Below are 115,343 nucleotides of genomic sequence, written 5' to 3'. Positions count from 1 at the left end.
CCTCCTGGGGCGAGCGGGCGCTGCGCCTGCTGGAGCAACACGGCCCGTTCCAACTCGCCTGGCTGGAAACGCTGGTGCGCCTGGCCGACTGGCGCGCTTCGGCAGCCGAACAAGAGGGGGATGCGGAGTGAACGAATTTCTGCTCGAAGGCTGCACAGCCACCCCGCTGGCCAGCTACCTCAAGGCGCTGGGCGTGCTGCGCCTGTTGTCGGCCCGTTACCCCGAAACACGCGGCAGCTGGCGCGGCGACCATTTTGTACTGATGACGTCGCTGGATCGCGAAGGCATCGAGCGGTTCTTTCTGGATGAGTACGAGCCGACGCCGATCATGGCGCCATGGAATGGCGGCAGCGGGTTTTACGACAAGGACAACAAGGACGCCCTGTGGCGCATCATGCAAAGCAACGATGCGCGATTTGGGGGCTACAAGGCCTGCGTTGCCGTAGCGGAGTCCGCACTCGACGGACACGACCGTACGGCCAGCCCCAAAGATGACGCCAAGGCCAGCCTGCTCGTTGCCATCCGCAGCCAACTCCCCGATTCGGCGCTTGGCTGGTTTGATGCCTCGGTGCTACTGGCTGGCGACTCGCCGCAATACCCGCCGCTGCTTGGAACAGGCGGCAACGACGGTCGGCTCGACTTCACCAACAACTTCATGCAGCGCGTCCTCGACGTGCTCCCATCGGATGACGAAGGCGCGGTGCAGGCGTCCCTCGGTTGGCTGCAAACCTCGCTGTTTGCCGAACCGGCGCCCGGGCTGACCCAAAGCGCCATCGGCCAGTTTGCTCCCGGCCAAGCGGGCGGCCCGAATGCAAGCACGGGCTTCGATGCCGATGCGTCCATCAACCCCTGGGATTTCGTGTTGATGATCGAAGGCGCGTTGCTGTTCGCCGCGGCAACGGTGCGGCGCAACGCCGACGATCCTTTCGGCGTGCTGAGCTACCCCTTTACCGTGCGTGCCATCGGAGCGGGCTCAGGCAGTCTGGGCGAAGGCGATGCGGGCAAAGCACGCGGCGAGCTCTGGATGCCTCTGTGGCCGCAGTTCGCAACGCATGCGGAAGTGCGCGCATTGATGAGCGAGGGCCGCGTGGCGCTGGGCCGGAAACCGGCGCGGGATGCGCTCGATTTCGTCCGCGCCGTGCAACATCTCGGAGGCTACCGCGGCGTACGAAGTTTTCAGCGTTACGGACTGCTGATGCGTTCAGGCAAGGCCTATCTGGCGACTCCGCTCGAACGAGTCGATGTCAGTGAATCGCCGGCTCCATCATGGCTCGACGAACTGGACACCCACGGCTGGCTGGAAAAATTCCGCCGTTTCGCCAACGAGGGCAACACAGCCACCCGCTTCAAGACCCTGCGCAAGCGTCTCGAAGACGCGCTGTTCGCACTCTCCGGCAAAACACCAGGCAAGCCGGAGGCGCAAGCGCTGCTGATCCTGCTTGGCCAGATCCAATCCGCTCTTGCATCGAGCAGCAAGGCACGCGAGGCCGTGCGACCGGTTCCGCGCCTATTCGAACGCTGGATCATCGCCGCCGATGACGGAAGCCCCGCCTTGCGCATCGCCAAAGCCCTGGCCGGCCTGCGCGGTGTGGACGAAGTACCGCTACCCATCCGCGCCCAGCTCTTTCCGGTCGAGCGCCGCTGGGCCAAATGGATCACGCCGGAATCCGACGAAAACTATCGCCTCTGCGATGGTTTCGAAGGCCGTCTGGTCGATACGCTGCCCACACTGCTTGCCCGGCGATTGTGGCTGGCCGAGCGCTTCGGCATGGACGACAAGCCACTGGAAAGCCCGACGGGCGCAACGCTGGCCGACCTCGCCGCCTTCCTGCGCGACGACGGTATGGATGCGCGCATTGCCGATCTGCTGCCGGGCCTCGCGTTGTGCGACATCCCGCAGGAGATCGACCGCAGCGGCGGCGGCGGCGGCGGCGAGGGTGGCGTGCCGGCGGCCTTTGCGCTGATGAAACTGGCGCTGACCCCAGAACGCACCTTGTGCTCGCTCGGTGCGCTGGCCGATGGACAAAGCCTGCCGGTACCCACCGGCATGCTGGCGCAGCTCGCCGCCGGCAATCACGGCAACCGCGCCGTGGCCATCGCCTGGCGCCGCTTGCGCGCCTCCGGCCTGGCGCCGCGATTCACGCCCGACGCGCTGCCGGCACTGGCCGGTATCGACCCCAAACGTGCCGCCGCCGCGCTGCTGATTCCGCTGCGCTACGGAGCCACCGCAGCACTGGCACGCGGCATCACGAAACAGCCCGAACCCGACTTCGCCTGACCACGGATACCAAGGAGTACAACCATGAGTCTCGATCTGTCCGCCCTCGCCCATGCCCCGCGCCTGCTGCTGCGCGCCAAGCTCGAGCCCTTGCAGGGCACGCGCTTCCAGCCCACCGGCTTCCCCGAAATCGGCGCCGCCCAATACGAAGGCCCGGACGGCACGCCCACCCTGCTGGTGGAGTCCGCGCAGAGCATGGCCAACCGCCTGGAAGCCGTGTGCTGGGACAAGGTGGCCGACGACTGGGTGACTCCGCTACAGGGGCTCTCCGTCATCAAGGTCAAGGACAAGGATGGCAAACCACTGACCAACTCGGTGCTGGAGGCGCATCGGATCAACTCGCCGTACATCCTCGAAAGCACCGACAAGATGGTTTTCGACAAGCTCAAGGCCGAACTGGCCGACATGGAAGAAGGCTTCGTCGATCTGCGCAAGCTCGCGCATACCTTGCTCGCCCTCGACATCAACGCCCTGCTGCACGGCGTGTTTCTTGCCAAGAAGGAGCTGGCGGGCGGCCGTCTGCGGCTACCGCGCGCACTGTCGGGCTTCATCGAAGCCACCGATGCCAAAGTTGCAGCGAGCGGCGGCGTCAAGAACGATTCGGTCAATCCTTCCGGCGACACGGCAAAGGGGTTTGGCAACGTACCCTTCTCCCGCGACGAATTCGTCTCGCCCGATATTGCCGCCTACTTCAATCTCGACCTCGCCCAACTGCGCGGCTACGGCTTCACGCCAGCCGTGTCCGACCTGCTGGTCGCGCTGGCGCTCTACAAGATTCGCGCCTTCCTCGAAACCGGTCTGCGTCTGCGCACCGCTTGCGATCTGGAGTGCACGGCGCTGGATGTGCAACGGCCGATCGGCTTCCCGATGCCCACGCTGGAAGCACTCACGCAGGCGCTTCCCGACCTCATCAAGGCCGCTGCCGCCGATGCCCAGTTCCAGCCCACCACGGTGACTTATACCGGCGGCGGCAAGGTGACCAAGGGCAAGAAGGGCAAGGGTGAAACGGAGTCCGACGACGACGGCGAAGGCTGAGCCATGCTCGCGCTTGCTTTCACCTTTCCCGCCGGGCGCTATCACGCCACGCCATGGGATCGCCACGTCAATGAGGGCGCGGTTGCGTGGCCGCCCGAGCCGTGGCGCATCCTGCGCGCATTGATCGCCACCTGGCACCACAAGCTCAAGCATGACGGCAGGCACAGCGACGCCACACTCCAGGCGCTGATCGAATCCCTGTCCACCGAGCTGCCCGAGTACAGCCTGCCAGCGGCCAGCCATAGCCATACCCGGCACTACCTGCCGCAGTTTGCGGCGGGCAAGACCTCACTGGTCTTCGATGCCTTCACCGCGGTGGATCGCAACGAACCCCTGGGCGTCGTCTGGCCCCAATTGACACTCCCCACCGATCAGCGCGCCCTGCTCGACGACTTGCTCTCCGTCATGGGCTACCTCGGCCGCGCCGAATCCTGGGTGGAAGCCAGAACGCTCGAAACGGCCCCGCCGACCAACTGCCTGCCCGGCGACTGCGCGCTCGACACGCGAACCGGCGAGGTCAAGGGCGAACTGGTCACGCTGTATGCGCCGCGGCCCCGCGCCGATTACCAAGCGCTGCGCGGACGCTTTCTGGTCGACAAAAAAGCACAGAAGAAACTAGGCGCCACGCTGCCGGAGTCCCTGCTCGACGCGCTCAGCGTCGATACCGGCGACCTGCGCAAGCTTGGCTGGAGCCAACCGCCCGCCGCACGCAAGGTGAGTTACCTGCGTCCCGTCGATGCGCTGCGCCCACGGCCCACCATCCATCGTGCCGTGGCACCCGCCGTGATGGCCGTCAACTTCATCCTCGACGGCAAACCGTTGCCGCGCGTGGAGGACAGCCTGCGCATCGGCGAACTGATGCGCGTCGCCGCCATGGGCCAGTGCAAGCAGGCCTTCGGCGAGGGACATATTCCACCGGTCTTTTCCGGCCACGATCTACCCGCGGGCAACCGCCATGGCCACGCCTTTTACCTGCCGTGGGACAGCAACGACGACGGCCGGCTCGATCGCATGCTTGTCTACGCGCCTATCGGCATGAGCGATGCCGAACAGCGCGCGTTGCTCAAGGTGAAAAGGCTCTGGGATCATGCCGGCGCCGAATGGCAATTGTCGCTGGAAGGCAGCGGCTCGCCCGACATCGCCTCGCCGCTGACCCGCACCAGCGCCACCTGGGAATCCGCGACGCCCTACCTGCACCCTTGGCATGTCAAGAAGCACTTCGGCATCGAAGAACAGATCTGCCGCGAGTGCCGCGAACGCGGCATCCCCGAGCCCATCGCCATCGAAAGCCGCGCCGAGGTGGATGTCGGCAAGGGCCGCATGCGCCGGCCGATCCACTTCCACCGCTTCCGCAATCGGCGCGGACTGAGCCAACCAGACCGCCTGGGCAGCTTCTGGAAGCTGACCTTTGCCGAGCCGTTGACCGGCCCGTTGGCACTCGGCTTCGCCTGCCATTATGGCTTGGGCATGTTCAAACCGACGGCTCGAAAATAGTAAATAAATTTTGCTTTATTTTGATCTAAAGTATATTTTATTTTCCATGCCAAAGCGCACCCCGCCCATCTTTCCCGCCGCAACCGCGCGCCTCACGGCGCTCGGTGCGCGGTTGCGCGCGGCGCGGCTGCGGCGGCGCATGACGCAGGCGGCGCTGGCGGCGCGGGCCGACGTGTCGTTGCCCACCTTGCGCAAGCTGGAACAGGGCGAGGGTTCGAGCAGCTTGGCCACCTTGCTGCGTGCGCTGGAGGTGCTGGGGCTGGATCATGACCTCGACCTGCTCGCCAAGGAGGACGAACTAGGCCGCCGCCTGCAGGACATCCGCCAGGTGGGCGCGCCGCGCGGCAGGCGCAAGCCGTGAGCGCGCAAACCACCACCGTGCTCGACGTGGTGCTGGACGATGCCACGCTCGGCCCGGCACAGGCGATCGGCAGCCTGCGTTGCGAACGGCACGGCAGCAACGAAGCCATCGCCTTCGAGTACCGCCGCGACTACCTCGAACAGCGCCAGAGTGTAGCCATCGCGCCCGACCTGCCCTTGGTGGGGGGGCCGTCGTGGCCGGGGCACGGGCAGGCCTTGTTCGGCATCTTCCGCGACATCTCGCCGGATCGCTGGGGCTGCATGCTGATGGAGCGACGCGAGGCACTGGAGGCCCGCGAGACGAAACGCCGCGTGCGCCGCCTCTCCGAATGGGATTTCCTGGCCGGCGTGGACGACTGCACGCGCATGGGCGCCCTGCGTTTGCGCCAACCCGGGCCGCCGCATGCCTGGGTCGACGAACGCGCGCACAGCGCCCCGCCGGCGACACGCCTGCGCGAACTGGAAGCCATTGCCCGCGAGCTCGGCCGCGAGGGTGCCGAAAAACGCCCCGAGTACGCGCAGTGGCTGGCGCAACTGGTGGCCCCCGGCACCAGCCTGGGCGGCGCCCGCCCGAAAGCCACGTTCGCCGACGAGCATGGGGCGCTGTGGCTGGCCAAGTTCCCCGCCCACGACGACCGACGCGACGTCGGCGCCTGGGAATACCTCGCCTGGCATCTGGCCGGGGCGGCTGGCGTGACCGTTCCCGACGCCCGGCTGTTGCGCTTCGGCCGGGGCTACCGCAGCTTCGCCGTGCGACGCTTCGACCGCGACGGCGGCTCGCGCCGCCTGTATGCCTCGGCCATGACGCTCACCGGCCGCGGCGATGGCGAGGGCGGCAGCTACCTGGACATTGCCCAGGCGATCCAGCGCCACGGCGACCCAGCCGGCATCGGCGCCGATCTCGCCCAGCTCTATCGGCGCATCGCATTCTCCATCCTGGTCGGCAACCGCGACGACCACCTGCGCAACCACGGCTTCCTGCGCGCACCTGGCGGATGGCGACTGGCACCCGCGTTCGACATCAATCCGAACCCGGACAAGCGCGAGCATGCACTGGCGATCGACGCGCACGACCCCAGCCCGAGCCTGGCCAACCTGCGTGCCACCTGCGCCTACTACCGCCTCGCCGAAACCCAGGCAAAAACCATCGAGGCCGAGGTGCGCGACGCCGTGGCGACCTGGCCAGCCACCGCCGCCACGCTCAAGTTGCCTCGCCTGGCGCGCGATCAGCTGGCCGCCCTTATCGGCGATTGAAGACGCCGCACCCACGGCGCAAGAAGTTGCCGCTCCCGCCTCGCGGGAGTACAACCCAAGGCACGGATCGGCAGACGCCATGGGGAGCGGCTTTCGATGGAACCGAAGCAGGGGGATCTGGAACTTCCATTTCCGGAACTGGGCGGCGACCAGCCGCTGATCCCAGTGCGCATGCTCAACGAGCACGTGTATTGCCCGCGACTTGCGTATCTTGAATGGGTGCAGGGCGAGTGGGCGGACTCGGCCGACACGGTGGACGGCCGGCACAAGCATCAGCGTGTGGACAAGCCTTCCGGCGACCTGCCCGACGCCGCCATTGCCGAGGAAGAGCGCGTGGAGATCCACGCCCGCTCGGTCACGCTGTCGTCCAACACGCTGGGCCTGATCGCCAAGCTCGACCTGATCGAAGGCGAAGGCAGCACGGTCACACCGGTGGATTACAAGCGAGGCAAGCGACCGCACACCACGCGCGGCGTCTACGACCCCGAGCGCGTGCAGCTGTGCGCGCAGGGTTTGCTGCTGCGCGAACATGGCTACGCTTGCGACGAAGGCGCCATTTACTACGTAGCCAGCAAGGAGCGCGTAGCCGTCGCCTTCGACGACGAGCTGCTCACGCTCACCCGCAACGCCATCGCCGAACTGCGCGCCATGGCCTCCGGCGGGCGCATCCCCGCTCCGCTGGTGGACAGCCCAAAATGCCCGCGCTGCTCCCTGGTAACCATCTGCCTGCCGGACGAGGTGCAATTCCTGCACCAGACCGAACTGGCGCCGCGTCCGCTGGCGGTACCGCACCACGAAGCCCTGCCGCTGTACATCCAGCACTACAGCGCCAAGCTGGCGAAGAAAGGCGAGGTACTGGAGGTGACCGACAAGGACGGCAACCACTTGGCTAGCGCACGCTTGCGCGAAGTCTCCCAAGTGGTCATCCAGGGCAACGTCTACATCACCACGCCCTGCTTGCAAGAACTCATGCAGCGCGACATTCCCGTCAGCTGGCACAGCTATGGCGGCTTCTTCTTCGGCCACACCGTCGGCAACGGCCACAAGAACGTGGAACTGCGCACCGCGCAATATCGCGCCAGCTTCAACGATGCCACCTGCCTGCGCATCGCCCGCGGCCTGGTGGCCGCCAAGATCACCAATTGTCGCACCCAGATCCGCCGCAACTGGAAACCGGAAGAGAAGCCGGAACGCTTGCTGGACGATCTCAAGCGCATTCGCCAACAGGCCGAACGTGCCGAAAGTCTGGAAACCCTGCTGGGCATCGAAGGCCACGCCGCGGCGCTCTACTTCGGCCAGTTTCGGCAGACGTTGAAACCCGCCTCGCCGGAGGACGAAGCCTTGCTTTCCTTCGACTTCACGCTGCGCAATCGACGCCCGCCCAGCGACCCGGTGAATGCCATGCTTTCATTCGCCTACACCATGCTTTCGCGCACCTGGACAACCACGCTGACCTCCGTGGGCTTCGACGCCTTTCGTGGCTTCTATCACCAACCGCGTTACGGCCGCCCCGCCTTGGCATTGGACATGATGGAACCCTTCCGCCCCCTGCTGGCGGACTCGGTAGTCATGCAGGTCGTCAACAACGGCGAAGTCCGCCCCAGCGACTTCGTCAACGCGGCCGGCAGCGTGAATCTCGATGCCAGCGGGCGCAAACGCTTCATCGCCGCCTTCGAGCGGCGGCTCAGCCACGAGATCACCCATCCGCTGTTCGGTTACCGGCTGAGCTACCGGCGCTTGCTTGAGCTGCAAGCTCGCCTGCTTGGCCGTTTCCTGCTCGGCGAGCTCGACGAGTACCCCAACTTCACGACACGCTGAAAGCGTCGCAAACCGCGAGATGGCGATGGACGAACATCTGTACCTGGTGACCTACGATATCCGTGACGACAAACGCTGGCGTCGTGTCTTCAAGCTGATGAAGGGTTTCGGCGAATGGCTCCAGCTTTCCGTCTTCCAGTGCCGGCTGAGCCGCCGTCGCCACGCAGAGTTGGTGCAACTGCTGGACGGAGCCATCAATCGCCGCGTGGATGCCTTGCTGATCATCGACCTCGGCCCCGCCGACAAGGTGCAACCAAGGGTCGTCAGCCTGGGCGACAAGTTCGAACCCGTCGCACGCGAACCGATCATCGTATAGTCGCCCCATTCCACTTCGCCCCATTGCTGCGAGCGCTGCAGCAATGCCTGAAAAGCCGGCCAGCGCTCGCGCCACGAAGTTCTTTGAAAATCAGCCACATCCATGCACCTCCCACGCCCCAACCTGCAGACGACTGGGCAGGTTGCATGCTATCTTTTTCAGCGCTCGCATCCCAAGTAAAAACAGTCCGCCAAACCGCCGCTTAGGCATGGGCTGTGATCCGCAGCGATTCGCTGCGGCCTCATTGAAGCTCCTGGGCGGTGTATTGCTTCTGTGCGTTCTGCATGATGTGATCCGCAGCGATTCGCTGCGGCCTCATTGAAGCTTCGCGCCGGCCGTGATGTTGGTACTGTCCTGCATGTGTGATCCGCAGCGATTCGCTGCGGCCTCATTGAAGCTCGTATGCGCGCCGCCACCATCGCAAGGGCGAGACGTGATCCGCAGCGATTCGCTGCGGCCTCATTGAAGCGGTGAGCAAAAGCGAGCTGTCGAACACGTCTGCCAGGTGATCCGCAGCGATTCGCTGCGGCCTCATTGAAGCTGATGCGGATCTGCACGGCCTCGGGGTCGCGCGAGGTGATCCGCAGCGATTCGCTGCGGCCTCATTGAAGCCGATGCTCGGTGGTCAGCTCGGCCATGGCGATTCCAGTGATCCGCAGCGATTCGCTGCGGCCTCATTGAAGCATGAACAGGCGCATCGGATTCTCGGGCTGGCAGCGGCGGTGATCCGCAGCGATTCGCTGCGGCCTCATTGAAGCCGGGCAGTGCGCCGTTGCTGGGCAAGTTTATCGCTGGGTGATCCGCAGCGATTCGCTGCGGCCTCATTGAAGCGCGCGTGGGTTGTATGCGATGTCCACGTTGAACCAGCGTGATCCGCAGCGATTCGCTGCGGCCTCATTGAAGCGCCCGCGAGCGCGGCGCGCGCCAGGCCCATACGGCGTGATCCGCAGCGATTCGCTGCGGCCTCATTGAAGCCACTTTCGCGGAATTGATGATCACCTGGCCGACTTCGTGATCCGCAGCGATTCGCTGCGGCCTCATTGAAGCGAGGCCATCGAGAGCATTGTTATTAAACATACCGAAGGTGATCCGCAGCGATTCGCTGCGGCCTCATTGAAGCAATGGCGCAGGAAAATACGTCACCCCTCTATTGCTAGGTGATCCGCAGCGATTCGCTGCGGCCTCATTGAAGCGAAGAACAGATGCACAATGCCAACGTCGCCGAGCGTGTGATCCGCAGCGATTCGCTGCGGCCTCATTGAAGCGGCACCGTGGCGGAAGGCGTGGCGAGGAACTGCAGCGTGATCCGCAGCGATTCGCTGCGGCCTCATTGAAGCCTGGACTGCGTGGCAGGCGATCCGCGAGCAGTGCCTGTGATCCGCAGCGATTCGCTGCGGCCTCATTGAAGCGAAGCTACCCTGACCACCAAGGCCATCGGTTTCATGGTGATCCGCAGCGATTCGCTGCGGCCTCATTGAAGCACCGTCGACTTGGACGGTGCTTCGGTTACCTCGAGTGATCCGCAGCGATTCGCTGCGGCCTCATTGAAGCACTGGCTCACTGGAGAAAGCCTCTGAGGAGCTCCTGGAGGTGATCCGCAGCGATTCGCTGCGGCCTCATTGAAGCAAGATCTCGGTGGCCATACCGATGTGTCTTAGAAAACGTGATCCGCAGCGATTCGCTGCGGCCTCATTGAAGCAGCGCAGGCCTGTGCCCTTCGCCGTCGCGATTGAGCGTGATCCGCAGCGATTCGCTGCGGCCTCATTGAAGCACCGCAGCAAAGTTGCGAATCGGCTTGATCCGGATGCGTGATCCGCAGCGATTCGCTGCGGCCTCATTGAAGCAGCGTGCTGCTGTCCTGCAGGTAGCGCGCGGCCATGTGATCCGCAGCGATTCGCTGCGGCCTCATTGAAGCCTCCATGCCGCGCACCTTTCCCATCGGGCGCGTTTGTGATCCGCAGCGATTCGCTGCGGCCTCATTGAAGCGATCGAAGCCCCCGACACCACCCTCTACGCTCCCGGTGTGATCCGCAGCGATTCGCTGCGGCCTCATTGAAGCGGGTCATGTCCGTCTCGTCGGGCGAGTAATCCGACTGTGATCCGCAGCGATTCGCTGCGGCCTCATTGAAGCGCGATGGCGGCGCGCGTGCAGCCCGTGCAGGGGAGGTGATCCGCAGCGATTCGCTGCGGCCTCATTGAAGCTCGGTGAGCTTCGATGGCGCCATGTCGAGCTTGCCGGTGATCCGCAGCGATTCGCTGCGGCCTCATTGAAGCCACGTTGCACGCTCGCGATCCAGATCGCGGCCAGTTGTGATCCGCAGCGATTCGCTGCGGCCTCATTGAAGCAAGGACACTCCATGTCTATTCTCTCCGATAGCGAGGTGATCCGCAGCGATTCGCTGCGGCCTCATTGAAGCGCCTGATGGGGGCTAAGCACGTTCACTTCATCGTGCGTGATCCGCAGCGATTCGCTGCGGCCTCATTGAAGCAGACGGAGCGAGATTATGATCACATGCCAGGTCGTCCGTGATCCGCAGCGATTCGCTGCGGCCTCATTGAAGCATGGAAACCATCTCATTCACTGCCATCGCAGGAACCGGTGATCCGCAGCGATTCGCTGCGGCCTCATTGAAGCACTCCGCAGGTAAGTGCGCCACCTGATTGCGACGAGAGTGATCCGCAGCGATTCGCTGCGGCCTCATTGAAGCTCCGTTGGCCTCGCTGATGAAGTGGCACGGCCGTCCACGTGATCCGCAGCGATTCGCTGCGGCCTCATTGAAGCCAGGACGATTGCCATGGGGTGGGAGTTGTTGTCGAGTGTGATCCGCAGCGATTCGCTGCGGCCTCATTGAAGCTCGCCCATCATCAATCGTGAGTCATGAATGCGTGTGGTGATCCGCAGCGATTCGCTGCGGCCTCATTGAAGCTCAAGGTAGTGCAGCGCTTTCTCCAGGTCTTGCAGGTGATCCGCAGCGATTCGCTGCGGCCTCATTGAAGCTACTTCGCCCAGTATCAGGCGCAGCTCAAGGACACGTGATCCGCAGCGATTCGCTGCGGCCTCATTGAAGCACTGCACACTCGGCACTGCGGCAGGCCGTACCCGCCGTGATCCGCAGCGATTCGCTGCGGCCTCATTGAAGCCTGGCTGCGCCTCGTCTCACATCATCGTGGGAAGTCCGTGATCCGCAGCGATTCGCTGCGGCCTCATTGAAGCGACCTTCGCCCATGCGCGCATGCCCTGCGTGGTGGTGGTGATCCGCAGCGATTCGCTGCGGCCTCATTGAAGCAGATGCTCACCGCGACAGGCGAATCGATCTGGTCTGGGTGATCCGCAGCGATTCGCTGCGGCCTCATTGAAGCCTCATGTTGTTCTCCGTGAGTGGGGTGTCTGAGTCGTGTGATCCGCAGCGATTCGCTGCGGCCTCATTGAAGCGGCATGCCTGGCGCGCGCAAGTACCCGATGCCGGACGTGATCCGCAGCGATTCGCTGCGGCCTCATTGAAGCAGACCGCATAAATCCAGAGAGCCGCGAGGCCCTCTGGTGATCCGCAGCGATTCGCTGCGGCCTCATTGAAGCCACTGACACTTGATCCGTGAGGCCAGCCAAGTGAGTCGGTGATCCGCAGCGATTCGCTGCGGCCTCATTGAAGCCAACTCTGTGAACAGCGATGAAAAGTCTTCCATTGGTGATCCGCAGCGATTCGCTGCGGCCTCATTGAAGCCAGGAAATCCTGCCGAGGAAACAGACCCTGACGTCGGTGATCCGCAGCGATTCGCTGCGGCCTCATTGAAGCCATAGGAAATAGGCTGCCTTTCGGGGAATGCCATGTGTGATCCGCAGCGATTCGCTGCGGCCTCATTGAAGCAACCGTTCGGCATGCCTACTAAGCATTCCCTACCATGTGATCCGCAGCGATTCGCTGCGGCCTCATTGAAGCAGGACTTCTCATGCAGCAGCTTTCCCTCACCTTTGGTGATCCGCAGCGATTCGCTGCGGCCTCATTGAAGCCTCCAGTGACGGCGGCAACAACTGGAGCGACTGGCGGTGATCCGCAGCGATTCGCTGCGGCCTCATTGAAGCGGCCATGTCCGCCTGATCGACGTGGACGTGCCCATGGTGATCCGCAGCGATTCGCTGCGGCCTCATTGAAGCCTCCCTCCCCGGCAATAGATGCACGGCGCTCCCCGGTGATCCGCAGCGATTCGCTGCGGCCTCATTGAAGCGACAGCATGCTGGTGTCGGTGGTGACGCTGACCATGTGATCCGCAGCGATTCGCTGCGGCCTCATTGAAGCCAAAGTCGATGTGTCGTATTGAGGATAGACGCGAGGTGATCCGCAGCGATTCGCTGCGGCCTCATTGAAGCCGCAGTCAAGAAATTGATAATGACAAAGCGGTGCTGTGATCCGCAGCGATTCGCTGCGGCCTCATTGAAGCCTGGCCGCCCAGGCTCACGCCGTACTCGTTGGCGCGTGATCCGCAGCGATTCGCTGCGGCCTCATTGAAGCTCGGCGGCCTGTTGCGTGGCGGCCACGCCGTCGTCGTGTGATCCGCAGCGATTCGCTGCGGCCTCATTGAAGCGAGAGTTTGGTTATCCCGATATTCGTTGATCGACAGTGTGATCCGCAGCGATTCGCTGCGGCCTCATTGAAGCTCGCAGATGCGGGTCTTTTGACGGCAGCGGAATATCGTGATCCGCAGCGATTCGCTGCGGCCTCATTGAAGCTTCAAGCTCGGTAAAGGCCCAGTCCCGCCCATTCAGGTGATCCGCAGCGATTCGCTGCGGCCTCATTGAAGCCTGCAAGATACCGAGGCGATTGCCCAGCGTGATGGGTGATCCGCAGCGATTCGCTGCGGCCTCATTGAAGCGACGGTGACACTTGCTCGTACACGGCTGTCTACTCGTGATCCGCAGCGATTCGCTGCGGCCTCATTGAAGCCGGAAGAGGCTTAGGCTCGCGCGAAAGCTGTTCCTTTGTGATCCGCAGCGATTCGCTGCGGCCTCATTGAAGCGGTGCTGCCAGTCATCCATACGTAGTAGCCCGCCCGTGATCCGCAGCGATTCGCTGCGGCCTCATTGAAGCTTGGTCATGAGATCGGTGTTGAAGATCACCTGACCGGTGATCCGCAGCGATTCGCTGCGGCCTCATTGAAGCGAGGATCTCATCCGTCTCTCGATCGCCCAGCGCAAGCGTGATCCGCAGCGATTCGCTGCGGCCTCATTGAAGCTGGGTCATCCAGCCGGCCGCCTGCGTGCCGCCCAGGTGATCCGCAGCGATTCGCTGCGGCCTCATTGAAGCCCTCGCTGTACAACGACCGCGCCATCGCCTACCGCGTGATCCGCAGCGATTCGCTGCGGCCTCATTGAAGCTTGGGCACGCAAACGGATTACAGGCAGGCATATCAGAGTGATCCGCAGCGATTCGCTGCGGCCTCATTGAAGCCGGAGAAGCACCCGCGTGAGACCTGTAGGCCAGCTTGTGATCCGCAGCGATTCGCTGCGGCCTCATTGAAGCACTTTCATGCTCGGAGTGTGATAGCGAATGAGTAACGGTGATCCGCAGCGATTCGCTGCGGCCTCATTGAAGCCCGATTCCGTAATCCTCAATGGATGGGACGCAAAGAAGTGATCCGCAGCGATTCGCTGCGGCCTCATTGAAGCACGCTTGCCCTCGGCTGCTGCGGCGGCCTCAGACGGCGTGATCCGCAGCGATTCGCTGCGGCCTCATTGAAGCTGGAACGCGAAACAAAAGCCCAACAACAAACAACGGTGATCCGCAGCGATTCGCTGCGGCCTCATTGAAGCGTCACCAGGCGAGCCCCTTTTGTGTCGCGTAGCTGCGTGATCCGCAGCGATTCGCTGCGGCCTCATTGAAGCCACTCGCGCTCTTTCCACGGTGCATCCTTGTCACGCTGTGATCCGCAGCGATTCGCTGCGGCCTCATTGAAGCGGAATGACGCAATCGCATGCCAATGGCATCGCAAAAGTGATCCGCAGCGATTCGCTGCGGCCTCATTGAAGCAATGCCGTCACGCCAGATGCCTATCTGGCTATCAAGGTGATCCGCAGCGGTTCGCTGCGGCCTCATCGGAACCTTGATCCACTCAACTCCGGAAACATTGCCATGACTCCCTCGTGGCACGCACAGCTCAGCGCGACGAGATGTACTTCTCGCGGCGGATCTGCGGCACCGGCAGGCCGTATTCCTTCAAGGCGTTGAAGGCGGCATCGACCATGTTGGGGTTGCCGCAGAGGTAAGCGATGTCGCGGCCTTCGTGCGGGGTCAGCTCGGCCAGCACGTCCTGCACGTGGCCGCTGCGATCCGAGGTGCGCGGCACGGCGCGCGGCTGGCGGCTGAGGCAGCCGTGGAAGCTGAAGCCGGGATGGCTTTGCGCGAAGGCCTCGAACTCCTCGCCGTAGAGCAGCTCGGTTTCGTTGCGCGCGCCGTACAACAGCACCACTTCGCGGCCGCCCTGCGCCAGCAGCTTCTCGAACTGCGGCAGCATCGCGCGGTACGGGGTGACGCCGGTGCCGGTGGCGAGCAGCAGGTAGCGCGGGTGCACGTCGCCGGCCTGCAGGCAGAAGCGGCCGTAGGGGCCGCTGGCGTCGATGATGCCGCCGATAGGTAGCTCGCCCAGCAGTTTGGTGGCCGCGCCGCCTTCGACGTAGCTCACCGCGATCTCGATGCGCCCGACTTCGACAGGTACGCCCGGAGAGGAGCCGTCGCCCACGGTGCCCACCGAATAGCTGCGCTTGGTGGGCGTGCCGTCGTCGTAGTGGAAGTGAATCTGCAGGAACTGCCCCGGCACGAAGGCCAGCGGCTGGCCGTCCACGCGCTCGAACGCGAGGTGGCGCACGGTGGGCGCCAGCATGCGGCTGTCGGCGAGGCGTAGCTGGAAATGGTCGGCCATGGATGGTTCCGGGAAACGGTGCGTGCGCCCGGCGGCGCGGGGCGGCGAAGGTTGGCCCGCTATAATAAGAGGCTCGCCCACTCCCGTGCAGCCCATGAGCCCCGTTCCCGCACTCGTCGTCGACAACCTGCGCAAGACCTACGGCAACGGCGTGGAGGCCCTCAAGGGCGTCTCGCTGACCGTGCAGCCCGGCGACTTCTTCGCCCTGCTCGGCCCCAACGGCGCCGGCAAGTCCACCCTGATCGGCATCCTTTCCTCGCTGGTGAATTCCAGCAGTGGCGATGCGCAGGTGTTCGGCGTCTCGGTCAACCGGCAGCGCAACGAGGCGATGCGCCTGATCGGCCTGGTGCCGCAGGAGATCAACTTCAACCAGTTCGAGAAGCCGTTCGACATCTGCGTGAACGAGGCGGGCTTCTACGGCATCCCGCGCAGGATCGCGATGGAACGCGCGGAGAAATACCTGAAAGAGCTGCGCCTGTGGGACAAGGCGCAGCACCAGGCGCGCACGCTCTCCGGCGGCATGAAGCGGCGCCTGATGATCGCCCGCGCGATGATGAACGAGCCGAAGCTGCTGATCCTCGACGAGCCCACCGCGGGCGTGGACATCGAGATCCGCCGCTCGATGTGGCAGTTCGTCAGCGGCATCAACGCGGCCGGCACCACGGTGATCCTCACCACGCACTACCTGGAGGAAGCCGAGCAGCTGTGCCGCAACATCGCGATCATCGACCACGGCACCATCGTGGAGAACACCACGATGAAGCGGCTGCTGTCCAAGCTCGACGTGGAGACCTTCGTGTTCGACGTGGCGGACGTGCCGGGCGAACTGCCCGCGCTGCCGGGCGTGGCGCTGCGCCGCGTGGACGAGCACACGCTGGAGGCGGAGATGGCGCGCACCCACGACCTCAATTCGCTGTTCTCGGCACTGACCGCGCACGGCATCACGGTGACTTCGATGCGCAACAAGACCAACCGGCTGGAGGAGCTGTTCGTGCGACTGGTGGAGCATGGCCGGCAAGAGCCGGGCCGCAACGGGCAGGAGCAGGCCGCATGAGCAACGCATCGGCCAACCTGGTCGCCCTCAACACCATCGTGCGCCGCGAGATCGTGCGCATCCTGCGCATCTGGACGCAGACGCTGATCCCGCCGGCGATCACCATGACGCTGTACTTCGTGATCTTCGGCAAGCTGATCGGCAGCCGCATCGGCACCATCCAGGGCGGTCTCACCTACATGCAGTACATCGTGCCGGGCCTGGTGATGATGAGCATCATCACCAACAGCTACGGCAACATCTCCAGCTCGTTCTTCGGCGCCAAGTTCAGCCGCGCGGTGGAGGAGATGCTGGTGTCGCCGATGCCGAACTGGGTGATCCTCGCCGGCTACGTAACCGGCGCGGTGGTGCGCGGCCTCGCGGTGGGCGTGCTGGTGCTGGGCATCGCGCTGTTCTTCACCTCGCTGCACATCGCGCACCCGCTGATCACCTTCGCCTCGGTGCTGCTGGGTTCGGTGATCTTCTCGCTGGCCGGCTTCGTCAACGCGGTGTACGCGAAGAAGTTCGACGACATCGCCCTGGTGCCCACCTTCATCCTCACCCCGCTCACCTACCTCGGCGGCGTGTTCTATTCGATCCAGATGCTGGGCGAGCCGTGGCAGGCGATCTCGCGGATCAATCCCATCCTGTACATGGTCAACGCGTTCCGCTACGGCGTGCTCGGCATCAGCGACGTGCACGTGGGCGTGGCGTTCGTGGTGATGCTGGGCTTCGTGGCGGGGCTCAGTGCGTTCGCGCTGCAGTTGCTCAAGCGCGGCGTGGGCCTGCGGTCGTAATGCTCTTGGTCGTCATCCCGGCGAAGGCTGGGATCCAGCGCCTTTCCATGCACCAGGGCACTGGATTCCGGCCTGCGCCGGAATGACGGCATTGAAGGTTTCGGAAACATTCCATCCATGCGCGTCAACAAGTACATCAGCGAAGCCGGCCTGTGCTCTCGCCGCGAGGCGGACGAGTGGCTCGCGGCCGGCCGCGTCACCATCAACGGCGAGGTCGTCGGCACCGGCGCCAAGGCGCTGGAGGGCGACGAGGTGCGCGTGGACGGCGAGCTCGTCAAGGCACGCGTGCTCGCCGCCACGCCGGCCGCCAAGAGGGCCGTCTACATCGCGCTGAACAAGCCGGTGGGCATCACCTGCACCACCGACTCCACGGTGAAGGACAACATCGTCGACTTCGTCGACCACCCGCAACGCATCTTCCCGATCGGCCGGCTGGACAAGGATTCGGAAGGGCTGATCCTGCTCACCAGCAACGGCGACATCGTCAACGAGATCCTGCGCGCGGAGAACCACCACGAGAAGGAATACCTGGTGGCGGTGAACAAGGCCGTCACCGACGAATTCCTCGCCGGCATGGCGAAAGGCGTGCGCATCCACGGCCAGATGACCAGGCCCTGCCGCACGCGCAAGATCGCCAAGTTCGGCTTCAGCATCGTGCTCACCCAGGGCCTGAACCGGCAGATCCGCCTGATGGCGGCCGCGTTCGGCTACCGCGTCACCCAGCTGCGCCGCGTGCGCATCGTCAATGTGAAACTCGGCCACCTGAAGCCCGGCCAATGGCGCAACCTCACCGATGCGGAGCTGAAGGGCCTGCTGCCCGATCGCACGCAATGGTGAACGCGCTCCGCCGCCGGGGCGGGCACCCTGCTCATCCCGCCGCCGTTCGATCCGCGCCCGGCGGATCGAACGACACGGAACGCAGCCCCTCGATCTGCCGCATGCCATCCGCCAGCGCCGCCAGTTGGCCGGCCTGCACCGAACGCTGGAACAGGATGTCGACGACATCCTCGCCGGTTTCCTGGCGGCGGAGGATGATCTTGAACGTGGGCAGGTGATGCCGCGCCAGCACCGCCTCCACCGCCGACAGCGCCGGCACGCCACCGAGCCGCACGGTCACCCGCGGGCGCCGGTTCCTCGACTGGACGAAGCGCCGCTCGATCGGCTTGAGCAGGGCAAGAATCACCCAGATCACCGCGGTGGCCGCGACCGCCGCGAAGTACAGCCCGCTGCCGGCGGCCAGCCCGATCGCCGAAACCGCCCACAGGCCCGCGGCCGTGGTGAGTCCGCGGATCACCTGCTCGCGCTGCAGGAACAGGATGGTGCCCGCGCCGAGGAAGCCCACACCGCTGATGACCTGCGCGGCGATGCGCGAGGGGTCGAGCACCACGTCCGGCCGGGTCAGCACGTCGGCGAAACCGAACGCCGAGACGATGATCGCCAGCGCCGCCCCCACGCTCACCAACATGTGCGTGCGCAACCCCGCCGCCCATTCCAGCCTGCCCCGGTTGACACCGATCACCCCGCCCAGGACGGCGGCCAGCAACAATCGGAGAAGGATTTCGTAGGACTGGATCATGCGTGGATGTACCTCGTGGCCGACCGATCCGGCGTAGCGCAATGGATCACATGCATCGGGCGTCCGGCCGGAACATCGTCGACTAGGCCGGCGGCAGCTCTTCCAGGTTCCAGCGCGGACGCACCTCGACCGCCTCGCTCTGATGCTGGCCGCTGGCCAGGCGGATCGCGCCGGCCAGCGCGATCATCGCGCCGTTGTCGGTGCAGAACGCGAGGCGCGGGAAATAGGTGCGGAAGCCGTCCTTCTCGCCCGCCGCGGCCAGTTCCGCGCGCAGGCGCCGGTTGGCGCCCACGCCGCCGGCGATCACCAGCCGCCCGGCGCCGGCCGCTTGCAGCGCGCGGCGGCACTTGATGACCAGGGTATCGACGATGGCTTCCTCGAACGCGCGGGCGATGTCGGCGCGTGTCTGTTCGCCCCGGTCGGATTGCTGCCAGGCCAGCAGCACCTGCGTCTTCAGCCCGGAGAAGCTGAAATCCAGCCCCGGCCGGTCGGTCATCGGCCGCGAGAAGCGGAACGCGCCGGGCCGGCCCTGCTCGGCCAGCTTGGCCAGCGCCGGGCCGCCGGGGTACGGCAGGCCCATCAGCTTGGCGGTCTTGTCGAAGGCCTCGCCGGCGGCGTCGTCCAGCGTGTCGCCGAGGATGGTGTATTCGCCGATGGCCTTCACCTCGACCAGCAGCGAATGGCCGCCGGACACCAGCAGGGCCACGAACGGCGGCTTGGGCGGGTCGTCCTCCAGCAGGGGCGCCAGCAGGTGGCCTTCCATGTGGTGGACACCCACGGCCGGCACGCCCAGCGCCCAGGCCAGCGCGCGGCCCGCCGCCGCGCCCACCAACAAGGCGCCGACCAGGCCGGGGCCGGCGGTGTAGGCCACGCCGCCGAGGTCGGCCGGCGTCATCCCGGCTTCGGCCAGCGCCTCGCGCACCAGCGGCAGCAGCTTGCGCACGTGGTCGCGGCTGGCCAGCTCCGGCACCACGCCGCCGTAGTCGGCGTGCAGCTTGACCTGGCTGTACAGGGCATGGGCCAGCAGGCCCTTGCCCGGCGCCTCCGGCTCCCAGCGCAGGATCGCCACGCCGGTCTCGTCACAGGAGGATTCGATGCCCAGCACCGGCTTGCCCGTCACGGGCAGGCGGGTTTCGGCCGTCGGCTGGGGCTTTGAAAAATTCTCGTCAGGCACGGTATACTTCGCGGCTCGCCGTATTCACAGTCCCGGATTCGGGACAGATTAACACCCGGAGTATCCATGCCCAACGTCAAAGTCCGCGAGAACGAGCCGTTCGAAGTCGCGCTGCGTCGTTTCAAGCGTACCTGCGAAAAGGCCGGCGTCCTGGCCGAAACCCGCAAGCGCGAGTTCTACGAAAAGCCGACCCAGGAGCGCAAGCGCAAGCGCGCCGCCGCGGTGAAGCGTCACCTGCGCCGCCTGTCGCGCGACGTCTCGCGCAAGACCCGGCTGTACTGAGCTTGCCGCGGCGCCATCGCGCCGCGCAGGCTGGAACACGCGGCTGGCGCGACTTCCCGCTGCCGCCGCCCGCATCCGGATTCGACTCACCGGCGTTGCCGCAAGGCAGCGCCGGTTTTGTCGTTTCCGTAAAATACCGAATCCATCCACCGGAACGCTCGCCATGACGCTCAAGCAGCAACTCACCGACGACATGAAAACCGCCATGCGCGGCGGCGACAAGCACCGCCTCGGCGTGATCCGGCTGGTTCTCGCCGCGGTCAAGCAGCGCGAGGTGGACGAGCGCATCGAGCTGGACGATGCCCAGACCCTGGCCGTGCTGGAGAAGATGCTCAAGCAGCGCAAGGACTCGGTAAGCCAGTACGTCGCCGGCCATCGCGAAGATCTCGCCGAGGTCGAGCGCGCCGAGATGGCGGTGATCGAGGCCTACCTGCCCGCCCAGCTCGACGACGCCGAACTGGACGCGCTGATCGCCGAGGCCATCGCCGCCACCGGCGCCAGCTCGCCGCGCGATATGGGCAAGGTGGTGGCCGCGGTGAAGGAGAAGGCCGCCGGCCGCGCCGACATGGGCAAGGTCTCGGCGCTGATCAAGGCGAAGCTGGCCGGCTGACCTGGCGACGGCACGTCCTCCGGACGCCTCGCGTTCACAAGCGCATTGCTACAAGCGGAGGGGCCGGGGCATCCGTCGTCCGGCGCCCTTTCGCACGCGGCCCATCGACGGCCGCAGGAGGAACGCATGCTCAAGTGGGCCATCATCTTCGCCATCATCTCGCTGGTCACCGGCCTGCTCGGTTTCCGCGGCATTTCCGGCGTAGCCGCCACCATCGCCAAGTTCCTGTTCGCGGTCTTCCTGATCCTGTTCCTGATCGCCGTGCTGGCCGTGATCGGGGTGTTCCACATCCTGTGACGCCTGGAGGCACCCCCGCCTGGCCCGTTCGCCCCTTCTCCCCTTTGGGGAGAAGGCCGGGATGAGGGGCGGGTGCTCGCGGCACCCCTGATCGAAGCACGCACTGATGAAGGGCCGCCGCGAGATTGGCCCCTCACCCCAACCCTCTCCCCACAGGGGAGAGGGAGAATGGCCTAGCCCACCACGCGCTCCATCCGCCGGTGATCCGGCACCGCGCCCTGCGCATTGGCCAGCACGGAGCGGCGCTCTTCCGTCACCGCGAAGCCTGATCGTTCGTACAGCGCCTGCGCGCGCGGGTTGCTGGCGGCCACGTCCAGCACCATGCGGCTACGGCCCGCCTGCACGCCACGGCGGATCAGCTCGTCGATCAAGGCCCGCCCGATGCCCTGCCCGCGCAGGATGGGCGACACGCCAAGGTGCGCGAGGTAGTGCATGCCGCGCGCGGGCGGCGGGATCACCCGTTCCACCCTGAGCCCGCGCGCGATCACGCCGGGCCCGTGGCGCAGGCCATAGTGCGCGAGGATCTGCCGCGCCGCCGCCAGCGTGAACGCCAGCGCCGCCTCGCCGCCGAAGCCCGCACCGGTCGCCACCACCACGCCTTCCAGCTCGCCCACGATATGGTTGCGCCAGCCGAATTCGCCCACGCCATCGGCGAACGCGCGATGCAGGAATTCCTGCGCCGTGCTGCGCCTCGGCAACGCGAACACGTAGTCGAACGCGGCAGGGCCGGAACTGTGGATCAGCGGCACCGCGACCGCCGCGTCCTGCGCCGTGGCCGCGCGAAAGCGCACCGCCGGAATATCCGCCATCATCGTCTCCCCGCCGAAGCCTCGCCCCATCCTAACCAGCGCCGCAGGTGCCGCCGCGCTCCACCGCGCGGATTGGCCGCCTCGCCACCCCTGCGTGGCCGCTGTGCCCCCATGGCCTAAACTAGGCGATCTATGCGCGGACTGATCCCCGACAGCTTCATCGACGAACTGCTCGCCCGCGTCGACATCGTCGACGTGATCGAGCGGCGCGTGCCGCTGAAGAAAGCCGGGCGCGAGTGGACGGCGTGCTGTCCGTTCCACGACGAGCGCACGCCGTCGTTCTACGTCAGCCCCGCCAAGCAGTTCTTCCACTGCTTCGGCTGCGGCGCGCACGGCAGCGCGATCAAGTTCCTGATGGACTACGAGCGGCTGGAATTCCCCGACGCGGTGGAGGAACTGGCGCAGTCGGTGGGCCTCACCGTGCCGCGCGAAGGCGGTCGCGACGACCGCCCGCGCGAGGACAAGACCGACCTCTACGCCCTGCTCGACGCCAGCTGCTGCTGGTACCAGCAGCAGCTGCCGCGCAGCGCCGAGGCGCAGGCGTACTGCAAGAAGCGCGGGCTGGACGCGGACACCATCGCGCGCTTCCGCCTCGGCTGGGCGCCGGCCGGCTACGACGGCGTGACCAAGGCGCTGGGCAACACGCCGCGGCGGATGGAGCTGCTCGGCGAGGCCGGCATGGTTTCCACCGGCGAGCGCGGCAGCAAGTACGACCGCTTCCGCGAGCGGCTGATGTTCCCCATCCTCGACCGCCGCGGGCGCGTGATCGCGTTCGGTGGCCGGGTGCTGAGTGGTTCTTCGAGCGCGAGTCCTTCGCGCGAAGATCAAGAAGCGGGCATCCCTGCCCGCACTCCTGAAAAAAGCTCCCCGAAGTACCTCAACTCGCCGGAAACTCCGCTGTTCCACAAGGGCCGCGAGCTGTTCGCGCTGTGGCAGGTGAAGCAGGCCAACGCGAACCTGCAGCGCATCGTGGTGGTGGAGGGCTACATGGACGTGATCGCGCTGCACCAGGCCGGTCTGCCCATTGCGGTCGCCACGCTGGGCACCGCCACCACGCCCGAGCACACCGAGCTGCTGTTCCGCGCCGCGCCCGACGTGGTGTTCTGCTTCGACGGCGACCGCGCCGGCCGCGCCGCCGCGTGGAAGGCGCTGGACGCGGCGCTGCCGCGGCTGCGCGACGGGCGGCAGGCGTACTTCCTGTTCCTGCCCGAGGGCGAGGATCCCGACACGCTGGTGCGCAAGGAAGGCAAGGACGGCTTCGAGCAGCGCCTGAAGAACGCCACGCCGCTCTCCGACTATTTCTTCGACGAGCTGTCGCACGACGTGGACATGGCCAGCCTCGACGGCCGCGCCCGGCTCGCCGAACGCGCACGCCCGCTGATCGCCCGACTGCCCGACGGCGCCTTCCGCGACCTGATGGCGCAGGAGCTGGAGCGGCGCAGCGGCGCCAGCGCGCGCCTCGCGGCGCAACCCGCGGCACAGGCGCAACGGCCGGTGGCCGCGCAGCGCTCACTGGTGCGCAGCGCCATCGCCCTGCTGCTGGCCCAGCCCGGCATGGCCGACCAGGTGGAGAAGCCCTACCGCTTCCTGCGGTTGGACAAGCCCGGCGTGGGCCTGCTCGCCGAACTGCTCGACGTCGCGCGCAGCCGCCCCGGCATCAACCCCGCGCTGCTGGTGGAACACTTCGCCGAGCGCGCGGAATACCCCGCGCTGCAAAAGCTGGTGGCCGCCGCCGTGGTGGGCGAACCGGAAGCGCAGCGCATCGAGTTCATGGAAGCGCTGGCGCGCATGGACGAGCAGGCCGTGGCGCTGCGCCGCGAGGCGCTGCACGCGAAGATGCGCAGCGGTCCGCTGGACGACGCCGAAAAGACCGAGCTGCGCGAGCTGCTGGCCGCGCGCGTGCGGCCTGCTGCCACACCGGACTGAGCACGCATGCCGCCCGAACGCCGCATTGCGGAAAGCTTGTCGCAGGCGTGTATGGGATCATGCCGTGACGCATGCTGCACGCCCCGCAGGGACGCCGATGGATCTGCTTGAACGACTGGTCACGATCTTCGCCGAGAACGGCTACATCGCGGTGTGGATCGCGCTGACCATCTGCGGCCTCGGCCTGCCGCTGCCGGAGGACGTCACCCTGGTCGCCGGCGGCGTGATCGCGGGGCTGGGCTACGCCAACGTGCACGCGATGTTCGCGCTGTGCATGGCCGGCGTGCTGCTGGGCGACGCCACCGTGTTCATGCTTGGCCACCATTACGGCGCGCGCATGCTGAAATGGCGCTGGGTGGCGCGCGTGCTCACGCCGGAACGCTACGAGGTGGTGCGGCACAAGTTCGCGCGCTACGGCAACCGCGTGCTGTTCGCCGCCCGTTTCCTGCCCGGCATGCGCACCACCATCTACGCCACCGCCGGCGCCACGCGGCAGGTATCGCTGCTGCGCTTCCTGCTGATCGACGGCATCGCCGCCCTGATCAGCGTGCCGGTGTGGGTGTACCTGGGCTATTTCGGCGCCGACAACCACGTGTGGCTGATGAAGTGGATGCAGCGCGGCCAGAACAGCATGTGGTTCCTGCTGTGCCTCGCGCTGCTGTGCATGGCCTGGCTGTGGTGGCGCCATCGCCGCCAGCGCATCGGCAGCGACGACTGAACCTCAACGGTCGCCCGGCGACCAGTTCAACCCCAGGGTCAGCCAACGACCGTCGCGGTCGCGTCCGCCCGGCACGTCCATCATCGTCCACCAGCAGGCTGGCGCCGGCATGCGAGGTGCACGATGCCAGCCCCAGCGTCGCCGACGCGGCAACGAGAGGCATCTGCTTGCGCATGAAGCCCTCCTGGCTAGAGCCAGCGCCCGTAACGGCGCATGTAGATCAGCTTCACCAGCTGGGTCAGCGCACAGTAGGTCAGCACGGTGGCCGCCACCCAGCCGAAGTACGCCCCCGGCAGCGGCAGCATGCCGATCTTCGCGCCCAGCCCGGTGTACGGGATCAGCATGCCGATGGCGATGATCGCGGTGGTGAGCCCCAGCACCGGCGCCGCCGCCGCACTCTGCAGGAACGGGATGCGCCGCGTGCGGATCATGTGCACGATCAGGGTCTGCGTGAGCAGGCTCTCGATGAACCAGCCGCTCTGGAACAGCGCCTGGTGCGCCGGCCCGTTCGCGCCGAACACGTGCCACATCAGCCAGAACGTGGTCATGTCGAAGATCGAGCTGACCGGGCCGATCCACACCATGAAGCGGCCGATGTCGCTGGCGTCCCACTTGCGCGGCTTGCGCAGGTATTCGTCGTCCATGCGGTCGAACGGGATCGACAGCTGCGAGATGTCGTACAGCAGGTTCAGCACCAGGATCTGCAGCGGCAGCATCGGCAGGAACGGCAGGAACGCGCTCGCCACCAGCACGCTGAACATGTTGCCGAAGTTCGAGCTGGCGGTCATCTTGATGTACTTGATGATGTTGCCGAAGGTGACGCGCCCTTCCAGCACGCCTTCCTCCAGCACCATCAGGTTCTTCTCAAGAAGAATGATGTCGGCCGATTCCTTGGCGATGTCGGTGGCGGTGTCCACCGAGATGCCGACGTCGGCGTCGTGCAGCGCCGGCGCATCGTTGATGCCGTCGCCGAGGAAGCCCACGGTGTGGCCCTGGCGCTGCAGCGACTTCACCACGCGCGCCTTCTGCAGCGGCGACATCTTGGCGAACACCGTGGTGCGCTTCACCAGTTCGTCCAGCGCGCCCTCGTCCAGCGGCTCGATGTCGCGGCCCTGCACCGAATGCGTGACGTCCAGCCCCACCTCGCGGCAGATCTTGCGCGTCACCGCCTCGTTGTCGCCGGTGATCACCTTCACCTCGACGCCATGCGCGTGCAGCGCGGCGATCGCGGTGGCGGCGGAGTCCTTCGGCGGGTCGAGGAAGGCGAGGCAGCCCACCGCGGTGAGCCCGCTCTCGTCGGCCACGCTCCACGCGCGCTCGGCGGCCGGCTCGCGGCGCACTGCCACCACCAGCACGCGCAGGCCGTCCTCGTTGAGCTTGCGCGTCATCGCCTTGATCTCGCGGCGGCGTTCGTCGGTCATGGCCTCCACCACGCCGCCGACCTGCGCGTGGGCGCAGATCGCCAGCATCTCCTCCACCGCGCCCTTGCAGATCAGCAGGTGCTCGCCGCCGCCGTTCGCCACCACCACCGACATGCGCCGGCGCTGGAAGTCGAACGGGATCTCGTCCACCACGCGGTAGCGCGCGGCCATCGGCTCCAGGTCGCGGTGCTCCAGCACCGCCTTGTCCATCAGGTTCTTCAGGCCGGTCTGGAAGCGGCTGTTGAGGTAGCCGTATTCCAGCGCCTCGTCGCTCTCCTCGCCGTCGAGGTCGAGGTGGCGCTCCAGCACGATCTTGTCCAGCGTCAGCGTGCCGGTCTTGTCGGTGCACAGCACGTCCATCGCGCCGAAGTTCTGGATCGCGTTGAGCCGCTTCACCACCACCTTGCGCTTGGACATCGCCAGCGCGCCCTTGGCGAGGTTGGCGGTGACGATCAGCGGCAGCATCTCCGGCGTGAGGCCCACCGCCACCGACAGCGCGAACAGGAACGCCTCGGTCCAGTTGTGCTTGTCCAGGCCGTTGATGACGAACACCACCGGCACCATCACCGCCATGAAGCGGATCAGCAGCCAGCTCACCGAGTTCACGCCGCGGTCGAAGCTCGTCTGCACGCGCTGGCCGGTCATGCTGTGCGCCAGCGAACCCAGGTAGGTGCGCGCACCCGTCGCCACCACCACCGCGCTGGCGGTGCCGGAGATCACGTTGGTGCCCATGTAGCAGACGGTGGGCAGGTCGAGCGGATTGCCCGCCGTGCCGGCGGCCTGCGCATGCGTGGGCGCGGCCTTCTCCACCGGCAGCGATTCGCCGGTGAGGATGGCCTGGCTGATGAACAGATCCTTGGCCGTGAGCAGGCGCAGGTCGGCGGGCACCATGTCGCCCGCGCCCAGGTGCACGATGTCGCCCACCACCAGCTCGCCCACCGGCACCTCGATCTGCTCGCTGTGGCCGTCGGAAGCCTGCCGCGTCACCGTGGCGGTGTTGCGCACCATCGCCTTCAGCTTCTCGGCGGCACGCGAGGAACGGTATTCCTGGGTGAAGCTCAGCAGCACGCTGATGCCCACCATCACCGCGATGATGATCGGCCCGGTGAGGTCGCTGTCGTCGGTGGCGAGCTGCACGCCGGCCAGCACCAGCAGCACCACGATGAACGGGTTCTTGAACGCGCGCAGCAGCTGCAGCGACCAGTGCGGCGGCTTCTCGTGCGACACCTCGTTGGCGCCGTCGCGGTGCAGGCGTTCGGTGATGCTCTCTTCGTCCAGGCCGTGGACGGAAGTCTCCAGCGCGGCCAGCAGGGCCTCGTTGCCGCGGAACGCTTCCTGCGCCGCCGGCACGTGCGCCGTTGCCGGCGCCGACGCCTTGGCGGTGGGGCGGGAGAAGGGCTTGCTCATGGGTCGCTACCGTTTTTCGTGATGATCCGCGCCGCGGCAGCGTGTCGGCACAGGGCCGGGCTAGCTGGGCGGAACGCCGGGGAGATTGCTCGCGGCAGCCAGGCCGGCCGCCGGACACGAACCGCGTCTCCGCCGCACTGGCGGAGGCCAGCACCTGCGGGACGCGCACGCGCGCATCAGTGACTGGATGCCAGCTGCAGATGACACGATGACGACAACGGCGCGGCAATGCGCGCCTCGACCATGCGCTGCGGCTCGGCGGCCGGCGCGGCCAACGGCGCCGGCACGGTCACCACGTAGACACGACGGCGCGCATCGCGGCGTGCGACGGACAGGCTGCGGCGGGGAGTCCGCAGGCGGAAGAAATCGCGAAGGAGCTTCATGGGCCCATCTCCTCGGTGACGGCGCGCGGCGCCGTCGGGGATGGGCCGGCGTTTCCTAGTCGAGGAAAGTACCGGCCGACCGCTGGCGGTTGCCGCAGGCGTTCAGCTTGTTATGCATTGCCGGCACCCGATGCGAGCGGATGTCGACGTTGCGACTAGGGTAAACGTCCATATGCCTTGGTTAGTCAGGACAGGGTGCCGTCCGGCTTGCTGTTGCGCGCCGTACCGGCCCGCGCATTCTGGTGCTGCAACGCGCAAGTGTCAATTGCTTTTGCTTTGCGATCATCCATGATCGCGAAGATCACACGGGCGGCCATCCATGGCCGCACTCCTCACAAGGGGCCTCGCCCCATGCAGATTTTCGGCGGCATTCGCGCAAGACTTGCGCATTCCCCTCCCCGGTTGCCACGCCATGCCTTCGCATCACGCCATCCGCTCCCTGCTCGCTGCCGCCTTGCTCGCCGCCTGCGCCCTGCCGCTGCAGGCCGCCACCCTGCCCGACGGCGCGCACGCCACCGTGGCGATCCTGGAAACCACCGACGTCCATTCCAACGTCCTCGGCTACGACTACTACAAGCAGAAGGCCGATCCCACGCTGGGCTTCGATCGCACCGCCACGCTGATCGCCGAGGCGCGCAGGCAGTTCCCCAACAACTTCCTGTTCGACAGCGGCGACACCATCCAGGGCACCGTGCTGGCCGACTGGCAGGCGCAGGTGCAGAAGATGCCCTGCGGCCAGGAACTGGCGGTCTACCGCGCGATGGACGCGGTGGGCTACGACGGCGGCACCATCGGCAACCACGAGTTCAACTACGGGCTGGGCTGGCTCTCGCAGGTCACCGGCACGCCGATGGACGTGGCCGGCGGCACGCGCGCGCGCTGCGACGGCCCGCACTTCCCGCTGGTGCTGGCGAACGTGGACAGCGCGCGCGACGGCAAGCCGATCTTCCGCCCGTGGACGATGGTGACCAAGGACATCGCCGTGACGCTGCCCGGCGGCAAGACGCAGAGCGAGCCGCTGCGCGTGGCGATCATCGGCTTCACGCCGCCGCCGATCATGGCGTGGGACAAGCGCAACCTCGAAGGCAAGGTCACCGTGGACGGCGTGGTGGAAGCGGCGCGGAAATACCTGCCGCAGATCCGGGCGCAGCATCCCGACCTGGTGGTGGCGCTGGTGCACGGCGGCCTCGACACCGCGCCGTACACGCCCGCGATGGAGAACGCCGGCTGGTACCTCGCCGGCGTGCCCGGCATCGACGTGCTGCTGCTCGGCCACATGCACACCGAATTCCCCGGCCCGCGCTTCGCGCACATGCGGGATGTGGACGACGTACGCGGCTTCGTGCGCGGCGTGCCCGCGGTGATGGGCAATTTCTTCGGCAAGGATCTGGGCGTGGTCGAGCTGGCGCTGGATTACCAGGGCGGCCGCTGGAACATCGACAAGCAGCAGACACACAGCGAAGTGCGGCCGATCTGCGCCAAGGCCGGCGACAACGCCAGCTGCGTGGCGCCCGATCCCGCCATCGCGCCGCTGGTGGCGAAGGCGCAGCAGGCCGCGGTGGCCTACGTGAACACGCCGATCGGCCGCAGCGACGTGCGGCTGTCCAGCTACTTCGCCGACGAGGGCGACATGAGCGCGCTCGCCGTGGTCAACGCGGCACAGCGCGACTACGTGCGCGCCGAACTGCCGCGCCTGCATCCCGAACTCGCCAAGGTGCCGGTGCTCTCCGCCGCCGCCGCGTTCCGCACCGGCTTCGGCGGCCCCGACGACTACACCGACGTGGCGCCCGGCCCGCTCACCCTGCGCAGCGCGGCGGATCTCTACTTCTATCCGAACACGCTCACCGCGGTGAAGACCGACGGCGCCGGCGTGAAGGCCTGGCTGGAACAATCCGCCGCGCGCTTCAACCGCATCGACCCGGCGAAGACCGGCGCGCAGCCTCTGCTCGACAGCCACTACCCCGGCTTCAACTTCGACCAGATCCAGGGCGGCATCCAGTACGTGATCGACGTGTCCAAGCCCAAGGGCCAGCGCATCGTCTCGCTCAGCTTCGACGGCCAGCCGGTCAAGCCCGACCAGCCCTTCGTCGTGGTGACCAACAACTACCGCGCCAGCGGCGGCGGCCATTTCCCCGGACTGGACGGCAGCAACATCGTGCTGGCCGCGCCCGACGGCACGCGCGAGATCGTGGCGCAATGGATCAGACAGCACCGCGAGATCGCCGCCCGCGACCTGCCCGCCCGTTCGTGGCGCTTCGCGCCGCTGAAGACCGCCGGCCCGGTCACCTTCACCTCCGCCGCCGGCAAGCAGGGCGTGGCGCAGGCGGACGGCCTGGCCGGCGTGCGCCAGCTCAAGGACAACGGTGACGGCACGGCTGTATACGCCATCGACCTCTCACACTGACCCCCTCTCCCCTCCGGGGAGAGGGTTGGGGTGAGGGGCCGGGGCTCATAAAAGCATTCGGCAAGAGAGAATGAAGAAACACCACGGACGTCTGGACGTCCAGACGTCCGTCCGCACCGAATCGACGCATATTCCAAAAAACCTGTTGACATCCCCGCAAAGCGCCCTCTAGTCTCGAAACCATGTCGCCCACCTTCGCGCCAGCACGCACGTTCCCGACCCCGGCCATCGCCGGGCGGACGCCGCTGGCCGCGGGCGGCATCGCCGCAACCATCATCGCCACGATCATTACCACCGGTACCGGTACCATCGGCCACCGGTGGGCGTCCGTGCGCGAGTAACCCTTTACGCAACGGCCCGCCCTCACTGAGGCGGGCCGGCGCAGCCGAACCGCCAGGCGAGACGGGCCTCCACCGGAGGTCAACGTGAACACCTGTGCCTTGCCGCTCGCCAAACACCCGAACCCGCCGCCGCGCGCCTTCGCCCTGCCGGCGCGAACCACGCGCACGCGCTCGCTGGCGGTGGGCCTGATCGGCCCCGGCCGGGTCGGCGGCGCGCTGCTGGATCAGCTGCGCGCGGCGCAACCGCGGCTGCTGCACGAACGCGCGCTGGAACTGAAGCTCCGCGGCGTGGTGGCGCGCCAGCGCATGTGGCTGGACTGCGACGACGCCGAGCTCAACGGCCGCCACGCCGGCGCGCAGACCTGGCGGCCCAGCGACCTCGACGCCTTCGCCGCGCACGTGCGCGGCACGGGCGACCAGCACACGCTGCTGGTCGATTGCAGCGCCAGCGCGGCGGTGGCCGCACACTACCCGCGCTGGCTGGCCGCCGGCCTGCACGTGGTGACACCGAACAAGCTGGCCGGCAGCGGCCCGCTGGAACACTGGCACGCGATCCGCGCTGCCTGCGCGCAGGGCGCGCGCTTCCGCTACGAGGCCACCGTCTGCGCCGGGCTGCCAGTAGTGCAGACGCTGCGCGACCTACTCGACACCGGCGACGAGCTGCTCGCCGTGGACGGCATGTTCTCCGGCACGCTGGCCTGGCTGTGCAACCGCCACGACGGCCAGCAGCCGTTCTCCGCGCTGGTGCGCGAGGCGCATGCGCTGGGCTACACCGAGCCCGACCCGCGCGAGGATCTGTCCGGCCTCGACGTGGCGCGCAAGCTGGTGATCCTCGCGCGCGAGGCCGGCTGGCCGCTGTCGCTGGATCAGGTGGAGGTGGAAAGCCTGGTGCCGCCCGCGCTGGCCGCCCTGCCCCTGGACGAATGCATGCAGCGCCTGCACGAGCTCGACGCACCGATGGCCACCCGGCTCGCCGAGGTGCACACCCGCGGCGGCGTGCTGCGCCACGTGGCCAGCCTCGACCGCCACGGCCGCGCCAGCGTGCGGCTCGCCATGCTGCCCGCCACCCACCCGTTCGCGCACACGCGGCTCACCGACAACGTGGTGCAGTTCCGCACGCGCCGTTACTGCGACAATCCCCTGCTCGTGCAAGGCCCCGGCGCCGGGCCGGAAGTGACCGCGGCCGGCGTGTTCGCCGACCTGCTGCGCATCGCCGAGTCGCTGGAGCCGCGCGCATGAACGCCCCCACCCTGTTGCAGGAACCCATGAACACCTCGTCGTCCCGTCCCGCCCACCGCCGCGTCCGCGCCACCGCGTTCGCGCCCGCCTGCGTCGGCAACGTCGGCGTGGGCTTCGACATCCTCGGCCACAGCATGGCCGGCGCCGGCGACCGCGCCGAAGTGCGCCGCATCGACGAACCCGTCGTGCGCATCGCGGCGATCCACGGCACCACGCACGAACTGCCGCTGGACGCGCAGCACAACACCGCGGGCGCCGCCCTGCTCGCGCTGCGCCAAGCGCTAGGGCTGCGCCACGGCTTCGAACTCGTGCTGCACAAGGGCATCGCGCTGGGCTCGGGCATGGCCGGCTCGGCGGCCTCCTGCGTGGCCGCGCTGGTGGCGGCGAACGCGCTGCTGGAACAGCCGCTGCCGCGCGAGGCGCTGTACGGCTTCGCAATGGACGGCGAGGCGGTGGCCAGCGGCGGCCGCCACGGCGACAACGTGGGCCCGCAGCTGCTGGGCGGCCTGGCGCTGTCCACGCACGACCGGCTGCTGCGCATCCCGGTGCCGGCCGGCTGGCATTGCGCGCTGGTGCATCCGCACTTCGTGCTGGAGACGCGCAAGGCGCGCGCCGCGCTGGCCGGCGACTACGCGCTGGGCGAGTTCGTGGCGCAGAGCGCGAACCTCTCGCTGCTGCTGGCCGGCTGCTTCCGCGGCGACGTCGCGCTGGTGCGCGACGGCCTCAAGGACGTGCTGGTGGAACCACGCCGCGCGCCGCTGGTGCCCAACTTCGCCCGCGTGAAGCAGGCCGCGCTGGATCACCGCGCGCTGGGCTCCAGCATCTCCGGCGGCGGGCCCAGCGTGTTCGGCTGGTTCGAACATCGCGCCGAAGCGGAGGCGGCTGCCGTGGCGATGCGCGCGGCGTTCGCCGAAGCCGGGTTGGACAGCGATGCGTTCGTCGCGCCGATCGATGGGCCGGCGGCGGCATTGGTGGACGACGAGGTGGCGGCATGAGCGGTTCGCTGCGCTATCTCAGCACGCGCGGCCGCGCGCCCGCCGCCACGCTGGGCGAGGCCATCGCCGCGGGGCTGGCGCCTGATGGCGGCCTGTACGTGCCGGAGCGGTTGCCGACGCTCACACCCGCGGACTTCGATCCGCATGGCGCGTTGGCCGACACCGCCGCCACCCTGCTCGCGCCGTTCTTCGCGGGCGATGCGCTGGCCGCCGAATTGCCCGCGATCTGCGCCGAGGCGCTGGATTTCCCGGTACCGCTGCGTGCGCTGCCCTACCGCGACGCGCAGGTGCTGGAGTTGTTCCACGGCCCCACCGCCGCGTTCAAGGACGTGGGCGCGCGCTTCCTCGCCGCCTGCCTGCGCCGGCTGCCGCGCACGGATGCGCGGCCGCTCACCATCCTGGTCGCCACCTCGGGCGATACCGGCGCGGCGGTGGGCGCGGCCTTCCATCATCAGCCGGGCGTGCCGGATTCGAATGTGCGTGTCGCGATCCTGTATCCCGACGGCCTGGTCTCGCCGCGCCAGGCGCACCAGCTCGGCTGCTTCGGCGGCAACGTGCAGGCGCTGCGCGTGGCGGGACGCTTCGACGACTGCCAGCGCATGGTGAAAGCCGCGCTCAACGATGCCGAGCTACAGCGCGCCGTCCCGCTCAGTTCCGCCAACAGCATCAGCCTCGGCCGCCTGCTGCCGCAAATGAGCTACTACGCGCACGCCGCGTTGGCGTTCTGGCGCGAACGCGGCGAGCCGCTGAACTTCATCGTGCCCACCGGCAATCTCGGCAACGCGCTGGCCTGCCTGTGGGTGCGCGCGATGGGCCTGCCGCTGGGCGAGGTGCGGCTGGCCTGCAACGCCAACGCCACCTTGCCCGAGTTCTTCGCCGGCCACGACTACGCGCCGCGCGAAGCCGTTGCCACGCTCGCCAACGCGATGGACGTGGGCGCGCCCAGCAACTTCGAGCGCCTGCGCTGGACGTTCGGCGACGACGCCGCACTGCGCCGCACCCTGCAGGCCGAAAGCGTGGACGACGCCGCCATCCGCCGTACCGTCGCGGCGCACGCCCGCGAGCACGGCGAGACGTTCTGCCCGCACACCGCCACCGCCCTGCACCGCCTCGACCGCCTGCGCGAACAGGGCGACGACCGGCCGTGGGCGGTGGTTGCCACCGCGCACCCCGCGAAGTTCGAGCAGGTGGTGGAGCCGCTGGTCGGCCACGCCGTCGGCGTGCCGTCCGCGCTGGCCGCGATGCTGCAACGCTCGGCCAGCGCGGCGCCGCTGGCGGCGGACGACGAGGCGCTGAAGCACTGGTTGCGTGAGCTGGATTGAATCCCCGCCAGACCGCTCCAGCTCCGACCTCGCCCTGGCCATTGCTTCTGCGCGCAGGAGCACGCCGCTTTACCCGGGGCCCCTCGGCGGCGGTGAGGCGTGGACGATCAGGCCGCGCAGCGGGCATCGCCAAGGATGGCGATGCCTTTTCGACCGGGCAGGAGCCCGGCCGAAAAGCCCGGCCACGCCTCACGGACTCGCAGGGCAGGATGCCCGGAGAGCGCCTCCGCGGGGTGGCCTTCTCTTTTGGTTACTTTTCTCTTGGCCACGCAAGAGAAAAGTAACTCGGGCTGCGACAGCAGCACGAAACCGCTTCGTCGCTTGCGACAACAGCCCAGAGCCAAAGCCCCTCTCCCCCAACCCCTCTCCCGCAAGCGGGCGAGGGGATAAAAGCAAAAGCGGCAGCAAACTCCTGCTCAACGCACCTCGACCACCACCAGCCCCTGCGGCGGAATGTCGATACCGAACTTGCCGCCGTGCAGCGCCACCTGCTCCGGCGCGGCCATCTGCCCGGCCACGCGCAGCTGCTTGATCTGCTCGCGCGAGGGGAAGGCCGGGCGGCCCATCTTGTCGAACGTGGCGATCACGTTGCCGTGCGTCTCGTCCAGGCGCCACACCGTCGCCGCGGCGTGCGCCGGCAGCGCGGACAGGTCGATCTCGAAGTGCTTCGCGGCGCCCTTCGGCTGGCCGACGGTGTAGGCGGCGGTGTCGCCCACCGGCGGCGCGTAGTTCCACAGCGCCAGCACCAGGGTGCCGTCGGCGCGGCGGGTGACCAGCGCGGAGTCGGAGGTCGACGGCAGCCGCACGTCGCCCAGTTTGTGCAGCATCGCGAAGGCGTTGAAGGATGGCTTGGGGATGCCGTCCTCGGCGATCAGGCCGAAGCCGCCGTAGAACGGCGAGCGCACCACGCCGCCTTCCTCGAACACGTCGGAGAACGACCAGTAGCTCATCGCGTCCACCTTGCCCGCGCAGGCGCGGATGGTGTTGGCCAGCCACGGGCCCATGTACACCGAGTCGGTGACGTTGGGCAGGTTGGCGTAGGAGGCGTTGAACTCGCTCATGATGAAGGGCAGCTTCGGATACGGCGAGGCCAGCACCTCCTTGTGCACCTTGTCCACCGCGCGGCACACCATGTCCTTGCGCGGGATCTTCTCGTCGGTGTGGAACACGTTGTCCGCGGTGTCGTCGCCGTAGACGTGGGTGCTGACAAAGTCCACCGGCACGTTGCCGTCGTGCACGTGCTTGAGGAAGCCGGTGACCTCCGCGGCCTGCGCCGTGGCCGGGCCGCCCACGCGCAGGCGCGGGCTCACCGACTTCAGCGCGCGCGCGGTGTGGTCGTACAGCGTGTAGTAGGTCGGCATCTTGGGCTTGCCGCCCCAGAAGCCGATGTTCGGCTCGTTCCACACCTCGAAGTACCACTGCGACACTTCATCGATGCCGTAGCGCGCGATCAGGTGCTGCGCGAGGGCGCGGATCATGCCGTCCCACAGCGCCCAGCTCTTGGGCGGCGCGATGTTCGGGCGGTACCAGAAATCCTGGATCAGCTTGGGATCGGACGACATGTCGTCCGGCATGAAGCCCAGTTCCACGAAGGGGCGCACGCCGCGTTCCAGCAGGCCGTCGTAGATCTGGTCGACGTAGGAGAAGTTGTAGACGGGCTCGCCACCCTTGTCCGACTTGTCGGCGGCGTTGTAGAACGGCTGGCCGTTCTTGCCGAGCTGGAACAGGCCCACCTCGCGGTCGAGGATGCCGTGGAAGCGCACGTAGCCGAAGCCGGTGGCCTGCTTCACCGCAACCAGATCCTTGCGGTAGTCGTCGCGCAGCGCCAGCACGGCGCGGCCGGAGCCGAACATCTGCTCCCAGTAGTGCGGGAACGGCGTGCCCGCCGCCTTCGCGTCGACCGCGATCCGCACGTCGTCGCCGGCGGCTGGCGCGGCCTGCGCCGCGCCCAGCGCGAACAGGCTTGCCGCCAGCAGGCCCAGCGCGGTTCGGCGCAGCATCGTCTTGGTGTTCTTCATGTCGTCTCCCCTGCGCCCTTGCGCACGATGGTTCTCACGATTCGCCCAGTGCTTCGCCGTGGCTTGCGATCACGCGCGCGTACAGCTTCCCGCTGGCCTTGGGCGTGCGCTTCTGCGTGGCGAAATCGACGTGGTACAGGCCGAAGCGCTTGGCGTAGCCCAGCGACCATTCCAGGTTGTCCAGCAGCGACCACGCGTAATAGCCGCGCAGATCCACGCCGGCCTCGATGGCGCGGTGCGCGGCCTGCAGGTGCTTGCGCAGGTAGTCCGTGCGCAGCGGATCCTCCAGCAGCGCGCCCTCCACCGTCGGCGGGTCGTAGAAGGCCGAACCGTTCTCGGTGATGTAGAGCGGGATGTCGCCGTAGCGCTCGCGGAATCCGGTGAGCATGTCGACCAGGCCCTGCTCGTAGACCTCCCAGCCGGTTTCGGTACGCGTGTGCTGCGGCTGCGGCACCGGCGCGGCGCGCAGCGGGAACGCATCGGCATCGTGCCGCACCACCGCGCGCGTGTAGTAGTTGAGGCCGACGAAATCGACCGGCTGCTTGGTCAGCTCGAAATCGTCCGCGGGGAAGTCCGGCCATGCCCGGCCGTACACCTCCGCCAGTTCCGGCGGATAGCTGCCCAGCAGCGCCGGGTCGGCGAACTGCAGGTTCATGTAGGCATTGGCACGGCGCGTGGCGGCGAGGTCTTCCGCACTGTCGGAAGCCGGATACTTGGGTTCGATGTTGAACACCACGCCGATCTCGTGCCTGCCGTGCGCGCGGTAGGCCTGGATGCCCGCGCCGCTGGCGCGCATCAGGTTGTGCGCGGCCAGCGGCGCCTCGAACGGGCTGCGGTGGCCGGGCGCCAGCGTGCCGTTCAAGTAGCCGCCGTCGACCACCACCCACGGTTCGTTGAGCGTGCTCCAGTGCGGCACGCGATCGTCCAGCGCCTTGTACATCGTCGCCGCGTACTCGGCGAACCAGTGCGCGATGTCGCGGTTGAGCCAGCCGCCGCGGTCGTCCAGCGCCGCCGGCAAGTCCCAGTGGAACAGCGTGACGTTCGGCGCGATGCCGTTCTCCAGCAGCTCGTCCACCAGCCGCGAGTAGAAGTCCAAACCCTTGGCGTTGACGCGCCCGGTGCCCTCGGGCAGCACGCGCGCCCAGTTCACGCTGAAGCGGTAACTCTGCAGGCCCAGCGCGCGCATCAGTTGCACGTCGTCCTTGTAGCGGCGGTAATGGTCGCAGGCCACGTCGCCGTGGTCGCCGTTCGCCATCATCCCCGGCGTGTGCGCGAAGCGCTGCCAGATGCTGGGGCCGGCGCCGTCCACCAGCGGCGAGCCCTCGATCTGGTAGGCGGAGGTGGCCGCGCCCCAGAGGAAGCCGTCCGGAAAGCGGTAACGTCGGGTCATGGATTGCAAAACTCTCGAATGCCGCACTGCGGCTTGATGTAACCGTTTACATCCCGAGAATAGCCGAACGCCGTCCCGGGATGCACGCCCTTTCCTGCCACGGCGATCACCGCAGCGCGGTGACCACCTGGGAGCACGCCACGCCGATGGCCACCGTCAGTCTCGACAACCTGCGCAAGGTCTATCCCAACGGCCACGTCGGCGTGGCCGGCGCCAGCTTCGACATCGCCGACGGCGAACTGCTGGTGCTGGTCGGCCCCTCCGGCTGCGGCAAGACCACGCTGCTGCGCATGCTCGCGGGACTGGAAACCATCAGCAGCGGCACGCTGCGCATCGGCGGCCGCGTGGTGAACGCCGTGGCGCCGAAGGATCGCGACATCGCGATGGTGTTCCAGAACTACGCGCTCTACCCGCACATGACGGTGGCCGAGAACCTCGGCTTCGGCCTGCGCCTGCGCGGCACGCCGCGCGCGGAGATCGCGCGGCGCGTGGACGAGATCGCGCGCCTGCTGGAACTGGAGCAGCGGCTGGACGCGCGCCCCGCCGCGCTGTCCGGCGGCCAGCGCCAGCGCGTGGCGCTGGGCCGCGCGATGGTGCGCCAGCCCGCGGTGTTCCTGCTCGACGAGCCGCTGTCCAACCTCGACGCGCGGCTGCGCCTGTCGATGCGTGTGGAGATCGCGCGGCTGCACCTCCGCTTCGGCACTACCACGGTCTACGTCACCCACGACCAGGTCGAGGCGATGACGCTGGGCCAGCGCATCGTGGTGTTCGACCAGGGCGCGATCCAGCAGATCGACACGCCGATGAAGCTCTACGAGCGCCCCGCCAACCTGTTCGTGGCCGGCTTCCTCGGCAGTCCGGCGATGAACCTGCTGCGCGGCGCGCTGCATGCGGACGACGGCCTGTTGCTGGCCACGGCAGGCGGCACGATACGGCTCGGCACGCCGCCGCAGATGGATGCGCTCGCCGATTGGCGCGATCGTGAAGTGGTGCTCGGCGTGCGCCCGGAAGACCTGCGCCCGCTCGCTACCGACGATCCCATGGCCGCGCTGGAAGCACGGCTGGAAGTGCTGGAGCCGGTGGGCAACGAGGTCTTCCTCAACCTGCGCCACGGCGAATTGCCGCTGATCGTGCGCACGCCGCCGGGCATCGCCTGCGCGCCGGGCGACACCGTGCGCCTGGGCATCGCCACGCAGCGCCTGCACTTCTTCGACCCGGCCGACGGCACGCGCATCGGCTGAGGCGGCAAGGCCATGCGTGGCAGGGCAGCGGCTCACGGCTTGCAGACTCCGAGCCGCCGCGCCACCTCGGACGCCAGTCGCCACGGATCGCCCTGCGGCGTGGTCGGTTCCGTCGCGCGCGACATCGCCCATGCGTGTTCCATCGCGTACCAGTCGATCGCCGCTGGCGGCTTGCCCGTCGCCAGCGACTGCTCCAGCGACGCGAAGAAGCGCCGCCAGCGCGGTTCGTACAAGCCGCTCACCAGGCCGGACAGCTCGCGGTTGGCGTAATCGTGCAGGCCGCCGCGATCGGCGCCGCCGCGGTCGCCCCAGATGGTGATCAAGGTGCGCTGGTCGTACTCGAACTGCGCCGCTTCGGCGTCGTTGCCCGCCGCCGCGCGCGCCGGCGCCAGCCAGTTGCCGAGCAGGAAACCGGGATCGCTGGCGAGCAGGCGGTCGAGCAGCGCCATGTTGTCCAGCCACTCGCCGGACAGCGCGCGCAAGCGCGCGGCGTCCTTCGCCGCGTAGGCCGCCTTGATCCGCGGCAGCAGCAGGCGCGCATGGTTGTCCATGGTCTGCCGCGCCACGTCCACCACGTCGTGGCGATACGCGCTGGTGTCGCGCAACACCGGCGCCACCTGCAACAGTTCGCAGATGGCCTGGTCGAAACGCCCGGCGTCGTAGCGCATCGCCTTCGGCGACCAGGTCGCCGCCGTGGCCACATCCTGCGCGGGGCGCGCGCCGAACAGGCCGTCCTGCGGCTCCGAGTCGCCGTCCGACGGCATGGCGTAGGCGGTTTCGCCGAGGATGCGCCACGCGGCCTCGGCATGCGCGTCGGCGCCGCCGTAGCGGCTGTCGGCATAGGCCTCGAACCATGCGGCTTCATCATGCGGCAGCGGTTCCCATGCCAGCGCGGTGAACAGCGCGAACGCGGCCGGGTCGATGCTGCTGGCCTCGGGCATCCACGCGATGCCGCGCAGCTGGCTGCCGGGCTTGTCGCGCCACGCGGCGAAGCGCCGCAGCCACACGCCGGCGTTCGCGCCCAGCGTGCTGTGGCCGCCGAAGTTGGGGATGCTGCCGAAGGCATACGGCGTGCCGTGCCAGTCCCGTTCGCGATCCAGTCCCTCGTAGCGATCCGACAAGCCGTCGACGATCAGCAGATGCTGCCTGTCGACCGCATCGAGCACCGCCGGCAACGGGTTGTGCTGCCAGCCCAGCAGCACCCAGCGCGCGCCGGGATGCGCGGCCTGCAAGGCCTTCATCACGCCGCGCGCGGCCTCCGCCACCGGCACCTTGCCGGCGCTGCCGCCCTCGTGCAGCAGATCCATCTTGTACATCCCGGCATCGCCGAACAACGCGCGCTGCCGGCGATAGAAATCCGCGGCGATCTTCGCGTAGAGCGGATCGCGCGGATCGAGCCAGTCCGGCCGCGCGAAGCCCGCCCACATGCCCTGCGGCACCACGTTCGCGCCGGGATGCTTCGCCGCGAAACCCGGCGGCACCGTGCCGAACCAGCCGGGGAACACCGGCGCCATGCCCAGCTCGCGCAGGCGCGCCACGATCTTCCGCGCCAGCGCCACGCGCCGTGCGTACTGCGGCGGCGACAGCGGCGCGTCGAACCCGGACATGTTCTGCAGCAGCCACCACGGCTGGTGCCCCGGCGCGGGAATCCACGCGCGCATCTCGGCATCGCCGTAGCCGAAATCCCGGAAGGTGCGGCGGTACACCTCCTCCGTGCCGACCGGCATGAACACCTCGTCGATGCCGTGCAGCGCGAGCAGGTCGATCTTGCGCTGCCACGCCGGCCAATCCAGGTAGGCGTTCGAGTAGCCGTCGTCGGTATCGTTCAATGCGTAACGATCCGGCACGGCGGCGCGGCGCCCGATGGGCGACGACGGCGCCGGCAGCGTGGCCGGCAGGCGCGCAAGGCTGTCGCCCGGCCAGCCGATGGCGACGTGCGCCGCCTGCTCCAGATAGGTTTCCACGCCGGTGAGGATGACCGCGGGCGAAGTACCCGCCACCACGATGTGTCCAGCCGTGCCGCGCACCTCGAAGCGATCCGCACCCTGCCCGCGATCCAGCGCGACGAGGATGAACTGCGCCTGCTGCGCGGGCAGCAGGCGTTGCAGCGCCGCGCGTGCCGGCGCGGTGTCGAAGGCCGGCTTCGCCGGCGCGGCGGCGGATGCGCCGCAGAAGCCCATGCCCGACAACCCGCAGACCAGCACGGCCAGCATGCGCCCGCGCGATTTTGCACGGCCCGCCATGGAAAGCTTCCGCAAGCGCATGCCCATCCTCATCCCTTGACGCCGCCCAGCAGCAAACCATCGAGGTAATGCCGCTGCATGACAAGGAACAAGGCCAGCACCGGCAGCACGGTGAGCACCGAGCCGGCCATCATCTGCTCGGTGCCCTCGGTGTGCTCGCGCGCCATCGAGGCCAGCCCCAGCGGCAGCGTGTAATGGCCCTGCCCGGTCAGCTCGATCAGCGGCCACATGAAGTCGTTCCACGCGGTGAGGAAGGTGAGGATCGCCAGCGTCGCCACCACCGGCCGCAGCAGCGGCAACACGATGCGCAGGAAGATGTGCAGCTCGCCGGCGCCGTCGATGCGCGCCGCCTCCAGCAACTCGTCGGGCAGGCCGCGTGCGTACTGGCGCACCAGGAAGATGCCGAGCACCGAGGCCATGCCCGGCAGCATCACGCCCACGTAGGTATCCACCAGGCCCGCGTACTTGAACATCAGGAACAGCGGCAGCAGCGCCACCTGCGCCGGCACCACCAGCAGGCCGAGCAACACGCGGAACAGTCGCTCGCGTCCCGCGAAGCGCAGCTTGGCGAAGGCGTAGCCGGCCAGCAGGTTGAACGCCAGCGACAGCAGCGCGATGCCGCCGGAGATCAGCAGGCTGTTGAACAGGTAGCGCCCGATGCCCTCGTGCGCGAACAACTCCCGGTAGTTGTCCAGTACGGGATGCGCCGGCCACAGCGGCGGCGGCAAGGTGTTGGACGTGCCGGCCGGCATGAACGACACCGCGAGCATCCACAGCAGCGGAAACAGCGCCACCGCCGCGCCGCCCAGCAGCAGGCCGTTGATCAGCGCCTTCGCCAGCCGCGGGTTCATCCTGCCTCCTGCCGCCGCGCCAGCCGCAGCATCGCCGCGGTCACCGCGAACATCACCAGGAACAGCACGAAGGCCTCCGCCGTGGCGGTGCCGAGGTTCCACCACTGGAAGCCGTCCTCGTACATCAGGTACAGCACGCTGGTGGTGCTCTCCAGCGGGCCGCCCTCGGTCATCACGTAGGGCTCGGCGAACAGCTGGAAATAACCCGACACGGTGAGGATCGCCACCATCAGCAGGGTCGGCCCCAGCATCGGCAGGGTGATGTGGCGGAACTGCCGCCACGCCGAGGCGCCGTCGATGCGCGCCGCCTCGTACAGCTCGGCGGGCACCGCCTGCAGGCCGGCGAGCAGGATGATCATGTTGTAGCCGAAGTTCTTCCACACCGCGAACAGGATGATGGTGGGCATCGCCCAGTGCGGATCGCCCAGCCAGTCCACCGGATGGATGCCGAGCATGCCGAGCAGGTGGTTGGCCCAGCCATACTTGGTGTTGAACAGGTAGCGCCACACCACCGCCGTCGCCACCGCGGTGGTCACCACCGGTGCGAACAGCGCGGTGCGGAAGAACGCCTTGCAGCGCGCCAGCGGCGAGTGCAGCAGCAGCGCCGCGCCCAGCGAGGCCGCCAGCGACAGCGGCACGCCCACCGCCACGAAGTAGAACGTGTGCCCCAGCGCGGCCCAGAACTGCGGCCGGTGCAGCAGCATCCAGTAGTTGCCCAGCGCCACGAAGCGCAGATTGTGCAGATTGGCCAGCGCGTAGAGGTCGTAGTCGGTGAAGCTCAGCGCCAGCGCGCCCAGCACCGGCAGCAGGAAGAACACCGCCAGCACCAGCAGCGCCGGTGCGAGGAACAGCCACGCCGCGCGCGAGGGCTTCATCGCCGCGCCTCCAGCAGCGAGCGTCGCTTGGCGAGAATGCCGTCGGCCTGGCGATCCATCTCCGCCGCGGCCTGATCCACCGTCAGCTCGCCGGCCACGGCGCGCGCGGCGACCTGCTGCATCATCACCGCGATGCGTTCCCACTCCGGCACCGCCGGCGTGGGCTTCACGCGTTCGAGCTGGTCGCGAAAGGCGCGCATGGCCACATCATCCTGCAACAACGGGCTGTCCCAGCTGCTGCGTCGCGGCGGCATGTCGCCGGTGAGCCGGTAGAAGCGCTGCTGCACCTGCGGCTGCGACAGGTACTCGACCAGCGCCCACGCCGCGCGCTGGTGCTTCGACGCGCGGAACACCACCAGGCTGGCGCCGCCGGCCAGTCCCGCGCCGGGGCCGTCCGGGCCGGGCAGCGGCGCGGTGGCCCAGTCGCCCTGCTCGCTCGCCGGCAGGCGCTTGCGGAATTCGGCGACGTTCCACGGCCCCGAGAAGTAGAACGCGTACACGCCGCGACCGAACTCCTCCCATGGGTTGCCCACTTCCACGTTGGTGACCACCGGCGCCTGCCGCAGGCGGAAGGTGTCCACGTAGAAGGTCAGCGCGCGCTTGAAGCCGGCGCTCTCGAAATTGCCGCGGCTGTCGTCGTCGCGCAGCAGCGGATCGGGTTGCTGCAAGGCCAGCGACAGCAGCTGCTCGTACTCGTTGGTCGGCAGCAGGATGCCGTAGACCTTGCGCGCGGGATGGCTGAGCGCGGCCAGCATGCGCCGCCATTCGGCCCAGTCGCGCGGCGGCGCGTCGAAGCCGGCCTGCTTCAGCAGGTCACTGCGGTAGAACAGCAGGCGCGTGTCCACGTACCACGGGATGCCGTAGAGCTGGCCGCCGCTGACGTTGGTGGCCCAGATGCTGGCGAAGTAATCCGGCGGCGCCACCGCCGCCGAGGCGGCGACGCGCTGCTGCAACGGCGCCAGCGCATGCAGCGCCACCATCTCCGGCAGCCAGGTGTTGCCGAGCTGGGCCATGTCCGGCGCGGTGCCGCCGGCGATCGCGGTGAGCAGCTTCTGGTGCGCCGCGCTCAGCGGCAGCTGCTGCACCTCGACACGGATCTCCGGATGCGCGCGCTCGAAATCCGGCAGCAGCTTCGCGACCGCATCGCCCTCGGGGCCGAACGTCCAGAACACCAGCGTGTCGCCGCGCCCGTGCGTGCAGCCGGCGAGGCACAGCGCGGCGAGAACCGCCGCCGCGCGCACGCCTCGCCGGAATCCGCCGCGCACCCGCTCCGCGCCGCGCGCCGCCGGAGCGATGCGCCCGTGAGGGCGGACGCATCGCTCGTCGGCATGTCCGCGGCGGCTCATGCTCAGTGCCCCGCCACCGTCACCAGCACCAGGGCGTTGGGTTCCAGCGTCAAGGTCAGCGCGCCGTGGTCGAGATGTGCCTGCGCCGGCGGCGGCAAGGCCGTGGCGGCGTTCATCTGCGCCACCTGCGCCATCGTCGGGTAGCGCGGGCTGCCCATGCGGGCGTAGATCGGCAGCACGTTGCCGTGTTCGTCGTCCACGCGCTGGATCGTCACGCGGGCATCCGCAGGCAGGTGGTCGAATTTCAAGCGCAGAGTGCGCGTGGTGCCGGGTTGTCCTGGATCGACCAGGTTCCACGCCGCGATGGCCAGGCTGCCGTCCGGCTTGCGCGTGACGATCGCGTCGCGGGCGTCGTTCGCCAGCCGCTGGTCGCCCAGCTGGTGCAGCAGCGCGAAGTCGTAATAGCTGGGCTTGTCGATGCCGCCGCTGGCGCGCAGGCCGAACTGGCCGTCGAACGGCTCGGGGCTTGGGCCGCCTTCCTCGAACACGTCGGAGAACGTCCAGAACGACATCATGTCCACCCGCCCGTCGCACTCGCGCACCGTGTTCGCCAGCGCGGGGCCGACGTAGGTGGTGTCGCGCAGATTGTCGCGCCCGGGCACGTTCCATTCGGTCCAGAACAGGGGCAGGCGCGGCAGCGGCGAGGCGGCGATCTCGCCGCGCACCTTGTCGATGGCGCGGCATACGCGATCGTCTTCCGGCACCGGGGTATCGTTGTGGAACAGGTTCTCCACCGTGTCGTCCGCATAGCCGTGCGAGGAAACGAAATCCACCGGCACATGCTCCTTCGCCGCATGCGCCAGGAAGTCGCCGACCCACGCGGCCGCCGCGGTGGCCGGGCCGCCCACGCGCAGGCGCGGGCTGACCGACTTCAGCGCACGCGCGGTGTGGTCGTACAGCTCGAAGTACGACGCCTGGCGCGGCACGCCGCCCCAGAAGTCGATGTTCGGCTCGTTCCATACCTCGAAGTACCACTGCGACACTTCGTCGATGCCGTAGCGCTGCACCAGGTGTTGCGCGAAGGCGCGGATCAGGCCGTCCCAGCGCTCGTAGTCCTTCGGCGGCGACACGTTGGGCTTGTACCAGAACGCATGCAGCGCGTCGGGGTTGGCCGCCAGCTTCTTCGGCATGAAGCCGATCTCCACCACCGGCCGCACGCCGTTGCGCAGCAGGCCGTCGTAGATGCGATCCACCTTGGTGAAGTTGTAGACCGGCTCGCCGTGCTCGTCCTCGGTGTAGACGCCGTTCTCGTCGTCGAGGATGCCGTGGAAGCGCACGTAGCGGAAGCCGGTGACGCGCTTCACCGCGCGCAGGTCGTCGCGGTAGTCCTCGCGCAGGCTCAGCGCGGCGCGGCCGGAGCCGAACATCCGTTCCCAGAAGTGCGGGAACGGCGTGGCCGTGGCCGCGGCATCGATGCGCACGGTCTGCGGCGACGCCGCCTGCGCCCACGCGGGCGACGCGACGGCGCAGGCGATGGCAATGGCGGTGAACAGGCGACGCATCGTGCTTCCTCAGTGTGGCGCGGCTTGCGCGCGCTCCAGCCAGCCGCCGGTGAAGCCGGCGCGTTGCAGGCCGCGGCGGACGTACGGGTTCTTCTTCATCACCTTCCACACCAAGCCGCTGCGCCAGTTCTCGATCATCAGCAGGATCGGCCCCTGGTCGATGCCCAGCTGCTGGTTGTCGGCCCAGCCGAAGCCGGGATAGCTGTGGCCGTTCTCGGGCGTGCCGTGGAAGCTGGGATTGAAGGCGTCGACGAAGCCGTAGCGGCTGTAGATGTAGCGGCCGTAGCGCTGCTTCATCGCCATCAGCGCGGGCAGCGCGATGGACGGCGCGAACGCGATGGAACCGCCCGCCGCGGTGGGCGCGATGGTGCCGTCGTCGGTGATGTCGTCCAGCCCCGCGCCGCGCGCCATGTAGCTGCTGAAACGGCGCACGCCCTGCGGCGAGTTCTCGGTGACGTCGCCCGGCCCGTCGCTGGCGGTGAGGCCCCATACGTCGGCGCCGTAGCCCGTCCAGTGGCCGGGATTGGCGATGGCGTAGGCGCGCTGCGCGTAAGTCGCCAGGCGTCCGTTCTCCGCGTAGTCGAGGTCGTGCGCGCGGCTCCAGGCATCGCGGATGCCGCGGAAGTCCACCCACGATTCGGTGTACTGGTGGCCGAACAGCGGGCCGAAGTTGAGGAAGGTGTAGCCCTGGAACGTGCCCCACTGCTGCGGATAGCTCGCGCACCATGCGGCCCACGCGTCCGCGTCCACCGGGTGCGTGGGCGAACCCAGCGCGAGGATGTACACCAGCTTGCCCTCGTCGTAGCCCTTCCAGTCGTCGTCGATGAACTTGCCGCCCGGCGTCCAGCCCATGCTGATCAGCGGCTTGCGCACCTGCATCCACGGCCAGTCGACGGCGCGGTAGAGCCGGTCGGCGAGCTGGCGGATCTCGCGCTCCTGCGGCGTGTCGCGGTCGTAGTAGCTCTCGGCGAACAGCACGCCGCCCAGCAGCAACGTGGTGTCCACGCTGGACAGCTCCACCCCGCGCCCGTAGCGGAGGCCGGTCTGCATGTCGAGGAAGTGGTAGAAGAAGCCGTGGTAGCCGGCGGTATCGTCCTCGCCGGCATTCTGCGGGGCCGCCGCGAAGAAGCGCAAGGTGGTCAGGGTGCGCTGCACCGCCTGCGCGCGCGTGACGTAGCCGCGCTCGACGCCGATGCCGTAGGCGGTGAGGCCGAAGCCCACGGCGGCGATCGAGGAGAAGGTGTGGTTGGGCCACGAGTCCGGCACCAGGCCGGTGTACGGGTCGGCACTCTCCCAGAACCAGTCGAAGGTACGGCGTTCGAGGTCGTCCACGAAGGCCCGCTGGTCGGGCGCGAGCTTCTGCCAGGTCAGCGTGTCGGGCGGCAATGGCGCCGCCGGTTGTGCCGCGCGCGCCGGGACACCCGCAACGAGCACCGCCAGGACGGCGGCCGCGAAGATGTGCAATCGACGCCATGGGGATGAAAACATTTGAACCTCGTGTCGATGAATCGTTTCAGCGGGACTTTTGCGAAACCCGTTCGCCCTGAGCGTAGCGTCGAAGGCGCGACGCGGGTTGCGGACATGGTTGACCGTGTTGTGAGGAGCGCGGAAGTCGAAGGGCCACGCATTCGCGGGAAACATGTGTTCCGTGGCTTCGTCCACCACGCCCGACGCAACGGCTCCGATCAGGCGGCCTCCATCGCCTGTGCCGGACAGACCTTGTCGATGAAAGCCTGGTGCATGGGCATCGCCTCCACGCAGGCGTTCACCACCTGGCTCACGCTGGCCATGAAGCCGGCGAGATCCTTGTCCGGCATCTGATCCACCAGCGGGTGGTAACTGCGCGGCACGATGCGCTGGCCCAGCATCACCTGCACCCAGCTCGGCGTGGCGAACATCTCCTCGCCGTCGCGGTAGAAGCGGCCGCTGTCGCGGAACAGGCGGATGTATTCCTCGAGCTGCTCCGGCACCGGCATGGTGCGGCAGTAGTTCCAGAACGGCGTGTCGTCGCGCTCGGTGGCGTGGTAGTGCAGTATCAGGAAATCGCGGATGCGCTCGTACTCGAAGCGCGCGCGCGTGTTGTAGCGCTCGATCAGCACCGGGCTGAAATCGCGCTGCGGCCACATGTCGAGCAGGCGCGCAATGCCGGACTGGATCATGTAGATGCTGGTGGATTCCAGCGGCTCCAGAAAGCCGGCGGCCAGGCCCAGCGCGACCACGTTGCGGTTCCACGCCTGCTTGCGCGCGCCGGTGGTGAAGCGCAGCAGGCGCGGCTCGCCCAGCGGCTCGGCGTCCAGGTTCGCCAGCAGCACGGCGGCAGCCTCGTCGTCGCTCATGTGCACGCTGCAGTAGACGTGGCCGTTGCCGGTTCGGTGCTGCAGCGGGATGCGCCACTGCCAGCCGGCCGGCCGCGCGGTCGAACGCGTGTACGGGGTGAGTTGCGCCACTCGCTCGCAACCCACCGCCAACGCACGGTCGCAGGGCAGCCAGTGCGAGAAATCGTGGTAGCCGGTGTGCAGGGCCTGCTCGATCAGCAGGCCGCGGAAGCCGGAGCAGTCGATGAACAGGTCGCCCTCGATGCGTTCGCCGCTTTCCATTGCTAGCGCCGAGACGAAGCCGTCGTCCGGCCGCAATTCCACGCTGGCGATCCTGCCCTCGGTGCGGCGCACGCCGCGCTGCTCGGCGTAGCGGCGCAGGAAGCGCGCGTACAGCCCGGCGTCGAAATGGTAAGCGTAGGCGACGTTCGCCAACGGCGAGTTCGCCGGCACGTCGGTCGCGGAAGGCATGAACCGCCCACGCGGCGCCGCCACCGTGTTGAGCGAATAGGCGCCGATGTCCATGGCCACGCCGCGCTGCCTGGCCTTGATCCAGAACTGGTGGAACGGCAGCAGGCTGATGTCGTGTCCGATTTCGCCGAAGCCGTGCACATAGCTGTCGCCCAGCCGCGCCCAGTCGTTGAATTGCACGCCGAGCTTGAACGTGCCCTGGGTGTTGCGCACGAACTCGACGTCGTCGATGCCCAGCAGGTTGTTGAACAGCTTGAGGTGCGGCACGGTGCCTTCGCCGACGCCGACGGTGCCGATTTCCTCGGATTCCACCAGGCGGATCGCGCACTCGCCGCCCAGCACCTTGGAAAACGCCGCAGCCGCCATCCAGCCAGCGGTGCCGCCACCGGCGATGACGATGCGTTTGATGCGCATGTCGGTCATGAAGTGCTCCGGCAACGGATCGTGCTGCGGAATGGCCGGGGTGCGCGCGGCACCCCGGCCGCATCGTCAGAAGTTCAGGCCCACCGAGAGCTTGACCGTGCGCGGATAGCCCGTGATGTCGCCGGTAGGGTTGTAGATCACGACGGGATTGTAGGTGCCGCCCGATCCCCAGTTTTCCAGGTAGTCGACGTAGTTGTGCCAGTTGAAGGCGTTGATCAGGTCGAAGCGCACGTAGGCGTTGAGGTTGCCGTAGACCTTGAAGTTCTTGGTGGCCTGGAAGTCCAGGTCGCGGTAACCGAAGATCTTGCCGCCGACCAGGAAGCGCCCGCTGCCTGGCGGCGCGACCGACGCCGAGTGGCAGCCGCTGCCGGCCACACCGCCGCTGTCCACGTTGGTGGCCGGCGCATCGAAGCACGCGAGGTTGATGTCGGGAACAGGCGTGGAGAGGGTCAGCTTGGCGCCCAGCGTGAAGCCCCATGGGCCGTCCAGCGTGCCGGTCATCACCAAGCGATGTTTGGCCACGCCGGACGAGGTGAGCGGATAGTTGCCGATCCATTCGTAGTCGAACGCGTACTGGTCGGTGGGATCGCCGTTGTCGTTGTTCTGCCGCGTGTGCGAGTAGGTGTAGGCGATCGTCGCGCCCCAGTGCGACTCGGGCGTGTACGGCTTGTCGGCCGACAGCAGCAACTGCCGGGTGCGCGTCTCCAGGCCGTTGTTGCCGATGATCAGGCTGCCGAAACCGGGGATGCCGTTGCCCCAGGGCTGGCCGCCGCCCTGCCAGAACGCGCCGTCGGGGTAGCGGTTGCCCAGCGTGTACACCAGGCCGTCGTGGCTGCTGATGTAGGCCAGCGCCGCGCTGGTGTTCCAGTCGCCCACCTGGTTGCGCATGCCGATGCTGAACTGGTCGGAATACGGCGCCTTGAGGTTGTTGGTGACCAGATCGACTTCCTTGCCGGCATTGCTGCCGGCCACCAGGCCCTGCAGGGTCGCGATGCTGAGGTAGGCCGGATCCCACGCGTAGCAGTTGTTCACGCCCACCGTGCAGGGCACGTCGGGCGTGTTGAAGTACAGCGTGGGTTGCGACAGCGACTGCTTGGTCTGCTCCACCTGCAGCGACTCGTACAGGTCGCGGTCGTAGGAGCGGCCGGCGCCGCCGAAGATCACGTGCTTCTGGTCGCCGTTGATGTCATAGGAGAAGCCGAGGCGCGGCTGCCACTCGTTGGTCTTCGGATGGCGGTTGTGGCCGGTGCTGATGTAGTCGTTGATGTCCACGCCGCCCTTGGCCAGTGACTCGGCGTAGGTCTGGCCGGCCGGCGCGTTCGGATCCTGCTGCTGGAAGGCCGCCACCACGCTCGCCGGGGTCACGTAGTTCAGGTAGGACGGCGTCTTCTCGTAGTCCCAGCGCACGCCGAGGTTCAGGGTCAGGTGGTCGTTCACCGTCCAGTCGTCCTGGATGTAGGCGCCGGACTGCTTGTCCGAACTGGTGGCCACCGGGCTGATGCCGGGCGTGGGCGAACCGAACTGCACCTGGAACGGGATAGCCTCCGTACCGGCCGGGGTCACCGCGTAGTTGAACAGCGCGTTGGAATCGCCCGCGTCCTGCGCGGTGAGCTTCACCGCCTTGTACTTGAAGCCGGTCTTGATGACGTGGTCGCCGTTCCACTCCAGGTCATTGAAGGTGAGGTCGTCCTGGATCGCCGGGCCCTTCTGGCCCTTGTTCTGCTGCGCCAGCGGCGAGTTGCCGGTCTGCAGCACGGTGGTGTTCAACTGCGGACCGGTGAGCGTGTAGTTGTTGCCCGCGCCGAGGATGATCGGCGTGGGCGCGTAGAACGCATCCTCGTAAGTCAGTTGCAGCCGGTTGAACCAATTGTAGGCGCTGTGATCCCAGCGCACGTCGACGCGCTTGTCGGTGTTGTGCGTATTGAGGCCCGCCGTGGCGGTGGTCACGCCGCCTAGGCCGCTGATGGAGGTTTCGTCGCGGTACTTGCCGCTCAGCTCGAAGCGGTCGTGCGTGGTGGGCTCGTAGTCGATCTTGCCGAACCAGTCGTTCTCCTTGAACGGCAGGCTGGCCGGGCCGATCTGCGACTGCACGTCGGCCGGCAGGTAGTTCGAGTACCCGGTGACGCCGGGCACGACGGTGGTGGGGCTGTCGAACTCCTTGCCCTCGTAGGCGACATAGAAGTGCGCCATGTCCTTCACGATGGGGCCGCCGAAGTCGAAGCCGTAGTCCTTTTCGTGCGACTGCGTCTTGTCGTGCGCGGCTTCCTCCGCGGGCGTCATCGCGCGCATGCGGGTGTTGGTGAAGCTGCCGAACACGTCGCCATGGTATTCGTTGGTGCCCGACTTGGTTTCCGCCGTGATGGCCGCCGAGGAAATCTGGTCGTACTCCGCCTTGTAGTTGGAGGTGATGACCTTGTACGAGCCGATCGCGAGCTGCGGGAAGGGATTGCCCGCGCTGTCGTTCTGGCCGGTGACGCCGCCCGACAGCACGTAGTTCTTCTGGCCGACGCCGTCGATGTACACGTTGATGTTGCTGCTGGCCTGGGCGCCGGAGCGCAGGCTGGTGTTGCCGTTGGCGTCGCGCGTGAACACCATGCCCGGCACGATGTCCGCGAACTCCAGGAAGTTGCGCGAGGACTCGGGCAATACCGCGATGTCGCGCAGCGAGACGATGTTGCCGACCTCGGAAGTGGTCACCTCCGGCAGCTCCACCGCCGTGGCGGACACCGACACGCCAGCCAGTGTCTTGGCGTTGGCCTGCGAGGCCACCGCGCCGGTCAGGTCGACCGTGCTGATCGAGGCCACCGCCAGTTGCACCGTTTTCTCCACGCCCGCGCCGGTCTGCACCTGGTAGGTGCCCGACGGCAGGCCGACGATGGCGAAGCTGCCGTCCTTGCTCGACTGGGTGACGCGCACCAGACCGGTGGCGACGTTCCTGACGGTGACACTGGTGCCGGGCGCGGCATTGCCGCGCAGCGTGGCGTCGGACGTCTGCGCCATCACGATGCTGGGCGCCGAGGCGAGCATCGCCGCCACGACGGCTGCCGGCAGCAACCGTTGCTTGTATGACTTGAGACTACTCATGAACTCCCCTCCAAATATTTCTAGCGATTCGGCGTTTGGCGAATCTTCTTGGTTGTGGTGGTGGCTCCGCCTCGATGCGCCCCGCAGGATTCCCGCACGACGATGTCGCAGCCGAGCGTGTGTACCGATGCGGCCGACCGCCCGGGGCGATCCATCAGGTCGGCCAGCAGCTCCATGGCGTTCTTGCCCAGTTCCGCGATGCGCACGCGCACCGTGCTGAGCGGCGGCGTGACGTAGCGCGTGATCGGGATGTCGTCGAAACCGGCCAGGGCGATGTCGCCCGGCACGGCCAGGCCGGCTTCCTTGAAGGCCTGCAGGCAGCCCACGGCCATCATGTCGTTGGCGGCGAACACGGCCTGTGGAATCGTTTTCATGGCCAGCAGCGCGCGCGCGGCCACGTAGCCGGAAGATTCCCCGAAGTCGCCCGCCACCACGGTCACCGGCTCGCCCGGCGCGAACCGGGCCATCGCCGCGCGGAACCCCGCCTCGCGCTGCTGGGCGTCGTAGTTGTTCTTCGGCCCGCCGACGAAGGCGATGCGCTCGTGCCCGACGTCGACCAGGTGGCGCACCATGGCGTAGGTGCCGGTGAAGTTGTCGATGTTCAGCACGGCGTCGGCGCCGTCCTTCACGTCGCTGTTGAGCAGCACGATGGGCAGGCTGTCCGGCAGGTTGGCTTTCAGGAAGGCCGCGTCCACGTGCGGCGAGGACAGCAGCACGACGCCGTCCACGCGGCCCTGCATGGCGCGCAGCGCCGCCGCCGCATCGGCCTCGCCGTCGTGCGAACTGGACACCAGCAGGTGCAGGCCGTGCGAACGGGCCTGCAGGTCGATGCCGCGGATCAGTTCGGAAAAGAACTCGCCGTGCAGGTCGGGCAGCAGCGCGCCGATGGTGTGCGTGCGCCGGGTGATCAGGCTGCGGGCGGCACCGTGCGGCACGTAGCGCAGGCGCGCGGCGGCTTCGCGGATGCGCTGCTCGGTGGCGGAGGTCACGCCGCCCGCCCCGTTCAGGGCGCGCGATACCGAGGCCACCGAAACCTTCGCTTCGCGCGCCACGTCCTTGATGGTTACCGTCATGCCAGCCGCCCTCCCCACGAGTCCGCACCCCGGCCGGGGCATCCAGAAACGTAAACGTTTTCATGTCGGGTTGTAAAGTGCCCCGCCAGGGCCTGCGGTGACCCATGCGGAAGCCGACCCATGCCGGGCCGGCGGGCGATGGACGAAAGTTTGTGTCCTTTGATGCCAGGACGGAGGGCTACGGATCCGCCGGCGCCCCGGCGGCGCGCATGGCGATACGCTGCGCCGCCACCAGCTTCTCCAGCACCGCGAGATCGGTGCGGGTGGCGGGGCTGTCTTCGCCCTGGGTTCGCCGGCTGACCCGCGCCTGGTTGATCTGCGCCATCAGCAGGCTGGTCAATTCGTCCTGCGTCAGATGCAGGTGCAGCACGATCATCGTGTCATCCATTGCAGGAACCCCCGCGCCCCATGCGCATCTCCAACCCGGACAGTCATCAAAATCCACAGAAGACGGTTCTACGATGATTGCAATTCAAATTTGCTCATGTCAACCATCATAATTTGGGTATTCGGTGCGGCGCGAATGCAACACTCGTTTGCCCATGAGCTCCAGAGCCTCCGCACCCGGCCATTTCGGGCTACGCCTCCAGCAAGCGCTAGACCGCACGGCGATTCCACCGGGCCGGCAGCGCACCACCGCCTTGGCCAACCATTACGCCGTCGCCCGCGAAACCGCGCGCCTGTGGCTGGCGGGTCGTGCGATGCCCGACGTCCACCGCCTGGTCGAAATCGCCGACGACTGCCGCGTCAGCCTGGACTGGCTCGCCACCGGCCGCGGCCCGATGGTTCTGCCGCCCGGCGTCGGTGAACAAGCGCATGGCTACGACGTGCTGAGCGCCGACGAAAAGGCCTTGCTGCAAGCGGCCCGCAAACTTTCGCCGCGTCGTCGCCAGGGCCTGCTGGCCCTGCTCGACATCCGCAGCTGACGGATCGCGCGTCAACGACCCCCATCGCATTCGGACGGATAGCCGTCCAAACACGCATGCGGGCGCCATAGAAATTCTTTTCATGAAAAAGCGATTGACAGGCCGCACCGGCATGTCTTAGGGTCGAATCCATGTCGCAGCGCAACAGCCACCGCAGTACCGCCGCACTGAACCGTCCTCCGACGGTCGCCGGCCTGCCGCGGCTTCGCGGCGCGCTCCTTCTTGCCCTTGTACTCGTACTCCTCATTACCAACGGAGGTGCGGGCTGAGGGCATGCGTCCAGGTAACTAGAAAGAACCTGAGAACACCCGAAGAACCCCGCACCAGAAATGGAGCGGGGTTTTTTGTTGCCCCGCCCACCGCACCCACTCAAGCGGAGCAAAGCGATGGAAACCCAGCAGAACGGCCAGCAAAGCGAGATCGGCGACGTAGCCGCCGAGCACGTGCGCATCTTCGACACCACCTTGCGCGACGGCGAGCAGACGCCCGGCTTCTCGATGGATCGGCGCGCCAAGCTGCGCATGGCGCAGATGCTCGAAGCGCTGGGCGTGGACGTGCTGGAAGCTGGCTTTCCGCAGGCCTCGCCGGACGATTTCGCCGCGGTCGCGCAGATCGCCGGCATGCTCACGCACAGCACCGCCTGCGCGCTGGCGCGCTGCGTGCCGGGCGACATCGACAGCGCGGGCCGCGCGCTGGAGTCGGCCAAGCGCTCGCGCATCCACGTGTTCCTCTCCACCAGCCCGCTGCACCGCGAGCACAAGCTCAACATGAGCAGGCAGCAGGTGCTGGACGCCGCCGGCGCCGCGGTGGAACGCGCCATGCAGCTGGCGCACGAGGTGGAATTCTCCGCCGAGGACGCGATGCGCACCGAGCCGGAATTCCTGGTCGAGGTGTTCAATGCCGCCGCCGCCGCGGGCGCCACCACGCTGAACGCGCCTGACACCGTGGGCTACATGACGCCGACGGAAATCGCCGAGCGCTTCGCCTACCTGATCGCCAACGTCAAGCGCGGCAAGCACGTGGTGTTCTCCAGCCACTGCCACAACGACCTGGGCCTGGGCGTGGCCAACAGCCTGGCCGCCGTGAGCGCCGGCGCGCGCCAGGTGGAATGCACCATCAACGGCATCGGCGAGCGCGCGGGCAACGCGGCGCTGGAAGAAATCGTGATGGCAATGAAGGTGCGCGGCGCCTGGTTCGGCACCGACACGCGCATCGACACCCGCAAGCTCTACCCCGCCTCGCGCCTGCTCAGCGAACTGACCGGGCAGAACGTGCAGCGCAACAAGGCCATCGTGGGCGCCAACGCGTTCGCGCACGAGTCGGGCATCCACCAGCACGGCATGCTCAAGCACCGCGGCACCTACGAGATCATGCGCCCGCAGGACGTAGGCATCGCCGAGACCAAGCTGGTGCTGGGCAAGCACTCCGGCCGCGCCGCGCTGCGCCAGCGCCTGCAGACGCTGGGCCACGCGCCCGACGAGGCCGCGATGGACACGATCTTCGCGCGCTTCAAGGCGCTGGCCGACAAGAAGCGCGAGATCCACGACGAGGATCTGGAGGCCATCGCGCTGGGCCACGACCCGGAGGCGCTGGGCCCGTGGCAGCTGGTGCAACTGAACACCAGCACGCACCTGGGCGGCAGCGCCTCGGCCTCGGTGAAGCTGCGCCACGCCGACGGCCGCGAAGCCGGCGAAGCGGCGATCGGCGACGGCCCGGTGGACGCCGTGCTGCGCGCCATCGAGCGCGCCACCGGCAGCACGCTGGATCTCACCGAATTCCAGGTGCGCGCGGTGAGCGCCGGCGGCGACGCGCAGGGCCACGCCAGCCTCACCGCGCGCCACGGCGAGCGCGACTGGCGCGGCCACGGCATGAGCACCGACATCGTGGAAGCCACCGCGCAGGCCGCGCTGGCCATCGTCAACCGCATCGAACGGCAGTCGGCGCAGGGCCGATCCGGAGCGCCCATCGAAGAGCGCGGCCATGGACGGCCGCCTTTTGACCCGCGCGCGCAGGGAAGCGCGCAAAAGGAGCACCGCGCATGAGCCACACCGCCTTCCTCTGGCACAACGGCCGCATCAAGCCCTGGGCCGAAGCCAACGTCCACGTCAGCACGCACGCGCTGCACTACGGCTCCTCGGTGTTCGAGGGCGAGCGCGTGTACGCCACGCCGAACGGCCCAGCCTACTTCCGCCTCGCCGACCACACGCGCCGCCTGTTCGAATCGGCCAAGGTGTACGAGATCGACGTCGGCTACAGCGAGGCCGAGATCGATGCCGCCTGCCACGAAGTGATCCGCGCCAACGGCATGCAGTCCGCCTACGTGCGGCCCATCGTGTTCCGCGGCGCCGGCGGCCTGGGCGTGCTGCCGAAGGACGGCGCGCCGGTGGAGGTGGCGATCATGGCGATGGCCTGGGGCGCCTACCTCGGCGACGCCGCCGAACGCGGCGCGGACGTGTGCGTGTCCTCGTGGAATCGGCCCGCACCGAACACCATCCCCAGCTGGGCCAAGGCCGGCGGCAATTATCTGTCCAGCCAGCTGATCGGGCTGGAAGCGCGCCGCGGCGGCTACGACGAGGGCATCGCGCTGGGCCACAACGGCCTGCTCAGCGAAGGCGCGGGCGAGAACCTGTTCCTGGTCAAGCGCGGCAAGCTGGTCACGCCGCCGTCCAGCGCCGGCATCCTCGCCGGCATCACCCGCGACAGCGTGCTCACGCTGGCCGCCGAACTGGGCATCGAGGCGGAAGAACGCGAGCTGCCGCGCGAGGCGCTGTACACCGCCGACGAGGTGTTCATGACCGGCACCGCCGCCGAGATCACCCCGGTGCGCTCGGTGGATCGCAAGCCCGTGGGCAACGGCAAGCCCGGCCCGCTGACGCGCGCGCTGCGCGAGGCGTTCTTCGGTCTGTTCGACGGCCGCACCCACGACAAGTGGGGCTGGCTGGAGGTTGTTGATCTGACGGGCGCGGCGACCCTGCGCCAAGGGTTTACCAGTGCGGTCGTCCATGACCGCGAAGATCAAAAAGCGGCCATCCATGGCCGCACTCCTCAACAACAGCCCGCTTCGATGGGAGTTTCGGCATGACGGCCGCCCGCACACTGTTCGAGAAAATCTGGGACGCCCACGTGGTGGCGCCCGAAACCGCCGACACCCCGGCGATCCTCTACATCGACCTGCACCTGGTGCACGAAGTCACCTCGCCGCAGGCCTTCGACGAGCTGCGCTCGCGCGGCCTCAAGCTGCGCCGCACGGATCGCACGCTGGCCACGCTGGATCATTCCACGCCCACCCTGCCCGCCGGCGCCGACGGCGAGCGCCCCTACGCCAACGCCGAGGCGAAGGCGCAGGTGGCGCAACTGGAAACCAACTGCCGCGAGTTCGGCGTCGAACTGCACGGCTGGGACAGCCGCGAGCGCGGCATCGTCCACGTGATCGGCCCCGAGCTGGGCGCCACCCAGCCGGGCAACACCATCGTCTGCGGCGACAGCCACACCTCCACCCACGGTGCGTTCGGCGCGCTGGCCTTCGGCATCGGCACCACCGAGGTGGGCCACGTGATGGCCACGCAATGCCTGCTGCAGCGCAAGCCGAAGACGCTGGCGATCCACGTCGACGGCGAGCTGCCCAGGGGCGTGGGCGCGAAGGATCTGATCCTGCACGTCATCGGCCACATCGGCGTGGACGGGGGCACCGGCCACGTCATCGAATACCGCGGCGCGGCCATCGAGAAGCTGTCGATGGAGGAGCGCATGACGGTGTGCAACATGTCGATCGAGGCCGGCGCGCGCGCGGGCCTGATCGCGCCGGACGAAACCACCTTCGCCTGGCTGCAAGGCCGTCCACGCGTGCCGCAGGGCGAGGCATGGGATCGCGCGGTGGCGCACTGGCGCACGCTGAAGACCGACGACGGCGCGCGGTACGACCGCGAGGTGCGCATCGACGCCGGCGCGATCAAGCCCACCGTCACTTACGGCACCCACCCCGGCATGGCCATCGCGATGGACGCGCCGGTGCCCGCCGCGCGCAACGCGGTGGAGCAGCGTGCGCTGGACTACATGCAGAGCCGCGCCGGCCAGCCCATGCAGGGCTCCAAGGTGGACGTGGTGTTCGTCGGCAGCTGCACCAACTCGCGCCTGTCCGACCTGCGCGAAGCGGCCAGCGTGCTGCGCGGCCGCCGCGTCGCCAGCGGCGTGCGCATGCTGGTGGTGCCGGGCTCCGAAGCGGTGCGCCGTGACGCCGAGGCCGAGGGCCTGCACGAAGTGTTCCGCGCCGCCGGCGCCGAGTGGCGCATCCCCGGCTGCTCGATGTGCATCGCGATGAACGGTGACCTGGCGCAGCCGGGGCAACTGGTCGTCTCCACCTCCAACCGCAACTTCGAAGGTCGCCAGGGCAAGGGCGCGCGCACCGTGCTGGCCAGCCCGGCCACGGCGGCGGCTTCCGCCGTGGCCGGCGCCATTGCGGATCCCCGCGAGTACATGACGGAGGTGGCGGCATGAGCGCGCACGATTTTCTCCCTCTCCCCTTTGGGGAGAGGGCTGGGGTGAGGGGCCACGCTGGCGAAAGACCAGCATCGAAGCGCGCTTCGATCAACGCCACCGCAAGCACCCGCCCCTCATCCGCCCCTTCGGGGCACCTTCTCCCCGGCGGGGAGAAGGGACTTTGTCCTTCGGAGGTTTTCTGATGCGCATTCACTCCCGCACCGCCGTGCTGGCGGACGAGAACATCGACACCGATCGCATCATCCCCGCGCGCTTCCTCACCACCACCACGCGCGCGGGCCTGGGCAAGCTGTGCTTCAACGACTGGCGCTACCTGCCGGACGGCAGCGACAACCCCGACTTCCCGCTCAACCGGCCGGAGGCGAAGGGCTGCGCCATCGTCGTCGCCGGGCGCAACTTCGGCTGCGGCTCCTCGCGCGAGCACGCGCCGTGGGCGCTGCTGGACTACGGCATCCAGGCGGTGCTGTGCAGCGAGATCGCGGACATCTTCCGCAACAACGCGCTGAAGAACGGCCTGCTCGCCATCGTCGTCTCCGCCGCCGAACACCAGTGGCTGCTGGCCAACCCCGGCATCGAGCTGAGCATCGACGTGCAGGGCCAGCACATCGAACTGCCCGACGGCGGCCGCATCAGCTTCGCGCTGGAACCGTTCGCGCGCCATTGCCTGCTGCACGGCGTGGATCAGCTGGGCTACCTGCTGCATCACAGCGATGCGATCGAAGCCTTCGAATCACGCATCGGACAGGCGGCATGAAACCCATGACGCGCCACGCATTTCCTCATCGTCATCCCGGCGCAGGCCGGGATCCAGCGGCAACCGCGCTCATCCGGGCGGCGCGGCAACTGGATTCCGGCCTGCGCCGGAATGACGAAATTTCTGCCATTTCGCACGAGGACATCCACGCATGAAAGCACGCATCGTCACCCTGCCCGGCGACGGCGTCGGCCCCGAGGTCACCGCCGCGGCGGTGGCCGTGCTCGAAGCGGTAGCCACGCACTACGAGCACGAATTCGCGTTCGACGAACACCTGATCGGTGGCGCCGCCATCGACGCCACCGGCGCGCCGTTGCCCGCCGCCGCGCTGGAAGCCTGCAAGGCGGCGGACGCGGTGCTGCTGGGCGCGGTGGGCGGGCCGAAGTGGTCGGATCCGAACGCGCCGGTGCGTCCCGAGCAGGGCCTGCTGGCGCTGCGCGCCGCGCTGGGCGTGTACGCCAACCTGCGTCCGCTCACCGTGCATCCCGCGCTGGCCGAGCTGTCGCCGCTGAAGAACGAGAAGCTCAAGGGCGTGGACGTGCTGTTCGTGCGCGAGCTGACCGGCGGCGCCTACTTCGGCGCGAAGACCAAGGGCGCCGACTACGCCACCGACGAGTGCAGGTACACCGAAGCCGAAGTCGAGCGCGTCACGCGCCGCGCCTTCGAGCTGGCTCGCGCGCGCCGCAGGCACGTCACCTCGGTGGACAAGGCCAACGTGCTGGAAACCTCGCGGCTGTGGCGGCGCACCGTCGCCCGCGTCGCCGCCGACTACCCGGACGTGACGCTGGAGCACCAGTTGGTCGATTCGATGGCCATGCTGCTGCTGACGCGCCCCGGCAGCTACGACGTGGTGGTCACCGAAAACCTGTTCGGCGACATCCTCACCGACGAGGCCGCCGCGCTGGCCGGCTCGCTGGGCCTGCTGCCTTCCGCCTCGCTGGGTGAAGGCAGCAACGGGTTGTACGAACCCATCCACGGCTCCGCCCCCGACATCGCCGGCAAGGGCGTCGCCAACCCCGTCGGCACCATCCTCTCCACCGCGCTGCTGCTGCGCCATTCGCTGCAACTGGAGGCAGAGGCGCAGGCGGTGGAAGCCGCGGTCGACCACGTGCTCACGCACGGCCCACGCAGCCGCGACATCGGTGGCGACGCCAGCACGGCCGAGGTGCGCGACGCCGTGCTCAAGGCGCTGACGGAGCACGCCGCCACCCATCGCAGCTATTTCGACGGAGCACGCGCATGCGGCTGAGCGCGCGCTCCCGTTTCCACGGCGAAGGCGCCCGCGCCTTCGCCACCCTTGCCCTCCCCTGTGCGCCGCACTCGGCGCCCCCGGCGACCCATGCCCACTCCCCGGCCATGTCCCGTCGCCACCCCCGACCCGGCGCCGCTGCGCGCACGGGGGAGGCAACCACCCTCCGCTTCGCCCCGACCACACACGCACGCATCGCCATCAACGAAGGAGTCAACGCATGAGCACCACCTCCACCAACGACACGCTGGCCAAGGCCCGCATCGCTGTCCTCGGCTACGGCAGCCAGGGCCGCGCCCACGCCCTCAACCTGCGCGATTCCGGCCTCGACGTGGTGGTCGGCGTGCGCAAGGACGGCCCTTCGTGGGAGAAGGCGCGCGCCGAAGGCTTCACCGTGGCCGAGCCGGGCGAGGCGGTGAAGGGCGCCGACCTGGTCGCCGTGCTCACCCCCGACATGGTGCAGGCCAGCCTCTACAAGGAAAGCATCGAGCCGAACATCAAGCCCGGCGCAGCGCTGCTGTTCGCGCACGGCTTCAACGTGCACTTCAAGCGGATCGAGCCGCGCAAGGACATCGACGTGATCCTGGTGGCGCCCAAGGGCCCCGGCGCGCTGGTGCGCACCGAGTACGAGCGTGGCCGTGGCGTGCCCAGCATCTGGGCGGTGTACCAGGACGTGTCCGGCCAGGCCGAGGCCAAGGCGCACGCCTATGCCGACGGCATCGGCGGCGGTCGCGCCATGCTGATCAAGACCGACTTCAAGGAAGAGACCGAGACCGACCTGTTCGGCGAGCAGGCCGTGCTGTGCGGCGGCGCCTCGTCGCTGGTGCAGGCCGGCTTCGAGACCCTGGTGGAAGCCGGCTACCAGCCGGAGATCGCCTACTACGAAGTGCTGCACGAGCTGAAGCTGATCGTCGACCTGTTCTACGAGGGCGGCATCACCAAGATGCTGCAGTTCGTCTCCGAGACCGCGCAGTACGGCGACTACGTCAGCGGCCCGCGCGTGATCGACGCCGGCGTGAAGGAGCGCATGAAGGGCGTGCTGACCGACATCCAGGACGGCACCTTCGCGCGCAACTGGATCGCCGAGTACGAGGCCGGCCTGCCGAACTACAAGAAGTTCAAGCAGGCCGACCTCGACCACCCGGTCGAGCAGGTGGGCCACAAGCTGCGCGCGCGCATGCCGTGGCTGCAGCCGAACGCCGCCAAGCCCGCCGAGCCGCTGAAGAAGGCCGGTTGACGCCACAGCGGGCCGCGCGCGCTGCGCGGCCCGTTTCCACGCACCAACGAGCACGAGGTACGCCATGAAACGCTTTCACATTGCCCTGGCCGTCGCCGACCTGGACGCCTCCATCGCCGACTACAGCAAGCGCCTCGGCCAGCCGCCGCAGGCGCTGGTGTACGGCGTCTACGCGATGTGGCGCACCGACATCCTCAACTTCTCGATCCGCCAGCAGCCGGAAAAGGCGGGCCAGATCTGCCAGCTCGGCTTCGAGGACGACAGTGCGCAGGGCTTCAGCAGCAGCACCGACGTCAACGGCATCGCATGGGAGCGCTTCTCCACGCTGGAGCAGGATCTGCAGATCATCGCCACCTTCGGCGTGCCGGTGCATCCGGCGGTCGAGCGCGACCTGATCCGCAACTGACGGACGGCAGCCCGTCATCCCGGCGCAGGCCGGACAAGCGCGAAGCGCGCAGAACGCTCGTAGAGCGGCCCCGTAGGGGCGAGCGAAGCGAGTCATCCAGTGGCGATCACGCCCATTCGAGCCGAGTGGCTACTGGATTCCGGCCTGCGCCGGAATGACGACACGGAGAACCGAATGCCATCGCGTATCCCATTTCACAGGAACCCGACGTGACCACTTCTGCGCAGACCGCCTACGCGGCCACCACCCTCGACCAGCACTCGCTCGCCGGCCACGCCATGACCGGCGCCGAGGCGATCGTGCAGGTACTGGCCGACGAAGGCGCGGGCGTGCTGTTCGGCTACTCCGGCGGCGCCATCCTGCCGGTGTACGACGCGGTGTTCCGCTACAACGTCGAGCACGCCACCGCCGATGGCCGCGAACCCATGCCGCTGATCGTGCCGGCCAACGAGCAGGGCGCGGGCTTCATGGCAGCGGGCTACGCGCGCGCCTCCGGCAAGGTGGGCGTGGCCATCGTCACCTCCGGCCCCGGCGCCACCAACATGGTGACGCCAGTGCGCGACGCGATGGCCGACTCCACGCCAATGGTGGTGCTCTGCGGCCAGGTGGCCACGCCCGCGCTGGGCACCGACGCGTTCCAGGAAGCGCCGGTGAGCAACATCATGAGCGCCTGCGCCAAGCACGTGTTCCTGGTCACCGACATCGCGCAACTCGAGGCCACGCTGCGCACCGCATTCGAGATCGCGCGCAGCGGCCGCCCCGGCCCGGTGGTGGTGGACGTGCCGAAGGACGTGCAGAACGCCGCGCTGCGCTTCGACGGCGCCAGCCGCCTGCCCATCCCCGGCTACCGCGCGCGCCTGCGTGCGGTCGAAAACGCGCGGCTGGACGATGCCGCCTGTGCCGGCTTCTTCGACGCGCTGATGCAGGCGCAGCGTCCGCTGATCTATGCCGGCGGCGGCGTGATCGCGGGCGAGGCCTCGGCGGCCCTGCGCGAATTCGCCGACGCGTTCGGCCTGCCCGTCACCACCACGCTGATGGGGCTGGGCGCGTACGACAGCACGGCGCCGCTGGCGCTGCACATGCTGGGCATGCACGGTACCGCCTTCGCCAACTACGCGGTGGAGGACTGCGACTTCGTGTTCGCGCTGGGCGCGCGCTTCGACGACCGCGTGGCCGGCGTGCCGGCGAAGTTCGCGCCGCGCGCGAAGTTCATCGCGCAGATCGACATCGACCCCGCCGAGATCGGCAAGGTGAAGGCGGTGGACTGGCACCACATGGGTCAGCTGGCCCCTGCGCTGGAACGCCTGACCCACTACGGCCGCGCACGCGGCCTGCAACCCCGGCTCGCGGAATGGCATGCCCACGTCGCCGCGCTGAAACGCGACCACGCGATGAATTACGACCGCGACAGCGCGCTGATCCAGCCCTACGCGGTGATCGAGGCGATCAACCGCATCGCGCAGGGCCGCGCCATCGTCAGCACCGGCGTGGGCCAGCACCAGATGTGGGCGGCGCAGTACTTCGACTTCAAGGAGCCGCGCCACTGGCTCACCTCCGGCTCGATGGGCACGATGGGCTACGGCCTGCCCGCGGCGATCGGCGCGCAGTTCGCGCGGCCCGACGCGCTGGTGATCGACATCGACGGCGACGCCAGCATCCGCATGAACCTCGGCGAGATGGAAACCGTCACCACCTATGGCCTGCCGCTGAAGGTGGTGGTGCTCAACAACAGCGGCGACGGCATGGTGCGGCAGTGGCAGAAGCTGTTCTTCAAGGGCCGCTTCTCCGCCTCCGACAAGAGCCTGCACAAGAAGAACTTCGTGCTCGCCGCGCAGGCCGACGGCTTCGCGTGGGCGCGACGGCTGGACGACAAGGCACAGCTGGAAGCCACCATCGCCGACTTCCTCGCTTTCGACGGGCCGGCCTTCCTCGAGGTGGTGATCGACCCCGATGCCGGCGTGTATCCGATGGTGGGGCCAGGTGCGACCTATGCGCAGATGATCACCGGGGATTTCATCGCGTCGCGCGGGGCGGCTCCGGTCGAAATCGACGAAATTCCCTCGACCGCGATGTTCTGAAGCATTTCCCTTCCCCCTCCGGGGGAAGGTGGCCCGGAGGGCCGGATGAGGGTTCGGCGAAGTGGCAACGCCACGCGCTGGCCGAACCCTCACCCGCCTGCCGGCACCCTCTCCCGAAGGGAGAGGGATTCCACCTTTGAAAGTTCGCGGTTTGTCTTGCGGAGCACTGCCATGAAACACACCCTCTCCATCCTGCTGCAGAACGAATCCGGCGCGCTGGTGCGCGTGGCCGGCCTGTTCGCCGCGCGCCACGTCAACATCGACACGCTCACCGTGGCCGCCACCCACGACCCCGCGGTGTCCCAGCTCACCCTGGTGCTGCACGGCGACGAAGGCACGCTGCAACAGATCCTGCGCCAGGTGCGCAAGCTGGTGGACGTGCTGGACGCCAACAGCCTCTCGCTGGTCGGCGGCCACGACAGCGGCCGGCTCGTTGCCACGCCTGCATGAGCATGCAGCTCGCCGCGCGCGGACAGGATTCCGGCGGAGTGCCCGTCGACCTCGACCTGCTGCGCCGCACGCTGGCCGCGCGGGTGTACGAGGTGGCGCGCGAGACGCCGCTGGAACCCGCGCCGCTGCTCTCCGCGCGGCTGGGCAACCGCGTGCTGCTGAAGCGCGAAGACCTGCAGCCGGTGTTCTCGTTCAAGCTGCGCGGCGCGTACAACAAGATGGCCGCGCTGGGCGCTGCCGAGCGGGCGCACGGCGTGATCGCCGCCTCCGCCGGCAACCATGCGCAGGGCGTGGCGCTGGCGGCGGCGAAGCTGGGCATCCGCGCGGTGATCGTGATGCCGGTGACCGCGCCGCAGGTGAAGGTGGACGCGGTGCGCCGCTTCGGCGGCGACTTCGTCGAGGTGCTGCTCACCGGCGACTCCTATAGCGACGCGCAGGCCGCCGCCGCGCGCATCGAGGCCGAGCGCGGCCTGGTGTTCGTGCATCCCTTCGACGACATCGACGTGATCGCCGGCCAGGCCACCGTGGGCATGGAACTGCTGCGCCAGTTGCACGCGCCGCCGGATGCGGTGTTCGTGCCGGTGGGCGGCGGCGGCCTGCTCGCCGGCATCGCCGGCTACATCAAGACGCTGTCGCCGCGGACGAAGGTGATCGGCGTGCAGGCGGCCGACTCCGATGCGATGGCGCGTTCGCTGGAAACCGGCACGCGTGTGTTGCTGCCCGAGGTGGGCTTGTTCGCCGACGGCACCGCGGTGAAGCAGGTGGGCGCGCTCACCTTCGAACTCTGCCAGCGCCACGTGGACGCGATGCTGCGCGTGGACGGCGACGCACTGTGTGCCGCGATCCGCGACGTGTACCAGGAAACCCGCAGCGTGCCCGAACCTTCCGGCGCGCTGGCGCTGGCGGGGCTCAAGCAGTACGTCGCCGCGCACGGCCTGCGCGACGCCACGCTCGTGGCGATCGTCTCCGGCGCCAACATGAACTTCGAGCGGCTGCGCTTCGTGGCCGAACGCGCCGAGGCCGGCGAGCAACGCGAGGCGCTGTTCGCGGTGACCATTCCCGAGGAACGCGGCAGCTTCCGCCGCTTCTGCGACGCGCTGGGCCGGCGCAGCATCACCGAATTCAACTACCGCATCGGCGACGCGCGGCAGGCGCACATCTTCGTGGGCGTGCAGACCGCCAGCCGCGACGAGCGCGCCGCCGTGGTCGCCGCGTTCCGCGCGCAGGGCTTCGCCGTGCTCGACTTGAGCGACGATGAACTGGCCAAACTGCACCTGCGCCACATGGTGGGCGGCCGCTCGCCGCTGGCGCAGGACGAGCGGCTGTACCGCTTCGACTTCCCCGAGCGCCCCGGCGCGCTGCCCGACTTCCTCGCGCAACTGCACCCGGACTGGAACATCAGCCTGTTCCACTACCGCAACCACGGCGCCGACCAGGGCCGCATCCTGGTCGGCATCCAGGCGCCGGCGGACGAACAGGCCGCGCTGCGCCGCTTCCTCGACACGCTGGGCTACCCGCACTGCGACGAGAGCGACAACGCCGCCTACCGCCTGCTGCTGCGCAGCTGACGCCACGCCCATCCACCTCGATCCACGGAGCACGAACCGCATGCCCGCCTACCGTTCCCGCACCACCACCCACGGCCGCAACATGGCAGGCGCGCGCAGCCTGTGGCGCGCCACCGGCATGAAGGACGGCGACTTCGGCAAGCCGATCATCGCGGTAGCCAACAGCTTCACCCAGTTCGTGCCCGGCCACGTGCACCTGAAGGATCTCGGCCAGCTGGTGGCGCGCGAGATCGAGGCCGCCGGCGGCGTGGCCAAGGAGTTCAACACCATCGCGGTGGACGACGGCATCGCGATGGGCCACGGCGGCATGCTGTATTCGCTGCCCTCGCGCGAGCTGATCGCCGACAGCGTGGAATACATGGCCAACGCGCATTGCGCCGACGCGCTGGTGTGCATCTCCAACTGCGACAAGATCACGCCCGGCATGCTGATGGCCGCGATGCGGCTGAACATCCCCGCGGTGTTCGTCTCCGGCGGCCCGATGGAATCGGGCAGGACGGAGATGAAGGGCGTGGAGCGCTCGCTGGATCTGATCGACGCCATGGTGGCCGCCGCCGACGACAGCTACAGCGACGCCGAGGTGGCGACGATGGAACGCTCGGCCTGCCCCACCTGCGGTTCCTGCTCCGGCATGTTCACCGCCAACTCGATGAACTGCCTCACCGAGGCGCTGGGCCTGGCGCTGCCCGGCAACGGCTCGGTGCTGGCCACGCATGCCGACCGCGAGCAGCTGTTCCGCCAGGCCGGCCGCCGCATCGTCGAGCTGGCCCGCCGCTGGTACGAGCACGACGACGCCACCGCCCTGCCGCGCAGCATCGCCGACCGCGCCGCGTTCGAGAACGCGATGAGCCTGGACATCTCCATGGGCGGCTCCACCAACACCGTGCTGCACCTGCTGGCGGCGGCGCGCGAAGGCGGCGTGGACTTCGGCATGGCCGACATCGACCGCCTCTCGCGCCGCGTGCCCTGCCTGTGCAAGGTGGCGCCGTCGAAGACCGACGTGCACCTGGAAGACGTGCACCGCGCCGGCGGCATCATGGCCATCCTCGGCGAACTCGACCGCGCCGGCCTGATCGACACCGCCCGCCCCACCGTGCACGCGCCCACGCTGGGCGAGGCGCTGGCGCGGTGGGACATCAGGCGCAGCAACGACGAGGCGGTGCACACCTTCTACCGCGCCGCGCCCGGCGGCGTGCCCACCCAGGTCGCCTTCAGCCAGTCCTCGCGCTTCAAGAGCCTGGACACCGACCGCGAGCACGGCGTGATCCGCTCGGCCGAAACGCCCTTCAGCCACGACGGCGGCCTCGCCGTGCTGTTCGGCAACCTCGCGCCGGAAGGCTGCATCGTGAAGACCGCGGGCGTGGACGATTCCATCCTCGTCTTCCACGGCACCGCCAAGGTGTACGAGAGCCAGGAAGCCGCGGTGAGCGGCATCCTCGGCAACAAGGTGAAGCCCGGCGACGTGGTGGTGATCCGCTACGAAGGCCCGCGCGGCGGCCCCGGCATGCAGGAGATGCTCTATCCCACCAGCTATCTCAAGTCGAAGGGCCTGGGCAAGGCCTGCGCGCTGATCACCGACGGCCGCTTCTCCGGCGGCACCGCCGGCCTCTCCATCGGCCACGTCTCGCCGGAAGCCGCCGAAGGCGGACTGATCGCGCTGGTCGAGGACGGCGACACCATCGCCATCGACATCCCCAACCGCGGCATCCGCCTCGACCTGCCGCAGGAAGTCATCGCCGCGCGGCGCGCCGCGATGGAAGCGCGCGGACGCGACGCATGGAAGCCGGTGGATCGTGCGCGGCCGGTTTCGGTGGCGCTGCAGGCCTATGCCGCGATGGCTTCCAATGCGGCGAACGGGGCGGTGCGCGACTTGGGGCGGCTGGCCGCGACGCACTCCGGCAAAGCGACGGCTTGACCGCGGCGGCAACCCGACCCTTGACGCCATGCCTGCACAGGGGAAGTTCTGGTCGATCGCCTCTTGCTCGTCATCCTGGCGAAGGCCGGGATCCAGTGTCTGCATGCCATTGAAGGCAGAAACGCCAGATTCCTGCTTTCGCGGGAATGACGAGCAAAACCAGAGCTTCCCAAGCAGGCATGGTGATGGACTCACCGCTCGCCCCGAGCGTAGCGAAACGGAGTCGAAGGACACCGGTGGCCGCCATTTGTTGGCCGGATTTATGACGCGGCATCAACCGCCTTCGGTCACTTCCAGCTCGAACACGTGGTTGTCGTAGTCGTCGAAGTACAACGCCGTGTCGCCACGCGCCATCAGGCATTCGATACCCGCCGCGCGCAAGCGCTCCGCGCAGGCCAGCTGCTCGGCCTTGTCCACCGCGAAGGCGATGTGGTCGCCGTTCCGCGTGGCTGGCGGCGTGCCGCGCACCAGCACCAGGCAGACCCCGCCCAGCCGAACCTCGGTGTCGTGGTCGCCTTCGCCGAGTTCCACGCGCGCATCGTCGAACACCTGCGCGAACAGGCGCGCGCTGCGCGCGGGATCGCGCACCATCAGGGCGATATGGTCGAGGGACTTGGGCATGTCGGCTCCACACGGCAGGGGAAATCCTCGGATGCGCAAGCGCATCGTCCCGGCACACCCGATCGTGCGAGATGCGCCGCGATGGAACCCATCGTAGAACGGCATACGCATGAAGGCGACGTCTCTTCACTCTTGCGCACAGGACAGACAAGCCGCCGCAGGTCGCGCGGAAGCGTTGCCTACGGCGCCCCACCCGGCTTGGCCGAATAACCATCGTCCAGCGTCTGCAGGAAGGCGATGACGTCGGCGATCTCGCGCGCGTCGAGCGCAGGCTTGTCGCCGGGTGCGCGATCCATCGGCGCGTCGCTGCGATCCACGTTGGCGCGGTAGCGGAGCGGCAGGTCGTCGAACTTCCGCGCCTTGCCGCGCACCACCGGGTACCACTGGCGCGGGTCGGTATCGCGCTCGACGTAGAAACGCATCATCGCGTCCAGCGTGTGGAAGTAGCCGTTGTGGAAGAACACCCGGCGCGTGGCGACGTTGCGCAGGGTCGGCGTCTTGAACATGCCGCAGTACTGCGCCTGCGCGGCGAGGTCATGCCGCTTGGGGCCGCACAGGCCCAGGTCGTGGTAGTGCGGATCGCGGTTGGCCGGGATCGCCGGATTGCGCGGCACGCCCAGCGCTTCATAGGCGTAGTCGGTGAACACCGCCGGCCGGCCGCCCGGCCCCGGCACGTCGATGTGGCAGGACGCGCAGTTGCCTTTCCTCGGGTCGTTGAACAGGGCGTAGCCGCGCAGCTCCCGCGCGGTGAAGCGGGCGTGGCCCGACATCACCGCGTCGAACTTGCTGGTGTAGGGATGGAAACTCGGGTCTTCCGCCTGGAAGGCTTCCAGCGCCGCGCCGATGGCGTCGAACGCCTGCTGCGGATGCCGGAACACGTCCGCGCCGAAGACCTGCTCGAACTGCCGCGCGTGCGCGCCGTCGCGCACCGACGCGACTACCGCCGCCGGCGTCGCGTTGGCCATCTCGTCCGGATCGAGCAGTGGGCCGGCGGCCTGTTGCCGGCGCGAGGCCGCCGCGCCGTCGCGGTCGAAGCCGCCGGTGGGGCCTTCGTATTCGGCGTCTTCGGAGCCGGGGGTGAAGTAGTTCAGGGTGAACAGCGGGGTGTTGTCCAGGTAGCGCAGCGAAGGCACCGCGCGCGTGCCCGCGTGGCGCATGTCTCGCCCGCCCAATTGCACCGCGCGACCATTCGGCGGCCCATAGGCATGCGCGGGATCGTGGCAACTGGCGCAGGACATCCGCCCGGAGGCGGACAGCGCGGTGTCGAAGAACAACTGCCTGCCCAGTTCCGCCCGCAGACTCAATCGCGTGGGCACCGGCGGGTAGCGCACCCACTGGCGGATGGCGGCATCGCGTGCCGCATCGGTTGATGCGGCGACGCGTTCGCGCGCGACTGCCGGCAGGCAGGTACCGGCGATGCCCATGGCGGCCAGCGCCAACGCCGCAACAAGGGCGGCCCTGATCCCGTCCGATCCGATGCGATGCTTCTTCGTCCGCACGACACGCATGGCTTCGCCCAAGCTGCGGCGACCGCTCAGAACCGGAACAGCGACATCAGGTCGCCCACCGCCGGGCCGTTGATCGGCCGGTACGGGTGGCCGGCCGTGGTCACCGGATTCGGCAGGTTGTCGCGGCTGCGCGGCGACAGCGGCGGCAGGCGCCAGTTGCGCTCGATGAACTTCAGGATCGAGGCGTGATCGCCGTACGCGTGGTCGACCACGCCCTTGCGCGCATACGGCGAAACCGCCAGCAGCGCAATGCGCGGGCCGTCGCCGAAGAAGTCCAGCGTCTGGATGTAGCCGGTGTCGAAGTGACCGCCGCCCTCGTCGGTGGTAATCAGGATCGCGGTGTGCGCCCACAGCGCCGGGTCGGCCTGCACCCTGGCCAGCAGATCCTTGAGGAAGGCTTCGTAGCTGGCCGGCGCCGAATAGCCCGGATGGCCGCTGTCGAGGTTCTTCGGCACCACGAAGGACACCGCCGGCAGCGTGTGGTGCGCGAGGTCGCTGTCGAGCGTGGCGAGGCCGGCGAGGCGGGACTTCAGCGCCGGATCGCCCATCACCTTCGCGGAGGCCGCCAGCGGATCGCCGATGTTGTTGTACTGAAGCATCTGCGCCTTCGCCACCGGCACGTGCAGCGCGGCCGCTTCCGCGGCGACGTCCGCCGCGTCGCGCGCGCCGGTGTACCACTTCCAGCTCACGCCGTGCCTCGCCAGCGACTCGGCGATGGTCGGCACGGTCTGCGGCGGGTAGGTGTAGTTGTCCGGGCCGATCGGCTGCGGGCGGCCGTCCATGTCGTAGCCGGGGTTGTAGTTGTTCACCAGGTAGTAGGCGCCGGGTGCGCACTTGCTGGGGATGCGCCGCGCGTCGAGGAAGGCGAGGATGGCGGCCACGCCCGGCTGCTTCGGGTCGGAGCAGTCCACGTAGGAACCGCCCTCGTAGCCGTCACGGGTATAGAAGTCCGGCGTGCCCGGCAGCGGATCGGGGTTCTCGATCTGGTTGGCCGGCGGCGTGGCGGGCACGTCATCCCGGTTGAAGAACGGCAGGTCGGCGGTGGCGATGGCGAAGAAGTTGGCGCCGGTGCCGCCCATCACGGACTGGTGGTAGTTGTCGCTCAGCGCGTAGTCCCGCGCCAGCGAGTGGAACAGCGGCGCGTCGCCGGCGGACATGTTCATGAAGCCCATCAGCTCGCCGCCCTGCGCCGGGTTGGCCGGGCTGACGCCCTTGGTGTCGCCGCCCATGCCCGCGCTCGCGGCCACCCAGGTGAACATGTCCAGCCTGCCGTTGTCGCCGCCCGTCTGCTGCCACATCTGGAAGAAGCGGTGCACCGGGTCGCCGGTCACCACCACCGCCGCCAGCCCGTCCTTGCCGGCGTTGCGGTACGGCACGTAGCGGGTGATCGGGAACGGCCCGTTGGGCAGGTCGGCGGGGAAGCGCGTGTCCGGCGTGCCGCCGGCGCTCTGGAAGGTGACCGGGTTCATCTCGCCGATCTGCAACGGCTGCGGCAGCGTGGCGTAGCGGCCCGCGCGTTCGGGTTGCAGGGCATAGGCCTGCAATGGCGCGCCCTTGCTCTGCGCGGCCAGCGCGAAATTCGGGCCGGGCGTGCCGTCGGCGTTGACGATGCCTTCGGACAGCAGGTTGCGCACCGACTGCCCGGCGGCCGGCGCATAGCCGCCGAAAAGGCCGTCGAAGGTCTGGTTCTCGCCGATCACCACGATGACGTGCCGGATCGGCGTGGTGGTCGGCCCCTGCGCGATGGCCAGCGCCGAAGCCGCCGCGCGCGCGGGCACGGCGCCGGAGGGCGCGCCTTGCGCGGGAACGGCGACGACGGCGCGGTCGGCGTCGCTGCCCACGCTGGCGCTGCCGTGCCGCACGTCGAAGTGGACGACCGAGAACAGCGTGCGCAGCGGATTGCCGGCATCGGCGTGGGACGACGCATCGGCCGACGCATCGGCAGGCACGCGGAACACTGCGTAAAGCGGCGCGAACACGTCGTCGACGGCGCGTCCCGCCGCGGCGATGCGTGCGGCATCGAGCCCGGTCATCTGCGCCGCATCCGGCGCGCCGTCCAGCACTGCGCCCAAGGCGCGTTGCGCCTTCAAGGTGGTGATCGGGTCGAGGTTCGCCACCCTCCGCTGCTGTCCCGGCGCGGGCGCGACGACGGCCGACAAGGTGGCCGGCGCGCCGTCGTCGCCGTTGAACGGCGCCGTCAGCACGTAGGGGCCGGCGCCGTCAAGCGCGAGCGAGTAGCGGCCCTGCGCGTCCGTCACGCCGGATGCCACATGATGGCCCGCATGATCGGTGGCCGTGACCGGCACGCCCGCCACCGGCACCGCGCCGCCGACCACGCCGGTGACCGTTTCCGTGACATGAGACGGCCTCGCCGCCTGCTGGCAGGCACTCAGCGAAACCGCGCCCGACGAGAGCAAAAGGGCCAGCGGCAACAGACGACGCTTCATGGGTGATCCCGAGAGATGGAAGAAAGGCCGCGGATCGGCTCGCGGCCATGCCGTCCGCCCACCGTGCCGGCCGCGAACCGGCCGGCACGGGGAAGCGTCAGAACTGCGCGTTGACGTTGACGAACGCCTGCCGCGGCGCGCCGGCCTGCAGGGTCTGGTTGTAGCCTTCCGGATCGGCGGCCACGTAGCCGTTGGTGCCGGTGGTGGCGAAGTAGTGCTTGTTGGCGAGGTTGGTCACGTTGAGCGCCAGGCGGATATCGCGGAAGCCGGCCAGCGCGCCGAGGTCGTAGCTCGCGCCCGCGTTGAACAGCCAGTACGACGGCACCTGCGAGTCGTTGGTGTAGGTGATGTAGCGCCGGCCGGTGTACTTGCCGTCGAACGTGAAGTCCCAGGCGCCCGCGCGGTAGTCCGCGCCGGAGGTGAACATCCAGCTCGGGATACCCACCACGTACTTGCCCTTGGTGGCGACCACGCCGCCGTTGAGGTAGTCGTCCTGGTACTTGGAGCTGTCGTAGGACAGCGTGTTGAGCCAGCGCAGCCCGGCGACCGGGCGCCAGATCAGCGACAGGTCGACGCCCTTGCTGTCCACGCTGCCCACGTTGTCCAACTGGCTGGCGCAGGTCTGCACCGCCGAGCATGGCGTGGTCTGCAGCAGGCGGTTGCTGAAGCGCGTGTAATACAGGTCGGCCGCCGCCTCGAAGGTTTCGCCGTGCACGCGGTAGCCGGCTTCCAGCGTCTGCGAGCCTTCCGGCTTGAGCGTGCCCTTGCTGGCGTCGAACGTCGCCTGCGAGGTGGAGAACGGCAGCGCGCCGTAGGCGTTGATGTTCTTGCTGTACGAGGCGTAGACGTCCTGGCGCTCGTCCAGCTTGTAGTCCAGGCCGGCCTGCGGCAGGAAGCCCTTGCTGGCCTTGATGCTGCCCTGCGCGAACGCGCTGGTGGCCACCAGCGAATCCGACGTGCTGGTGGAGCGCAGCGACTTGGCGCCGACGTTGACCGTCAGCCTGTCGTCCATGAAATGCAGGGTGTCCTCGGCATAGGCCATGCGCGTGTCGTAGGTGTAGTGCTGCAGGAAGCCGCGCAGGAACGGCGTCTCGCCGTCGTAGAACCGCCACAGGCCGGTGTAGGGGCCGGCGAGGTTGAAGTAATTGCGCTCGACGTTGTTGCTGGAGTCCTCGCCCCACACGCCCACTTCGATGTCGTTGTTGCCGATCGTGTATTGCAGCGAGCTGGTCACGCCGTAGCGATCCAGGCCGTAGTCGGTGGTGCGCATCGCCAGCGGCAGGCCGGACGCCGGCGACGGCGCGTAAGGCGTCACCCATTGCCCCTCGCCGCGGTCGTCGTGGTAGTAGGTGCCCACGTTCCAGGTGAGGTCGTTGCCGAGGTTGAAGCTGCCGCTGAGGCCGTCCAGCGTGTCGTTGCGGATGCCGCCGCCCGCGTAGTAGTCCGCATCCAGCCAGTCGTAGTCGGCGGGCAGGCCGGCCAGCGAGGACGGATAACCGTTCGCCACGCCGCCGTACTGCCCGGTGGCCTGGTAGGCCTTGGCGGCCTGCAGCGCGGTGTTCCAGTCGGGTTGCCAGTAGTCGAAGTTCCAGCCCAGCACGCGCTGGCTGGTCAGCGACAGATCCTGGTAGTCGTATTCCTTGCGGCGCGAGTCGTCCACGAACAGGCTGACGCGGTTGCCGTCGCCCCACTGGTAGAGCGCCTTCAGGTTGGCCTGGTTGGATTCCTGCGAGCCGTAGCCCTTCCACTTGTCGGTGTTGGCGTGGTCGAACGACACGTACATCGAAAAGCCGTGGTAGTCGCCCGTGTCCAGCCGCACGAAGGTGCGATGAGTGTCGTCCGAGCCGAAGGCCTGGTTGAAGCGAAAGCCCGCCTGCACGTCAGGATCGGCCGAATAGAACTGCACAGTGCCGCCGAGGTTGGTGTTGGCCGGCGTGCCCAGCGCGCCGGCGCCCTGCGCCAGCTGCACCGAGGCGATGTTGTCCGAGCTGATCGCGCGGGTCACCTGCAGGCCGTTGCTCACCGCATACGACATGTTGCCCAGCGGGATGTCGTCCAGCGTGAAGCCGAGGCGGCTCTGGTCGAAGCCGTGCAGGCTGATCGCCGTGGACCACTCGTAGGCGCCCCACGGATCGGAGGACTGGAAGTTCACGCCCGGCAGCTCGTTGAGCACCTTCAGCGCGCTGGTGCCCGGCGCCGCGGCCTCGATGTCCTTGCTGCCGATGGTCTGGATCTGGCGTGTCTCGCCGGTCGCCACCACGGACACCGCCGTCAGCGACTTGGCATTGTCCCTGGAGGGCGCGGCCGCCGTTGCAGGCGCCGCGCCGGGCGCATCGTCGGCCGCAACGGCCACGTTTCCGTGCAGGGTCGCGAGGATGGCCAGGGCGAGGCCCGACAGGTGGAGCGAAGTGCGACGGCTGAACATGCGCAGGCATCCTTTGCGGCGCATCTCGCGAGGACGCCGCTTGCGGTGATGGAGAGTTCGACGACCGTCCGTGACGGTGCGCAGCGCATGATGAATCCGCTTTGTGAAAATCCGCCTACAGCCAGATGAAGACGCGGCGTGCGGCGCGGCGCCAGGGCTTCGCGGCTACGTCGGGCACGATGCCGCGCGCATCGGGCGACCCCGACCTCGACGCATGGGGAACCGTGCGCGGGCTACTTGCCGCGCCTGCCTGCCACCGCGGGTTTGCGCGGCTTCGGCACCGGCATCAGCGCCGCCGTTTCGAGGAACAGGCAACGGATCGCGTCCGAATCGTCCAGCAGTTCGTCGGCCACCGGATAGTCCTTGGCGCCGGGATACGGCGGGCGCTGCGGCAACTTAGGCGCCAGCTTCGTCGCGGCGGCGGAAGGCTTCACGAACAGGCTGTTGTCGCAGGCGAAGGCCACCACCTTGCCGTCCACGTACAGCGCGTATTCGCCGAACATCTTCTTGTGCGAGAGCCGCTCGCCGAGCGCGGCTTGCCCGGTCACGTAATCGATGAAATCGCGGTCGGTGGCCATGCGTCGGGAAGCCTCGAATCCAGATTGGGTTGTGCCGCAATGCCGTGGCGTTCAGCGCGAAAAAATCACCAGCAACAGGCCCAGCAGGCCGGGAAGCGCCTGCACGTAGAGGATCTTGCGGCTTGCCGTCGCGGCGCCATAGACGCCTGCGACGACCACGCACAGCAGGAAGTAAATCTTGAATTCGTAACCCGCCGCGCCGCGGATCGCGCCCCACAGCAGGCCGGCGGCGATGAAGCCGTTGTACAGGCCCTGGTTTGCCGCCAACACCTTCGTGGCCGCCGCCCGTTCCTGCGACAGGCCGAACGCCTTCCTGCCGGCCGGCTTGTCCCAGAGGAACATTTCCAGCACCAGGAAATAGCCGTGCAGCAAGGCCACCAGCAGCACCGCGGTTTCGGAAATCGTCGCCAACATGTCCTGCCTCCGGGCAATGGATCCCAACCCCGCGCGAGCACACGCACCGCACGCCTGCCGAGCCTGGGGGATGCGCCATTGTCATTCCCCGCACTGCATCACGCCATGCCCCTCGCCCCCGCACGTTAAACTTCGCCGATGGCCTCCACCCCGCGCAAGCGCCAGCGGCGCAAACCAGCCCCCTCGTCTTCGCCGCGCGTTGCGAAGGCGAAGGCGGCCACGGCCGCGCGCCCGGCCGACAGCTCCGCGCGCGCCAACGGCGTGCTGGACGGGTTGCTGCGCAGGCTGCCGGAACGGCATCGGGAGAAGGTGCGCGACTACCTGGTGCTCACCCGCATGGATCGCCCCATCGGCGCACTGCTGCTGCTGTGGCCGACCTGGTGGGCGCTGTGGCTGGCGGCCGGCGACTGGCCGCCGCTGAAGCCGCTGGCGATCTTCACGCTGGGCGTGTTCGCGATGCGCGCGGCGGGCTGCGCGATCAACGACTACGCCGACCGCAAGCTCGACCCGCAGGTGGAACGCACCGCCGGGCGGCCGATCGCCAGCGGCCGGGTGACGCCGCGCGAGGCGCTGGGGGTGTTCGGCGCGCTGCTGGTGTTCGCCTTCGTGCTGGTGCTGTTCACCAACCGGCTCACCATCGAACTCTCCTTCGCGGGCGCGGCGCTGGCGGCGATCTACCCGTTCACCAAGCGCTGGACGTACCTGCCGCAGGTGGTGCTGGGCGCGGCGTTCGGCTGGGCCATCCCGATGGCGTTCGCGGCGGTGGCGGGAACGGTGCCACCGCTGGGCTGGCTGCTGTTCATCGCCAACATCCTGTGGTCGGTGGTGTACGACACCGAGTACGCGATGGTGGATCGCGAGGACGACCTCAAGGCCGGCGCGAAATCCACCGCGATCCTGTTCGGCGACGCCGACCTGCCCATCCTCGGCGTGCTGATGGCCACCCTGCTGCTGGCGATGGTGTTCGTGGGCGAGCGCGCGCAGCTGGGCTGGCCGTACTGGCTGGCGCTGCTGGCGGCGACCGGCCTGTTCGCGTACCAGCTGCGGCTGATCCGCAGGCGCGAGCGCGGCGCCTGCTTCGCCGCCTTCCGCCACAACAACTGGTGGGGCCTGGTGGTATGGATCGGCATCGTGCTGGCGCTGGCGGTGAAGTAACGTCGCCTAGGCGTCGCCGGCCGCGGGCGGAACCAGCGCGATCACCGTCCAGCCCGGCATCGGTTCCAGCGCGCGCTTGGTCGACGCCACGCGCAACGCGCCTTTTTCCTCCACGCCGAACAGCAGCACGCTGTCCGAACCGTGTTGCGCGACGAAATCCGGCCAGCCGAAGGTGGCGCTGAGCCGCGTGGACTTGATGCGCCAGCCGCGTGCGAGCCGCTCCGCGAAGCAGGCATGCGTCATCGACTCGTCGAACAGCGGCGGCGCCAGCAGCGTGTCGGCCAGCGCGTTGCGGTCGGTGTTCTCTTCCGGGGCAAGCACGCGCAGGCGGTAGACCCTGTGGCGGCCGAACTCCTGCCGGTAATGCACGCAGGCCAGCGTGTTGCGCTCGCGATGCACCGACATCGCCAACAGGCGGCCGATGCCGACGAGATCGAGATTGCGCTCGGCATGCGGCGAAGCCGGATTGCCGAAGAAGGTGTTCAGCCCTTCCATGCGGGCGCGGCGGATGCCGTCGTGGTCGTCGTCGGCCAGCACCACGCGGAAACCCGCCTCGTGCAGCGCCCTGCCCACGCCGCGCGCCACCGCGTCGGATCCGAAAATCAGCACGCCGCGCGGTTCCGGCTCGGCCACTTTCAGCCACAGCGCCAACGGCCGCGCCGTGGCGCTCTGCAGCACCACGGTGCCGATGATGAGGATGAACACCAGCGGCACCAGCGCGTCCGCGCCCGCCACGCCCAGCGCCTGCAGCCGCAACGCGAACAGGGCGGAGACCGAGGCGGCCACGATGCCGCGCGGCGCCACCCAGCCGAGCAGCGCGCGCTCGCGCCAGCTCAGCGTGCTGCCGAGGCTGGCGGCCAGCACGCTGAGCGGCCGCACCACGCATTGCGCCACGAGGAAGATCGCCAGGCCCTTCCACAGCAGGTCGCCCGGCAACGGCCACGGCAGCCGCGCCGCCAGCACGATGAACAGCAGCGACACCAGCAGGATGGTGAGGTGTTCCTTGAAGTCGAGGATGTCGTCGACATGCACGCCGCGCATGTTGCCCAGCGCGATGCCCATGATCGTCACCGTGAGCAGGCCGGACTCGTGCGCCAGCGCGTTGGAAAACGTGAAGGCCAGCAGCACGGTGGCCAGCACGCCGAAATTCTGCAGGTATTCGGGAATCAGCTGGCGCCGCAGCAGCAGCCCCAGCAGCCACGCCGCGAGCGCGCCCACCGCCACGCCGCAGAGCACCGTGCCGAGGAACACGCTGAGCGCGTGGCCTTCCTCCCGCGACACCACCACTTCGTAGGTCAGCACCGCGAACAGCGCGCCCAGCGGGTCGATCACGATGCCTTCCCAGCGCAACGCATTCGCGATGCGCGCGTTCGGCCGCAGCGTGCGCAGCATCGGCGCGATCACGGTAGGCCCGGTGACGCAGGTGAGCGCGCCGAACAGGAAGGCGATCGGCCATGTCACGCCAGCCACGACGTGCGCGGCCACAGCCAGCATCAGCAAGGTCACCAGCGCGCCGTAGCTCACCAGCCCGCGCACCACGCCGCCGATGCCGGGCAGCTCGTGGAAGCGCAGCGCCAGGCTGCCTTCGAACAGGATCACGGCCACGGCCAGCGACACCATCGGGAACAGCAGGCCGCCGAGCAGCGCATCGGGGCGCAGCAGACCGGACACCGGCCCGAGCAGCAGGCCCGCCAGCAGCAGAAACACGATGGCAGGCACCCTCACCCGCCACGCCAGCCACTGGCACAGGAAACCGATCACCAGCATGCCGGTGAGCACCAGACCCGGTTCAATGCCCATCGCGATCCTTGGGGAAGCTCTGATTTTGCTTGTCATTCCGGCGAAAGCCCACTGCTGTCCGGAATAATCTGGGGATGGTGTCGAAGGATGAAGGCCCGCGCCGCTTGCACGAAGCATGGCGAGAAGGCGACTTCATTTCCGATAACGACCACCTATCCAGACTGTCATCCCGGCGAAGGCCGGGATCCAGTAGCGACCATGTTCGCTCAGGCCGCACGGCCACTGGATGACTCGCTTCGCTCGCCCCTTCGGGGCCGCCCTGCGGGCGTTCTGCGCGCTTCGCGCTTGTCCGGCCTGCGCCGGAATGACGAGAAAGACCCCGGCCACGAATGTTCAAAATTATTCCGGACAGTAGTGGGCGAAAGCCGGGATCCAGAGCTTCTAAGCTATTGTAAAGAAAAGACACTGGATTCCTGCTTGACCGACCTTGCGGTCGTTGAAAAGCGCCTCGCAGGAATGACGAGCAAGCAGCCGATTGATCAGACCACCCCTGGGTTCGCCCCGCCGGCCTTATCGAAACACGCGGTGTCGCAGGGAGGCAAGAAACGCGACCGACAGCACGAGACGAAACACGCTCCGTCATCCGCTCCCGCTCAGAAACGGCGGTATTGCAGCGCCTCGGCGAGGTGCTCGCGCTCCAGCGTGGCGGAGCCGCCGTCGATGTCGGCGATGGTGCGCGCCACGCGCAGCACGCGGTGGTAGGCGCGCGCGGACAGGCCGAGCTTCTCCAGCGCCTGCTCGTACCAGCGGCGCTCAACCGTGCTCAGCGCGCAGTCGCGCTCCAGCTCGCGGTGGTTGATCTCCGCGTTCGGCCGGCCCGCGCGCATCAGCGCATGGCGGCGCGCGTTGAGCACGCGGGCGCGCACGGTGGCGGAATCCTCGTCGTGCGGGCCGCGTGCGGCATCCATTTCGTGCAGCGGAAGCGGCGGCACTTCGACGGCGAGGTCGATGCGATCCAGCAGCGGCCCGGATACCTTCGCGCGATAGCGCTGGATCTGCTCGGGCGTGCATCGGCAGCGGCGGCGCGCATCGCCGGCATAGCCGCACGGGCATGGATTCATCGCCGCCACCAGCTGGAACCGCGCGGGAAAAGTGGATTGCCGCGCCGCGCGCGACACCACGATCTGGCCGGATTCCAGCGGCTCGCGCAGCACTTCCAACACGTTCCGGCTGAACTCCGGCAGTTCGTCGAGGAACAGCACGCCGTTGTGCGCCAGCGAAATCTCGCCCGGCCGCGGCTGCGACCCGCCGCCAACCAGGGCCACCCCGGAGGCGGTGTGGTGCGGCGCGCGGAACGGCCGGCGCCGCCAGCGCGCCGTGTCGGTGGGTTGGCCGGCCACCGACAGCACGGCGCAGGTTTCCAGCGCCTCGGACTCCGAAAGCGGCGGCAGGATGCCGGGCAGGCGTTCGGCCAGCATGGTCTTGCCGGTGCCCGGCGGCCCCACCAGCAACAGGTGATGGCCGCCCACGGCGGCGATTTCCAGCGCGCGGCGCGCCTGCAGCTGGCCGCGCACGTCGCGCAGGTTCGGGCCGTCGTAGATGCCGCCTTCGCCGGCCACGCCTACCGGCGTGGCGAGATCCTGTGCGCCGCGCAGCCAGCCGCAGACTTCGGCCAGCGTGTCGGCCACGCGCACGTCCACTTCGGAAACCAGCGCCGCCTCGGCTGCATTCGCGCGCGGCACCACTACTTTGCGCCCGCGCGCACGCGCGCGCAGCAGCGCCGGCAGCACGCCGGAGACGCTGCGCAGCGAACCGCTGAGCGCCAGCTCGCCGAGGAACTCGCAGTCGTCCAGTTTTTCGCGCGGCACCTGGCCGCTGGCGGCGAGGATGCCCAGCGCGATCGGCAGGTCGAAGCGGCCGCCGTCCTTGGGCAGCTCGGCGGGCGCCAGGTTCACGGTGACCTTGCGGCCGGGGTATTCGAAGGCGGTGTTCTGGATCGCCACGCGCACGCGGTCGCGCGCCTCGCGCACGGCGGCTTCGGGCAGGCCCACGATGCTGGTGGCCGGCAGGCCGCCGGACAGATGCACCTCGACCATCACCTGCGGCGCGGCGATGCCTGCCTGGGCCCGGCTGAGGGTGACGGCAAGGCTCATGCGACCGCTCCCTGTCGACGCGCGAACCGGCCTGCCGCGAAGCCGTTGTCGTGCACCCACATCGAACCACTCCATGCACGGCTTCAGTCGTAAATAACCGCCCCCGACCGCAAAACTCGGGGTGAGGGTGACGGATCGGGGGCGGCTCCCGGGAGGCTAGTCCCCGCGGGCGGCGACGGCGGCCTCGAGTTCGGCCACGCGCCGCTCCAGTTCCTCGACCCTGGCGCGGGTGCGCGCAAGCACCTGGGTCTGGACGTCGAACTCTTCGCGGGTGACCAGGTCGAGGCGGCGCAATCCCTGTGCCAGAACATCGTGGAAATTGGTTCGCAGATCCTGCTGCGCCTGTGCCACTCCGGGCGGAACCAACGATGCCAGGCGTCGTGCCAGCTGATCGATATCCAGCCTATCCATCATGGATGGCGCCTCGAACTTGTCGAGGCACAGTGTCTGCGAACGCAGGGTGGGCGCACCATCAGCGGGCTCCGTGATTTGGTGTAGGGATTGCCCTACATGGTATCTCCCACGCGACAGCGGCGGGCCACGGAGGCAAAATGCCTGCCCGCATCGCACCGCGATGCCCTTTGCCCGAGGAATACCCATGAAGCTGGTCGTGGCGATCATCAAGCCGTTCAAGCTCGACGACGTGCGCGAGGCGCTGGCCGAGGTCGGCGTACAGGGCATCACGGTGACCGAGGTGAAGGGTTTCGGCCGCCAGAAGGGCCATACCGAGCTGTACCGCGGCGCCGAGTACGTGGTCGATTTCCTGCCCAAGATCAAGCTGGAGGCCGCCGTGGCCGACGATCAACTGGAGCGCGTGCTGGAAGCGATCCAGAACTCTGCCCGCACCGGCAAGATCGGCGACGGCAAGATCTTCGTCAGCCCGCTGGAACAGGTGATCCGCATCCGCACCGGCGAGCTGGATCAGGACGCCTTGTAAGGGTTATCCACAAGTTGTTGGGTTGACCCAGCCGATTTGGCCCGATATGTTGTGCCTGTCGGTGCCCTGCCAGACGCGATCGTCGGCCGGGCTCAAAAGGGAATCCGGTGCGAATCCGGAACTGCCCCGCAGCGGTAAGCGGAAACGAACGTCTCGATAGCGCACTGATCCACAGCGATCGGGAAGCGGAGACCAGTAGGCGGGCCATGGCCCACGTCCGCGAGTCCGAAGACCTGCCGACGCGTCGTGGCCACAGCGCCACGGCGGGTGGTGGCGGCTTCCGCGGGGAGGCGCGTCGGATCGTCGGGCCGCCGCGCCCGATGGGCGACCGTCCGCGAGCAGCCACTGCATCAGCCCTGCGCGCGGGAGCAGGCGGTTGATCGCCACGGCCTGGAGCCACCGACATGCAGCCTCTCGATACCGTCACCCGCGAGCGTCCCGACGTCCGCGTGGAGTCGTCCCCGCTTCCCGCCGAAACCCCGGCCTCCGCGGGCGAAGCCTTCGCCCTGACCCCGCCGCACAACCCCGGCCAGATGCGCGTGACCAAGCGCAACGGCCGCCAGGAAGTGGTGGACGTGAACAAGATCGTGCGCGCCGTGACCCGCAGCAGCGAGGGCCTGCACGGCGTCGATCCGCTGCGCGTGGCGCTGAAGACCATCGGCGGCCTGTACGACGGTGCCACCACGCAGGAACTCGACCAGCTTTCCATCCGCACCGCCGCCGCACTCACCGCGGAAGAACCCGAATACGGCCAGCTCGCCGCGCGCCTGCTGGGCGCGTTCATCGACAAGGAAGTGAGCGGCCAGGAGATCCAGAGCTTCTCGCAGTCCATCGCGCGCGGCGCGGAGCTGGGCATCCTCAACGAGCGCCTGCGCGACTTCGTAGCCACCAACGCGCGCAAGCTCAACGACGCGATCGATCCGCTGGCCACGCGCCGCTTCGAGTACTTCGGCCTGCGCACGGTGTACGACCGGTATCTCTTGCGCCACCCGCAGCTGCGCAAGGTGATCGAGACGCCGCAGCACTTCTTCATGCGCATCGCCTGCGCGCTGGGCGGCAACGAGATCGGCGAGACGCTGGAGCTGTACTGCCTGCTCTCCTCGCTGGAATACATCGCCAGCTCGCCCACGCTGTTCAACGCCGGCACCGCGCACGAGCAGCTCAGCTCCTGCTTCCTGCTCGACTCGCCGGCCGATTCGCTGGAGTCGATCTACGAGAAGTACGGCGACGTCGCCAAGCTCAGCAAGTTCGCCGGCGGCATCGGCTTGGCCTACTCGCGCGTGCGTTCGCGCGGCTCGCTGATCAAAGGCACCAACGGCCACTCCAACGGCCTGGTGCCGTGGCTGAAGACGCTGGACGCGTCCGTCGCCGCGGTGAACCAGGGCGGCAAGCGCAAGGGCGCGGCCTGCGTGTACCTGGAGCCGTGGCACGGCGACATCGAGGAGTTCCTCGAACTGCGCGACAACACCGGCGACGAGGCACGCCGCACGCACAACCTCAACCTCGCCAACTGGATCCCCGACGAGTTCATGCGCCGTGTGGAAAGCGACGGCGAGTGGTCGCTGTTCGACCCCAAGGTCGTGCCGCACTTCGTGGACAGCTGGGGCGAAACCTTCGAGCGCGCCTACCGCGAGGCGGAAGCCGCCGGCCTCGCCGTGAAGAAGGTGAAGGCGCGCGAACTGTACGCGCGCATGCTGCGCACGCTGGCGCAGACCGGCAACGGCTGGATGACCTTCAAGGATCGCAGCAACGCCACCAGCAACCAGACGGCGAAGGCGGAAAACGTCATCCATCTGTCGAACCTGTGCACCGAGATCCTGGAAGTCACCAACGCCGGCGAGACGGCGGTGTGCAACCTGGGCTCGATCAACCTGTCCCGGCACGTCGTCGATGGCGTGTTCGACTTCGACAAGCTCGCCGCCACCGCGCGCACCGCGGTGCGCCAGCTCGATCGCGTGATCGACCTCAACTTCTACCCGATCGGCACCGCCGCCACCGCCAACCGCAAGTGGCGCCCGGTGGGCCTGGGCGTGATGGGCCTGCAGGACGTGTTCTTCAAGCTGCGTCTGCCGTTCGACTCCGCCGAGGCGCTGGCGCTGTCCACGCGCATCGCCGAGGAGATCTATTACCACGCGCTGTCGCAGTCGAACGAGCTGGCGATGGAACACGGCGCGCACCCGGGCTTCGCCGAAAGCCGCGCCGCCAATGGCGAACTGCAGTTCGACTACTGGCCGAACGCCAGGCCGCACGACACCGCGCGCTGGGACGCGCTGCGCGAGTCGATCAAGGCGAACGGCCTGCGCAACTCGCTGCTGATCGCCATCGCGCCCACCGCCACCATCGCCTCCATCGCCGGCTGCTACGAGTGCATCGAGCCGCAGGTGAGCAACCTGTTCAAGCGCGAGACGCTGTCGGGCGACTTCCTCGTGGTCAACCGTTACCTCGTCGACGAACTGAAGACGCTGGGGCTGTGGACGTCCGAGATCCGCGACGCGATCAAGCTGGCGGAAGGCTCGATCCAGGGCATCAGCGCGATCCCGGAACGCCTACGCACCATCTACCGCACCGTGTGGGAGCTGCCGCAGAAGGCGCTGATCGACCTCGGCGCCGCGCGCGGCGCCTACATCGACCAGAGCCAGTCGCTGAACCTGTTCATGGAAAACCCGAACATCGGCCAGCTCAGCTCGATGTACATGTACGCGTGGAAGTCCGGCATCAAGACCACTTACTACCTGCGCTCGCGGCCGGCGACGAAGATCGCCAAGACCACGGTGTCGGCGACGAAGGCCGCGCCTGCGGTGGATCAGGAACAGGCCACCGCCGCCGTGTTCTGCTCGCTGGAAAACCCCGAGTACTGCGAAGCCTGCCAGTGACACCGTTTGCTCCCCTCTCCCATCGGGAGAGGGGCCGGGGGTGAGGGTTCGGCCTTGCATGGACGCCCCGCAAAACCCGAACTCTCATCCGCCCCTTCGGGGCACCTTCTCCCGATGGGAGAAGGATTGCCCGGCACAAATCTTGAGGAACCCCCATGTCCGCCCAACCCGAACGCCCCCGGCACATCCTCGACCCCGGCTTCGAGCTCACCCTGCGCCCGATGCGCTACCCCGAGTTCTACGAGATGTACCGCAACGCGATCAAGAACACCTGGACGGTGGACGAGGTGGACTTCTCGCTCGACACCACCGACCTCAACGCGAAGATGTCGGCGGCCGACCGCCACCTGATCCACCGCCTGATCGCGTTCTTCGCCACCGGCGACACCATCGTGTCGAACAACCTGGTGCTGAACCTGTACCAGCACGTCAACGCGCCGGAAGCGCGCATGTACCTGTCGCGCCAGCTGTACGAGGAAGCGCTGCACGTGCAGTTCTACCTCACCCTGCTGGACACCTACATCCCCGACCCCGGCGAGCGCGCCAAGGCGTTCGCGGCGATCGAGAACATCCCCTCGATCCGCGCCAAGGGCGAGTTCTGCTTCAAGTGGATCGACTCGATCCAGAACCTGCACAGGCTGGAGACGCGCGAACAGCGCCGCCAGTTCCTGCTCAACCTGATCTGCTTCGCCGCCTGCATCGAGGGCCTGTTCTTCTTCGCCGCCTTCGCCTACGTGTACTACTTCCGCTCGCGCGGCCTGCTGCACGGGCTGGCTTCCGGCACCAACTGGGTGTTCCGCGACGAGAGCTGCCACATGGCGTTCGCCTTCGAGGTGGTGCGCACCGTGCGCGCCGAGGAACCCGACCTGTTCGACGAACAGATGCGCGCCCAGGTGGAGGAGATGCTGGAGGACGCCATCGCCTGCGAGACGCAGTTCGCCGAGGACGTGCTCTCCGGCGGCGTAGTCGGCCTGTCGCCGAAGGAGATGCGCGAGTACCTCGAATACTGCGCCGACCAGCGCCTGGCCCAGCTCGACCTGCCGAAGAAGTACGGCGCGAAGAACCCGTTCGACTTCATGGATCTGCAGGACGTGCAGGAAGTGACGAACTTCTTCGAGCGCCGCGTCTCGGCCTACCAGGTGGGCGTGCAGGGCGAGGTGGCGTTCGACATGGCGTTCTGACCGCCGGCCGCGGGTTTCGTGACGGTCATCGCATCCATGCAACCATTGTCACATCACGCCGCCTAGAATGGCCCACGACGTGCCGGGGGGCGCGTCTGCCAGCCTGGCCGCACCGACCGCTTCCCGCCCGGGAAGCGTGGTGGCGCCGGGACAAGCGAAACCCCGCAGCCAACCAGGGAAAATTCATGACCGCCTCGAATCGCGTCCGCACGCTTCCGTTCGCCATCGCCGCGCTGCTGGCAGTGTCGCCTGCCATCGCCCAGAACATCACCACCTCCGGCGCGGTCGGCCGCGTGCTGGATGCCGCCGGCAAGCCGGTGGCCGGCGCCACCGTCACCATCGTGCACGTGCCCTCCGGCACCACCAAGTCGGTGACCACCGACGCCGACGGCCGCTATGTGGCGCAGGGCCTGCGCGCGGGCGGCCCGTTCACCGTCGTCGCCACCAAGACCGGCCTGAGCGGCGTCGAGCAGGACAACGTCTACCTGCAACTGGGCCAGCCCTCCGCGATCAACCTGACCATGGGCGCGGGCGCGGTGGAAGCGCGCACGCTGAGCGCGGTCACGGTGAGCGCCTCCGCGCTGTCGCAGACCTTCACCTCCGAGAACAAGGGGCTGTCCACCACGGTCTCGCAGCGCCAGTTGCAGGCCACGCCGCAGGGCAACCGCTCGATCGACGACGTGGTGCGGCTCGACCCCCGCATCACCGTGACCGACCAGGGCACCGGCGCGATCTCCGCCGCGGGCATGAACAACCGCTACAACAACATCGCCGTGGACGGCGTGACCCAGGGCGACCCGTTCGGCCTCAACGCCAACGGCCTGCCCTACCAGAAGTCGCCGATCTCGCCCGAAACCATCGCGGAGTACAACATCTCCACCGCGAACTACGACGTCACCTCCGACGTGGTGGGCGCGGACATCAACGCGGTGACCAAGTCCGGCACCAACGAATTCCACGGCTCGGTGTACTACGCCTACCGCAACGCCAACCACCTGGTCGGCGACGCCGGCTGGCTGCCCAGCAGCAACCCGGGCTACCACTACAAGGGCTACCAGAAGGACGACACCTACGGCTTCACCGTCGGCGGCCCCATCGTCAAGGACAAGCTGTTCTTCTTCGTGTCGGCCGAGCACGAGAAGACCACCGGCATCGGCGCCGATTCCGCCAACGGGCTGGACTCCACGCTGGGCAACGGCCCGTCCACCAGCAACAAGGTGTCGCCGGGCGACCTGCAGCAGGTGATCGACGCCGCCACCAAGCTCGGCCTCACTCCCGGCAACTTCGGCGGCGCCACCGGCCTGGCCTACGACGACAAGCGCTACCTCGGCAAGATCGACTGGAACATCTCCAACAACCACCGCGCCAGCTTCACTTTCCAGCGCACCAAGGAGATGCTGCCGGCCGTGGGCGGCAACAGCTCGAACAGCGTGGGCCTGACCAGCTACACCTACACCAAGGCCATCACCACCAACAACTACGTGCTGCACTTCTACGACGACTGGAGCGACAGCTTCTCCACCGAAGCCAAGGTCGGCCTGCAGAAGTACAGCCAGATCACCACCGCGCCGTACCAGCAGCCCTCGGTGACGGTGAACCTGTCGCCCACCGGCAACGGCCCCTCGGTGAACCTCGGCGAGGAGCAGTACCGCCACTACAACCAGATCGACACCAAGAAGCTCAGCTTCTTCTTCGCCGGCACCTGGTACCTCGGCGACCACACGGTCAAGGCCGGCGTCGACTTCCAGCGCAACCGGATCTACAACCTGTTCGGCCAGTCCGAATTCGGCGTGTACACGTTCTGGGGCATCGCCAATTTCCTCGCCGGCGACTACAACAAGTATTCGCTGTACCACCCGGCGCCGGGCTACGCGCTGGCCGACATCGCCGGACAGTGGACGTACACCCAGACCAGCCCGTTCCTGCAGGACAGTTGGCAGGTCAACGACGCGCTGTCCGTGCAGTACGGCGTGCGCATGGACGTGCCGCATTCCAGCGCGCAGCCGGAGTACAACGCAGCCTTCACGCAGGCCTTCGGCTACGCCAACAACTACACCGTCGGCTCCTCCAACCGCATCGTGGAGCCGCGCCTGTCGTTCAACTACAGCTTCGACAGCGCGTACAAGACCCAGCTGCGCGGCGGCGCGGGCCTGTTCCAGACCAACCCGCCTACGGTGTGGATGACCAACCCGTTCCAGAACAACGGCATCACCCTGCGCAACTACACCTCGTACGATCCGGCCAGCGCGCCGTTCAGCCCGAACCCGTTCGCGCAGAACATCCCCACCGGCACCGCCGGCGCCGGCTCGATCGACACCATCTCGCCCGACTTCCGCCTGCCCAGCGTGTGGAAGATGAGCCTGGCGCTGGATCGCGAGCTGCCGTGGTGGGGCATGGTGGCCACGGCGGAATACGAGCACATCCAGGTGCGCGACGGCATCCTGTACGAGGCGGTGAACTTCGGCGCGCCCACCGGCACGCTGCCCGACGGCCGCGAGGAGTTCTGGAAGACGCCGGGCGAAGCACCCAAGACGGCCGACACGCTGGCCAACCAGAACCACGCCTTCAGCACCGCCTCCACCCTGCTGACCAACACCCACAAGGGCAAGTCCGACAGCTTCACGCTGTCGCTGGACAAGCCGTTCTCCGACAGCTGGTTCGGCAACGTCAGCTTTACCCTCAGCCACGCCAGCGACGTCGACCCGGCCGCCGACACCATCGCCTACAACACCTACTCGCGCGTGGCGCGGCTGAACCCGAACAGCAACGTGCTGGCCACCTCCAACTACAACGTGCCCAAGGCGCTGAAGGCCTCGCTGACCTGGCAGCATGCGTTCTTCGGCGACTACAACACCCAGGTGTCGATGTTCTACAGCGGCCATACCGGCATGCCCTACACCTGGGTGTTCGGCAACGATGCCAACGGCGACAGCATCGCCGGCTGGGATCCGGTCTACGTCCCGTCGGCGAGCGACGCCAAGGTGGCCTATGCCGCCGGCACCAGCCAGCAGGTGATCCAGCAGTTCCAGGATTTCCTCGCCAGCGATCCCTACCTGCGCGACCATCGCGGCCAGATCGCCGGCCGCAACGGCGACCGCAGCGCCTGGGTGAACGAGCTGGACATGAGCTTCTCGCAGGAAGTGCCCGGCATCTTCAAGGGCAACAAGGGCGTGCTGCGGCTGGACGTCTACAACATGCTCAACCTCCTCAACTCCAACTGGGGCCAGCAGCGCAACACCGGCATCTACCCCACCCGCATCCTCGCCAACTACGCCGGCGTGAACGCGCAGGGGCAATACGTCTACTCGCTGCCCACCGACAAGAACGGCAACTACCAGCCGCAGCAGCTGCAGACCTACGACGGCGGCTTCTACGACCCCAGCCGCGTGGTCTCGCGCTGGTCGGCCATGCTGACCCTGCGCTACAACTTCTGACCGGGCACCCCGGCCGCACCTGAGCACGGGCGCCTGCGGGCGCCCGTGCCGTTTCCGGCGCCGCAACCCGCGGGCCGGCACCATGGCCCGCCTCGTCGCGGATGCCGCCCCGGCTCCCGGGCGACTGCGCGGGAAGCGCTTGACTACACGTGTCGCCAGGCGTAGCGTGACGACACGTGTAGTCACCCTAGGCGCATCCGCATGATCCGTCCCACCATCGGCGACCAGGAACTCGCCCTGCTGCACTACCTCGCCGCGCACGAGCCCGTCTCGGTGGGCGAAGTGGCCGCCGGCTTCGGCGAGGCACACAGCCTCGCCCGCTCCACCGTGCTGACGATGATGGAGCGCCTGCGCGCCAAGGGCTACCTCAAGCGCCGCCAGGCGCAGGGCATCTACCGCTACAGCACCGCCACCGCCCCCGGCGAGGCGATGCGCAGCGCGGTGGGCAGCTTCGTGCAGAACACGCTGCGCGGCTCGGTGTCGCCGTTCGTCGCGTGGATGGCCGAGCGCGGCGAAGTCAGCGACGACGAGCTAGCCGAACTGCAAGCGCTGGTGACGCAGCTCAAGACCACGCGCAAGGAGAAGTGAGATGACGACGCTCGATCATCTGGCCGCCCTGCTGCTGGAACGCCTGGCCTGGACTTCGCTGCAGGCCGTCGCGCTGGTGGGCGTGGTGGCCCTGCTCGTCCGCGCGCTGCCGCGCCTGCCCGCCGCCGCGCGCTGCGCACTGTGGTGGCTGGTGGGGTTGCAGGTGCTGCTTGGGCTGGCCTGGCAGACGCCGATCCGCTTGCCGCTGCTGGCGCCACCGCGTGCCGCGGCGGCGCCGGCCGCCGTCGCCCCGCTGCGCCTCGCGGCCGAGGCACCCGAGGTCGGGATCGTGCGCGCAAGCCCCGGCGGCGCCGGCATCGGCCTCGCGGCAACGCCCGCCGCGGCTTCGCCGGCCGCGGCGCCCGCGCCAGCCCATGCCCGCGCCGCGCGGGACGGGCTGACCGCCCACTGGCGCACGATCCTGGTCGCCTTGTGGCTGGGCCTGCTGCTCGCCCAGGCACGCAGCCTGATCCGCCAGCACCGGCTCGCCCGCCGACTGCGCCGCGCAGCGCAGCCGGCGACCGATGCCGGCCTGCAAGCCCGCTGCGCGCGGCAGGCGCGTGCGCTCGCCCTGCCGCGCACCCCCACCGTGCTGGTCTCGCCCGACATCGCCTCGCCCCAGGTCGGCGGCGGCTGGCGCCCGGTGGTGCTGTGGCCGGCGCACGTCGCGCTGGATGCCGAGGAATCCTCGCTGGCGCTGGCCCACGAGCTCGCCCACCTCAAGCGGGGCGACCTGCTGCTGGGCTGGATCCCCGCGCTGGCGGCGCGGCTGTTCTTCTTCCACCCGCTGCTGCGCTGGGCGATGCACGAATACGCGCTGCACCGCGAGGCGGCCTGCGACGCGCTGGCGTTGGCGCAGCAGCGCGCCGCGCCGCAGGACTACGGCCGTCTGCTGCTGCAACTGGGCGTGGCCCACCCGCTGCACGCCGGCCTCGCCGGCGCCTCCCCCACCTTCCGCAACCTCAAGAGGCGACTCGTCATGTTGCAACAGACTTCCACGGCCATGCCGCGCGTGCGCAGCTGGCTGCTCGTCGCGCTGGTCGCGCTGGCCGGCGTCCTGCCCTACCGCGTGACGGCCGGCGCCACGCAACCCGCGAATGCCGGCACCGCCGTCGGCGCCTATCTGCCGTCCGTGCCGCCGGCTCCACCGGCCCCGCCGCCGCCGCCCGCGCCGCCCGCACCCGGCATGCTGCCGCCGCCAGCTCCGCCCCCGCCGCCGCCCGCGCCACCCGCCGGCTTCGCCGCCCAACACATCAGCATCAGCACGCACGACGACAACGGCTACGGCTTCGCCCTGCTCGACGGCGACTCGGTGATGGTCAACGGCACCGACGGCGACCTGTCGACCGTGCGCCGCCTGCGCAAGCGGGACGAACCGCTGCTGTGGTTCCGCCGCGGCGACAAGTCCTGGCTGATCCGCGACCCCGCCTACATCCAGCGCGCCAAGGCCGCCTACGCGCCCATCGCCGCGCTGGGCAAGCAGCAGGGCAAGCTGGGCGAACAGCAGGGTGCATTGGGCGAACAACAGGGCCGGCTTGGCGGCCAGCAGGGCGAATTCGGCGCGCGCGAGGCCGAACTAGCCATGCGCCAGGCCAGCCTGGACAGCCGCATGGCCGAACTGGACAGCCAGGCCGACGCCGCCAAGGCCAGCCAGGCCACGTCCGATGCGCGCAAGGCGCTGCAGGCCCAGGTCGCCAGGCTGGATGCGCAACGCCAGGCCCTGCGCAGCCACCAGGCCGCGCTCGGCAAGCAGCAGCAGGCGCTGAGCCAGCAGCAGGAGGCGTTCGGCAAACAGCAGCAGGCGCTCGGCGAACGGCAGCGCGCGGCATCCATGCAGGCCGAACGGGAAATCGACAAGCTGCTGCAGGAAGCGCTGGCCAAGGGCGTCGCGCAGCCGGTGTCGATGGCCGCGCCGGCGCCCGCGGCCGCACCGGCCCCGGTCGCGCCGGCACGCACGCACCACGACAGCGACGTCGACATCACGGCGTCGGGCAGCCGCTACGCGCATGCCCTGTACGACCATGACGGCCACGGCGACACCGAGTCGGTCAGCGGCACGGACGCCGATGCCGCGCTGGCCGGCCGCCTGCACCGGGCCGACCCGTCGCCGATGTTCTGGTTCCGCCGCGGCGACCAGTCCTGGGTGATCCGCGATCCCGCCTTCGTCGAGCGCGCCCGCGATGCCTACGCGCCGGTCGCCGCGTACTGGCGCGACGCCGGCGAGCTGGAAGGCAGGCAATGGAGCCTGAAGGGCCCGCTCGAAGGCCTGCAGGATCGCGCGCGCAGCATCGAGACGCAGCGCCGCGAGCTGCGCGCCGATCCGCCGGCGCCGGACACCGCGCCGCGCCTTGCCAGCCTCGACGAGCAGCAACACGACATCGACGCGCGCACCGCGGCGCTGCGCAAGCAACTGGCCGCGCTGCAGCCGCAGCTCGATGCCCGTGCGCGGCAGCAGCGCGTGGTGCTCGCCGAAGCCGACCAGCGCGCCTCGCAACTGCTCGACGAGGCGATCGCGCGCGGCCTCGCCCAGGACGTCGGCCCGCGCTGAGCGGGAAGCGGCGCGCGACGCCGCGATCGCAGGCCACCCGGCCGCTCCGCATGCACGCACCGCCTGCCTCGCGCAGGCGGCAGGGAGCGCTGCGCCATCGCGTCCCGATCCACCGGAGGGAGACCCCATGCCCGGCTACTACTTCGCCCTGGCCCTGCGCAGCCTGAAGCGCAGCAAGGTGCTCACCGCGCTGATGGTGCTCGCCATCGGCCTGGGCATCGGCGCCAGCATGACGATGATCGCGGTGCTGCACGCCATGTCCGGCGACCCGCTGCCCGGGCGCAGCGCGCGGCTGTACGTGCCCCAGCTCGACCCGCGCCCGCTGCCCCGCGGCCGATCCGGCGCCGCCGCCTCCGGCGACCTGCCCGACAGCCTCGCCTGGCCGGACGCGATGGCCCTGCTGCACGCCCGCCGCGCCGACCGGCAGGCGGCGATGACGGGCGGCTCGGTGCCGGTACGGCCCGCCGAGGCCGGGCAGCATCCGTTCTTCGAGCACGGGCACTATGTCACCGCGGACTTCTTCGCGATGTTCGCCACCCCGTTCCGCGCCGGCAGCGGCTGGAGCGCGCAGGACGACGAGGATCGCGCGCGAGTGGCGGTGCTCAACGCCGGCCTCGCCCGCCGGCTGTTCGGCGATGCGCCGGCGCTCGGCCGCACGGTGCGGCTGAAGGACACCGACTTCCGCGTGATCGGCGTGCTGGACGACTGGCATCCGCAGCCCGCCTTCTACGCCGAGATCGACGACCGCGCCTTCGGCCAGGCCGACCAGTTCTTCGTGCCGCTGCAGACCGCGCTGGAACTGCAATGGAACATCAGCGGAAGCTTCAGCTGCTGGGGCAGCGGCGGCGACGACCGCCACAGCGACCACTGCACCTGGCTGCAGTTCTGGGTGCAACTGGACAGCGCGGCCAAGGCGCGGGCCTATCGCGCGTTCCTCGCCGGCTACTGGCGCGACCAGCAGGCGCACGGCCGCTTCCCGCGCCCGGTGAACGCGCGGCTGTACGGCCTCACCGACTGGCTCGTTCACGAGCGCCTGATCCCCGCCGACCTGCGCCTGCAGCTGTGGCTGGCGCTGGGCTTCCTCGGCGTGTGCATGGTCAACATCGTGGGCCTGCTGCTGGCGAAGTTCCTGCGCCGCCGCGGCGAGATCTGCGTGCGCCGCGCGCTGGGCGCGCGGCGGCGCGACATCTTCGTGCAGTTCGGCATCGAGTCGGCGGTGATCGGGCTGGCCGGCGGCGTGCTCGGCCTCGCGCTGGCCCAGCTCGGCCTGTGGAGCGTGCGCCAGCGCCCGGACGGCTAGGCGCAGCTCGCGCACATGGATCCCGCAATGCTGCTGGGCACCTTCGCGCTGGCCGTCGCCGCCAGCGTGCTGGCCGGCCTGCTGCCGGCCTGGCGCGCCTGCCGCATCGCACCGGCGCTGCAGCTGAAGGCAGCTTGATGCGCTGCCCCTGCGCATGAAAGCGCGCCATCCGTGGCCGCACTCCTCAAGAAAGCCGCTTCGATCCGCCTGCCTATACGGAATACTGACATGCCGCGCTTCCCGATGCTCGCCAGCCTCGCCCGCCACAGGCTCACCGTGCTGCTGCTGGCGCTGCAGGTGGCGCTGACCTGCGCCATCGTCTGCAACGTGGCCCAGATGGTCGTGGTGCGCACCACGCAGATGCGCCTGCCCAGCGGCGTGGCCGAGGACGAACTGGCGATGCTCGACAGCGCCAGCCTGGACGACGGCGGCAACCCGCTGGCGCGGCACGCCGCCGACCTGGCCGCGCTGCGCGGCATCCCCGGCGTGACCGCGGCGGCGGCGGTGGACGCGCTGCCGTTCAACCGCAACAACTGGAGCAACGGCATCGCCACCGCGCCGGACGCACCCGCAAGCCTGACGGCCACCGCCTTCAACGGCACGCCGGGCGAACTGCAGGCGCTGGGCCTGCACCTGGTCAGCGGGCGCGACTTCCGGCCGGACGAATACGTGCCGATGGACAGCGCCCACGGCTGGGACGGCATCAACCACGTGCCTGCCACCATCGTCACCCGCGCGCTGGCCGAGCGCCTGTTTCCCGGCCAGGATCCGCTGGGCAGGCTGGTCTATCCGGGCAACAAGCCGGTGCGCATCGTCGGCGTGGTCGACCACCTGCTGCGCCCCATGCTGGAAACCGGCGACGGCAACGAATACGCCATGCTGTTTCCGATGCTGCCCGACGGCGACAACGTCACCTACGTGCTGCGCACCGCGCCGTCGCAGCGCCAGCGCGTGCTGAAGCGGGCCGCCGAGGTGCTGGACGGGCTCGATGGCGACCGCATCCTGCGCCATGCACGGACATTCGAGCGGCTGCGCGCCAACTATTTCCGCCACGACCGCACCATGCTCGGCCTGCTGCTGGCCGCGGCGGCCGGGCTGCTGCTGGTCACCGCGGTCGGCATCGCGGGACTGGCCAGCTTCTGGGTGCAGCAGCGGCGGCGCGCCATCGGCATCCGCCGCGCGGTGGGCGCCACCCGGCACGACATCCTGCGCTACTTCCAGGCCGAGAACGCGCTGATCGTGGGCGGCGGCCTGCTGCCCGGCGCCGTGCTGGCGCTCGGCCTCAACCTGCTGCTGATGCGGCACTACGAGTTGCCGCGCCTGCCGCTCACCTACCTGCCCATCGCGGCGCTGGCGCTGTGGCTGCTCGGCCAGCTCGCGGTGCTCGGCCCGGCCTTGCGCGCGGCGGCGGTGCCGCCGGTGGTGGCCACGCGCACGGAGTGAAACGGCACAACGCATGAGGCCGGGAGTTCGCCCCGGCCTCATGCGTGCGGATCATCGGGCCGCGATCAGAACCATGGCCACGGCTTCAGCTCGTACTCCTTCGGCGGCGTGTCGCCGGCGAGGTGCTGCACGAAGTAGTCCCAGCGCCGGCGCGTGGCGTACGGCGTGGAGGCCGCGTAGCCGTGGTGGACGTTGGGGATGATCAGCATGTCGAAGTCCTTGTTGGCCTTGATCAGCGCCTGCGCCACCAGGTAGGTCTCGCCGATCGGCACGTTGTCGTCGATCGTGCCGTGCACCAGCATCAGGCGACCCTTGAGGTTCTTCGCCATGTCCTGGTTGGCCTGGTTGTCGTAGCTGGTGGTGCCGTCCTTGTGGGTCACCAGCAGGCCCTGGTACTTCTCGCCCCAGTCGTTCTCGTAGTTGCGGTTGTCGTGGTTGCCGCTCTCGGCCCAGCCGACCTTGAAGAAGTCGGGGTAGCGGAACATCGCGTCGACGGTGGTGTTGCCGCCGCCGGAGTGGCCCCAGATGCCCACGCGGTTGACGTCGATCCACGGGTAGCGCTGCGCCAGCTCCTGGATGCCCTTGACCTGGTCGGGCAGCGTGTTGTCGCCCATGTCGCCGTACCAGGTGTGGTGGAAGCTGGCGCTGCGCCACGGCGTGCCCATGCCGTCGAGCGCGACCACGATGAAGCCCAGCTCGGCCAGCGCCTGGTTGTCGCCGCGCGAGGGCAGGAAGCTGCGTCCGCGCACCGAGCCGATCTGCGGGCCGGGGTAGACGTAGTCGATCACCGGGTACTTCTTGTTCGGATCGAAGTTGCTCGGCTTGAACATCACGCCGTACAGTTCGGTCTTGCCATCGCGCGCCTTCACCGTGAACGGGATCGGCGCCACCCAGCCGGCGGCCTTGAGGCGGCCGATGTCGGCCCTGGCGACGGTGGCGATGACGTGGCCGTCGTCGCTGGAACGCAGCACGGTGACCGGCGCCGTGGTGATCGTGGAGTAGCTGTCCACGAAGGTCTTGCCGTCGGGCGACATGCTGATGGTGTGGTCGGCGTCTTCCGGCGTGAGCAGCACCGGCTTGCCGCCGTCCACGCCCACCTTCCAGAACTGCCTGTAGTACGGGTTCACGCCGGGCACGCGGCCCGTGCCGGTGAACCACAGCTCGCGCGCCTTGCGGTCGAGGTGCAGCACGTCGATGACGTTGCCGTCGCCCGTGGTGATGGGGTGCAGCTCCTTGCCGGTGTTGGTGTCGTACAGGTAGAGGTTCTGCCAGTCGTTGCGTTCGGACGGCCAGATGGCCTGGTGCGAATCCGGCAGGTAGCGCCAGTTCGCGTGATCCATGCCGCTCTCGTAGTAGGTCGCCACCTTCTCGTCGAAGGCGGTGCGCACGGCGCCGGTGTCGGCATCGGCCACGCGGTACCAGACCTGCTTGCGGTCGCGCGAGCTGTTGACCATGGCGAAGGTCTTGCCGTCGGGCGCCCACTTGAGGTCGTCCCAGTGGCCGTCGCTGCTGCAGCTGATGTCGTCGCACAGGCTGGAGAGGCGCTGCTGCGGCTCGATCTTCAGGCGCACCACCTTGCGGCTGGCCACGTCGATCACCACCGGCTCGATCATGAACACCTTCTTGTCGCCGGGCAGCGGGTACTTCCACGCATCCAGCACCGGATGGCCGACCTGGGTACGCACGGTGTACATCTCGCCCACGCCGCGCTGATCCTGCTGGTAGGTGGCGATCTTGGTCGAGTCGGGCGACCAGTTCAGCACGGCGCGGTCGGTGTGGATCCAGCCGGCGTTGTCGGTGGCGTAGCCGAAGTCCTTCGTACCGTCGGTGGTGAGCTGGGTTTCCTTGCCGGTGGCGAGGTCGCGCACCCACAGGTTCCAGTCGCGGACGAAGGCTTCCTTGGTCTTGTCGGGCGAGACGATGCCGGGCTCGTCGCCGGTCTTCGCCGCAACCTTGGCCGTGCAGTCGCCGGCGCCCTTGAGGTCGCACAGGTAGTGCTTGCCCATCAGGTCGATGTCGTAGCGGCCGTCCTTCTGCACGCTGAAATCGAAGCCGCGCATCGGCACCTTGTTGGCCGGCACCGGCTTGCCGGTGGCCTTGGACAGCGCGGCGGCCAGCCTGGCCTGGTCGAACGCGGGCGCGGCCTTGCCGGTGGCGGCGTCCATCTCCATCACGTGGTCGCCGCCGGCGTCGTGGTCGAGGTACCAGAAGTGGGTGCCGTCCAGCCATTTCACGCGCTGCACGTCGTGGTCGACCAGCGGCATGGTTTCGTAGGGCATGAAGCGTTCCGCGCGCGCGTAGTCCTGCGCGGTGAGCGTGCGTCCCTGCGCCATGGCGCCGGTGCTGGCCGCCAGCAGCGCCACTGCCAGCGCGCCGGCGAGGCGGGTCTTGCCCACGGTGGAGCCCGTTGTCGAGTTCATCTTCTTTCCACCCCTCGAGGGAACGAAACCGGCGCCCGCGGTGCGAACGCATCAACGCCCGATGCTAGCGCCTTGCCCGCGGGCGCACCCCTGCCAAAGGTTGTGCCGCGGCCGCAGGAAAGCGATGTGCCGGCCGCCGCCGCGCTGCGGCAGAATGGCGGATTGCCCATTCGCCGCGGAACCGCCCATGACCACCGCCCTGCCCGAAGCCCGCCTGCTGGAAATGGTTTTCCCCGACCACACCAACCACCTCGGCACGCTGTTCGGCGGCCAGGCGCTGGCGTGGATGGACAAGGCCGCCTTCATCGTGGCCTCGCGCCACGCGCGGCGCATCGTGGTCACCGCGCGTTCGGAGGAGGTGAACTTCCGCGTGCCGGTGCGCAAGGGCCAGCTGGTGGAGCTGGTGGCGCGCATCGTGGGCACCGGCCGCAGCTCGATGCAGGTGGAAGTGGAAATGACTGCCGAGGATCCGCTCAGCGGCGACCGCCGCGTCTGCACCACCGGCCGTTTCGTGATGATCGCGCTGGATTCCAACGGCACGCCGACCGCGGTGCCGGCGCTTTGACGATCGGTCGCCCGATGCCGGCGACCGCAGCCGGGCGATCGTCCGCAAGGCGCCAGCGCAGCGGGCCGTCCATGGCCCGGATGGATACGCGAACGCCTGTGGCGGTCAGTGGACGTAGCCGGATTCCTGCGGGTTCACGGTGATCCGGATCAGCTTCAGCGATCCCTCGGCCCCCAGGCCGCCACCGGAGAACGTCAGCTCGCCCTCGCCCTTGTACAGGTATTCCACGCGGTAGTTGTCGCTGCCGAAGTGGAAGGGAATCCACGCCTTGCCCGTCTGGTAGGTCTTCTGGTCGGTGGGCGGGCCGATCAGATCCATGATCTGCTTGGAATACATGCCTGGGTGGATCTTGGAAAACTTGCTGCCGGGCGCCGGCGTGCCCACGACAGCCGCGTCGTCCTTCGGGGCACCGGCACTGAGGGCCAGCGGCGCGTAGGCCGCGAGCAGGCCCAGGGACGACATGAAAACGAGCGACTTGATCTTCACTGGTTGTTTCCTTGAAAAATGGTGATGGCCATGGCGATGCAACGGCCCGGAACAGCCCCGCCCCGGGGGCATGCCCCCGGAACCGCGATTGATCGAACAGGCCCCTGAACCCGATGGGATCGCGCCCGGCGACATGGGCACAACCGGTCGGAATGCTAGGGTTCGCCGTCCACAGGCACGTAGAGGGCAACGTAGCGCATTCGTGTAGGATTTTCCCCACATTCGCACGACCCGGGACTTGCGACATGCCAGCAAAGCTCAAGGTGATCGGCAGCTACCTCTCGCCCTACGTGCGCAAGGTGCTGGCCTGCCTGGAACTGAAGGAACTGGACTACGAGATCGACCCGATGCCGCCGTTCGTGGGCAACGAGGCCTTCGCGCGCATCAGCCCGCTCCGGCGCGTGCCGGTGCTGATCGACGACGGGCTGGTGGTGAACGACTCCTCGGTGATCTGCCAGTACCTGGAAGACAAATACCCCCTGCCGTCGCTCTACCCGCGCGACATCGCCGAGCGCGCCCGCGCGCGCTGGCTGGAGGAGTACGCCGACACGCGGCTGGCCGACGGCCTGATCTGGCGGCTGTTCTACCAGCGCTCGATCCGCCGCCGCGTGTTCAACGAGCCGCCCGACGAGGGCGTGATCACGCAGGCGCTGGAGGTGGAGATCCCCGCCGCCATCGATTACCTGGAAACCCAGCTGCCGGAGGACGGCTTCATCTTCGGCGCGCTCTCCATCGCCGACCTCAGCATCGCCAGCTACTTCCGCACCGCCTTCTTCGCGCGCTACGCCATCGACGCCGAGCGCTGGCCGCGCACCGCCGCGCTGGTGCAGCGCGTGCAGGCGCTGCCGGTGATGCAGAAGCTGGCCCGCTACGAGGAGTGCACGCTGCGGCTGCCGCTGGCCGAGCAGCGCGCGGCGCTGATCGCCGCCGGCTCGCCGCTCAGCAGCGAGACGATGGGCACCAGCGTGCCGAAGCCGATCCTGCCGCGGACATCTTGACCGCGCTCAGGCCTGCTTCCCCATCAGCTCCACCAGCCAGTCCACGAACACGCGCAGGCGGGCAGGCATCTGCCGCTGCGGCGCGTACAGCACGTGCACCGACAGCGGCGGCGGCGGCAGGTCGGGCAGGATCTCGCGCAACACGCCCTTGGCCAGCGCATCGGCAACGCGGTAGCGCGGGAACTGCGCGATGCCCAGCCCCGCTTCGCAACAGGCGAGATAGGCGTCCACGCCGCTGACCATGACGCGCGACGGCAAGCGCACTTCGCGGCGGCGGCGGTTCGCCACGAACTCCAGCGAAGGCTCCGGCCGCCGCGTGGTGGGCGAGGCCCAGTTCACCGCCAGGTGGCCCTGCTGCAGGTCGGCCAGCGTGGCCGGCTTGCCGTGGCGGCGCAGGTAGCCGGCGCTGGCCACGGTGGCCTGCGCCAGCGTGGCCACGCGCCGCCCCACCAGGCCGGAGTCCGCCAGCTCGCCCACGCGCAGCACGCAGTCCACGCCTTCGCGCAGCAGATCCACGAAACGGTCGCTGGTGCCGATGTCCAGTTCGATCTGCGGGAAGCGCGCGCAGAACTCGGGCAAGGCGGGTATCACCAGTTGCCGCGCCAGCGTGGCCGGCAGGTCGATGCGCAGGCGGCCCTGCGGCTTCAGCGTGGCCTCGCGGAAATCGGCCTCCACCTCGTCCAGGTCGGCCAGCAGGCGCACGCAATGCGCGTAGTAGGCGTGGCCGTCGCGGGTGACGCGCTGGCAACGCGTGGTTCGCTGCAGGAGCTGCGCGCCCAGCCGCGCCTCCAGCTTCTTGATCGCATGGGTGACCGTGGCACGCGGCAGGCCGAGGTCGTTCGCCGCGGCCGTGAAGCTGCCCAGCTCCACGATTCGCGCATACAGCCGCATGGTGTCCAGGCGATCCATGGATTGTTGGTTCCAGTTGAATGGTCATGGCGATTATTGAGTATTTATCCGTCAACAGCCATGGCGCACCATGGCGCCACCTTCCACCCGGCACATCACCCACGGAGCACACCCGCATGCAAACCCGCACGCTCGGCAAGAACGGCCCCCAGGTTTCCGCCCTCGGCCTCGGCTGCATGGGCATGAGCGACTTCTACGGCGACCGCGACGACGCCGAATCCATCGCCACCATCCATCACGCGCTGGATCGCGGCCTGACCCTGCTCGACACCGCCGACATGTACGGCCCGCACGTCAACGAGGAGCTGGTGGGCAAGGCGATCAAGGGTCGCCGCGAGCAGGCCTTCGTCGCCACCAAGTTCGGCATCGTGCGCGACCCGGCCAACCCCACCGCGCGCGGCATCGACGGCCGCCCGGAATACGTGCGCGCCTCGTGCGAGGGCAGCCTGAAGCGGCTGGGCATCGAGGCCATCGACCTGTACTACCAGCACCGCATCGATCCGGGCGTGCCGATCGAGGAGACCGTGGGCGCGATGGCCGACCTCGTGAAGGCCGGCAAGGTGCGCCACATCGGCCTCTCCGAGGCCTCGGCCGCCACGCTGGAACGGGCGAGCAAGGTGCATCCCATCGCCGCGCTGCAAAGCGAGTTCTCGCTGTGGACGCGCGACCCGCAGGGCAATGGCGTGCTCGACGCCTGCCGCCGGCTGGGCATCGCCTTCGTGGCCTACTCGCCGCTGGGGCGCGGCTTCCTCACCGGCGCGATCCGCTCGCCCGACGACTTCGACGCCGACGACTACCGCCGCTCCAGCCCGCGCTTCATGGGCGAGAACTTCGCGCGCAACCTCGCGCTGGTGGACAAGGTGGAGGCGATCGCCGCCGACAAGGGCTGCTCGCCCGCGCAGCTCGCCCTGGCATGGGTGCTGGCGCAGGGCAAGGACGTGCTGGCGATCCCCGGCACCAAGAAGCGCAGCCGGCTGGACGAGAACCTGGGCGCGCTGGACGTGGCCCTGTCGAAGGACGAGCTGGCGGCGATCGACGCGGTGTTCCCGCCGGAGGCGGTGGCCGGCGAGCGCTACGCGGCGGCGAGCATGGCGCACGTGAATCGCTGAGGTGGCAACATTCCGAACTTGAGAGCCGTCATTCCGGCGAAGGCCGGAATCCAGTGCCTATGCAGCATGAGGAAAGCCACTGGATCCCGGCCTTCGCCGGGATGACAGTCTGGATAGGTGGTCGTTATCGGAAATGAAGTCGCCTTCTCGCAATGCTTCGTGCAAGCGGCGCGGGCCTTCATCCTTCGACACCGTCCCCAGATTATTCCGGACAGCAGTGGGCCTTCGCCGGGATGACGAGCTTTCGAGTTCCCCACGTCTGGATCAGCGGATAAAGACCCGGGAGCTGCCGCTCTCCCGAATCCCGGATCGTCAAGGCATCGCGTAGCTGTTGTTGGAGCGATCCGCGTCGGGCAGCTTGTGCTCGGGGTCGAGCTCCAGCTTCGCGATGCGCTTGCCGGTATCCAGCGTCACCTTGGGCGTGGCGCTGAAGCGCCAGGTTTCCACCGGCAGGCGCACGTCGCGGTGCGTGCCGTCGACGAAGTCCACGCGCAGCGTGGCAGGCATCACCAGCTTCTGCCGGCTGACTAGGTTCACCACCGCGCCCTTGGCCGGGTCGTTGTCCACGTAGGCCGCGCCCGTGACGCCCAGGTCGAGCTGCCAGTTGTGGAAGTACCAGCCGCGCCACCACCACGACAGATCCTCGCCTGCCGCGCTGTCCATGAAGCGGAAGAAGTCCGAGGGCGTGGGATGGTGGTAGGCCCAGGTGCGGATGTAGGCGCGGAAGGCGGGATCGAAGCGGTCGGGGCCGAGGATCTGCTCGCGCAGCAGGATCAGCCCCAGCGCGCCCTTGAAGTAGGTGAGCGGATGGCGGTACTTCTCGCTGATCGAATCGGCGTCGGCCATCAGGATGGGCGCGGCGGGGTCGGCCAGCAGCGGCAGGATCTCGTCCACCGGGTTGCCGCCGTGCGGCGCGTATTCGCCGTCGCGCTTGGGGCCGTATTCGCCGTGGTTGAAGGCGTCCGACGCGTAGACGTCGATGAAGGTGTTGAAGCCCTCGTCCATGAACGCGTGGCGGCGCTCGTTGGAACCCACGATCATCGGGAACCAGGTGTGGCCGATCTCGTGCGCGGTGATCCAGAACAGCGGCTTGCCCTGATCTTCGTAGCCATCGAAGACGATGCCGGGGTATTCCATGCCGGCGCCGTGGCCGCCTAGGTTGATCGCGTTCGGCCACGGGTACGGGTACCACTTCGACGAGAAGTGCTCGATCACGCCCTTCACGTATTCGGTGGAACGGTTCCACTTGTCGGCGCCCACGCCCTCGACCGGATAGATCGACATCGCCATCGCGTGCTTGCCGCCGGGCAGATTGATGCGCGCGGCATCCCACACGAAGGCGGGCGAGGCGGCGAAGGCCACGTCGCGGGTGTGCTCCATGTGGAAGCGCCAGGTCTGCGTGCCGCTGCGCGTGGGCCGGCTGGCGGGGTCGTTCACTTCCTCCGGCTTGCGGATGTAGACCGTCTTGTCGCTCTTCTCCGCCTCGGCGAGGCGCTCGCGCTCGGTGGCGGTGAGCACCTGCGCCGGATTCGTGAGCTGGCCGGAGCCTTCCACGATCCAGTTCCACGGCACCGTCACGGCGTAGTCGATGTTGCCGTATTCGAGGTAGAACTCCTGGCCCAGGTAGGGCAGCGTGTCCCAGCCGCGGATGTCGTCGTACACCGCCATGCGCGGGAACCACTGCGCGATCTCGTAGATGTCGCCGTTCTTGCTCGGCGTCACCGCGGTGCGCCCGCCCCACACGCCGGGCACGGTGTAGTGGTAGCGGATGCGCAGCTTCAATTGCCCGCCCCTGGCCTTCAGCGCCGCGGGCAAGTCCACGCGCATGCGCGTGTCGTCCACCAGATAGTGGACTGGCCGGCCGTCCACTTCCACCGCGTCGAGCTGGTAGCCGTCGGTGGACTGGCCGTGCTTGCTCGGCCACGGCGAGGTGATCGCGCCGCGCGAATCGGGCTTGTACATGTTCTGGTCGAGCTGCACCCACACCGCATCCAGCGCATCGGGGCTGTTGTTGGTGTAGATGATGGTCTCGTCGCCGGTCAGGCCGTGCGTGGCCGGATCGATGCTGGCCTTGATGTCGTAGTCGGCGCGGTTCTGCCAGAACGCGGGACCGGGCCTGCCGGCGCCGTCGCGGAACGCGTTGGCCGGATGCGGCAGGGAAAGCGGCGCGAAGAACGCCTGCGGATCGAAGGCGGAAGCGGCCTTGTCCTGCGCATGGACAGGCGCAAGCAACGCTGCGGCGAACAGGGCGGCGCAAGCCGGAAGGGAGGTCTTCATCGTGGGGAGGTTCGGTCGTGGGCGACCGTCCCACTATAGGAAGCGAACCCGGCGGACGGATAGGCCAGAAGTCACCGTTAGACTAGGCGCATGAGCACGCCCGACCAATCCAGTCTCGGCAAGGCCACGGCCTACACCGACCGCTACGATCCCAGCCTGCTGTTCCCGATCCCGCGCGCGGCCAAGCGCGCGGAGATCGGCGTGGGCGAACCCCTGCCTTTCCATGGCTGCGACATCTGGAACGCCTACGAGCTGTCGTGGCTGGACGCGCACGGCAAGCCGCAGCTGGCGGTAGCCGAATTCCGCGTGCCGGCCGGCTCGCCGAACATCATCGAATCCAAGTCGTTCAAGCTGTACCTGAACGGCTTCGCGCAGGAGCCGCTGGCCAGCACGGACGCACTGCGCGAACTGCTGGAAAAAGACCTCGGCGCCGCCGCCGGCGACGCGGTGGAAGTCACCCTGCATCCCGCGCGCACCGCCGCGCATGCGTTCGCCGACCTCGCGGGCGAATCCATCGACGACCTGCTCGTCGCCATAGCCGACTACGGCCCGCCCAAGGCCGACTACCTGCGCGCCGACGCTCATGCCGCCGCGGTCGAGGAAACCCTGGTCAGCGACCTGCTGCGCTCCAACTGCCCGGTCACCGGCCAGCCCGACTGGGGCAGCGTGCAGATCGCCTACCGCGGCGCGCCGATCGACCGTGCGGGCCTGCTGCGCTACCTGGTCTCCTTCCGCACGCACACCGAGTTCCACGAGCAATGTGTGGAACGCATCTACATGGACGTGATGGCGCGCTGCGCGCCGCAGCGGCTCAGCGTGTACGCGCGCTACACCCGCCGCGGCGGGCTGGACATCAACCCGTTCCGCAGCAGCGCGTCGGCCGTGCCGGACAACCTGCGCGGCGCGCGGCAATAGCCTGCGCTTATTCGCGCTTCACGCCCCAGCCGCTAGCCTCCACGGCACTCGCCCGCGGCGGCATCGCCGCCATCACCCTGGGTCACGCCATGCGCCGTCACGCCCAACCGTTCGCCCTGTGCTGCGCCATCGCGCTGCTGTGCGCCTGCCATCGGCAGGATGACGCACCCATGGCGCCCAAGGCCGCGGCACCCGCGACCACGCGTAGCAGCAAGCCGGCGGCGATAGCGGCGCCGCCTCCCGCAGCCAAGGCGCCCGCGCCCGCCGCCAGCGCAGCCAAGCCCGCCAGCGCGGACGGCGAGGGCTTCCGCGTCGCCTCCCTCACGCTGGGCACGGCCATCGACAGCGGCTACGCGGTGACCGCACCCGCCACCCGCTTCAGTGCCGACACCCACACCATCTACGCTAGCGTCGCCACCACCGGCAACACCGCCGGCGCCAAGCTGGACGCGCGCTGGCGCTACCTGGAAGGCCGTGGCGTGCTGGTCAACGAACTCAGCCAAGCCGTCGTCGCCGACGGCCCCGCCGTCACCACGTTCGAGGTGCAGAACCCCAACCGCTGGCCCGTGGGCAAGTACGTGGTGGAAATCTTGCTGGACGGCAAACCGGCGGCGCAGCAGGCGTTCGAGGTGACCGAGGGGAAATGAGGCGCGTGGCGCGGCGGTTGCACGCCGCGCATCGGCATCTGCCTTGGATGGCGCGCCCGGAGGGATTCGAACCCCCGACCAATGGCTTCGGAAGCCACTACTCTATCCGGCTGAGCTACGGGCGCGTGGTGTCGCGGAATCGCCGGGATCGTTGCGATCCGCGGCGGGCGGGCAGTATAGCCGAGATGGCCGGGATCGCCCATGCGGGCGATCGGGCTTGCGGAGGCGCGTGGCAAGAGCCGCCCCTCACCCCGGCCCTCTCCCCGACGGGGAGAGGGAGAAAACCCGGGGCGAGGAAGCACCTGTCAGCGTGCCTTGAACAGCGTGGTGAGCGTGTCGGGCTTGCTGGTATCACGCACCAGGTGCGGGTACTTCAGGCCGTCGTGGTAGTCGATGGTGATGGTCTTGTACTGGTCGAAGTCCTTCACCAGCAGCTGGATCGGCTGGCTCTTGTCCTTCGCGGCGGCGGTGACGGCGTCCTTCAGGCCGTCCGGGTCGAAATCGCGGCCGTTGACGGCGACGATGGTCATGCTGGGCGCCAGGCCGGCCTTGAAGGCGGGGCCGTCCCACAGCACGTCGGCGATCTGGCCGCCCTTGCCCACCGACACGCCCAGCGAGTAGGTGAGGTCGGCGAAGTGGCGGCGTGCCTCGATGGCCTTCACCGCAGCGCTGGGCTTGTCGGTGTAGACCAGCTTCCAGCCGTGCGCCTCGAAGCCGCCGATCAGCGGGCCGTGGCCGTCAAGGCGGTCGCGCAGGTACTTCGCCCAGTCGTAGGGCTGGATGTCGTTGAGCGTCTTCACCACATCTGCGAAGGTGTAGGTGTTGGTGACGAAGCTGCCGTTGTCCATGCCAAAGAAATCCTTGGCGAAGTTGTCGATGCTCTTCTTGCCGCCGCTGAGTTCGCGCAGCTTGCCGTCCACGTCCAGCCAGATCAGCTGGCCGGCGCTGTAGTAGTCCTCGCTGCTCTGGTAGTTGCGGTAGGGCAGCGGCGCGCGCTGGGCGATGATCGGGTCGTTGGTGGTGTCCTGCACGTTGCGCCACGAGGCCAGGCCGGGGCGGCCCTTGTCGTAGGTGGCGGCCACGGAGGCCCACATGTCGTGCGCCTGCTCCTCGTTCCACAGGCCGGAACGCGAGGCCATCACCTGGCCCCAGAACTGGGTCTGGCCTTCGTAGACCCACAGCAGCGAGTCCTGCATCGGCACATTGAAGTTGGGCGTCCACAGGTCGGCCGGGCGACGGTACTTGCCGTCCCACGAGTGGTTGTACTCGTGCGAGAACAGGTCGGCTTCCAACACGCTCTTCTTGAAGTCGGTGAAGTAATCGGCGCCGGTGCCGTCCTCGCTGGACTGGTGATGCTCTAGGCCGTTACCGCTCATCTTGTCGCTGAGCGAGACGAGGAAATCGTAGTGATCGTAGTGGTGCGCGCCGTACAGCTTGTACATCTGCTGCACCAGGTTGCGCAGTTGCTGTAGTTGCTCTGGCTTGACGTCAAGGTACTTCGGATCGTCGGCCACGATGTCCATGTGCACGCCGGCCTTGGCGCCCGGATCGAGGTCGAGGCGCTTGAAGTACTTGCCGGCGTAGATCGGAGAGTCCACCAGGGTGTTGAAGGTGGTGGTCTTGAAGTGCACGGTGTCGCCGTCGCGCGAGGCGGTTTCCAGCGCGGTGCCGAACTGCCAGCCGGCGGGGAACTTGGCGCTGGCGTCGACCTTGATCTGGCGGGTGTAGTAGCCGGCCGGATACACCGTGTTGGCGTTCCACTGCAGGTCGAGCATTTCCGGCGTCATCACCACGCGGCCCTGGCGGGTGTTCTGCGGCGAGAGGTACTGGAAGTCCACCTCGACGTTGCCCGCGCCCTGCGGCACGTCGACGTGGAAGGCGTAGACGTTGAGCGGATCGCGCGTCCACGGCAGCACCTTGCCGTTGGCCTTCACCACCAGGCCGGCGAACTTGTCGATGGGGCCGGTGGGCGAATGGTTGCCCGGGATCCACTGCGGGTAGAGCAGGGTCAGCGGGCCTGCCTGCGCGGGCACCACTTCGTGCACGCGGAAGATGCGGTGGGCGAGATCGGTGGCGTCGACGCTGACCTGCAGCGTGCCGGGAAAAGCCACGTCCTTCGGCGCCGGTACGTCGTCGGCGAACACGTTGAGGCTGACCAGGCCGATGGCACCGGCGACGATGGCGGAGGCAAGACGGGTGGCTTTCACTGGGGACTCCCTGGGGCAACGGGCCGCGCGGCACGAAGGGCGCGGACATGAGGGTTCGATGCTAGACCGGCGGTGGGGCGGACTCCCCTGCCAGAGGTCATGCGCGCGTATGCGCGACGGCGGGCGGGAAGCGGTGGCAATGGCGCGGCGTTTGCCGGGCGACGACACGCCGCAACGCGGCGCCCCGAAGCCCGTCATCCCGGCGCAGGCCGGGATCCAGTGACGGTATGGCCCGGACAGGCCTTGTCTCAACTGGATCCCGGCCTGCGCCGGGATGACGTCACGCAAAGTTGCGTGGCGTCACTTGCGCGCAGTGGCGATCGCGTCCAGCAGATCCTTGCCGCCGGCGCGCTCCAGATGCGGGTAGCGCAGGCCGCCGTGGTAGTCGATCTTCACCGTGCTGTAGACGTCGACGTTCTTCACCAGCAGGGCGATCGGCGCAGTGCCGGTCTTGGCCGCGGTGATCGCGTCCTTCAGCGCGTCGGGCGAGTAGTCCTTGCCGTCCACCGCCACGATGCTGAGGCCGGGCACCAGGCCGGCCTTGAAGGCGGGGCCGTTCCACTGCACGTCGTAGATGTCGCCGCTCTTCGACGCCGACAGGCCGATCGAGGAGGCGAGGTCGACGCCGTGGCGGATGCTTTCCATCGCCTTGGTCTGCGCATTCGGCTTGTCGGTGTAGACCAGCTTCCAGCCGCCGCGCGCGATGCCGTGCTCGGGCAGTTCGGCGCCGGTGTAGTCCAGCCGCGTGCGCAGGAACTTCGCCCAGTCGTACGGCTGCACCTGGTTCAGCGTGTTCACCACGTCGTCGAAGGTGTAGGTCTTGGTGACGTAGCTGCCGTTGTCCATGCCGTAGAAGGCATGCGCGAAGTCGTCCAGCGAGTGCTTGCCACCGGACAGTTCGCGGATCTTGGTGTCCACGTCCAGCCACAGCAGCTGGCCCTCGGGATAGAAGTCGGTGCCGCGGCGCCAGTTGGCCCAGCCGCCGCCGCCGTAGTAGGTGAGCGGCGCGGCGTCGGCGGTGTCCTGCAGCGAGCGCCAGGCGCGGCCGGTGCGTTCGCTCATCTGCGCGTCGATGTCCGCCATCGTGTCGCGGAACTGCTCGGGCGACCACAGGCCGGCGCGCGCGGTGAGCACGCTGCACCAGTAGTCGGTGAGGCCCTCGTACACCCACAGCAGGTCGTCCTGCATCTTCACGTTGAAGTTGGGCGTCCACAGGTCGGCCGGGCGGCGGAACTTGCCGTTCCACGAATGCACGAACTCGTGCGGCATCAGGCTCGCGGCCGCCGTGTGCATGTCGTCATTCGTGAAGAAGTCGGCCGGCAGGCGATCGTCGCTGGACTGGTGGTGCTCCAGGCCAAAGTGGCCGGTATGGTCGGACAGCGTGAGCAGGAAATCGTAGTGCTCGTAGTGGTGCGCACCGAACAGCAGGTTGGTCTGCGTCACCACCGCGCGCTGCTGCGCGAGTTCCTTGTCGGTGAGCTTGACGTCCTTCGCGCCGTCGCCCACCACGTTGAGGTGCACCGGCACCTTGGCGCCCGGCGCCAGATCCACGCGATTGAAGTGCTCGCCCGCGATCAGCGGCGAATCCACCAGGTTGTTGAACGTCAGCGGCTTGAACTGCACGGTGCTTCCATTCTGGCTGGCCACCTCCATCGCGCTGCCGAACTTCCAGCCGGCAGGTAGCTGCACGGTGGGCTGGATATGGATGTCGCGCGAGTAGTAGCCGGCCGGGTAGAACGCCACCTGGTTGAACTCCACATCCACCAGGTTCGGCGTGGACGAGGCGCTGGCGCCGAACAGGCTGTCCTCGCCCGGCGCGGGCGAGAGGAACTGGAACGAGAGGTCGAGCTGGCTCGCGCCCTGCGGCACCTCGAGGTGGATCGCGTACATGTCGCGCAGGTCGCGCTTCCAGGCGAGCTGCTTGCCGTTCGCGGTGATGACGAGTCCGGCCACGTTCTGGATCGGGCCGGACGGCGCGTGCTCGCCGGGGATCCATTCGGGATACAGCAGCGTGATCTCGCCCGGCTTCACCGGAATCGTCTCGTGCACGCGGAACATGCGCTTCGGCGCGTCGGTGAGATCCACGTTCAGCGCGAGCGTGCCGTCGTACGGCGTATCGACGGGCGCGGCGCGATGGGCGTCCTGCGCATGGGCGACGGAAAGCGAAAGCGCCCCGACCACCGCGGCGGCGATCAGGCTGGAACGAAGGGCATGGCGATTCACGGGAAGCTCCGGCAGACAACGAGGGCCGCCCGATGGTAGGCCGCGCCCGGCGGCCATCCCCCTGCCAGAGGTCATGCCGCCTGGCGAAACTACCTGCGATCGCGCTCCAGCCTGCTGTGCCGCATGCCGTAGCCGAGATAGATCACCAGGCCCAGGCTCACCCAGATCAGGAACACCTTCCAGGTGATCGCCGGCAGCTCCGAAAGCAGCCAGATCGAGAACGCCACGCCGACCAGCGGCACCAGCGGCACCCACGGCGTGCGGAACGCGCGGTGCAGCTCCGGCTTGCGCTTGCGCAGGATCAGCACCGAGGTGCAGATCACGATGAAGGCCGAGAGCACACCGATGTTCACCAGCTTGGCGACCTCCTCGATCGGCAGCAGGCCCGCCACCAGCGCGGTGAACACGCCGAGCACGATGGTCGGGCGGTGCGGCGTGCCGTAGCGCGGATGCACCTTGGCGAACCAGCCCGGCAGCAGGCCGTCGCGCGACAGCGCGAACCAGATGCGCGTGGCGCCCAGCATGAAGGCGAACAGCACGCTGATCAGGCCGAACACCGCCGCCACCGACACCGTCTCGGCCACCCACTGCAGGCCCAGCCCCTTGAACGCATCGGCCACCGGCGCCGCGGTGTTGAGCGTGGTGTAGCGCGCGATGCCGGTGAGCACCAGCGACACCGCCAGGTACATCGCCATCGAGATGCCCAACGACAGCAGCACCGCGCGCGGCAGGTCGCGCTGCGGGTTCTTCGACTCCTCCGCCGCCGTGGTCAGCGTGTCGTAGCCGAACACCGCGAAGAACACCACCGCCGCCGCCGCGGCCACGCCCTGGAAGCCGAAGTGCAACGCGCCGTCGGCGCCCACCGCGCGCACGGGAATGAACGGCACCCAGTTGCCCGGCTTCACGTAGAACGCGCCGATCACTATCACCAGCACCACGGCGGCCACCTTGATCGCCACCACCAGCGTGTTGAAGCGCGCGCCCCATTCGGTGCGGAAGGTCAGCAGCGCCGCCACGCCCAGCGTCACCAACGAGGCGATCACGTTGAACACGTGCCCTTCGCCCGTACCCATGGCGCCCTGCGCCCACACCGGAACGGCAATGCCCATACCAGTGAGCGCCGACTGCACGTAGCCCGACCAGCCGATCGCCACCACCGCCACGATCAGCGCGTATTCCAGCAGCAGATCCCAGCCAATCAGCCACGCCGCCAGCTCGCCGAGCACCGCGTAGCCGTAGGTGTAGGCGCTGCCGGTGACCGGGATCATGCCGGCGAACTCGGCGTAGCACAGCGCCGCCGCCGCGCTGGCGATGCCCGCGATCAGGAAGGAGAGGATCACCGCCGGGCCGGCGTTGAGCGCCGCCTGCTGGCCCGCCAGCACGAACACGCCCACGCCGATGATGCCGCCGATGCCGATGGCGGTGAGCTGCCACAGGCCCAGCACGCGGCGGAAATCGCTGCGCTGGCCCACCTCGCCCTGCAACTGCTCGATGGACTTGTGGCGGAGCATCTTGCTCAGCAATGACATGGGCTCGCTCCCCTGGATGGTCGGCGGATCATAGCGAATCGGTCGCGTGGGCATGGCGGCCTTTTGCTCGTCATCCCGGCGAAGGCCGGGATCCAGTGACGGTTACGCTCATTCAGGTCATGCAGTCACTGGATTCCGGCCTTCGCCGGAATGACGAGTCGAACAGGTTCGCTACAGGAAACAAGGAAGCCGCAATTCACCCGGCGGAAGCAGATCGCAGCCACGGCAACGCCAGCGCGCTCGCCCCGAACACCAGCGCGAAAGCCAGCGCGATCCGGACGTCCAGATGCGCCACGCCGAACCAGCGGCCGGTGATCCACGGCAACGCCGCGAGGATGAGCATGCGCAGGCCTTCCGCCCACCACGCCCAGCGCCGGCCTTCCATCAGCGCGCCGAGCACGGTGATGCCGAGCACCAGCCAGAGCGCATAGAGCAGCAATGTCGACAGGCCCGCGCTTTCGGTGATGCCGAGAAACTGCGTGACCATGCCCAGCAGCAAGGCGAACTGCAGCAGCACGTAGCACGTCAGCGCCGTGCCCATGGACGGGTCGTAGCGCTCGCTGGGCATCACGAAGTCCGGCTTGGGGAAGCGCGCGGCCACGTCGGCGGGCCGCCAGCCCGGCGGCTTGATCCACACCAGCAGCTTGTCGCGCCAGCGCTGCGCGTGCCACGCGTCCTGCGCGGTGCGCCAGTACACCTCGGCGTTCGCCCACAGCGGGTTCCAGCTGCGCAGCGGCGAACGCGTGCCGTACACCGGCGGGTCGGCGTCGTCTTCTTCCACGAAACTGCCGAACAGGCGATCCCACAGGATCAGGATGCCGCCGTAATTGCGATCCAAATACTTGTCGTTCACCGCGTGGTGCGCGCGATGGTTGGACGGCGAACAGAACACGCGGTCGAACCAGCCCAGCCGGCCGATCTGCTCGGTATGCACCCAGAACTGGTACAGCAGGTCGATCAGCGCCACCACCACGAACACCTCGACCGGCACGCCGAGGATCGCCAGCGGCAAGTAGAAGACCCAGCCCAGCAGCACGCCGCTGCCGGTCTGGCGCAGCGCGGTGGAGAGGTTGTAGCGCTCGCTCTGGTGATGCACCACGTGGGCCGCCCACAGGATGTTCACCTCGTGGCCCATGCGGTGCAGCCAGTAGTAGCAGAGGTCGTAGGCGAGCAAGGCGCCGATCCACACCGCCACGCTGTCCGCCGGCAGATGGAACAGCGCGAGGTGCCCGGCGCACCACGCATAGATGCCGATGGTCAGCAGCTTGGCGAACACCGCCACCAGCTGCGAGATCGCGCCCAGCCCGATGCTGTTGATCGCGTCGTTGCCGGCATAGGCGTCGCGCCCGCGCAGCTTCGCCACCAGCAGCTCGACGCCGATCAGCAGGAAGAACACCGGCGTCGCCCAGGTGATGATGAGTTCCTGCGTATTCATGCCTTCTGCACCGAACGGGCGATCCACCACAGCGCCAGATAATACGTCGCCAGCACCCACAGGCTGGCCAGCGGCAGCGGGCCGCGGAAGCGATCCCAGGCCAGCAGCGTGTCGCTGAGCATGAACACCAGCGCGCCGCGCGCGGCCAGCCGTGCCGGCGCGTCGCCGCGCAGTGCGCGTGCCAGCGCCTGCCCGCCCATGCCGCACAGCACCGCGACGTAGACGATCACCGGCACGCGCAGCGGCACGGCAATCGCGCTCCACAACAAGGCGAGGTTCGCCGCGCCATACGCAAGGCAGGCGAGCAGCGGCCACACCGGCCGCGCGAAGCGGCTGTCGCCGAGCAGGGCAGCGATGAAGCACGCATGCCCGGCAAGGAACGCCAGCAGACCCGGCACGAACAGATCGCCCGGCAGCATCAGCAACACGTCGCCCGCCAACGAACAGGCGATGCCGGCCAGCACGAAACGCCGGTAGCGCACCGACACCGCCGGCCGCGCGCGCCACGCCAGCGCGTAGATCAGCGCGGTGGCCAGCGGCTTGGCGATCCAGTGCAGCCAGAGCCCATCGGGCGAGTGCACGCCGAGCAAGGCTCCGGCGATCGCCGCGCAGGCGGCAAGCATGATGGCCATGGCCAGCGATGGCGACATGGATGGAACCGGCATGTGCAATCCCCTGTAACGCGCCGCGCGCGCCGAGGCGATCATAGCGGGCGGCCTTCTTGTAGCGTCCGGACGCTGCTGTCCGCCACCCACTACTGTCCGGAATAATTTTGAACATTCGTGGCCGCGGTCTTTCTCGTCATTCCGGCGCAGGCCGGACAAGCGCGAAGCGCGCAGAACGCCCGCAGGGCGGCCCCGGAGGGGCGAGCGAAGCGAGTCATCCAGTGGCCGTGCGGCCTGAGCGAACATGGTCGCTACTGGATCCCGGCCTTCGCCGGGATGACAGTCTGGATAGGTGGTCGTTATCGGAAATGAAATCGCCTTCTCGCAATGCTTCGTGCAAGCGGCGCGGGCCTTCATCCTTCGACACCATCCCCAGATTATTCAGGACAGCAGTGGTCCGCCACCCGCAGCCTCGAGGCGCACCCATGCGGAAAGAACACGTCGCGTTCATCGAAAGGGAATTCCGCGAGTGCGTGCTGAACACGATTCGCAGGCTGGAAGCCGAGGACACCCATCGCCCGTTCCACGCCGCCCTGCTGTCCGAGCAGGCCCTGTTCTGGAGCCGCTTCGAGCGCTCCTTCAGCACCTCGTTCGGCCAGCGCGTCATCGAGCAGGTTTCGCGGATCGCCGCCGAAATCGGCGGCGCGCAGTTGGCGCAAACCCAGAAAACGACGGAGTTCACCCTGCCCGGCTCCGTGCCAACCGCCATCGAGGATCACATCAACGGCCTGCGCAGCGGCAAACAGGCCACCGTGCCGTTGCTGGACGACACCATTGCCAAGTTGCGTGCCGCACGCACCTCCGGCAACGACCAGCACGTACGCGTAATCTCGGATCTACGGTGGCAACGCGATGGCATCAACCGCCACATGAGCATCAAGACGGTCAAGCCGAATCTCGACCAGACCGCCGAGGCCAAGCGCGACCTGCTCAAGCTCAAACTGGCCGACCCCACCGCGAAAGTCTATTTGGGTCTTTACTACAACCCGTTCGGCGAGAACCGTACCGACTACAACTGGGGCTTTCCGAGGCGCATCTTCAACATGGCCGCAGACAGCTGCGTACTGATCGGAAAGGACTACTGGAACGCGCTGGGCGGCCACGGCTTCTACGAGGAACTGCTGGCCATCGCCACGCGCGTCGGCGCCGAGATGCGTCAGCAGATCGCCGCCCTGCAATAGCGATCAGAACAAACCCGACTGCGCGGCCGACCGCCCTTCGCCCGACTGGCCGGCGAAGTGGCGCATCCACTCCACGTCGCTGGTGTTGCGATAGCGCGAGTAGCTGAAGCCGGCCAGCGACGGCACGTCGCGCTTTTCCAGCAGCCGGCGCACCAGCGTGCCGATGGCCAGGCCGAGGCTGCCCGGCACGGCGTTGCCGATCTGCTTGTACTGCTGGATCAGCGGGCCGGCGAGCTGCCAGCCGTCGGGAAACTCCTGCACGCGCTTGTATTCCTCCACCGAGAGCGGGCGCAGTTCCTGCGGATGCGCCAGGTCGGTG

At 68.3% G+C, this 115,343-nt stretch carries 89 protein-coding genes, 1 tRNA gene, 1 CRISPR repeat array and 1 riboswitch (2 of these 92 running past the window's edge); of the genes, 51 read left to right on the top strand and 39 right to left on the bottom strand.

The window, feature by feature from the left end:
- The 8 genes from cas3g to cas2 form a co-directional block, all read left to right on the top strand.
- Positions 1–131 carry the final stretch of a type I-G CRISPR-associated helicase/endonuclease Cas3g gene (gene cas3g, locus ACZ5Z2_RS01125; protein WP_464760139.1) on the top strand. Its footprint begins 2,296 nt before the window's first position, so only the last 131 of its 2,427 coding nucleotides appear in the window; its start codon lies off the left edge, out of view; it ends in the stop codon at positions 129–131.
- Positions 128–2,278, top strand: a complete 2,151-nt coding sequence (gene cas8g1 / locus ACZ5Z2_RS01120) for a type I-G CRISPR-associated protein Cas8g1/Csx17 (RefSeq protein ID WP_464760138.1) — start codon at positions 128–130, stop codon at positions 2,276–2,278. The genes cas3g and cas8g1 overlap by 4 nt, the downstream gene beginning before the upstream one ends.
- A 24-nt stretch (positions 2,279–2,302) precedes the next feature.
- Positions 2,303–3,313: a type I-G CRISPR-associated RAMP protein Csb1/Cas7g gene (gene cas7g, locus ACZ5Z2_RS01115; protein ID WP_464760137.1), complete on the top strand. Its 1,011-nt coding sequence runs from the start codon at positions 2,303–2,305 to the stop codon at positions 3,311–3,313.
- A gap of 3 nt (positions 3,314–3,316) precedes the next feature.
- A complete protein-coding gene (gene csb2, locus ACZ5Z2_RS01110) occupies positions 3,317–4,807 on the top strand; it encodes a type I-G CRISPR-associated protein Csb2 (RefSeq protein WP_464760136.1) in 1,491 nt (496 codons plus the stop codon).
- A gap of 46 nt (positions 4,808–4,853) precedes the next feature.
- Complete coding sequence (locus ACZ5Z2_RS01105) at positions 4,854–5,168, top strand: helix-turn-helix domain-containing protein (protein ID WP_464760135.1); 315 nt, start codon at positions 4,854–4,856, stop codon at positions 5,166–5,168.
- Positions 5,165–6,421, top strand: coding sequence for a type II toxin-antitoxin system HipA family toxin (locus tag ACZ5Z2_RS01100; protein ID WP_464760134.1), 1,257 nt, complete (start codon positions 5,165–5,167; stop codon positions 6,419–6,421). The genes ACZ5Z2_RS01105 and ACZ5Z2_RS01100 overlap by 4 nt, the downstream gene beginning before the upstream one ends.
- Positions 6,422–6,517: 96 nt before the next feature.
- Complete coding sequence (cas4g/cas1g, locus tag ACZ5Z2_RS01095; protein WP_464760133.1) at positions 6,518–8,239, top strand: CRISPR-associated endonuclease Cas4g/Cas1g; 1,722 nt, start codon at positions 6,518–6,520, stop codon at positions 8,237–8,239.
- A gap of 25 nt (positions 8,240–8,264) precedes the next feature.
- Positions 8,265–8,555, top strand: a complete 291-nt coding sequence (gene cas2 / locus ACZ5Z2_RS01090; protein ID WP_464760132.1) for a CRISPR-associated endonuclease Cas2 — start codon at positions 8,265–8,267, stop codon at positions 8,553–8,555.
- Between the two features lie 215 nt (positions 8,556–8,770).
- Positions 8,771–14,650: a CRISPR direct-repeat array (repeat unit 36 nt; unit sequence GTGATCCGCAGCGATTCGCTGCGGCCTCATTGAAGC).
- 55 nt (positions 14,651–14,705) lie between these two features.
- Here the strand turns inward: cas2 and ACZ5Z2_RS01085 are convergent.
- A complete protein-coding gene (locus ACZ5Z2_RS01085; protein ID WP_464760131.1) occupies positions 14,706–15,467 on the bottom strand; it encodes an FAD-binding oxidoreductase in 762 nt (253 codons plus the stop codon).
- Positions 15,468–15,561: 94 nt separating this feature from the next.
- On the opposite strand from ACZ5Z2_RS01085, the gene ACZ5Z2_RS01080 reads away from it, so the two are divergent.
- From ACZ5Z2_RS01080 to ACZ5Z2_RS01070, 3 genes are all read left to right on the top strand, one after another.
- Complete coding sequence (locus tag ACZ5Z2_RS01080) at positions 15,562–16,521, top strand: ABC transporter ATP-binding protein (protein WP_464760130.1); 960 nt, start codon at positions 15,562–15,564, stop codon at positions 16,519–16,521.
- Positions 16,518–17,297: an ABC transporter permease gene (locus ACZ5Z2_RS01075; RefSeq protein WP_464760129.1), complete on the top strand. Its 780-nt coding sequence runs from the start codon at positions 16,518–16,520 to the stop codon at positions 17,295–17,297. Before ACZ5Z2_RS01080 ends, ACZ5Z2_RS01075 begins: the two co-directional genes overlap by 4 nt.
- Before the next feature lie 117 nt (positions 17,298–17,414).
- Positions 17,415–18,134 carry a pseudouridine synthase gene (locus ACZ5Z2_RS01070; protein ID WP_464760128.1) on the top strand — a complete coding sequence of 240 codons (720 nt, stop codon included), beginning with the start codon at positions 17,415–17,417 and terminating at the stop codon, positions 18,132–18,134.
- Between the two features lie 31 nt (positions 18,135–18,165).
- On the opposite strand, the gene ACZ5Z2_RS01065 is transcribed toward ACZ5Z2_RS01070, so the two are convergent.
- Both ACZ5Z2_RS01065 and tsaD read right to left on the bottom strand, forming a co-directional pair.
- A complete protein-coding gene (locus tag ACZ5Z2_RS01065; RefSeq protein ID WP_464760127.1) occupies positions 18,166–18,873 on the bottom strand; it encodes an MgtC/SapB family protein in 708 nt (235 codons plus the stop codon).
- A gap of 82 nt (positions 18,874–18,955) precedes the next feature.
- Entirely contained in the window at positions 18,956–19,978 is a 1,023-nt protein-coding gene (tsaD, locus tag ACZ5Z2_RS01060; protein WP_464761641.1) for a tRNA (adenosine(37)-N6)-threonylcarbamoyltransferase complex transferase subunit TsaD, read from the bottom strand.
- Between the two features lie 135 nt (positions 19,979–20,113).
- Here tsaD and rpsU point away from each other — a divergent pair, with 135 nt between their 5' ends.
- The 3 genes from rpsU (at position 20,114) to ACZ5Z2_RS01045 (ending at position 21,236) form a co-directional block, all read left to right on the top strand.
- Positions 20,114–20,329: a 30S ribosomal protein S21 gene (gene rpsU, locus ACZ5Z2_RS01055; RefSeq protein WP_192107573.1), complete on the top strand. Its 216-nt coding sequence runs from the start codon at positions 20,114–20,116 to the stop codon at positions 20,327–20,329.
- A gap of 163 nt (positions 20,330–20,492) precedes the next feature.
- A complete protein-coding gene (locus ACZ5Z2_RS01050) occupies positions 20,493–20,939 on the top strand; it encodes a GatB/YqeY domain-containing protein (RefSeq protein ID WP_464760126.1) in 447 nt (148 codons plus the stop codon).
- Between the two features lie 126 nt (positions 20,940–21,065).
- The gene (locus ACZ5Z2_RS01045) at positions 21,066–21,236 is read left to right on the top strand and encodes a DUF1328 domain-containing protein (protein ID WP_464760125.1); all 171 of its coding nucleotides are present in this window, start codon (positions 21,066–21,068) and stop codon (positions 21,234–21,236) included.
- Positions 21,237–21,409: 173 nt separating this feature from the next.
- Here the strand turns inward: ACZ5Z2_RS01045 and ACZ5Z2_RS01040 are convergent, their stop codons facing one another.
- Positions 21,410–22,045 (bottom strand): GNAT family N-acetyltransferase, encoded by a 636-nt coding sequence (locus ACZ5Z2_RS01040; RefSeq protein WP_464760124.1) that lies wholly within the window; start codon positions 22,043–22,045, stop codon positions 21,410–21,412.
- Positions 22,046–22,177: 132 nt separating this feature from the next.
- On the opposite strand from ACZ5Z2_RS01040, the gene ACZ5Z2_RS01035 reads away from it, so the two are divergent.
- Positions 22,178–23,971, top strand: a complete 1,794-nt coding sequence (locus ACZ5Z2_RS01035; protein ID WP_464760123.1) for a DNA primase — start codon at positions 22,178–22,180, stop codon at positions 23,969–23,971.
- A 97-nt stretch (positions 23,972–24,068) separates the two neighbouring features.
- Positions 24,069–24,689: a DedA family protein gene (locus ACZ5Z2_RS01030; RefSeq protein WP_464760122.1), complete on the top strand. Its 621-nt coding sequence runs from the start codon at positions 24,069–24,071 to the stop codon at positions 24,687–24,689.
- Positions 24,690–24,877: 188 nt separating this feature from the next.
- On the opposite strand, the gene mgtA is transcribed toward ACZ5Z2_RS01030, so the two are convergent.
- The 3 genes from mgtA to ACZ5Z2_RS01015 all read right to left on the bottom strand — a co-directional run bounded on the left by mgtA (position 24,878) and on the right by ACZ5Z2_RS01015 (position 28,217).
- Positions 24,878–27,517, bottom strand: coding sequence for a magnesium-translocating P-type ATPase (mgtA, locus tag ACZ5Z2_RS01025; protein WP_464760121.1), 2,640 nt, complete (start codon positions 27,515–27,517; stop codon positions 24,878–24,880).
- Between the two features lie 176 nt (positions 27,518–27,693).
- Positions 27,694–27,900 (bottom strand): hypothetical protein, encoded by a 207-nt coding sequence (locus ACZ5Z2_RS01020; RefSeq protein WP_464760120.1) that lies wholly within the window; start codon positions 27,898–27,900, stop codon positions 27,694–27,696.
- A 185-nt stretch (positions 27,901–28,085) separates the two neighbouring features.
- A complete protein-coding gene (locus tag ACZ5Z2_RS01015; RefSeq protein ID WP_464760119.1) occupies positions 28,086–28,217 on the bottom strand; it encodes a hypothetical protein in 132 nt (43 codons plus the stop codon).
- A gap of 95 nt (positions 28,218–28,312) precedes the next feature.
- Here ACZ5Z2_RS01015 and ACZ5Z2_RS01010 point away from each other — a divergent pair, with 95 nt between their 5' ends.
- From ACZ5Z2_RS01010 to thrC, 5 genes are all read left to right on the top strand, one after another.
- Positions 28,313–30,304, top strand: coding sequence for a bifunctional 2',3'-cyclic-nucleotide 2'-phosphodiesterase/3'-nucleotidase (locus tag ACZ5Z2_RS01010; RefSeq protein WP_464760118.1), 1,992 nt, complete (start codon positions 28,313–28,315; stop codon positions 30,302–30,304).
- Between the two features lie 182 nt (positions 30,305–30,486).
- Positions 30,487–30,645, top strand: a complete 159-nt coding sequence (locus ACZ5Z2_RS01005) for a hypothetical protein (protein ID WP_464760117.1) — start codon at positions 30,487–30,489, stop codon at positions 30,643–30,645.
- A gap of 84 nt (positions 30,646–30,729) precedes the next feature.
- Positions 30,730–31,884, top strand: coding sequence for a homoserine dehydrogenase family protein (locus ACZ5Z2_RS01000; protein ID WP_464760116.1), 1,155 nt, complete (start codon positions 30,730–30,732; stop codon positions 31,882–31,884).
- 26 nt (positions 31,885–31,910) lie between these two features.
- Positions 31,911–32,879 carry a homoserine kinase gene (locus ACZ5Z2_RS00995; protein ID WP_464761640.1) on the top strand — a complete coding sequence of 323 codons (969 nt, stop codon included), beginning with the start codon at positions 31,911–31,913 and terminating at the stop codon, positions 32,877–32,879.
- Positions 32,876–34,201: a threonine synthase gene (gene thrC, locus ACZ5Z2_RS00990; protein ID WP_464760115.1), complete on the top strand. Its 1,326-nt coding sequence runs from the start codon at positions 32,876–32,878 to the stop codon at positions 34,199–34,201. The genes ACZ5Z2_RS00995 and thrC overlap by 4 nt, the downstream gene beginning before the upstream one ends.
- Before the next feature lie 416 nt (positions 34,202–34,617).
- On the opposite strand, the gene ACZ5Z2_RS00985 is transcribed toward thrC, so the two are convergent.
- Both ACZ5Z2_RS00985 and ACZ5Z2_RS00980 read right to left on the bottom strand, forming a co-directional pair.
- On the bottom strand, positions 34,618–36,219 hold the full coding sequence (locus ACZ5Z2_RS00985) for a GH39 family glycosyl hydrolase (protein WP_464760114.1): 1,602 nt from the start codon (positions 36,217–36,219) through the stop codon (positions 34,618–34,620).
- A 34-nt stretch (positions 36,220–36,253) separates the two neighbouring features.
- Positions 36,254–37,609 (bottom strand): GH1 family beta-glucosidase, encoded by a 1,356-nt coding sequence (locus ACZ5Z2_RS00980; RefSeq protein WP_464760113.1) that lies wholly within the window; start codon positions 37,607–37,609, stop codon positions 36,254–36,256.
- A 146-nt stretch (positions 37,610–37,755) separates the two neighbouring features.
- On the opposite strand from ACZ5Z2_RS00980, the gene ACZ5Z2_RS00975 reads away from it, so the two are divergent.
- Positions 37,756–38,850, top strand: coding sequence for an ABC transporter ATP-binding protein (locus tag ACZ5Z2_RS00975; RefSeq protein ID WP_464761639.1), 1,095 nt, complete (start codon positions 37,756–37,758; stop codon positions 38,848–38,850).
- A gap of 32 nt (positions 38,851–38,882) precedes the next feature.
- On the opposite strand, the gene ACZ5Z2_RS00970 is transcribed toward ACZ5Z2_RS00975, so the two are convergent.
- The 10 genes from ACZ5Z2_RS00970 to ACZ5Z2_RS00925 all read right to left on the bottom strand — a co-directional run bounded on the left by ACZ5Z2_RS00970 (position 38,883) and on the right by ACZ5Z2_RS00925 (position 53,409).
- Positions 38,883–41,093: an alpha-N-acetylglucosaminidase gene (locus tag ACZ5Z2_RS00970; RefSeq protein WP_464760112.1), complete on the bottom strand. Its 2,211-nt coding sequence runs from the start codon at positions 41,091–41,093 to the stop codon at positions 38,883–38,885.
- Between the two features lie 29 nt (positions 41,094–41,122).
- Positions 41,123–41,944: a carbohydrate ABC transporter permease gene (locus tag ACZ5Z2_RS00965; RefSeq protein WP_464760111.1), complete on the bottom strand. Its 822-nt coding sequence runs from the start codon at positions 41,942–41,944 to the stop codon at positions 41,123–41,125.
- On the bottom strand, positions 41,941–42,819 hold the full coding sequence (locus ACZ5Z2_RS00960) for a carbohydrate ABC transporter permease (protein WP_464760110.1): 879 nt from the start codon (positions 42,817–42,819) through the stop codon (positions 41,941–41,943). Before ACZ5Z2_RS00960 ends, ACZ5Z2_RS00965 begins: the two co-directional genes overlap by 4 nt.
- A complete protein-coding gene (locus ACZ5Z2_RS00955) occupies positions 42,816–44,114 on the bottom strand; it encodes a sugar ABC transporter substrate-binding protein (RefSeq protein ID WP_464761638.1) in 1,299 nt (432 codons plus the stop codon). Before ACZ5Z2_RS00955 ends, ACZ5Z2_RS00960 begins: the two co-directional genes overlap by 4 nt.
- Before the next feature lie 53 nt (positions 44,115–44,167).
- Positions 44,168–45,667 carry a GH39 family glycosyl hydrolase gene (locus ACZ5Z2_RS00950; RefSeq protein ID WP_464760109.1) on the bottom strand — a complete coding sequence of 500 codons (1,500 nt, stop codon included), beginning with the start codon at positions 45,665–45,667 and terminating at the stop codon, positions 44,168–44,170.
- Between the two features lie 9 nt (positions 45,668–45,676).
- Entirely contained in the window at positions 45,677–47,155 is a 1,479-nt protein-coding gene (locus ACZ5Z2_RS00945; RefSeq protein ID WP_464760108.1) for a glucoamylase family protein, read from the bottom strand.
- Between the two features lie 197 nt (positions 47,156–47,352).
- Positions 47,353–48,876, bottom strand: a complete 1,524-nt coding sequence (locus tag ACZ5Z2_RS00940) for a tryptophan halogenase family protein (RefSeq protein ID WP_464760107.1) — start codon at positions 48,874–48,876, stop codon at positions 47,353–47,355.
- 66 nt (positions 48,877–48,942) lie between these two features.
- The gene (locus ACZ5Z2_RS00935) at positions 48,943–51,960 is read right to left on the bottom strand and encodes a TonB-dependent receptor (protein ID WP_464760106.1); all 3,018 of its coding nucleotides are present in this window, start codon (positions 51,958–51,960) and stop codon (positions 48,943–48,945) included.
- 20 nt (positions 51,961–51,980) lie between these two features.
- Entirely contained in the window at positions 51,981–53,033 is a 1,053-nt protein-coding gene (locus tag ACZ5Z2_RS00930; protein ID WP_464760105.1) for a LacI family DNA-binding transcriptional regulator, read from the bottom strand.
- 178 nt (positions 53,034–53,211) lie between these two features.
- On the bottom strand, positions 53,212–53,409 hold the full coding sequence (locus ACZ5Z2_RS00925; protein ID WP_464760104.1) for a hypothetical protein: 198 nt from the start codon (positions 53,407–53,409) through the stop codon (positions 53,212–53,214).
- A 265-nt stretch (positions 53,410–53,674) separates the two neighbouring features.
- Between ACZ5Z2_RS00925 and ACZ5Z2_RS00920 the strand changes: the two genes are divergently transcribed.
- The 13 genes from ACZ5Z2_RS00920 (at position 53,675) to ilvD (ending at position 68,113) form a co-directional block, all read left to right on the top strand.
- Complete coding sequence (locus ACZ5Z2_RS00920) at positions 53,675–53,959, top strand: helix-turn-helix domain-containing protein (RefSeq protein ID WP_464760103.1); 285 nt, start codon at positions 53,675–53,677, stop codon at positions 53,957–53,959.
- Between the two features lie 386 nt (positions 53,960–54,345).
- Positions 54,346–56,001: a 2-isopropylmalate synthase gene (locus ACZ5Z2_RS00915; protein ID WP_464760102.1), complete on the top strand. Its 1,656-nt coding sequence runs from the start codon at positions 54,346–54,348 to the stop codon at positions 55,999–56,001.
- On the top strand, positions 55,998–57,041 hold the full coding sequence (locus ACZ5Z2_RS00910; protein ID WP_464760101.1) for a branched-chain amino acid transaminase: 1,044 nt from the start codon (positions 55,998–56,000) through the stop codon (positions 57,039–57,041). The genes ACZ5Z2_RS00915 and ACZ5Z2_RS00910 overlap by 4 nt, the downstream gene beginning before the upstream one ends.
- Positions 57,038–58,453, top strand: coding sequence for a 3-isopropylmalate dehydratase large subunit (leuC, locus tag ACZ5Z2_RS00905; protein ID WP_464760100.1), 1,416 nt, complete (start codon positions 57,038–57,040; stop codon positions 58,451–58,453). The genes ACZ5Z2_RS00910 and leuC overlap by 4 nt, the downstream gene beginning before the upstream one ends.
- 184 nt (positions 58,454–58,637) lie before the next feature.
- Positions 58,638–59,210 carry a 3-isopropylmalate dehydratase small subunit gene (leuD, locus tag ACZ5Z2_RS00900; RefSeq protein ID WP_464760099.1) on the top strand — a complete coding sequence of 191 codons (573 nt, stop codon included), beginning with the start codon at positions 58,638–58,640 and terminating at the stop codon, positions 59,208–59,210.
- On the top strand, positions 59,207–59,365 hold the full coding sequence (locus ACZ5Z2_RS00895) for a hypothetical protein (protein WP_464760098.1): 159 nt from the start codon (positions 59,207–59,209) through the stop codon (positions 59,363–59,365). The genes leuD and ACZ5Z2_RS00895 overlap by 4 nt, the downstream gene beginning before the upstream one ends.
- The gene (gene leuB, locus ACZ5Z2_RS00890; protein ID WP_464760097.1) at positions 59,362–60,459 is read left to right on the top strand and encodes a 3-isopropylmalate dehydrogenase; all 1,098 of its coding nucleotides are present in this window, start codon (positions 59,362–59,364) and stop codon (positions 60,457–60,459) included. Before ACZ5Z2_RS00895 ends, leuB begins: the two co-directional genes overlap by 4 nt.
- A gap of 220 nt (positions 60,460–60,679) precedes the next feature.
- Positions 60,680–61,696 carry a ketol-acid reductoisomerase gene (ilvC, locus tag ACZ5Z2_RS00885; protein WP_464760096.1) on the top strand — a complete coding sequence of 339 codons (1,017 nt, stop codon included), beginning with the start codon at positions 60,680–60,682 and terminating at the stop codon, positions 61,694–61,696.
- 64 nt (positions 61,697–61,760) lie between these two features.
- Positions 61,761–62,102 carry a VOC family protein gene (locus tag ACZ5Z2_RS00880; RefSeq protein ID WP_192105279.1) on the top strand — a complete coding sequence of 114 codons (342 nt, stop codon included), beginning with the start codon at positions 61,761–61,763 and terminating at the stop codon, positions 62,100–62,102.
- Positions 62,103–62,380: 278 nt separating this feature from the next.
- A complete protein-coding gene (gene ilvB / locus ACZ5Z2_RS00875) occupies positions 62,381–64,180 on the top strand; it encodes a biosynthetic-type acetolactate synthase large subunit (RefSeq protein ID WP_464761637.1) in 1,800 nt (599 codons plus the stop codon).
- Positions 64,181–64,351: 171 nt separating this feature from the next.
- On the top strand, positions 64,352–64,630 hold the full coding sequence (gene ilvN / locus ACZ5Z2_RS00870) for an acetolactate synthase small subunit (RefSeq protein ID WP_464760095.1): 279 nt from the start codon (positions 64,352–64,354) through the stop codon (positions 64,628–64,630).
- 2 nt (positions 64,631–64,632) lie between these two features.
- A complete protein-coding gene (ilvA, locus tag ACZ5Z2_RS00865) occupies positions 64,633–66,198 on the top strand; it encodes a threonine ammonia-lyase, biosynthetic (protein ID WP_464761636.1) in 1,566 nt (521 codons plus the stop codon).
- Positions 66,199–66,238: 40 nt separating this feature from the next.
- Positions 66,239–68,113, top strand: coding sequence for a dihydroxy-acid dehydratase (gene ilvD, locus ACZ5Z2_RS00860; protein WP_464760094.1), 1,875 nt, complete (start codon positions 66,239–66,241; stop codon positions 68,111–68,113).
- Between the two features lie 273 nt (positions 68,114–68,386).
- On the opposite strand, the gene ACZ5Z2_RS00855 is transcribed toward ilvD, so the two are convergent.
- From ACZ5Z2_RS00855 to ACZ5Z2_RS00830, 6 genes are all read right to left on the bottom strand, one after another.
- A complete protein-coding gene (locus tag ACZ5Z2_RS00855; protein WP_464760093.1) occupies positions 68,387–68,734 on the bottom strand; it encodes a VOC family protein in 348 nt (115 codons plus the stop codon).
- A 179-nt stretch (positions 68,735–68,913) separates the two neighbouring features.
- The gene (locus ACZ5Z2_RS00850; RefSeq protein ID WP_464760092.1) at positions 68,914–70,158 is read right to left on the bottom strand and encodes a cytochrome-c peroxidase; all 1,245 of its coding nucleotides are present in this window, start codon (positions 70,156–70,158) and stop codon (positions 68,914–68,916) included.
- A 110-nt stretch (positions 70,159–70,268) separates the two neighbouring features.
- The gene (locus tag ACZ5Z2_RS00845) at positions 70,269–72,689 is read right to left on the bottom strand and encodes an alkaline phosphatase family protein (RefSeq protein ID WP_464760091.1); all 2,421 of its coding nucleotides are present in this window, start codon (positions 72,687–72,689) and stop codon (positions 70,269–70,271) included.
- A 97-nt stretch (positions 72,690–72,786) separates the two neighbouring features.
- Positions 72,787–75,114, bottom strand: coding sequence for a TonB-dependent receptor domain-containing protein (locus tag ACZ5Z2_RS00840; protein WP_464760090.1), 2,328 nt, complete (start codon positions 75,112–75,114; stop codon positions 72,787–72,789).
- A 233-nt stretch (positions 75,115–75,347) separates the two neighbouring features.
- Entirely contained in the window at positions 75,348–75,692 is a 345-nt protein-coding gene (locus ACZ5Z2_RS00835; RefSeq protein ID WP_464760089.1) for a TfoX/Sxy family protein, read from the bottom strand.
- 51 nt (positions 75,693–75,743) lie between these two features.
- The gene (locus ACZ5Z2_RS00830; protein ID WP_464761635.1) at positions 75,744–76,103 is read right to left on the bottom strand and encodes a DUF1304 domain-containing protein; all 360 of its coding nucleotides are present in this window, start codon (positions 76,101–76,103) and stop codon (positions 75,744–75,746) included.
- Between the two features lie 264 nt (positions 76,104–76,367).
- Here ACZ5Z2_RS00830 and ubiA point away from each other — a divergent pair, with 264 nt between their 5' ends.
- On the top strand, positions 76,368–77,261 hold the full coding sequence (gene ubiA, locus ACZ5Z2_RS00825; RefSeq protein ID WP_464761634.1) for a 4-hydroxybenzoate octaprenyltransferase: 894 nt from the start codon (positions 76,368–76,370) through the stop codon (positions 77,259–77,261).
- 6 nt (positions 77,262–77,267) lie between these two features.
- Here the strand turns inward: ubiA and ACZ5Z2_RS00820 are convergent, their stop codons facing one another.
- The 3 genes from ACZ5Z2_RS00820 to ubiK form a co-directional block, all read right to left on the bottom strand.
- A complete protein-coding gene (locus ACZ5Z2_RS00820) occupies positions 77,268–79,061 on the bottom strand; it encodes a cation:proton antiporter (protein ID WP_464760088.1) in 1,794 nt (597 codons plus the stop codon).
- Positions 79,062–79,654: 593 nt separating this feature from the next.
- Positions 79,655–81,154 carry a YifB family Mg chelatase-like AAA ATPase gene (locus ACZ5Z2_RS00815; protein WP_464760087.1) on the bottom strand — a complete coding sequence of 500 codons (1,500 nt, stop codon included), beginning with the start codon at positions 81,152–81,154 and terminating at the stop codon, positions 79,655–79,657.
- Positions 81,155–81,310: 156 nt separating this feature from the next.
- Positions 81,311–81,568, bottom strand: a complete 258-nt coding sequence (gene ubiK / locus ACZ5Z2_RS00810) for a ubiquinone biosynthesis accessory factor UbiK (protein WP_464760086.1) — start codon at positions 81,566–81,568, stop codon at positions 81,311–81,313.
- 184 nt (positions 81,569–81,752) lie between these two features.
- Between ubiK and glnK the strand changes: the two genes are divergently transcribed.
- From glnK to ACZ5Z2_RS00765, 9 genes are all read left to right on the top strand, one after another.
- On the top strand, positions 81,753–82,091 hold the full coding sequence (gene glnK, locus ACZ5Z2_RS00805) for a P-II family nitrogen regulator (RefSeq protein ID WP_464760085.1): 339 nt from the start codon (positions 81,753–81,755) through the stop codon (positions 82,089–82,091).
- Positions 82,092–82,133: 42 nt separating this feature from the next.
- Positions 82,134–82,347, top strand: a riboswitch (cobalamin riboswitch).
- A 148-nt stretch (positions 82,348–82,495) separates the two neighbouring features.
- A complete protein-coding gene (locus tag ACZ5Z2_RS00800) occupies positions 82,496–84,964 on the top strand; it encodes a ribonucleoside-diphosphate reductase subunit alpha (protein WP_464760084.1) in 2,469 nt (822 codons plus the stop codon).
- A gap of 155 nt (positions 84,965–85,119) precedes the next feature.
- Positions 85,120–86,145: a ribonucleotide-diphosphate reductase subunit beta gene (locus ACZ5Z2_RS00795; RefSeq protein ID WP_464760083.1), complete on the top strand. Its 1,026-nt coding sequence runs from the start codon at positions 85,120–85,122 to the stop codon at positions 86,143–86,145.
- Between the two features lie 185 nt (positions 86,146–86,330).
- Positions 86,331–89,579 (top strand): TonB-dependent receptor, encoded by a 3,249-nt coding sequence (locus ACZ5Z2_RS00790; protein ID WP_464760082.1) that lies wholly within the window; start codon positions 86,331–86,333, stop codon positions 89,577–89,579.
- Positions 89,580–89,780: 201 nt separating this feature from the next.
- The gene (locus ACZ5Z2_RS00785) at positions 89,781–90,167 is read left to right on the top strand and encodes a BlaI/MecI/CopY family transcriptional regulator (protein WP_464760081.1); all 387 of its coding nucleotides are present in this window, start codon (positions 89,781–89,783) and stop codon (positions 90,165–90,167) included.
- 1 nt (position 90,168) lies between these two features.
- The gene (locus tag ACZ5Z2_RS00780) at positions 90,169–92,715 is read left to right on the top strand and encodes a M56 family metallopeptidase (RefSeq protein WP_464760080.1); all 2,547 of its coding nucleotides are present in this window, start codon (positions 90,169–90,171) and stop codon (positions 92,713–92,715) included.
- Positions 92,716–92,842: 127 nt separating this feature from the next.
- Positions 92,843–94,015 (top strand): ABC transporter permease, encoded by a 1,173-nt coding sequence (locus ACZ5Z2_RS00775; protein WP_464760079.1) that lies wholly within the window; start codon positions 92,843–92,845, stop codon positions 94,013–94,015.
- 15 nt (positions 94,016–94,030) lie between these two features.
- Positions 94,031–94,153, top strand: coding sequence for a hypothetical protein (locus ACZ5Z2_RS00770; protein ID WP_464760078.1), 123 nt, complete (start codon positions 94,031–94,033; stop codon positions 94,151–94,153).
- A gap of 90 nt (positions 94,154–94,243) precedes the next feature.
- Complete coding sequence (locus ACZ5Z2_RS00765) at positions 94,244–95,458, top strand: ABC transporter permease (protein WP_464760077.1); 1,215 nt, start codon at positions 94,244–94,246, stop codon at positions 95,456–95,458.
- 65 nt (positions 95,459–95,523) lie between these two features.
- On the opposite strand, the gene ACZ5Z2_RS00760 is transcribed toward ACZ5Z2_RS00765, so the two are convergent.
- Entirely contained in the window at positions 95,524–97,878 is a 2,355-nt protein-coding gene (locus ACZ5Z2_RS00760) for a S9 family peptidase (RefSeq protein WP_464760076.1), read from the bottom strand.
- A gap of 187 nt (positions 97,879–98,065) precedes the next feature.
- Between ACZ5Z2_RS00760 and ACZ5Z2_RS00755 the strand changes: the two genes are divergently transcribed.
- Positions 98,066–98,443: an acyl-CoA thioesterase gene (locus ACZ5Z2_RS00755; protein WP_464760075.1), complete on the top strand. Its 378-nt coding sequence runs from the start codon at positions 98,066–98,068 to the stop codon at positions 98,441–98,443.
- Positions 98,444–98,548: 105 nt separating this feature from the next.
- On the opposite strand, the gene ACZ5Z2_RS00750 is transcribed toward ACZ5Z2_RS00755, so the two are convergent.
- The gene (locus tag ACZ5Z2_RS00750; RefSeq protein WP_464760074.1) at positions 98,549–98,929 is read right to left on the bottom strand and encodes a hypothetical protein; all 381 of its coding nucleotides are present in this window, start codon (positions 98,927–98,929) and stop codon (positions 98,549–98,551) included.
- A 245-nt stretch (positions 98,930–99,174) separates the two neighbouring features.
- Here ACZ5Z2_RS00750 and ACZ5Z2_RS00745 point away from each other — a divergent pair, with 245 nt between their 5' ends.
- The gene (locus tag ACZ5Z2_RS00745) at positions 99,175–99,927 is read left to right on the top strand and encodes a glutathione S-transferase family protein (RefSeq protein ID WP_464760073.1); all 753 of its coding nucleotides are present in this window, start codon (positions 99,175–99,177) and stop codon (positions 99,925–99,927) included.
- A 6-nt stretch (positions 99,928–99,933) separates the two neighbouring features.
- Here ACZ5Z2_RS00745 and ACZ5Z2_RS00740 read toward each other — a convergent pair whose 3' ends face one another.
- A complete protein-coding gene (locus ACZ5Z2_RS00740; RefSeq protein ID WP_464760072.1) occupies positions 99,934–100,836 on the bottom strand; it encodes a LysR family transcriptional regulator in 903 nt (300 codons plus the stop codon).
- A gap of 116 nt (positions 100,837–100,952) precedes the next feature.
- Between ACZ5Z2_RS00740 and ACZ5Z2_RS00735 the strand changes: the two genes are divergently transcribed.
- A complete protein-coding gene (locus ACZ5Z2_RS00735; protein ID WP_464760071.1) occupies positions 100,953–101,945 on the top strand; it encodes an aldo/keto reductase in 993 nt (330 codons plus the stop codon).
- A gap of 312 nt (positions 101,946–102,257) precedes the next feature.
- Here ACZ5Z2_RS00735 and ACZ5Z2_RS00730 read toward each other — a convergent pair whose 3' ends face one another.
- Complete coding sequence (locus ACZ5Z2_RS00730; RefSeq protein WP_464760070.1) at positions 102,258–104,222, bottom strand: M1 family metallopeptidase; 1,965 nt, start codon at positions 104,220–104,222, stop codon at positions 102,258–102,260.
- 90 nt (positions 104,223–104,312) lie between these two features.
- Between ACZ5Z2_RS00730 and queF the strand changes: the two genes are divergently transcribed.
- Positions 104,313–105,137 carry an NADPH-dependent 7-cyano-7-deazaguanine reductase QueF gene (gene queF, locus ACZ5Z2_RS00725; RefSeq protein ID WP_464760069.1) on the top strand — a complete coding sequence of 275 codons (825 nt, stop codon included), beginning with the start codon at positions 104,313–104,315 and terminating at the stop codon, positions 105,135–105,137.
- Positions 105,138–105,226: 89 nt separating this feature from the next.
- Positions 105,227–105,784 carry a hypothetical protein gene (locus tag ACZ5Z2_RS00720; protein WP_464760068.1) on the top strand — a complete coding sequence of 186 codons (558 nt, stop codon included), beginning with the start codon at positions 105,227–105,229 and terminating at the stop codon, positions 105,782–105,784.
- Between the two features lie 48 nt (positions 105,785–105,832).
- On the opposite strand, the gene ACZ5Z2_RS00715 is transcribed toward ACZ5Z2_RS00720, so the two are convergent.
- From ACZ5Z2_RS00715 to ACZ5Z2_RS00690, 6 genes are all read right to left on the bottom strand, one after another.
- Positions 105,833–105,909 (bottom strand) — tRNA-Arg (locus ACZ5Z2_RS00715).
- A 180-nt stretch (positions 105,910–106,089) separates the two neighbouring features.
- The gene (locus tag ACZ5Z2_RS00710) at positions 106,090–107,991 is read right to left on the bottom strand and encodes a M61 family metallopeptidase (protein WP_464760067.1); all 1,902 of its coding nucleotides are present in this window, start codon (positions 107,989–107,991) and stop codon (positions 106,090–106,092) included.
- A 300-nt stretch (positions 107,992–108,291) separates the two neighbouring features.
- Positions 108,292–110,214, bottom strand: a complete 1,923-nt coding sequence (locus ACZ5Z2_RS00705; RefSeq protein WP_464760066.1) for a M61 family metallopeptidase — start codon at positions 110,212–110,214, stop codon at positions 108,292–108,294.
- An 89-nt stretch (positions 110,215–110,303) separates the two neighbouring features.
- Positions 110,304–111,743 (bottom strand): amino acid permease, encoded by a 1,440-nt coding sequence (locus ACZ5Z2_RS00700; RefSeq protein WP_464760065.1) that lies wholly within the window; start codon positions 111,741–111,743, stop codon positions 110,304–110,306.
- A 196-nt stretch (positions 111,744–111,939) separates the two neighbouring features.
- A complete protein-coding gene (locus ACZ5Z2_RS00695; protein ID WP_464760064.1) occupies positions 111,940–113,178 on the bottom strand; it encodes a sterol desaturase family protein in 1,239 nt (412 codons plus the stop codon).
- Positions 113,175–113,828: a lysoplasmalogenase gene (locus ACZ5Z2_RS00690; RefSeq protein WP_464760063.1), complete on the bottom strand. Its 654-nt coding sequence runs from the start codon at positions 113,826–113,828 to the stop codon at positions 113,175–113,177. Before ACZ5Z2_RS00690 ends, ACZ5Z2_RS00695 begins: the two co-directional genes overlap by 4 nt.
- Positions 113,829–114,268: 440 nt before the next feature.
- Here ACZ5Z2_RS00690 and ACZ5Z2_RS00685 point away from each other — a divergent pair, with 440 nt between their 5' ends.
- A complete protein-coding gene (locus ACZ5Z2_RS00685) occupies positions 114,269–115,024 on the top strand; it encodes a TdeIII family type II restriction endonuclease (protein WP_464760062.1) in 756 nt (251 codons plus the stop codon).
- A gap of 3 nt (positions 115,025–115,027) precedes the next feature.
- Here ACZ5Z2_RS00685 and ACZ5Z2_RS00680 read toward each other — a convergent pair whose 3' ends face one another.
- Positions 115,028–115,343, bottom strand: partial view of a DNA cytosine methyltransferase gene (locus tag ACZ5Z2_RS00680; protein ID WP_464760061.1) — the 3' end only. The gene runs 1,100 nt beyond the window's last position; 316 of the gene's 1,416 nt are visible here — the last part of the coding sequence; its start codon lies beyond the right edge, outside the window; the stop codon is at positions 115,028–115,030.

It is taken from the genome of Rhodanobacter sp. G1 (genome assembly GCF_055397855.1).
Note: the sequence above shows the minus strand (reverse complement) of the source record. Positions and strands in the feature narration are given on the sequence as shown.

What these genes read in the sequence shown, in the direction of transcription:
- cas7g (WP_464760137.1), top strand. Translation starts at nt 2,303, where the DNA reads ATGAGTCTCGATCTGTCCGCCCTCGCCCATGCCCCGCGCCTGCTGCTG.
- csb2 (WP_464760136.1), top strand. Translation starts at nt 3,317, where the DNA reads ATGCTCGCGCTTGCTTTCACCTTTCCCGCCGGGCGCTATCACGCCACG.
- ACZ5Z2_RS01105 (WP_464760135.1), top strand. Translation starts at nt 4,854, where the DNA reads ATGCCAAAGCGCACCCCGCCCATCTTTCCCGCCGCAACCGCGCGCCTC.
- cas4g/cas1g (WP_464760133.1), top strand. Translation starts at nt 6,518, where the DNA reads ATGGAACCGAAGCAGGGGGATCTGGAACTTCCATTTCCGGAACTGGGC.
- cas2 (WP_464760132.1), top strand. Translation starts at nt 8,265, where the DNA reads ATGGACGAACATCTGTACCTGGTGACCTACGATATCCGTGACGACAAA.
- ACZ5Z2_RS01085 (WP_464760131.1), bottom strand. Translation starts at nt 15,467, where the DNA reads ATGGCCGACCATTTCCAGCTACGCCTCGCCGACAGCCGCATGCTGGCG.
- ACZ5Z2_RS01080 (WP_464760130.1), top strand. Translation starts at nt 15,562, where the DNA reads ATGAGCCCCGTTCCCGCACTCGTCGTCGACAACCTGCGCAAGACCTAC.
- ACZ5Z2_RS01075 (WP_464760129.1), top strand. Translation starts at nt 16,518, where the DNA reads ATGAGCAACGCATCGGCCAACCTGGTCGCCCTCAACACCATCGTGCGC.
- ACZ5Z2_RS01070 (WP_464760128.1), top strand. Translation starts at nt 17,415, where the DNA reads ATGCGCGTCAACAAGTACATCAGCGAAGCCGGCCTGTGCTCTCGCCGC.
- ACZ5Z2_RS01065 (WP_464760127.1), bottom strand. Translation starts at nt 18,873, where the DNA reads ATGATCCAGTCCTACGAAATCCTTCTCCGATTGTTGCTGGCCGCCGTC.
- rpsU (WP_192107573.1), top strand. Translation starts at nt 20,114, where the DNA reads ATGCCCAACGTCAAAGTCCGCGAGAACGAGCCGTTCGAAGTCGCGCTG.
- ACZ5Z2_RS01050 (WP_464760126.1), top strand. Translation starts at nt 20,493, where the DNA reads ATGACGCTCAAGCAGCAACTCACCGACGACATGAAAACCGCCATGCGC.
- ACZ5Z2_RS01045 (WP_464760125.1), top strand. Translation starts at nt 21,066, where the DNA reads ATGCTCAAGTGGGCCATCATCTTCGCCATCATCTCGCTGGTCACCGGC.
- ACZ5Z2_RS01040 (WP_464760124.1), bottom strand. Translation starts at nt 22,045, where the DNA reads ATGGCGGATATTCCGGCGGTGCGCTTTCGCGCGGCCACGGCGCAGGAC.
- ACZ5Z2_RS01035 (WP_464760123.1), top strand. Translation starts at nt 22,178, where the DNA reads ATGCGCGGACTGATCCCCGACAGCTTCATCGACGAACTGCTCGCCCGC.
- ACZ5Z2_RS01030 (WP_464760122.1), top strand. Translation starts at nt 24,069, where the DNA reads ATGGATCTGCTTGAACGACTGGTCACGATCTTCGCCGAGAACGGCTAC.
- mgtA (WP_464760121.1), bottom strand. Translation starts at nt 27,517, where the DNA reads ATGAGCAAGCCCTTCTCCCGCCCCACCGCCAAGGCGTCGGCGCCGGCA.
- ACZ5Z2_RS01020 (WP_464760120.1), bottom strand. Translation starts at nt 27,900, where the DNA reads ATGAAGCTCCTTCGCGATTTCTTCCGCCTGCGGACTCCCCGCCGCAGC.
- ACZ5Z2_RS01015 (WP_464760119.1), bottom strand. Translation starts at nt 28,217, where the DNA reads ATGGCCGCCCGTGTGATCTTCGCGATCATGGATGATCGCAAAGCAAAA.
- ACZ5Z2_RS01010 (WP_464760118.1), top strand. Translation starts at nt 28,313, where the DNA reads ATGCCTTCGCATCACGCCATCCGCTCCCTGCTCGCTGCCGCCTTGCTC.
- ACZ5Z2_RS01005 (WP_464760117.1), top strand. Translation starts at nt 30,487, where the DNA reads ATGTCGCCCACCTTCGCGCCAGCACGCACGTTCCCGACCCCGGCCATC.
- ACZ5Z2_RS00995 (WP_464761640.1), top strand. Translation starts at nt 31,911, where the DNA reads ATGAACACCTCGTCGTCCCGTCCCGCCCACCGCCGCGTCCGCGCCACC.
- thrC (WP_464760115.1), top strand. Translation starts at nt 32,876, where the DNA reads ATGAGCGGTTCGCTGCGCTATCTCAGCACGCGCGGCCGCGCGCCCGCC.
- ACZ5Z2_RS00985 (WP_464760114.1), bottom strand. Translation starts at nt 36,219, where the DNA reads ATGAAGAACACCAAGACGATGCTGCGCCGAACCGCGCTGGGCCTGCTG.
- ACZ5Z2_RS00980 (WP_464760113.1), bottom strand. Translation starts at nt 37,609, where the DNA reads ATGACCCGACGTTACCGCTTTCCGGACGGCTTCCTCTGGGGCGCGGCC.
- ACZ5Z2_RS00975 (WP_464761639.1), top strand. Translation starts at nt 37,756, where the DNA reads ATGGCCACCGTCAGTCTCGACAACCTGCGCAAGGTCTATCCCAACGGC.
- ACZ5Z2_RS00970 (WP_464760112.1), bottom strand. Translation starts at nt 41,093, where the DNA reads ATGGCGGGCCGTGCAAAATCGCGCGGGCGCATGCTGGCCGTGCTGGTC.
- ACZ5Z2_RS00965 (WP_464760111.1), bottom strand. Translation starts at nt 41,944, where the DNA reads ATGAACCCGCGGCTGGCGAAGGCGCTGATCAACGGCCTGCTGCTGGGC.
- ACZ5Z2_RS00960 (WP_464760110.1), bottom strand. Translation starts at nt 42,819, where the DNA reads ATGAAGCCCTCGCGCGCGGCGTGGCTGTTCCTCGCACCGGCGCTGCTG.
- ACZ5Z2_RS00950 (WP_464760109.1), bottom strand. Translation starts at nt 45,667, where the DNA reads ATGCGTCGCCTGTTCACCGCCATTGCCATCGCCTGCGCCGTCGCGTCG.
- ACZ5Z2_RS00945 (WP_464760108.1), bottom strand. Translation starts at nt 47,155, where the DNA reads ATGTTTTCATCCCCATGGCGTCGATTGCACATCTTCGCGGCCGCCGTC.
- ACZ5Z2_RS00940 (WP_464760107.1), bottom strand. Translation starts at nt 48,876, where the DNA reads ATGACCGACATGCGCATCAAACGCATCGTCATCGCCGGTGGCGGCACC.
- ACZ5Z2_RS00935 (WP_464760106.1), bottom strand. Translation starts at nt 51,960, where the DNA reads ATGAGTAGTCTCAAGTCATACAAGCAACGGTTGCTGCCGGCAGCCGTC.
- ACZ5Z2_RS00930 (WP_464760105.1), bottom strand. Translation starts at nt 53,033, where the DNA reads ATGACGGTAACCATCAAGGACGTGGCGCGCGAAGCGAAGGTTTCGGTG.
- ACZ5Z2_RS00925 (WP_464760104.1), bottom strand. Translation starts at nt 53,409, where the DNA reads ATGATCGTGCTGCACCTGCATCTGACGCAGGACGAATTGACCAGCCTG.
- ACZ5Z2_RS00915 (WP_464760102.1), top strand. Translation starts at nt 54,346, where the DNA reads ATGGAAACCCAGCAGAACGGCCAGCAAAGCGAGATCGGCGACGTAGCC.
- ACZ5Z2_RS00910 (WP_464760101.1), top strand. Translation starts at nt 55,998, where the DNA reads ATGAGCCACACCGCCTTCCTCTGGCACAACGGCCGCATCAAGCCCTGG.
- leuC (WP_464760100.1), top strand. Translation starts at nt 57,038, where the DNA reads ATGACGGCCGCCCGCACACTGTTCGAGAAAATCTGGGACGCCCACGTG.
- leuD (WP_464760099.1), top strand. Translation starts at nt 58,638, where the DNA reads ATGCGCATTCACTCCCGCACCGCCGTGCTGGCGGACGAGAACATCGAC.
- ACZ5Z2_RS00895 (WP_464760098.1), top strand. Translation starts at nt 59,207, where the DNA reads ATGAAACCCATGACGCGCCACGCATTTCCTCATCGTCATCCCGGCGCA.
- leuB (WP_464760097.1), top strand. Translation starts at nt 59,362, where the DNA reads ATGAAAGCACGCATCGTCACCCTGCCCGGCGACGGCGTCGGCCCCGAG.
- ilvC (WP_464760096.1), top strand. Translation starts at nt 60,680, where the DNA reads ATGAGCACCACCTCCACCAACGACACGCTGGCCAAGGCCCGCATCGCT.
- ACZ5Z2_RS00880 (WP_192105279.1), top strand. Translation starts at nt 61,761, where the DNA reads ATGAAACGCTTTCACATTGCCCTGGCCGTCGCCGACCTGGACGCCTCC.
- ilvB (WP_464761637.1), top strand. Translation starts at nt 62,381, where the DNA reads ATGACCGGCGCCGAGGCGATCGTGCAGGTACTGGCCGACGAAGGCGCG.
- ilvN (WP_464760095.1), top strand. Translation starts at nt 64,352, where the DNA reads ATGAAACACACCCTCTCCATCCTGCTGCAGAACGAATCCGGCGCGCTG.
- ilvA (WP_464761636.1), top strand. Translation starts at nt 64,633, where the DNA reads ATGCAGCTCGCCGCGCGCGGACAGGATTCCGGCGGAGTGCCCGTCGAC.
- ilvD (WP_464760094.1), top strand. Translation starts at nt 66,239, where the DNA reads ATGCCCGCCTACCGTTCCCGCACCACCACCCACGGCCGCAACATGGCA.
- ACZ5Z2_RS00855 (WP_464760093.1), bottom strand. Translation starts at nt 68,734, where the DNA reads ATGCCCAAGTCCCTCGACCATATCGCCCTGATGGTGCGCGATCCCGCG.
- ACZ5Z2_RS00850 (WP_464760092.1), bottom strand. Translation starts at nt 70,158, where the DNA reads ATGGGCATCGCCGGTACCTGCCTGCCGGCAGTCGCGCGCGAACGCGTC.
- ACZ5Z2_RS00845 (WP_464760091.1), bottom strand. Translation starts at nt 72,689, where the DNA reads ATGAAGCGTCGTCTGTTGCCGCTGGCCCTTTTGCTCTCGTCGGGCGCG.
- ACZ5Z2_RS00840 (WP_464760090.1), bottom strand. Translation starts at nt 75,114, where the DNA reads ATGTTCAGCCGTCGCACTTCGCTCCACCTGTCGGGCCTCGCCCTGGCC.
- ACZ5Z2_RS00835 (WP_464760089.1), bottom strand. Translation starts at nt 75,692, where the DNA reads ATGGCCACCGACCGCGATTTCATCGATTACGTGACCGGGCAAGCCGCG.
- ACZ5Z2_RS00820 (WP_464760088.1), bottom strand. Translation starts at nt 79,061, where the DNA reads ATGGGCATTGAACCGGGTCTGGTGCTCACCGGCATGCTGGTGATCGGT.
- ACZ5Z2_RS00815 (WP_464760087.1), bottom strand. Translation starts at nt 81,154, where the DNA reads ATGAGCCTTGCCGTCACCCTCAGCCGGGCCCAGGCAGGCATCGCCGCG.
- ubiK (WP_464760086.1), bottom strand. Translation starts at nt 81,568, where the DNA reads ATGATGGATAGGCTGGATATCGATCAGCTGGCACGACGCCTGGCATCG.
- glnK (WP_464760085.1), top strand. Translation starts at nt 81,753, where the DNA reads ATGAAGCTGGTCGTGGCGATCATCAAGCCGTTCAAGCTCGACGACGTG.
- ACZ5Z2_RS00800 (WP_464760084.1), top strand. Translation starts at nt 82,496, where the DNA reads ATGCAGCCTCTCGATACCGTCACCCGCGAGCGTCCCGACGTCCGCGTG.
- ACZ5Z2_RS00795 (WP_464760083.1), top strand. Translation starts at nt 85,120, where the DNA reads ATGTCCGCCCAACCCGAACGCCCCCGGCACATCCTCGACCCCGGCTTC.
- ACZ5Z2_RS00790 (WP_464760082.1), top strand. Translation starts at nt 86,331, where the DNA reads ATGACCGCCTCGAATCGCGTCCGCACGCTTCCGTTCGCCATCGCCGCG.
- ACZ5Z2_RS00785 (WP_464760081.1), top strand. Translation starts at nt 89,781, where the DNA reads ATGATCCGTCCCACCATCGGCGACCAGGAACTCGCCCTGCTGCACTAC.
- ACZ5Z2_RS00780 (WP_464760080.1), top strand. Translation starts at nt 90,169, where the DNA reads ATGACGACGCTCGATCATCTGGCCGCCCTGCTGCTGGAACGCCTGGCC.
- ACZ5Z2_RS00775 (WP_464760079.1), top strand. Translation starts at nt 92,843, where the DNA reads ATGCCCGGCTACTACTTCGCCCTGGCCCTGCGCAGCCTGAAGCGCAGC.
- ACZ5Z2_RS00770 (WP_464760078.1), top strand. Translation starts at nt 94,031, where the DNA reads ATGGATCCCGCAATGCTGCTGGGCACCTTCGCGCTGGCCGTCGCCGCC.
- ACZ5Z2_RS00765 (WP_464760077.1), top strand. Translation starts at nt 94,244, where the DNA reads ATGCCGCGCTTCCCGATGCTCGCCAGCCTCGCCCGCCACAGGCTCACC.
- ACZ5Z2_RS00760 (WP_464760076.1), bottom strand. Translation starts at nt 97,878, where the DNA reads ATGAACTCGACAACGGGCTCCACCGTGGGCAAGACCCGCCTCGCCGGC.
- ACZ5Z2_RS00755 (WP_464760075.1), top strand. Translation starts at nt 98,066, where the DNA reads ATGACCACCGCCCTGCCCGAAGCCCGCCTGCTGGAAATGGTTTTCCCC.
- ACZ5Z2_RS00745 (WP_464760073.1), top strand. Translation starts at nt 99,175, where the DNA reads ATGCCAGCAAAGCTCAAGGTGATCGGCAGCTACCTCTCGCCCTACGTG.
- ACZ5Z2_RS00740 (WP_464760072.1), bottom strand. Translation starts at nt 100,836, where the DNA reads ATGGATCGCCTGGACACCATGCGGCTGTATGCGCGAATCGTGGAGCTG.
- ACZ5Z2_RS00735 (WP_464760071.1), top strand. Translation starts at nt 100,953, where the DNA reads ATGCAAACCCGCACGCTCGGCAAGAACGGCCCCCAGGTTTCCGCCCTC.
- ACZ5Z2_RS00730 (WP_464760070.1), bottom strand. Translation starts at nt 104,222, where the DNA reads ATGAAGACCTCCCTTCCGGCTTGCGCCGCCCTGTTCGCCGCAGCGTTG.
- queF (WP_464760069.1), top strand. Translation starts at nt 104,313, where the DNA reads ATGAGCACGCCCGACCAATCCAGTCTCGGCAAGGCCACGGCCTACACC.
- ACZ5Z2_RS00720 (WP_464760068.1), top strand. Translation starts at nt 105,227, where the DNA reads ATGCGCCGTCACGCCCAACCGTTCGCCCTGTGCTGCGCCATCGCGCTG.
- ACZ5Z2_RS00700 (WP_464760065.1), bottom strand. Translation starts at nt 111,743, where the DNA reads ATGTCATTGCTGAGCAAGATGCTCCGCCACAAGTCCATCGAGCAGTTG.
- ACZ5Z2_RS00695 (WP_464760064.1), bottom strand. Translation starts at nt 113,178, where the DNA reads ATGAATACGCAGGAACTCATCATCACCTGGGCGACGCCGGTGTTCTTC.
- ACZ5Z2_RS00690 (WP_464760063.1), bottom strand. Translation starts at nt 113,828, where the DNA reads ATGTCGCCATCGCTGGCCATGGCCATCATGCTTGCCGCCTGCGCGGCG.
- ACZ5Z2_RS00685 (WP_464760062.1), top strand. Translation starts at nt 114,269, where the DNA reads ATGCGGAAAGAACACGTCGCGTTCATCGAAAGGGAATTCCGCGAGTGC.